This is a genomic window from Mariniradius saccharolyticus AK6, from assembly GCF_000330725.2.
Lineage (GTDB): Bacteria > Bacteroidota > Bacteroidia > Cytophagales > Cyclobacteriaceae > Mariniradius > Mariniradius saccharolyticus.
The window spans coordinates 288358-403700 of the sequence record NZ_AMZY02000010.1; the positions used below are offsets into that span (position 1 = coordinate 288358).

The following is a 115343-nucleotide window of genomic DNA, read 5'->3' on the forward strand; positions in this document are numbered from 1 at the left end:
CATTACACCTTTTGAAGTAGAAAGAATGGCGATTCCTAGACCGTTGATTACCCTAGGAAGGTCTTCATGTTTCACATACTTTCTCAGGCCTGGTTTGCTAATTCTAGACAGGCTAACGATGGCATTCTGCTTTGTTGACGGGTTGTATTTCAAAGCTATTTTGATGGTTCCCTGAGGACCCTCCTCTTCAAATTTATAGTTTTGAATATACCCTTTATCATGAAGTACTTTTGTAATCTCCTTCTTGATATTGGAAGCAGGTACCTCAACAATTCGATGGGAAGCTTTGATGGCGTTCCTCAATCGAGTTAGATAATCAGCTATTGGATCAGTCATATTTATATAAGTCTAACTGCACACCCTGGTTTCGGGCGTGCAAAGTTACACAATGATTTTTACAATAAAAACTCTTGCTTAATTTTTACCAGCTAGACTTAGTAAGTCCAGGGATTTTGCCAGCTTGGGCCATCTCCCTGAAAGTCACCCTGTTGATCCCGAATTTCCTCATGTATCCTTTTGGACGTCCGGTGAGCTTACATCTGTTGTGCAATCTCACTGGGGAGGCATTCTTTGGAAGTTTATCCAAAGCTTCATAATCGCCAGCTGCTTTCAATTCAGCTCTTTTCTTGGCATATTTTGCTACAAGACGCTCTCTTTTTCTCTCTCGAGCTTTTAATGACTCTCTTGCCATATCTCTTAGTTGTTTTTGTTAACAAAAGGCATCCCAAAAGCTTTCAACAGTGCGTAGCTTTCCTCATCGGTATTGGCAGTCGTCACGAAGGTAACGTCCATACCAGATATCTTATTGACTTTTTCGATGCTGATTTCAGGGAAAATGATCTGTTCGGTAATTCCAAGCGTATAATTGCCTCTTCCATCAAAGCCCTTGTCACTGATACCTTTGAAATCCCTTACTCGAGGAAGTGCCACTGTCACCAACCTGTCAAGAAACTCATACATCTTGTCACCGCGAAGTGTGACTTTCGCTCCGATTGGCATGCCCTCTCTCAACTTGAAGTTGGAAACAGAGGTTTTCGCTTTTGTCGCAACAGCCCTTTGGCCGGAAATCAGAGAAAGTTCCTCTACACCCTGGTCTACCAATTTCTTGTCGGCCACTGCAGCTCCAATACCCTTGTTGATGACAATTTTCGTCAATTTAGGCACCTGCATCACAGACTTATATTGGAATTTTTCCTTAAGCGCAGCTACGATCTCTGAGTTGTATTTTTCTTTGATTCTAGGATTAGCCATTGATCACCTCCCCTGTTTTTTTGGAATACCTTACCAGCTTTCCGTTTTCGTTCTTTTTCCTACCTGTACGAGTTGCTTCTCCTGTCTTAGGATCCACCAACATCAGGTTGCTCACATGAATTGGGGCCTCCTTTTTTTGAATCCCACCCTGTGGGCTGGATGCGGATGGCTTAACGTGTTTGGTCACGAGGTTCAATCCTTCTACGATCGCCCTTCTTTTCTCAAGGTCAACAGAAAGAATTTTACCTGATTTGCCTTTGTCGTCCCCTGCGATCACCTTCACGGTATCACCGGACCTTACATGCAACTTTGGTTGCTTATTGAATTTTCTTTCCATGATTACAATACTTCTGGGGCTAGGGATATAATCTTCATGTACTGCTTTTCTCTCAACTCCCTTGCCACGGGCCCGAAAATACGTGTACCTCTAGGCTCGTTGTTGTTGTTCAACAGCACTGCTGCATTATCTTCAAAGCGGATATAGGATCCATCTTTGCGTCTGATTTCCTTCTTTGTCCTCACGATCACCGCCTTAGACACGGTACCTTTTTTGATATTACCGGAAGAGAGGGCTGATTTTACAGTCACGACGACTTTGTCACCAATGGTGGCATAGCGCTTTCCTGTACCGCCCAACACGCGAATAACCAATACCTCTTTGGCACCGGAATTATCCGCAACGCTTAGTCTTGATTCTTGTTGTACCATGATTACTTAGCCCTTTCGATAATTTCCACAAGTCTCCAACGCTTCTTCTTACTCAGCGGACGAGTTTCGCTGATCCTGACGATATCGCCTTCATTAGCGTCGTTCTTCTCGTCATGAGCCATAAATTTGGTAGTCTTCGCAACAAACTTGCCGTACATCGAATGTTGAACCATTCGCTCTACGGCAACTGTAATGGACTTGTCCATCTTGTTGCTCACTACCTTACCAATTCTTTCTTTACGAAGATTTCTCTCAGTAGTAGCCATCTCGATCATCATTTAGCCTGTTGTTTAGCAGTCAATTCAGTCTTCAATCTCGCGATGAAACGCCTTGACTCCTTGATTTTGTTTGGATTTTCAATTGGAGAGATAGCATGTGCAAACTTCAACTTGGTTAGATTGGTCTGCTCAGCGGCTATCCGCTCTTGGAGTTCACTTTCGGAAAGTGCTCTAATTTCAGAATTTTTCATCTTTTTGCTTATTCAACGTAATCTCTACGTACTACGAATTTTGTGCTTATTGGAAGCTTTTGTTGAGCAAGTCTCAACGCTTCTTGAGCAGTCTCGAGACTCACACCTGTAGCTTCGAAAAGGATCGTACCTGGCTTGATAACGGCAACCCAATATTCTGGCGCACCCTTACCTTTACCCATCCTAACCTCTGCTGGTTTTCTGGTGATAGGTTTGTCAGGGAAAATCCTGATCCAAACCTGTCCTTCTCTTTTCATCGCCCTCGTCATCGCGATACGTGCCGCTTCAATCTGACGTGAGGTGATCCATCCGGGCTCCAAAGACTTGATACCAAAGTTGCCAAAATCGAGGTTGTGGCCTCTGGTGGCAATTCCTTTGACTCTGCCTTTGTGCATTTTTCTATACTTGGTTCTCTTCGGCTGTAACATGATTTCTCACAAAAGGGTGAAAATTAGTTATTCTTTTTTCTTCTCTTCGGACCATTGCCTTCTCTCCGCTTTCCTCTCGGTGCTGCGGCTGCGGCTCCTTTTGGTTCATTGGTCATGCCTACGTTTGGAGACAAATCTCTTCTACCGTAAACCTCACCTTTGAATATCCAAACCTTGATACCTATGATCCCATAAACCGTATTGGCTTCAGAAACCGCATAGTCAATATCAGCTCGCAAAGTATGCAATGGGATTCTACCCTCTTTGTACATTTCTGATCTCGCCATTTCAGCTCCACCCAAACGTCCGGAAAGCTTTACCTTGATACCTTCTGCCCCAACTCTCATAGAAGCCGCGATAGCTTGCTTCATTGCCCTTCGGAAAGAAATACGAGCCTGCAACTGCTGGGCGATTGACTCGCCTACCAACTTAGCATCCAATTCAGGACGTTTGATTTCGAAGATGTTGATTTGAACATCTTTGTTGGTAAGCTTCTTCAGTTCCTCTTTCAGTTTATCAACCTCTGCTCCGCCTTTGCCGATGACGACGCCCGGACGTGCAGTATGGATGGTGAGGGTAATGCGCTTCAAAGTCCTCTCAATCACAACCTTTGCAATACCACCTTTAGGAATCCTGGCGTTGACGTATTTCCTGATCTGCTGGTCTTCAAACAGCTTCTCAGCGAAATCTTTGCCACCGTACCAGTTAGAATCCCAACCTTTGATGACTCCAAGCCTAAAACCGATTGGGTTTATCTTTTGTCCCATAGTCTGATCTTAATTAGATTTTTCTGTTTTTTCCGTTTCATCAGCGGTAACTCCAGCACCGAAGGAATCTACGATGAGGGTCACATGATTTGATCTTTTCCTGATTCTGTGGGCTCTTCCTTGCGGAGCTGGCCTCAGCCTCTTCAGCATACGACCTTCGTCAACGAAGATGGTTTTTACATAGAGGTCAGCATCTTCTATCTTCTCATCAGGGTTTTTTGCCTGCCAGTTTGCTATCGCAGATAGCAACAGCTTTTCGAGCTTAAGGGAACCATGATTGGGAGTGTATTTCAAAATGCTCAACGCCAAACCTACCCTCTTACCTCTTACGAGGTCAGCAATCAACCTCATTTTTCGAGGCGAGGTAGGTACATTTTTTAGTTTAGCTACTGCTTCCATGATTATTTCTTTCCTTTATCTTTCTTGGCGATGTGACCCCTAAAGTTTCTGGTTGGTGCAAATTCACCGAGCTTGTGCCCTACCATGTTGTCAGTGACAAACACGGGGATGAATTTGTTTCCATTATGCACAGCAAAGGTATGGCCTACGAAATCCGGGGAAATCATCGACCTTCTGGACCAAGTCTTGATGACAGATTTTTTCCCTGACTCGTTCATTACATCCACTTTTTTCGCCAAGTGATGCTCTATATAAGGACCTTTTTTTAACGAACGTGACATAATTATTTGCTTCTTTTACTGACAATGAATTTGTTAGAGTACTTTTTAGGAGATCTGGTCTTCTTACCCTTGGCAAGTAAACCTTTCCTAGACCTAGGGTGACCACCCGATGCACGCCCTTCACCACCACCCATCGGGTGATCGACAGGGTTCATCGCAACACCTCTGGTCCTTGGCCTTCTTCCCAACCAACGGTTCCTACCAGCTTTTCCAAGAACAACGTTCATATGGTCAGCATTGGATACTGTTCCAACAGTCGCCATGCAAGTTCCCAAGATCAACCTGGTCTCACCGGATGGCAACTTTACGGTAACGTATTTGTCTTCCCTCGCTACTAACTGTGCATATCCTCCGGCAGATCTTGCCAAAGCTGCGCCCTTACCAGGCTTCAGTTCGATATTGTGGATGATAGTACCCAAAGGAATGTTGTACAACTGCATCGCATTACCGATCTCCGGAGCAACGCTTTCACCAGAAACGATTTTCTGGCCTACTTGCAAGCCTTCTGGGGTAATGATGTAAGCTTTGGTTCCATCTTCATATTGTACCAAAGAAATTCTAGCGGATCTGTTTGGATCGTACTCGACTGTGAGCACTTCAGCTGACATATCGAATTTACGTCTTTTGAAATCGATGATTCTGTAGCGCTGCTTGTGACCACCACCAATGTACCTGGAGGTCATTCGACCTTGGTTATTTCTACCACCAGTTTTCTTCTTTGGAGCCAGCAGCGACTTCTCAGGTTTTGATGTAGTGATTTCATCAAAAGAGGGAGCTACTCTGAATCTAGTCCCTGGGGTTACCGGTTTTAATTTTCTAACTGCCATGATCTTGATTCAATTAAATTTCTCCGTAAAAGTCAATGACTTCACCTTCTGCCACCTGCACAATCGCCTTCTTGAATGCATTTGTATATCCGGAAACAATCTTGTTTTTTGAATACCTGGTCTTTGGTTTCGCAGCATACCGCATTGTACGCACCTCAACAACCTTTACCCCATACATCTTTTCAACGGCCTTTTTGATTTCGGGCTTCTTTGCAGTTTTCTCCACAATAAACCCGTAAACGCCCTGCTCGTTTTTCGCAGAAATCTTTTCCGTAATCAAAGGTTTTTTTAGGATCTCCATTTTCTTACAATGATAAAAGGGTTTCTAACTTATTTACCGAGCCTTCACACAACACCAGGCTGTCCGCATTCAAAAGGTCATAAGTATTGACACTGTCAACAGTGATCACTTTTGTCCTAGGTAGATTTCTGCTTGACAGATAGACATTCTTGTTGTTCTCAGGAAGGACAAAAAGCGTCTTCTTATCTGCCAAAGAAAGGCCTTGTAGCATTGAAATGTAGCTTTTCGTCTTAGGCGCATCGAATGACACACTCTCCAATACCAAAAGGCTATTTTCTTTCACCTTATAGCTCAACGCGGACCTTCTAGCGAGGCGCTTCAGCTTTTTATTCAACTTGAAGGAATAGTCTCTTGGTCTAGGACCAAATACTCTGCCTCCTCCTCTGAAGTTTGGAGCCTTGATAGAACCCGCACGGGCGCCGCCTGTACCTTTTTGCTTCTTTATTTTCTTGGTAGAGCCTGCGATTTCGTTTCTCTCTTTTGATTTGTGCGTACCCTGCCTTTGTGCGGCTAGATACTGCTTCACGTCAAGATAAATCGCGTGGTCGTTGGGCTCGATACCGAATATGTCATCAGAAAGTGTAACCTTCCTGCCAGTGTCTTCACCGTTTTGTTTAAATACTGCTAATTCCATCTTCTTATTTCTCTAGAATTACAAAAGAGTTTTTTGCACCTGGAACTGAACCACTCACCAAAAGCAAGTTTTTCTCAGGATAGATTTTGAGAACTCTAAGGTTGATTACTTTCACCCTATCGCCACCAGTACGGCCGGCCATTCTCATTCCCTTGAATACTCTTGATGGCCAAGAGCATGCACCGATGGAACCTGGGTGACGTTGTCTGTTGTGCTGACCGTGGGTCTGCCCACCAACACCACCAAAACCGTGACGTTTCACAACGCCTTGGAAACCTTTACCTTTTGAAGTCCCGATAGCATCCACGAAGTCACCTTCGACGAACACTTCTTCGGCCTTCACGGTATTTCCGAGATTGACTTGACCTTCAAATTCGACTCTGAAGTCTCTGAATTCAACAACTTTCTGCTTCGGAGTTGTACCGGCCTTTTTGAAGTGACCGATCAATGGTTTGGGAGTGTTTTTCTCTTTTCTCTCACCAAACGCCAACTGAACAGCGTTGTACCCGTCTGTGTCTACATTTTTTACTTGCGTCACTACGCAAGGACCAGCTTCTATTAGCGTGCATGCGACGTTTCGTCCATCGGCACTGAAAATGCTAGTCATTCCTACTTTTTTACCTATTATTCCAGACATCTTGTGTTGTATAATAAACTTCCACCATGGGCATAAGCACATGGTCCCTTTTTAAGGACTGCAAAGTTAAATATTATAATTTGCCTTACAAACCCCAACTTTAATATTTTCAATTATTTACAAAAATAAATTGCGCCGATGCGGACATTAACGGCCAATAAGTGTGAATTACCCGCATCAATCGCAGACGGACAAAATAAAAACCCACACCCAAAAGGGTGTAGGTCTTTTTAAATTGGATAAATGATATTCGTCAGACTTTGATTTCTACATCTACGCCAGACGGCAACTCGATTTTCATCAGCGCATCAACAGTTTTTGAACTGTTGCTGTAGATGTCAACCAATCTTTTGTAGGTGCAAAGCTGGTATTGATCCCTAGACTTCTTGTTGACGTGGGGAGATCTCAATACAGTGAACTTCTCCTTTTTCGTCGGCAAGGGAATAGGACCAACCACAATGGCTCCGGTAGCTTTTACCGCCTTTACGATCTTTTCTGATGACTTATCCACCAGTGTATGATCGTATGATTTCAATTTTATTCTGATTTTCTGGTTCATTTTCTCTCAAGATTTAGGACTTCTCACCCTTTACTTTTGCAATCACACCCTCAGCAATGTTGTTTGGAACAGGCTCGTAATGGGAGAACGTCAAAGAGGCTGTCGCCCTTCCTGATGTGATCGTTCTCAAATCTGTCACATATCCGAACAATTCTGACAAAGGAACTGCGGCTTTAACAACGGTAGAGGTACCTTTGGTATCCATTCCCTTCATCAAGCCTCTACGCCTGTTCAAGTCGCCTGTGATCGGACCAGTGTATTCGTCTGGTGTTACGACGTCAACAGACATGATTGGCTCTAGAAGTTGCGGTCTACACTTTTTGGCAGCCTCCTTAAAGCCGATCCTCGCCGCCAATTCGAATGAAAGCGCATCGGAATCGACATCGTGGAATGAACCGTGAAACAACCTTACCTTCATCGATTCGATTGGATATCCAGCCAAAGGACCATTCTTCATAGCCTCTTGGAATCCTTTCTGCACAGGTGGGATAAACTCCTTTGGAATTACACCACCGACGATACCATTTACAAACTCAAGGCCCGGCTTGATCTCACCTGTTTCGGGATCTGGATCCCTTGGCCCCAATTCAAACACGATATCGGCAAATTTACCCTTACCACCGGTCTGCTTTTTGTAAACTTCTTTGTGCTCGACTTTTCCAAAAAGAGCTTCTTTATATGCAACTTGTGGTGCACCTTGGTTGATCTCAACTTTGAATTCTCTTTTGAGACGGTCAATGATGATTTCCAGGTGAAGTTCTCCCATACCTCTCAAGATGGTCTGACCAGTTTCGTGGTCTGTATTCACCTGGAGGGTAGGATCTTCTTCCACCAATTTGGAGATCGCCATGCCCAATTTGTCGACGTCAGCCTGGGTTTTAGCTTCAATCGCATACCCAATTACTGGCTCAGGGAATACCATTGACTCCATGACGACTTTGCGTTTTTCGTCGCAAAGGGTATCGCCGGTTTTGATATCCTTGAATCCAACAACGGCACCGATATCACCAGCTTCCAATCTTTCGATTTGGTTTTGCTTGTTGGCGTGCATCTGGAATACCCTTGAAATCCGCTCTTTGTTGCCAGAACGGCTATTGAATACGTAGGAACCTGATTCGAGTACACCTGAATAAGCTCTCACGAAGCAAAGACGTCCAACAAAGGGGTCAGTAGCGATCTTGAAAGCCAATCCGACAAAAGGATCTCCAAAATCAGGCTTGATCAATACTTGCTCTTCAGAATCAAGTTTTGTCGCATAAAGATCGTCCTTATCCAATGGAGAAGGCAAAAGTTCCATTACCAAATCCAACATGGTTTGTACACCCTTATTCTTGAAAGAGGATCCGCATACCATTGGAACGATTTTCATATCGATCACTGCTTGCCTCAAGGCATCAAGGATTTCTCTTTCCGTAATGGAATTAGGATCGTCGAAGAATTTCTCCATCAAAGATTCGTCGTATTCGGCGACAGCCTCTAGAAGATACTCTCTCCATTGATCCACCTCTTCTTTCATATCGTCTGGAATTGGAACAATCTGGTAGGTCATACCTTGATCGTGCTCGTTCCAAACCATCCCTCTGTTGTTAATCAAGTCAACGACGCCTTTGAATTTGTCTTCGGCGCCGATTGGGAGTTGCAAAGGCACAGCCTTGCTACCCAGCATTTCTTTCACCTGCTTGCAAACATTGAGGAAATCAGCTCCTGCACGGTCCATCTTGTTTACGAAACCGATACGGGCTACTTTGTAATTATCAGCCAAGCGCCAGTTTGTCTCGGATTGTGGCTCTACACCGTCTACCGCACTGAACAAAAACACAAGGCCATCCAAAACCCTCAAAGATCTGTTAACTTCAACAGTAAAGTCAACGTGTCCCGGAGTATCAATCAAGTTAACTTGGTATTGGTTATTTCTGTAATTCCAAAAAACTGTAGTGGCAGCAGAGGTAATCGTAATGCCTCTTTCTTGTTCCTGCGCCATCCAGTCCATCGTTGCTGCACCTTCGTGCACCTCACCGATTTTATGGGATTTTCCTGAGTAATACAGAATACGTTCGGAAGTAGTGGTCTTGCCAGCATCAATGTGCGCCGCAATACCGATATTCCTGGTAAATCTTAAATCTCTTGCCATCCTAGTTAAAATCTAAAGTGTGAGAATGCTTTGTTGGCTTCGGCCATTCTGTGGGTGTCGTCCTTTTTCTTGACAGCGGCGCCTTCGCCTTTCGCAGCGGCGATGATTTCACCTGCAAGTCTGTCCATCATTGTTTTCTCACCCCTTTTTCTGGCGTAGGCAATCATCCATTTGATTCCTAGGGACATTTTTCTTTCGGGTCTAACCTCCATCGGAACCTGGAATGTAGCACCACCAACTCTACGACTCTTCACCTCGACGGATGGAGTTATATTGTTAAGCGCTTTTTTCCAAACCTCAAGACCGTTCTCACCTACTTTTGATTCAACCTTCTCGACTGCGTCGTAGAAGATTTTGTAAGCAATACTCTTCTTGCCATCGACCATCAGACAGTTCACGAACTTGGTCACCAAGGTATCGTGGAACTTCGGGTCAGGAAGAATATATCTCTTCTTTGGTTTCGCTTTTCTCATTTCTTTGTTGTTGTTTTAATTACTTCTTCTTAGCTGGAGCGCCTTTTCCTGCTGCTGCAGGTGCCCCTGGCTTAGGTCTTTTAGCACCGTACTTGGAGCGACCTTGCTTACGGTCTTTTACTCCGGCAGTATCCAATGCACCTCTGATAATGTGGTAACGTACACCTGGAAGGTCCTTTACCCTGCCGCCTCTGATCAATACGATAGAGTGCTCTTGCAGATTGTGGCCCTCACCTGGGATGTAAGCGTTTACCTCTTTACCGTTCGTCAATCTTACCCTGGCCACTTTTCTCATTGCTGAGTTAGGCTTCTTGGGAGTGGTAGTGTACACCCTGGTACATACACCTCTTCTCTGAGGACAAGCATCCAAAGCCTTGGATTTTGACTTGAACTCAAGGACGGTTCTACCTTTTCTTACTAACTGTTGTATAGTAGGCATTAACTGTTAAAATTTGGTTTATCCCGTTAACTTGTGATTTTTTGGACTGCAAAGGTATGCAAAGCGTTAAAACAAACAAAATTAAGCTGTTATATTTTTGGTTAGGCCTCCCCAAATGTCCCCCCAAAATTCATCGGGAAACCCGGCGCTTCCTGACCTGTTTGGATTTTCCCAAAGGCATCCTCGTATTTGCTGATATTGTCTTTCAATGCAGCCAGCAATCGCTTGGCATGATCTGGTGTCATGATAATGCGGGATTTCACTTTCGCCTTGGGTACACCCGGCATCAATCTGATAAAATCAATCACAAATTCCGAGTTGGAATGGGCGATCATGGCGAGGTTGGAATATATCCCCTCAGCGATGTCCTCGGTCAGTTCCACATTGATTTGGTGATCCAAGTTTGGTTTTTGTCCTTTTCCGTCTTCCATGGTTTTATATGGTTTGGATGAAAAAAGGCCTGTATTTGCTACAGGCCTTTTATGATTTATTGATCAAATTTATTTTACAGCCTCTCGGGGTTTGCCGTAGGTTTTTTCTTTCTCTCCCGCCAAGCGGTCGTATTCTTCTGTCGAACCTACAATGATACCCTGGAATTTCCTCTGTCCGGTACCTGCAGGAATCAAGTGACCTACGATCACGTTTTCCTTCAAGCCCAAAAGCTCGTCGCGCTTGCCTCTGATAGCCGCCTCGCTCAATACCTTGGTGGTTTCCTGGAAGGACGCCGCAGAGATAAAGCTTTCGGTGCCCAAAGAAGCCGCTGTGATTCCTTGGAGGGTCGGCTGCGAAACCGCAGTTTCCGCGTCTCTCACCTGTACCAACTTCAAATCTTTACGCTTCAAGCTTGAGTTTTCGTCCCTCAACCTTCTGGCTGTAATGATCATACCTGGCTTCAAAGTCGAGCTATCTCCGGCATCCATGACAACTTTCTTATCCAGAATGTTGTCGTTTTCTTCACGGAATGCCCACTTGTCCACAATCTGACCTTGAAGGAAGTTGGTGTCTCCAGGCTCAAGAATCTCAACCTTCTGCATCATTTGGCTTACGATCACCTCAATGTGCTTATCGTTGATTTTCACGCCCTGAAGTCTATATACTTCTTGGATTTCATTTACCAAATATTCCTGTACGGCTGTAGGGCCTTTGATGGCCAAGATGTCGCTTGGAGTGATGGCACCGTCAGAAAGGGCTTCACCTGCTTTGATAAAGTCGTTTTCCTGAACAAGGATATGCTTGGAAAGAGGCACCATGTAGCGCTTTTTCACACCATCTTTGGATTCGATGAAGATCTCCCTGTTACCACGCTTGATACCTCCGTAGGTAACGACGCCATCGATTTCAGAAACCACGGCTGGGTTGGAAGGATTCCTTGCTTCGAAAAGCTCGGTTACCCTTGGCAGACCACCGGTGATGTCACGGGTTTTTCCTACAGATCTTGGGATCTTCACAAGGATTTGTCCAGCTTTCACCATTTCTCCCGCTTCTACGGCCAAGTGTGCACCCACTGGAATGTTGTAAGACTTGCTTTCGTCCATTCCATAGTTGACTACAATCGCTGGGTTTTTGGTCCTATCTTTTGTTTCGATGATTACTTTCTCTCTGTAACCGGTTTGATCATCAGCAACCTCTTTGAAAGTGATGCCTTCGATGATTGAATCGTACTCGATTTCGCCGTCAAATTCCGACAGGATAACCGCGTTGTAGGGATCCCAGGTACACAGGGATTCGCCTTTGGCGATTTTTTGACCATCCTTGACGTTCAATGTAGCGCCATATGGTACGTGGTTGGAAACCAAAGTTTTTCCGGTTTTCGCATCATTGATCTTGATTTCACCGGATCTCCCCATAACGATGGTAACTTTCTCACCATCCTTGTTGGTAGTCTCTATAGATCTGAATTCCTCATCAAACTCAACTACACCTTCAAACTTAGCATTTATGCTTGCCTCTACGGAAATGTTGGAAGCTGTACCACCCACGTGGAAGGTTCTCAAAGTAAGCTGTGTACCTGGTTCGCCGATAGATTGTGCGGCGATAACACCGACGGATTCACCGGATTGTACCATACGGCCAGTCGCAAGGTTTCGTCCGTAGCATTTGGCGCAGACCCCTCTTCTGGTTTCGCAGGTCAGTACTGATCTGATTTCGATTTCTTCAACAGCAGAGTCATCGACTTTCTTGGCGATTTCTTCCGTTATTTCTATACCCGCAGGAACAAGGAGTTCCTCCGTCACTGGGTCGTAGACATCGTGCACTGATACCCTTCCTAGGATACGCTCAGAAAGTGGCTCTACAATTTCATCGTTGTCTTTCAATGCCTGTACCACCAAGCCCCTCAAAGTACCGCAGTCCTCTTCGGAGATAATCATATCTTGAGCCACATCAACAAGCCTTCTGGTCAAGTAACCTGCATCAGCTGTTTTCAAGGCCGTGTCAGCAAGACCTTTTCTCGCACCGTGAGTAGAAATGAAATACTCCAATACATCCAGACCTTCTTTGAAGTTGGAAAGGATTGGGTTTTCGATGATTTCGCCAACGGAACCTTGAAGGTTCTTTTGTGGCTTGGCCATCAGACCTCTCATTCCTCCGAGCTGACGGATTTGTTCCCTAGAACCTCTAGCACCAGAGTGCATCATCATGTAGATCGCATTGAAGCCCTGCTTGTCCTCTTCCATTTGCTTCATCAGGATGTTGGTCAAATGGGAGTTGGTCCTAGTCCAGATATCGATCACTTGGTTGTAGCGTTCGTTATCCGTAATAAGACCCATCAAGTAGTTGTTCCAAACTTGATCTACTTCATCCTTTGCTTTAGTAATCAACGGATCCTTGTCAGCAGGAATGATTACGTCATTTAGGCCCATGGAAAGACCTCCTTGGTAAGCCATTTGGAAGCCAAGCTGCTTGATATCATCAAGGAACTGAGCCGTCCGGGCCACACCGCATATTTTTACTACTTCAGAGATAATCTGTTGAAGCTTTTTCTTGGTCAACAATTCATTGACATATCCCACTTCCTCAGGTACATACTGGTTGAAAATCAAGCGACCTGCAACGGTATCAATGATTTTTTCAACCAACTGACCATTTTCATCCCGGGTTTTCACCTTACACTTAATGAATGCATGCTGAGAAAGTCGGCCTTCATTGAGTGCGATGATCACTTCTTCTTCGCCGTAGAAAGTCATCCCTTCGCCCAATACAGGCTCTTCTGGAGTTGACTTTTTGCCTTTGGTCACATAGTATAGACCCAAAACCATGTCCTGCGAAGGAACGGTGATTGGCGCGCCATTGGCTGGGTTCAGGATATTGTGTGATGAAAGCATCAATGTGGAAGCTTCCAAAATCGCTTCGTGACCAAGTGGTACGTGCACCGCCATCTGGTCACCGTCAAAGTCGGCGTTGAAGGCAGTACAAACCAATGGGTGAAGCTGGATCGCTTTTCCTTCGATCAGTTTCGGTTGGAATGCCTGAATACCCAATCGGTGCAATGTCGGAGCACGGTTGAGCAATACAGGGTGTCCTTTCAATACGTTCTCAAGGATATCCCAAACGACTGGATCTTTCCTGTCAACGATCTTCTTGGCCGATTTTACAGTTTTAACAATACCTCTTTCGATCAGTTTCCTGATGATAAATGGCTTGAACAATTCAGCCGCCATGTTTTTTGGCAAACCACATTCATGCAATTTCAATTCCGGACCGACTACGATAACCGAACGGCCAGAGTAATCCACCCTTTTGCCGAGGAGGTTTTGTCTGAATCGACCTTGCTTACCTTTGAGCATGTCGGAAAGCGACTTCAGAGCCCTGTTTCCGTCAGATCTTACTGCATTGACTTTTCTTGAGTTGTCAAACAAGGAATCGACTGCTTCCTGCAACATCCGTTTTTCGTTTCTCAAGATTACTTCAGGAGCCTTGATATCGATCAACCTTTTGAGACGGTTATTCCTGATAATCACCCTTCTATAAAGGTCATTCAAGTCAGAGGTAGCGAAACGACCACCGTCCAAAGGAACCAAGGGACGCAATTCTGGTGGAATAACAGGAACCATTCTCACTACCATCCACTCGGGACGGTTTTCAATTCTGGTCCTTGCTTCACGGAATGCCTCAACAACCTTGAGACGCTTCAATGCCTCAGCCTTTCTTTGCTGAGAAGTATCTGTCGCGGCTTGGTGTCTAAGGCTATAGGAAAGATCATCCAGGTCCAAACGGGAAAGGAGCATTTCAAGCGCTTCTGCACCCATCTTGGCAATGAATTTATTCGGATCTTCGTCGTCAAGCATGTGGTTTTCCTTTGGAAGCTTGTCGATAATGTCCAAATACTCGTCTTCGGTCAAGAAATCAAGGTATTGTACACCGTCTTCAGCTTTGATTCCTGGCTGTACCACCACATACCTTTCGTAGTAAACGATCTGATCCAATTTCTTGGTAGGTAACCCCAACAGGTAGCCGATTTTATTGGGAAGTGATTTGAAATACCAGATATGGGCAACTGGAACCACCAATTCGATATGGCCCATTCTCTCCCTTCTGACCTTCTTTTCAGTCACTTCCACGCCACATCTGTCGCAGATAATACCTTTATATCTTATGCGCTTGTATTTACCACAATGACATTCCCAGTCTTTGACAGGCCCGAAAATCCTTTCACAGAACAAACCACCCATCTCTGGCTTGTAGGTTCTGTAATTGATGGTTTCAGGCTGGGTTACTTCACCATGTGAGCTATCCAGAATGGATTCAGGAGAAGCCAAGCTGATGGTGACCCGGGAAAAGTCAATGTTGAGTTTTTTGTTTTTTCTGAACGCCATAATTGTCGAAGAAATATGTGAAGGGCCTGACGGCCCATTGAATTTGAATTAATCGAGGGTAATCTCAAGAGCAAGGCCTCTCAGTTCGTGAACCAATACGTTGAAGGATTCAGGGATATTTGGCTTCGGAAGGTTTTCACCTTTCACGATTGCCTCGTATGCCTTGGCCCTACCAACGACGTCATCAGATTTCACGGTCAAGATTTCCTGCAACACATGGGATGCACCAAACGCTTCGAGCGCCCATACTTCCATTTCCCCGAACCGCTGTCCACCAAACTGGGCTTTACCACCCAAAGGCTGCTGCGTGATGAGAGAGTAAGGACCGATGGAACGTGCGTGCATCTTGTCATCGACCAAGTGACCCAATTTCAACATGTAGGTAATCCCCACGGTTACTGGCTGGTCAAACATTTTACCAGTAAGACCGTCGTACAAATAGGTACGTCCATATGCCGGAAGACCTGCCTCTGCCAATTCGGCCGAAACTTCTTCCATTGTAGCTCCGTCGAAAATCGGAGTAGCATACTTCTTGCCCAACTTGTACCCTGCCCAAGCAAGTACGGTCTCATAAATCTGACCGATGTTCATCCTTGAAGGTACACCGAGTGGGTTGAGGACGATATCCATCGGGGTTCCGTCCTCCAAGAATGGCATATCCTCTTCTCTCACGATTCGGGCGACAATACCTTTGTTTCCGTGACGGCCAGCCATTTTGTCACCAACCTTAAGCTTGCGCTTTTTCGCGATATACACTTTTGCAAGCTGTACGATTCCAGCAGGCAACTCATCTCCAACCTCCAAGGTAAACTTGTCTCGTTTGAACCTTCCTGAGATTTCGTTTCTTGCATTCACATAGTTCTTGACCAGTTTTTGGATCAAGCCATTTGTATGCGCGTCGTCTGTCCAGTCGTCAAGAACGATATCCGAAATCAAATTCGCTTCCTCAGGGACGTTGTAGTTAGACTCGTCACGGTAAGGATTTTTAGCAGGAAAGAGGTTCTGCTCGATATTTTTCAAGTTGAACTTAACCCCCTTGCTGATGATCTCATCGCCGAATTTATGCTTTACGCCTTGAGAGGTCTTTCCATCCAGCAACGTGACCAACTTATTGATCATCTTTGCACGGATACCTAGGAGATCCTTGGCGTATTTGCCTTTCAATTTTTCGACTTCTGCTTTGGATTTTGCGCGAAGGTCTTTGTCCTTCTTAGGTCTAGAGAACAGCTTGGTTTCGATCACAACGCCGCTTAGAGATGGGGATGCCTTCAAAGAAGCATCCTTCACATCACCTGCCTTGTCACCGAAGATCGCACGAAGAAGTTTCTCTTCCGGAGTTGGATCAGTTTCACCTTTTGGTGTGATTTTACCGATAATGATATCACCCTCTTTAACTTCAGCACCGATTCTGATGATACCGTTCTCGTCAAGATTTTTAACGGCCTCTTCAGATACGTTTGGAATTTCAGAAGTCAATTCTTCCTCACCACGCTTCGTATCCCTTACTTCAAGTTGGAATTCTTCTATGTGGATTGAAGTGAAGATATCCTCACGAACAACGCGCTCAGAAATTACGATCGCATCCTCGAAGTTGTAACCTTGCCATGGCATGTAGGCAACCCTGAGGTTTTTACCCAATGCCAATTCACCTTTGTTGGTTGAATATCCTTCCACCAAGACTTGACCTTTTTTCACTTTTTGCCCTTTCAAAACCAAAGGAGTCAAGTTGATGGTAGTGTCTTGGTTCGTACGACGGAATTTGACCAATTCGTAGGTTTTGTATTCATTGGTGAAATTCACCAAAAGATCATCTTGGGTCAGGTCGTATTTGATTGTGATCTTATTGGCATCGACAAATTCGACAACACCATCAGCTTCTGCCAAAACCAAAGCCCTTGAATCGATGGCAGCTTTATACTCAAGACCTGTACCAACGATAGGTGCTTCTGGCTTCAACAAAGGAACTGCCTGACGTTGCATGTTGGATCCCATCAAGGCCCTGTTGGCATCGTCGTGCTCCAAGAACGGAATCAGCGAAGCGGCCACAGAAACGATCTGGTTTGGAGCGACGTCCATGTAGCTGATCGCAGACGGCTCCAACACAGGGAAATCGCCTTCGAATCTTGCTTTTACCTTCTCATTGATGAAGTTCCCTTTTTCGTCCAATGGAGCATTTGCCTGAGCAATATTGTTGTCATCCTCTTCTTCCGCAGTCAGGAATACTATGTCCTTGGAGTCCATGGAAACTTTACCGTCCTTCACCTTTCTATAAGGGGTCTCCAAGAATCCCATGGAGTTCACTTTTGCATGCACGCAAAGTGATGAAATCAGACCAATGTTTGGACCTTCCGGAGTTTCGATCGTACAAAGACGACCATAGTGCGTGTAGTGAACGTCACGGACTTCAAATCCAGCCCTTTCCCTTGAAAGACCGCCCGGACCGAGCGCTGAAAGCCTTCTTTTGTGGGTCAGTTCGGCCAATGGGTTTGTTTGGTCCATAAACTGGGAAAGCTGATTTGTACCAAAGAATGAGTTGATCACTGAGGACAGGGTCCTTGCATTGATCAAATCAACCGGTTTGAAATCCTCGTTGTCACGAACATTCATCCGTTCTCTGATTGTTCTGGCCATTCTCGCCAAACCAACACCAAATTGGCTGTACAATTGCTCACCGACAGTCCTAACCCTTCTGTTACTCAAGTGGTCAATATCATCTACTACCGCTTTTGAGTTGATCAAACCAATCAAATACTTGACGATGCTAATGATATCTTCAGTCGTCAACACGATTTTCTCTGGATCGATATCCAAGGAAAGCTTCTTGTTGATCCTGTACCTACCGACTTCACCCAAATCATAGCGCTTGTCGGAGAAGAACAATCCGTGAATAACTTCGCGGGCGGTAGCTTCGTCCGGTGCTTCAGTATTTCTCAATTGACGGTAGATTACTTCAACCGCCTCTTTTTCAGAGTTTGAGTTATCCTTTTGGAGTGTGTTATATATGATGGAAAAATCAGCCACGTTCACATCTTCCCTGTGCAGGATGATCGACTTCGCGCCCGACTCCATAATCATCTGAATATCTTCATCTGTCAGAATTGAATCCCTTTCTAACAGCACTTCATTTCTGTCGATGGAAACCACCTCACCAGTATCTTCGTCCACGAAATCTTCCACCCAAGTCTTCAAGACCCTTGCCGCTAATTTCCGTCCGGTGATTTTCTTGAGGTTGTTTTTGGTTGCTTCAATCTCCTCCGAAAGTCCAAACAGGTCTAGGATCTCTTTATCCGAACCAAACCCAATAGCCCTCAACAAGGTAGTTACCGGGAATTTCTTTTTGCGGTCGATATAGGCATACATGACATTGTTGATGTCAGTCGCAAACTCAATCCAGCTGCCCTTGAATGGAATGATCCGAGCTGAATAAAGTTTGGTGCCGTTAGTGTGCTTGCTTTGCGCAAAGAACACACCCGGTGACCGGTGCAATTGGGAAACAATTACACGTTCGGCCCCATTGATCACAAATGAGCCCTTCTCGGTCATGTAGGGAAGGTTACCCAAGAAAACTTCTTGCTCTATCGTCTCGAAATCTTCATTGTCTTCATCATGACAGAGCAACCTTAGTTTAGCTTTCAAAGGAACGGAATAGGTCAATCCCCTATCGATACATTCCTCAACGCTATATTTTGGTGGATCTACCGTGTAGTCGATAAATTCAAGGGTGAAATTTTCCCTGGAGTCAGAGATCGGGAAATTCTCAGAGAACACCTTGAAAAGACCGTCCTGTCTCCTTCTCTCGGCCGGAGTATCCAATTGAAAAAAGTCCTTGAATGATTGTAATTGGATATCTAGGAAATCAGGATAGTCTTTGACTACCTTAATAGATGAGAAACTTTTCCTTTCAGTTTGATTCTGGATAGCCAAGGCAGTATATGTTTTTGGTGAAAATAACTAATAGAAAGCGACAATTTTCGCTTGGAATAGTGCAATTTTTAACCTGCGCACAAACAGGAAAAGACCTGACTATACAGTCAGGTCTAAATCCATACCCTTTCCCTTTGGAAAAGGCGAATCAAATTACTTGATTTCGACTTCAGCTCCAGCTTCTTCCAAAGACTTCTTCAAAGCTTCAGCTTCGTCTTTAGCAACGCCTTCTTTCACTGCTTTTGGAGCACCGTCTACCAAGTCTTTTGCTTCTTTCAAGCCAAGACCGGTCAACTCTTTCACAAGCTTCACGACAGCCAATTTCTGACCGCCAGCAGCTTTAAGGATTACGTCGAAGGAAGTTTTCTCTTCCACTTCAGCAGCGGCACCAGCGCCACCACCAGCAGCAGGAGCGGCAACGGCAACAGCAGCAGCTGCAGGCTCAATGCCATACTCGTCCTTCAAAATATCAGCCAATTCTTTTACTTCTTTTACAGTCAAGTTTACCAACTGATCAGCAAGTTGTTTAAGATCTGCCATTGTATTATTATTTAAATTGTTGATTTTTAATTAAATGATGTTTGAAATTGATTATTCTTTTTCAGAAAGAGTCTTGACAAGGCCAGCCAAGGTGTTTTGTCCCGATTGAAGTGCAGAGACCAAATTCTTCATTGGTGACTGTAGCAATCCAATAAGTTCGCCAAGAAGCTCCTGCTTAGACTTGATGTTGGAGAGGAACTCCAACTGATCTTCGCCTAGAAACACATCTGAATCGATGGAAGCTCCTTTGAAAACGGGTCTTGTTTCTTTCTTGCCCATCTTCTTTCTGAAGTCCAAAAGGATATTGGCAGGAAGCTTTCCACTCTCTTTGGTGAAGATAATTCCTGAGAATCCTTTTAGCGCCACTTTGGAAAATTCGGTATAATCTCCACCGAGGTTTTCCAAGGCTTTTTTGATTAGGGTGTTTTTGTACACCTTGTACTCTACACCTTTCTCAAAACATGTTCTTCTAAAAGCATTTACCTGCGCTACTGTGAATCCTGATGCATCAGTAACATAGAAGTAAGGGTTTTCTTTCAACTTCTCGGTAAGACTTTCGATTATCTCTAATTTTTCTTCTCTAGTCATGATCAGATACCTTGAAAACTGCCTTTATCTATTTTAATGCTCGGAGACATCGTGCTGGAAAGGTGTATACTCTTGAAGTAAGTACCTTTGGACGTCGAAGGTTTCAGCCTGGAAATAGTGTTAACCAATTCTTTCACGTTGTCCTGGATTTTTTCAGGATCAAAGGAAACTTTCCCAACACTTGCGTGAATAATACCAGTTTTATCAACTTTGAAGTCGATCTTACCAGCTTTCACTTCCTTTACTGCTTTGCCAACCTCCAAAGTCACAGTTCCAGATTTTGGGTTTGGCATGAGACCTCTTGGACCCAAAACCCTTCCCAATCTACCGACTTTCGCCATTACGTTTGGTGTGGTGATGATGACATCAATGTCTGTCCATCCACCTTCGATCTTAGCGATATAATCATCTAGACCCACATGATCTGCTCCAGCGTCCTTCGCTTCCTGTTCTTTGTCAGGAGTGCAGAGTACGAGTACCCTGATGTCCTTTCCGGTCCCATGAGGCAAGGCCACTACGCCTCTAACCATTTGGTCAGCCTTTCTAGGATCGACTCCCAAGCGGATGTCAACATCCACAGAGGCGTCGAACGTAGCATTGGTGATTTCCTTGATCAAAGAAGAAGCGTCCTCTAAGGAGTAATGCTGGCTCTGGTCGTACTTAGAGAGAGACTCTTTTTGTTTTTTCGTTAACTTAGCCATAATTGTAATTTTATTCCTCCCAAGGGGCTTTTCCTGAAACAGTAATACCCATACTTCTAGCGGTACCTGCGATCATTTTCATGGCAGATTCCACTTTGAAAGCGTTCAAGTCAGGCATTTTCACCTGCGCAATATCCCTTACTTGATCCCAAGTGACGGAACCGACTTTTTTCCTGTTTGGCTCTGCTGAACCACCTTTGATTTTCGCGGCATCTAGCAACAGGTTTGCTGCTGGAGGCGTCTTTACTACGAATTCAAATGATTTGTCAGAAAAAACAGTAATCAAAACCGGCAATACCTGACCCATTTTGTCTTGGGTCCTCGCATTGAATTGCTTACAGAACTCCATGATGTTCAGACCCTTGGAACCAAGGGCCGGACCGATTGGAGGTGATGGATTTGCCTGGCCACCTTTCACCTGTAATTTCACATAACCAGTGATTTCCTTAGCCATTTTTAATCTTGTTTTTCTACTTGTATAAAGTTTAACTCAACTGGTGTATTCCGACCGAAGATCTTAACCATAACATTAAGTTTCTTCTTGTCTTCAAACACCTCTTCAATTGTCCCGGCAAAACCACTGAAGGGACCGTCCATTACTTTTACGGTCTCTCCCACTATAAATGGTGTCTCAAGCTTCACGGCAAACTCATCAATCTGCTCAACACGACCCAAGATCCTGTTGACTTCAGACTGCCGTAATGGTTCAGGGGTTTTGGAAGCTCCCCCCTGGTTTGATCCTAGAAAACCGATAACACCGGGAATACTCGTTATCACATGATTAGCTTCACCATGGGTAAGATCCGCATTGACAAGGACGTAGCCAGGAAAGAAATTACGTTCCCGTACTCGTTTTTTGCCGTTGCGCATCTCGTAAACTTTTTCGGACGGAATCAAAACTTCAGGAATATATTCCTCAAGTTTTTGACGGACAATCTCGTTATCCAAGTAAGACTTGGTCTTCTTTTCTTGTCCGGCTACCACCCTAAGCACGTACCACTTATGTTCAGCCATCAGTATTAACTTCGATTAGAATAGATCGTAAAACCACTTCATTAAATTCTCGAATCCCAAGTCAATCACCCCAATAACCAACGCAAAAATAAGCGAGGCGACCAAGACCAAAACAGCACTGTTTTGCAGAAATGAATAGGAAGGCCAAGTGACCTTGTTTTTCATCTCGTCGATAGATTCGATAACAAAACTTTTAATATTCATGGTTACTACATTGTTTGCACGGGCAGAGAGATTCGAACTCCCATCAACGGTTTTGGAGACCGCTATTCTGCCATTGAACTATGCCCGTATGAATTTTTGGTCCCCAAAAGGAACGCAAAGGTAGTTATTGTGGAATAGAGAAACAAATGCGATCCCAAAAAAAATTCAGGATCGCATTTGATATATTGAGTCTGTGAATTCTTAGTCAAGAATTTCAGTCACCTGACCAGCACCTACGGTTCTACCACCTTCACGGATAGCGAAACGAAGACCTTTCTCCAGGGCAACTGCGTTCAACAGGTTCACTTCGATAGTGATATTGTCACCTGGCATAACCATCTCAACATTCTCAGGAAGTTTGATTTCGCCCGTCACGTCAGTAGTTCTCAAATAGAACTGTGGACGATATTTGTTGAAGAATGGAGTGTGACGACCACCTTCTTCTTTTGAAAGGACGTAAACTTCAGCCTTGAAGTGAGCGTGTGGCTTCACAGAGTTAGGCTTGCAAATGATCATCCCTCTTCTGATCTGAGTTTTTTCGATACCTCTCAACAAAAGACCAACGTTGTCACCTGCTTCTCCTCTGTCAAGGATTTTGCGGAACATTTCCACACCGGTAACAGTAGACTTCAAACCTTGAGCGCCCATACCGATGATGTCAACTGGATCACCAGAGTTGATAACACCTCTTTCGATTCTACCAGTAGCAACGGTACCCCTACCAGTGATAGAGAATACGTCTTCAACAGGCATCAAGAAGTCTTTGTCGATCAAACGCTCTGGGATTGGAATATACTCATCCACAGCGTTCATCAATTCCATCACAGTAGCTTCCCACTTTGGCTCGCCATTGAGTGCACCAAGCGCAGAACCAGCGATAACTGGAATATCGTCACCTGGGAATTCATAGAATGAAAGCAGTTCTCTGATCTCCATTTCCACAAGCTCAAGAAGCTCAGGGTCATCCACCATGTCAACTTTGTTCATGAAAACAACTAGAGCTGGTACACCTACCTGCCGAGCAAGAAGGATGTGCTCTCTTGTTTGAGGCATCGGTCCGTCAGTTGCAGCTACCACAAGGATAGCACCGTCCATCTGTGCAGCACCAGTAACCATGTTTTTCACATAGTCAGCGTGACCTGGGCAGTCAACGTGCGCATAGTGTCTCTTCTCAGTCTGATACTCCACGTGAGAAGTATTGATTGTGATACCTCTTTCTTTTTCTTCAGGAGCGTTGTCGATAGAAGAGAAATCTCTTAATTCAGAAAGACCTTTTTTAGCCAATACTGTAGTAATGGCAGCAGTCAAGGTAGTCTTTCCATGGTCTACGTGACCAATCGTACCGATATTTACGTGCGGTTTGGAACGGTCAAAGGTTGCTTTTGCCATGCTTGAAAATCCTCAGTTTTAGTTAAAGATATGAATTAGTTAAATGTGCCATTGTTGTATGAGCCAACGACGGGATTTGAACCCGTGACCCCTTCCTTACCAAGGAAGTACTCTACCCCTGAGCTACGTCGGCTAATAAACACCCTATGCTATAAAAGCATAGAGCGGGAGACGAGGCTCGAACCCGCGACCTGCAGCTTGGAAGGCTGCCGCTCTACCAACTGAGCTACTCCCGCTTTTAAATTGCAGCGCAAAGGTATTGATTTTTTTGCATTCTGCAATCAGTGGGGGAAACAGGATTCGAACCTGTGAAGACATACGTCAACGGATTTACAGTCCGTCCCAGTTGGCCGCTTTGGTATTCCCCCAACTGCTTTTTCGTTAATTTTTTCGACTGTTTTGAAGCCTAGTAAACTTAACGGATGGCAAAATTATACCCTTTTGCCAAAGATTCAAAATAAAGCAAAAATTTTTCCGAGTATTTTTCGGGTCCAAAAAATAATCCTATAAAAATCAAGGGATTACTTCTCATCGAGGTATTGTGACAGAAACATTTCCTCGTACCTCTTCGCCAATGGATCTTTCTCTTGGGCGTAAATCTCCTTCGCTAGGTCTAGTACACCTGGCTGGTCAATAAACCCGAAAAGCCCCATAAAAGCCCCAATTCTTACATAGTTGGTGCGGTCGTTCTTCGCTATGCTGGACAATTTTTCGATAGCGATGTTGCTATCATCGGTGGCCACCGAGGAGAAATACTCGCTGAAATACCCAAGGAAGTAGTAACGATTTTCGCCATTCAGCTGATCGAGTTTTTCACTAAACCAAACTGATTTTCCGGCAGTTTCCTCCGATAAATAATAACCTGCCAAAGCGACCAGCATACGGATGTTCTTTTCATTTTCAAATCTCCCGGCGATTTCCTCTCGGTTGACATTGTTCTCATTTTCCAAATAGGCCGACAACGCTGCCCCGGCAACATAGTAGGACGGATGATTGATCCATCTCAAGAAGTCATTCGCATATTTATCAGCATCCATCACCGACAGCAACTCAATGGCGCCTAGCCTCACGGTGTTTTTCGGATCATTTTCCGCCATTTGGTAAATCGTTTCCTCAAGTCCTTCGATTTCGAGCAGCCAATTTGGATTTTCAGCAATTCCAATTAAAGCCATTTCTCGAATAGACCAAAAGCTGTCCTTGAGTGCGGCGGCTACGATTTCCCTTACTCCTTCATCTGAAGCAAACATGCTTTTCAAGCTGTCCAACGCTTCATATCGCGCAATACCAAGCGTCGAAGCCTGAAATTGATTGATGAAATGCTGCTTCCCACGACTAGTTTTTTTCACAGCCAACAGGTCGACCGCTTCATCTACCATCAGTAAGTCAACAGGTTCCCCGTTTTCAATCGCAAATTGCTGCCACGCTTTATCAATTACCAGCTCCTTTTCGCGTCGTTCTCCATTTACATACCAACTCACCTTGAATGGAATCCGGTACAAAGGAGTTGTTGAGAAATCCTGACGCTGGGAAACTGTAAGCAGCAGGTTATCTTCCTGGCTATAATCCACCTCATATTCCAATATCGGATGCCCGGAAGCCAAAAACCATTGGTTAAAGAACCAATTCAGATCGAGTCCCGTGACTTCCTCAAAAGCAATCCGGAGATCATGGACTTCGACGGACTGAAACGCATGTTTTTTCAAATAATGATTCAACGATTTGAAGAACGCCTCATCTCCCAAATGTCTACGCAACATATGAAGTATCGCACCTCCCTTGGCATAGGAATGACTGTCAAACATGTCGTCAGGTTTGTCATGATAAAAGCGGATTAAATCTTCCTGCTTTACCTCCGCCTCATCCAAATAGGTTTCGATTTCCGAAACGTGATGCAGATCAGCCTCATCCCGACCATTTTTGTACTCATACCAGAGGTATTCCGAATAGGTGGCAAACGCTTCATTCAGGGTTAAATTAGCCCAAGATTCAGTCGTAACGTAGTCTCCAAACCACTGATGGAAGAGTTCGTGGGCGATAATCCCGTCCCACTCCGAATCAATTGCCTCGCGCTCATTCAGATTGAGTTCCTCCATAAAAATGGTGAGCGTGGTATTCTCCATCGCCCCAGTCACAAAATCCCTGACCACGACCTGATTGTAATGAGACCAAGGGTAGGGTACTCCGAGAAGACTTGAAAAGTACGCTATCATCTCTGGCGTATTTTGGAAAACAATTTTTCCGCCCTTCTCAAATTCCGGCTCGACGTAGTAATTCACCGGCATACCATCCCAACTGTCTTTTATTTCGACAAAATCACCAACTGCTATCGCAGCTAAATAAGGTGCATGTGCCAGGTCAAGTTTCCAATGGTCGGTCCTGGTTCCGTCACCGTTTTCCTTGGATGACAACAGCTTCCCGTTACTCAAAGTCCGGTATTTCGAATCAACTGTCATTTTGATTTCTTGCGTTGCCCGCTCGTTTGGGCTATCTATCGTTGGAAACCATTTGGAATTATACTCCGTCTCCCCTTGAGTCCAAATCTGCGTGGGCTTACCAGGTTTTGATTGAGGATTAACAAAATAGATTCCTTTGGTATCCGTGATTGCAGAACCGGCCGCCGTTGTGTTTTTATTTGGAAAAGCAGTGTATTTGATACGGACCTGAATCGTATCGTTTGCTGAATAGGATTTTGGTAAATAAGCTGTGACCTTTCGTTCGTTGTAATAAAAATTAAGCTCAGTAGATCTGCCTTCTTCAAGCAAACCAAACGCATGGATTTCGAAATCCTTCGCGTCCAACACCACGGTTTTCTGAGGGAAAAAATAGGGTTTCAAGGTCAAAACGGCTTCACCGACGACGGTTTCATTTCCATAATCAAATCGTAAGTCCAATGCTGTATGCAACAAATCAAAATCCCGAGTCCTACTTGCCCGATACTCACTGATTTCACTTTCGAGACGTCTAATTATTTGTTCGTCCGATTCCATAGGCTGCTGCTGCGCCAAGGAATCCACCACGACCATCGAGCTATCGTTCGTTGAAGAAACCTCCGTTTGGCTTGTCTTACAGGCCAAACTTGCAAAAAAGAAAGATGCTATTATTGAATTAGTTATAAATCTATTGCTACCCATGCATTTTGGAGATAAGTCGTATATTTGGCGCAAAATAATTGAAATGTACACAGCAACCATCAGCGAGTCCGTTTTTGAGGTACAAAAATCGAAAGACCAATGGCTTGTCGGACAAGAAGTACAAGATTGGCAATTGACCAAAGTGAGGGAACGACACTACCACTTGCTGCACCAAAATCAGTCCTTCAAAGTTGAATTGATACAAATAGATGAAGAGTCCAAGACGGTCATTTTGAAACTCAACAATAAACTGGCCGAAATCCAGCTCAAGGACAAATTTGATTTGCTTTTGGAAAAGCTTGGAATGAATTTTTCTAAGGGCACTGCCCCACAAGATCTCAAAGCACCGATGCCCGGTTTGATTTTTGATATCAAAGTGATGGAAGGCGACGCCGTCAAAAAAGGAGATGCCCTGTTGGTATTGGAAGCGATGAAAATGGAAAATATCCTCAAATCCCCGAGCGACGGGGTGGTCAAATCAATTAAAATCAAAAAGGGCGAAAGTGTCGAGAAAAATCAGGTGCTGATCCAATTTTAGCGGGAATTGGGTTTAGATTCTTGACTTAAGCATATATATTTGTCGGATTTATCGAAATTTCTACAGGATTCAAACCTCCTTTTTCAAACTCAAAAGACCAATGAAGTACAAAAGAATATTGCTGAAGCTGAGCGGCGAGGCTCTCATGGGCGAGAAAAAATACGGCATCGATTCCAACAGACTTGAGCAGTACGCACAGGAAATCAAAAAAATTAAGGACTTGGGTGTCGAGATCGCGATCGTAATCGGGGGAGGCAATATTTTCAGAGGCGTCCAGGCAGAGAGGACGGGAATTGACCGGGTTCAAGGAGATTACATGGGAATGCTAGCGACATTAATCAATGCAATGGCACTACAAAGTTCTTTGGAACAAAATGGCATGTACACCCGCCTCATGTCTGGCATCAAGGTCGAAAGCGTTTGCGAACCCTTTATCAGAAGAAGGGCTATTAGGCATTTGGAAAAAGGAAGAATTGTGATTTTCGGCGCTGGAATAGGGAATCCCTATTTCACTACAGATTCCACGGCCGCGCTTAGGGCGATTGAAATCGAAGCTGACGTGGTATTGAAAGGTACCCGCGTAGATGGAGTCTATACCGCCGATCCTGAGAAGGACAAGAGTGCAACGAAATACGGCACGCTGTCATTCCAAGAGGCATATGAAAAAAACCTCAACATTATGGACATGACGGCATTTACACTTTGCCAAGAAAACAACCTTCCAATCATTGTATTTGACATGAACGTCCCCGGCAACCTCGAAAACCTTGTCAAAGGAGAGGAAATCGGCACTTTAATATCATCCAACTAATCCAGAAAGACATGGAAGAAATTCAACTATACCTGGAAGAAGCAAAAGAATTGATGCAAAAAGCGGTCAACCATACTTCTGCCGAACTGGTGAAAATCCGCGCGGGTAAAGCAATGCCAAATTTGCTTGACGGCATCATGGTATCGTACTACGGCTCCCCAACGCCACTTCAGCAAGTATCCTCAGTCAATACACCCGACGCGAGGACTTTGACAATCAAGCCTTGGGAGCGCAACCTCATCGGGGAGATAGAAAAAGCTATCATCAATTCGGATTTGGGCCTTGCGCCGCAAAACAATGGCGAAATGGTCATACTTACCATTCCCCCACTGACAGAGGAGCGCCGGAAACAATTGGTGAAATTGGCCAAACAAGAAACAGAGGCTGGTAAAGTTTCCGTAAGGACTATCAGAAAAGAAACCAATGATTCTCTTAAGAAATTGCAGAAGGACGGAGCCTCAGAGGACGACATCAAACGCGCCGAAGAAGTGGTCCAAAAGTATACGGACCAGTATTCCGCCAAAATCGATGAGTTGTTGGTGAAAAAAGAGCATGAGATCTTGACTGTCTGATCTCACACAGAATCATCGATCCAAAACAAAGCGGGCCAAGTCGGTCCGCTTTTTTGTTTTTCGCCCTAAAGACACCTCCAAGCCAGGACCCGCTATGGTATTCCAAACGTGCCCACGATTAATTGAAAAATCCATCGTGTTACTGTCCTGATTTTCAAAGGTTTTTGTACTGAATGTTTTTGGAAAAAACAAAAAAGTGAAAAAACGGATGCCTGGGAATGTGTCTTTCGAAAATATTTTGAAAAAAAATTCACCTAAAAATCCGCTTTAAGAATCGAAATTTGATTGTCACAAACGGATATTTGCTTTTCATTTTTTGAACCTTTTCACCCCCCGAAAAAAGCTTTGTTTTTGAAATGCAATGCTCTAAATTTCAACTGTTTCGAAAAAAAATCTCCTTCAGTCCAATCGAAACAAACCAAAAAAAATCACCCACCCTTAGCCTCTAAAACTGGTGGCTAAACAACATTCAAGGTTATGAAAATAGGAATCTTAGGCGGCACCAAGTTGTCAGCCACACTCGGAAACAAGTTGCTTAACTCCAATCAGACCGTTGTATTTGGTGTCAGGGAAGACTTCGTCACCAAGGACATCGAATGGAAAATCCTCAACATGCATCTAGACAAGGTGTTTAGCTTTGAAAAAGCGATTGAGATGTCGGATGTACTATTGATTTGCTGCGAAAACGAGCACCTTCCAAAAGTATGCTCAGCGATGGAAAGATCCGATTTGGGCTGCAAGATCATCATCGACTGTACCAACGGGGCCTATACCAAAGATTTTTGCTGCAATACCCAGTTAATCCAAAAAAGCATCGGTGACCAAAAGCTTTTCAAAGCCTTCAATAACCTCGGGATAGACTATCCAAAATCCGACCCTATGGGTTTGGTGAAGGAAACCTACTATTGCGGGCCTAATTCTATCGAAAAAGTCAGTGTCAAAAAGATTATCGAGTGGGTTGGATTCAAGCCAGTGGATGCAGGCGATCTTGATAATGCATTGCTGTTGGAAGCCTTTTATCACCTCCGAAAAACCATCTCATTCCAACGACCTGAGAAAATGGATTACCATTTTAAGCTGATTACTGTTTAAAACACAGGCTGGCGACGACGATTCATTTCAGCGAGTAGCCCCGCTGCTCCATGATCCTGAAAAAAAGGATATGCGCCATATTGCGCGCATGTTCCTTGGCATAGTCCGCATTTTTTCCTTCGAAATGTTCGTGGATCGTGCCGAACCACAATTCAAGCCAATTTCCAAAATGCTCCTGACCGATGATGCCTCCGGTGTCTCGGTCCATTTTTTTGTGTACAGGCACCGGGCTAAATTTTCCCGCACCTGGACCTGTCTGTAGGAGAACCATTTCCCAAAAATCCGTCAATCGCTCGAGGTGTATCTCCCAATCCTGCACAACCTGGTTGAAAATCGGACCTAAACGCTCATGCTGCCGGACTTTGGCGTAAAATGACCTTACCAACACCGAAACATCTTGTCGTCCTAGGATATCCGGTTTCATTGTACTTTTTCTTTCAAAATTGGCTGGAGTACTTCTGTAGATCCGTCGATATCCGCCGGAATAGGTAATCCCAAAATTTGGCAGATCAGCGGATACACATGTACGTTTTCAAAAGTCTCTATCTGAAAGCCCGGTCGTATCTGAGGTCCATTCGCATAGAAAATCCCGTGCATGTCCTTGTATTCCGGACTGTAGCCATGTTCTCCAAAAACCTTTGTGCCAAACCGCGCCGAGCGTTGTTGGTATTTGACCATGTCTGAGGCCGTGGCCAGGTAATAGCCCAAATCTGCCATAATCAATATATCCCCCATCCGCTTTCCAAACTTGTCGACATTCCTGTAAAACGTCTTGTCAGACACTTTGTCGACCTTTATCGGCAAGGGAAACTTTCTCAATTCTTCCAAAACCAGATCGGCCGAGGAGGGATCGTCCAAGTAGACATGGGCTAGAGAACCATTGTTGACCACTTTTCCTTGGATTCCTTTGGTCATTTGATCCAGATCAACCAAGTTTTCGATTGGCACATTGGTCATACCGTGATCAGACACGATGACGACTGTGATCGGAAGATCAAGACTCTTCAAGGCTTCGAAAAGTGATCCTAATTCCCTGTCCAGTTTCTCAAGTTTCTTGGAAAGTTGGGCATCATTGTCAGGCCCATACATGTGACCCACATCGTCCATGTCCGAAAAATACATGGTTATCAACCGCGGTCGCTCGGCTTCAGGTAACTGTAGCCATTCCAGGACTTTCCCGACCCTTGTCAGGTTGGGCACGTTGCCGTCATAGACATAGTAAAAGCTGGGAAGAGTCCCCTTGATCGCAGTCTCAGAACCCACGAAGAAAAAACTTGCAGCTTTGACCCCATGCTGTTCGGCTTGGACCCACAGCGGAGTCCCGGCATACCAATAGGGGTCGTGGACGATTGGTTTGTTTCCGATCGAATACACTTGGCCTTTTTCAGGATCGAAAAACGAGTTATTCACAAGCCCGTTATTCTCTGGTCTCATGCCTGTTGCGACCGCATAGTGGCTGGGAAAGGTTTTTGTCGGAAAGGACGAAATCATGGACTTGGCGGCAGTGCCAGAGGCGACGAACCTGCTCAAGTTTTCTGGGTGAAATCGATCCACATAGTCATACCGAAAACCGTCCAATGAAATCAATATCACGTGGTTTTGGTTTTCCTGCGCAGTTGTTTTTAGACAGAAAAAACAAAATACGATCAGCTGAAGGCCTATTTTGAACATTGAGGTCACATCGAAAAAGGGTGGGCTTTTTCTGTTTTTTTTTGAGATTAAACTTTCGGTTCTTGTTGGCTGAGGCAGTGGAAACTCCCCAATCCCCAAATGATATCCAGGGAATCAATGCCAATGACTTTGCGGTCTTTGAAACAGGTACCGAGGATATCCAATGCGACCGCATCATTTGGATCACGGAATGTAGGCACAATTACCGCGTGGTTGGCAATGTAGAAATTGGCATAGGAGGCAGGCAGTCGTTGGTCTTCATACACAACGGGGCCCGGCATCGGCAATTCGACGACATTCATTTGCTTGCCGTTCTCCAGCCTTAGCTTGTGAAGAAGGTGCAAATTCTCCTGCAAAACGGCATAATTCTCATCCGACCTATTTTGCTCCACGACGGTGACCACAGTGTCCTCATTCACAAAACGGGTCAAATCATCGATATGTCCGTCTGTGTCGTCTCCGATGATCCCATCTTTTAGCCAAAGGATATTTTCCACTCCGTAGTAGCCACGCAGGTACGACTCGATTTGGTCTTGATTGAGCTGTGGGTTTCTGTTGGGATTGAGCAAGCAGGCTTCCGAAGTCAGGAGTGTGCCTTTCCCATTGAATTCCACCGAACCGCCTTCCATGACGATGCCCGGTTGGAAGCAGGGTAAATTTCGGAATTCCGCGATTTTAATCGGAATCAGGTTGTCAAGGTCGTAGGGAGGATATTTATCTCCCCATGCATTGTACTTCCATTTGACCAACACTTTCTTTTGGGCTGCATTCGGATTGATCAAAAAGGCGGGGCCGTGGTCCCGGCACCACGCATCATTGGTAGGGAAAAAGTGGAAAAAGACCTTGGACAGATCTGCGCCGGCCTTTTCCAAATGCCCCAAAGCAAATGATTTCATGGCTTCATCGGCCACGTTGATATGGACTTCCTCACCGATCGCGACCTGCTTGATAAACTCCGAATACGGGCCAAAAACGGTATCGATCTTTCCGGGCCAAGAAGCCTCCTTGTGCGGCCAACTCAGCCAGGTAGCTGCGTGCGGGGCAAACTCTGCCGGGAAAAAATATCCCAACTCCTTAGGTGTTATATTTCCGCTAGCCGCCATTTCGAAGATATTCTTTGGCTGCAAATTAGTCTTCATCAATGAACCGCTTCAAAATGGGTGAATACGAATCGATGCGCCTGTCACGAAGAAACGGCCAATGTGTGCGGTACCTGTCAGAATTGTCCATGTCTAGCTCCTGCACATGGATTGTCTCCTTCTCGTGGTCAGCCTGGAAAAGAACCCTTCCGAAAGCATTTGTCACGAAGGAACCACCCCAGAATTTCATATCTCCTTCAAATCCAACCCTATTCACAGAAACTACAGGAACACCATTGGCAACGGCGTGGGATCTTTGGATGGTTTGCCAAGCTTGATATTGTTCTGAATTTGTGGCTTCATCCTGGGCAATGTTCCATCCGATTGCAGTAGGGTAAAAAAGCATTTCGGCACCCATCAGCGAAGTGATTCTCGCCGCCTCCGGATACCATTGGTCCCAGCAAATCAACACACCGATGGTGGCAAACTTGGTCTTGAAAACCTTGTAACCCATATCCCCCGGCGTGAAATAGAATTTCTCATAATAGCCGGGATCGTCCGGAATATGCATTTTTCGGTACTTGCCGAGGTAAGAACCATCAGCGTCCAATACCGCGGTGGTATTGTGGTATAGGCCTTCCGCTCTTTTTTCAAACAAGGACGCTACAATTACCACACCCAATTCCTTTGCCAAAGGTGCAAGTGCATCGGTCGATGGTCCGGGAATACTCTCGGCCAATTTGAAGTTGTCGTGGTCTTCGACATCACAGAAATAGAGCGAGCGAAAGAGCTCTTGGAGGCAGACGATTTGTGCACCTTTGGCGGCTGCCTCTCGGATTCCGGAAATCGCTTTGGACATGTTCTCAGCCAAGTTTGACGAACACGAGGTCTGTACCAGTCCTACTTTGACGGTTCTTTTTCCCACTTTATCCAAGGTTTAAAGTTTGACAGTGTTTGAAGGGCACAAAATTAGCCCATTATTTATGAAAAATCAGTTCAATATCAATTTTTGAAAAAAACATAACAGTCCCGGGTAGACTTTTGCCGTCAGTCAAAAGATCAGTCCTTTCCTTCAATCCATTGTTCCAATAACCGATTGACCTCTGCAGGCTTTTCGATGCAGCTGCTATGTCCAGCACCGGGAATAAGGTGCAGCACCGCGTTTGGGATGGACATTTGAATAAACTTCGCCTTTTCGGGTTTGGTGGCCACATCCTCGTCGCCGACTACAACCATTGTTGCGCAGGTGATTTTGTGCAGTTCTTGCTCTATTCCCTTTCTAAAAATAACCCCTTCAACTGGTCCCGTGATCGAGCGTTTGTTCGCCTTGAGCTCATTTTTCCAAAATTCAATCTCCTTCGCATTGTTCCTGTTTTCCAGCCAGCTTTCTGCAAACATGATCGGCATAACTTGGCTTGCGATCGGGCCTATCACTCCCGCCCATTTCACGAGTCCGTTGAGCATCTTGTATTTGGGTAGATTTTCGACAGGTTCGGCATTGGCAGAAGTCTCCAACAAAACCAGACTCTTGATCAAATCGGGGCGACGCGCCGCAAGACGCATGCCCACAAATCCACCCATTGACAGGCCAACAAAATGTACAGGATCCTCACACAGGACGCTAATCAAAGCAGCTGCATCCTCATACAGCGTATCCATGTCAAAAGGTCCTTTGACCTCACTTTGCCCCTGTCCACGATGGTCGTAGGCAATGATTCGATATCTTTTCCGTAGGTGCTGGACTTGGGCACGAAACATCTTATGGCTCCAAAGCAAACCATGGGAAAACACAACGGTCTCCGTTCCGCTACCGGATTCCTCAAAATACAAATTGACGCCGTTGGCTTGAATGTGTGGCATGTGTGACGGTTTGTACTGAAGGCTAACGACTCAATCGCTCATTTTGTTGGATCCAAAAAGCGCGCACCATGATCTTCTAGTATTCCAATCCGGGCTGGGTCAACCGTGCATTTTCTCTGGCCTTGTGTTGGTCCACGATTGTCTTTACGTCCTGAAGCAGCTTTTTGGCGTCGTATACAATGCCATCTTTCACGGTGTATTTGACGCCACCGACACGGATGGGTTCATTTTGATCATTGATTCGGATCGCACCAGTACCATAGAGAACCTTGAGGTTTTGGATCGGATTTTCTTCCAAAATAACAAAATCTGCCAGCTTTCCGACTTCTACCGAGCCTATCTCTTTGTCCATTCCCAGGGCTTCGGCAGCATGCAAGGTTGACGCACGGATCACTTCCAATGGATGAAATCCAGCTTCCCGCAACAATTCCATTTCCCGGATATAGGCAAAGCCGTAAAGTTGGTAGATAAATCCTGAGTCAGAACCCGTGGTCACGCGCCCGCCACGATTCTTGTACTCATTGACAAAGGTCATCCAAAGGCGATAATTCTCCTTCCACTGGATTTCCTCCTCGGTCGTCCAGTCAAACCAATAGGATCCGTGGGATTCACGGGATGGCTTATAAAACCTCCAAAGGGAAGGCAAGGTATATTGTTCATGCCATTCGGCACGGCGCGCGCGCATCAGGTCGCGGTTGGCTTCGTAGATATTGAAGGTCGGGTCAATGGTGAAATCCAGGGCGAGCAACTCGTCCATGACCTTGTTCCAATGCTCAGAATAAGGCGGCGCGGCTTGCTTCCAGAGTTTACCCGCTTCACCAAAACGATGCTGTTCATTTTGGTAGTTGTAATCCAAGCGGTAATCCTGCACGGTCCTGTCCGCAAAGAGCGCCTCTGGCAAGCCATACCAATGTTCCATGGTAGTCAATCCGGCACGTGCCGAATGCAGTACGTTCCACCTGGCCACGTCCATCTGGGCATGGTGCATGGCCGAGCGAAGACCGATCTTTTTATTTTCCTCCAGGGCGGCCTGCATTACCTCGGGCTTGGCTCCAAAGAATTTGATGCCGTCACCTCCTTTAGCTTTGTTATCGTTGACCCATGCGCGGGCTTCAGCAGCGTTGGTAATCGGCTTGGTCGCCCCTTGACCAAAAACCGTATACGCCAACAGACGGGGGGCCGTGATTTGGTTGGCCAAGGATTTCCTTTTGTGGTCAAGGACCCAAGATAGACCATTGCCAGCTGCAGGGTCCCTGACGGTGGTGATGCCATGGGACATCCAAAGTTTGAAGACATACTCCGCCGGGGTGCCTTGCCCCGTGCCGCCAATATGTCCGTGCATATCGATAAATCCGGGCAAAAGGAAATGCCCCTCCAAATCCAAAACCTTGTCATTTGGCCCTGCTAGCGGGCGGCCCTCTTCCTTGATCGGCAAGCCGGGATATCCGACGACCTTTATTTCGGTGATTTTGTTGCGCTGGACCACGATGTCAACGGGCCCAATCGGCGGTGCTCCTGTGCCGTCGATCATGGTCACGCCTCGTATGATCAATTTGTCATAAGGTCCCTCTCCTTCTTTTCTGTCCGGAGCGGGCATGATTTGGGAGTAAGATTGGAACGGCAAAGCAAATACTGCCAATAAAAGCCAAAGCAGGTTCTTCTTCATAGCGGACTGGTGGTTTTTCATGAAAATAGATTTTTTCAGACCAATAAAAAAACCGCTTGTCTATTTGCCGTTGGATTAAGCCCAATTCGCTTATTCCTGGATCCTTAATTGGCAAACAGACAAGTCCAATCCCCGTTTCGCTCGAAACACTGTTCGCTTCGAGGTAGGACATTAAATCGATAAAGTATAGGAAAAAACTCCTAGATCATGGGTGCTTACCAATTCAATCTCCCCCAAGGCGCAGCCTCAATCCCATGCTGGCACGCAAATAAACATCGTCAACGTAATAAAAAGGCGTGCCTTCCATAAAAATCCCAAAGTCTCTAAACGAAGTGATTGGCTTGAATGTCAGGCCCAAAGGAATCCCGATACTTGCATTGCCATCGTAGCCAACCATGATTCCTCCATGGATATTGTACCAATCCGATTGGTGGAAATTCCTGTTGAAAATACCCTCTGCACCAAAATTGCGAAACACGCGATCTGGAGCTACGAGCCGCAGCTCCCCAAAATTCTTCTTCTCGTTGTCTGTCCCGATGCCGATTTGTGGCCAAAAGCCATTGTAATAGACACCCACGTGCATCTGTGCCTTTGCAGACAGAGATACCAAGATCAGCACACAAACGATCATTAATCTTTTAACTCCCATGACTAATCATTTATTGAAATGGCAATATGGGATTTCTTTCGTTTTGGTCAAAAAATATTCTCAGCGCAAAATCTCCATGGGGGGCATCTTGATGATTTTGCGGCCATTGAGCCAACCAAGCACGATCGTCAGGGCAGTAATTCCCACGTACACAATCAGGGCTTCTTCATAAGCTCCCCGAAACGGCAATTCAAACACGAATTTGCTCAACAGCCAAGTCGCCAGGAAGGAAAGCAATATCCCGCTCAAAGAAGCCAAAGTACCGAGGAAGAAATACTCCAAGGTATTGATCGTGCTGACAGTCCCGCTTCCCGCCCCCAAAGTACGTAGAAGGATACTCTCCCGCATCCGTTGGTATTTGCTGATGATGAGGGAACTGATCAAGACCAAAACCCCAGTGATGATGCTGAAAAAGGCCATAAACTGGATCACAAAACTGATTTTGTCCAGAATCTCCTCCAATGTCTCCACAATCATGCCGAGGTTGATCACCGAAATATTGGGAAACTCCCGCACCACTTCTGCTTGTACATCGGCAGCTTGTCGGTCGTTTTTGGTCTTGGTAATGATGACATGGAACTTCGGCGCGTTGTTTAGCACATTGTCCGGGAACAACACGAGAAAATTTGTAGATACCTGGTTGAACTTGACATCGCGGAAGCTTCCCACATAGGTTTTGATCGGGCGTCCCTGTACGTTGAACACAATTTCATCCCCCATTTTGATACCCGTACGGCTGGCATAGCCTTGGTCAAGGGAGACGAAAATACTATCGCCAGGCTGTTCGACTTTCCTCAATTTTCCCTCCAAAAGGCGCTCTGAAGCAATCAGGCTATCGCGGTAGGTCACCCGAAACTCACGATTATAAAGTCCCCGTGACCGCCTTTCCGCTTCGGGAAGCGTGTCATTTCCTTTTTTGGTCAAGCCATTGATCGACTCAAGCGCCATCGTGACGATCGGCACTTGCTGCATGATGGGCAGTCCTTTTTGCGTGATACGCTCGGAGACCGCCTCAACTTGGGCAGTCTGTATGTCGAAGAAAAGCATGTTGGGCTGATCATCCTTGTCCGCAAATTTGGCCTCATCCAACAATTGGTTTTGGACAAAAAACAATGTGCTGATCATGGCGGTGCCCAATCCAATCGTCGCGATCAACGAGACGGTTTGGTTGTTGGGACGGTACAGATTTGCAAGTGACTGACGAACGGGATAGGAAAGTGAAATTGGCAGGAACCTCCTGATGAGCCACATAATCCCCAATGCCACTGCCCAAAGTGCGAGGAACGCAACTACGACAAAGCCCGTGAATCCAAGTGCCTCCTGCCATCTATTGAGGAGAAAGAAACTGAAGCCAAAAACAAACAACAAGATTCCCAAAACGACGAGCCACCTTAATCCATCCTTTGCAAAGCTGCTTTCATTTTCCTCTGGTCTCAAGGTAGCCATCGGGGAAACCCGCCTGATTTTCAGCAAAGGCAACAAGGCAAACAGCACAGAAACCAAAAGCCCCGTGATGAGCCCAAAACCGATGCTTTGCCAAGATATTCCAACGGTAACTTCCACCGGAAGGAAATCCGCAAACACTGTTGGAAGTATGAATTGAAGGGCAGTGCCCAAAATCGCACCAAGTACAGCCCCCGCCAATCCCATCAGGATAATCTGCACCAAATAAATCCGCATTGCCGCCCAAGAAGAAACTCCCAAGCAACGGAGAACGGCTACCGAAGGAAGCTTTTCCTTCACAAAAACATTGACGGCACTCGCTACGCCCACACAGCCCAGCAAAAGCGCAATGAATGCCACAAGGCTAAGGAAGTTGGAAAGGTTTTGAAAAGATCTTCCGGTTTGTCTTTTTCTATCCTCCACGGAGTCGGCGTCGATTTTCTCCTCTTCCCATTTTTCCTCATAGGTCTTGGAAAGTTCGTCCGGGTTTACCGTTTCAGGCAATTGGTAATAGCGCTCGTAATTCAGCCGGCTGCCGTATTGGACCAAGCCAGTTTCCTGAAGGAATGCCATTGGGATATATACTGCCGGAGCTACGGTGGCTGCAATTCCGGTCTGGCCAGGCACCTTTTGTAGCTCACCCTCGATGACAAACGTCAGGTTGCCCACTTTGATGCTGTCACCCACTTCGGCGTTGAACTGCGCCATGAGCAGCTTTTCGACGAGGGCTTTTCTACCGCCATCCCGGAACGTCGCCTCGGCATTTTCCGGGATGGTTTCAAGTTTTCCATAAAAGGGAAATCCACCTTCCAGAGCCCGAACTTGGGTCAGCCGGCTGGCGCCTGTCTCGGGGAATGCCACCATCGATGCAAAATTCACCTCTTCCGCGGTTTGGATAGCCAAGGTATCGGTAGGCTGTTCGCCAAGCGGCTGGTTTTTCTCCAAAACCAAATCCGCCCCAAGCAATTCCTTGGACTGCTGGTCGATGTCTTTTTTGAGGTTTTCACCAAAGCTGCTGATCGCTACCAAGGCCGCGATGCCCACCACCATGGACGAAACAAACAATAGGAGGCGCGAGAAATTCTTCCGAATATCCCGAATCGCCATGGTCAGGATCCAGGAAAAATCAGCCATGGATGTCTTCTTGGATTTTGCCGCCCTTGATGCGAATGATTCGATTGGTTCGTTTGGCAAGTTCAGGGTCGTGCGTCACGAGGACGAGCGTCGTTCCTTTTTCCTTGTTCATATCAAAAATCAAGTTTTCGATCATGTCGCCAGTTTCGGTGTCCAAGTTGCCGGTAGGTTCATCCGCAAAGAGGATCTTTGGCTCGTTGGCAAAAGCCCGGGCAATCGACACACGCTGCTGTTCACCACCGGAAAGCTGGCTGGGATAATGGGTAATCCTATCACCAAGGCCTACCTGCTCAAGCAAGGCCTTAGCTTTTTCTTTGGCGTCTTTTCTTTTTTTCAGTTCCAAGGGTACCATCACATTCTCAAGGGCAGTGAGGGTCGGCAAAAGTTGGAAGTTTTGGAAGATAAAACCCACGTGCTGGTTTCGGACGGCGGCACGTTGGTCCTCGGAAAGCTTCTCAAAAGCCTGTCCATTGAGTACGACAGAGCCCGTGGAAGCAGAATCCAAACCGGCACAAAGGCCGAGCAAAGTGGTCTTTCCACTGCCGGAGGGCCCGACGATCGCGATGCTTTCACCTTCGGGAATATCGAAATTGACCTGGTCCAAGACGGTGAGCTTTCGGTTGCCGCTTTGGTAGGTTTTGGAAACGTTTTTTACGCTGAGGATGGACATGATTGATTGGATAGGCGTAATTGTGTTCGTATTTGAGTTTAATAAATTGATGAAGGTTCGAATAAATCAAACCGAAGGATCGCTTATTTAGCGATTTTTCCTCTTATGGGTTTGATTATTTTGATGGATGAAGATTCTGATATGACCAAAGACAATTCCAAGAGCTTTATTGAAGTATTTTCATGGAACATCCTAACATTTATAAAGGTTAAAGATACAGGAAATCCAAGCGCCCAAGCTAAGATCCAGAAAAATTGTACATTTGATTAAAGTTGCCTTAATGAAATACATCGAACGAATTACAATCGACCCTGAAATTTGTCACGGCACGCCTTGTATACGTGGGATGCGGTGGCCCGTTTCTGTTTTGTTGGATCTTTTGGGCTCAGGAATGAGCTTTGAAGAGATTATATTCGACCATCCAGAGTTGGAAAGGGAGGATATTCTCGCTGTTCTCGAATTCGCAAAAATGGCATTGCAAGGAAATTCAATTAGGGAAATTGCGTGAAGTTCCTTTGTGATGTACATATCCCATTTTTTTTTGTGAAGGAATTGCAATCAGCCGGTCACGAATGTATTCACGTTAACAACGTTTTACAGGGATCAAAAACAAAAGATTCGGAAATCATCAAGTACGCCGATAAAAATGGATTAGTTCTGATTTCAAAAGATGCTGACTTTAAAAACTCCTTTTTAGTAAAGTACGGTCCAAAACATCTCGTGAAGGTCAATCTGGGAAATATCCCAAACAAACTACTGGTTTCCCGAATTTTTGAAAATCTTCAATATCTTGAAATTCTATGTCAAAAGGATAGATTTATGCTTGTAATTGACCCAAGTGAAACAAGCTATTTAATACTTTGAATCCATGATTATAAAACCAAAAAATATTTTCGTCTTTATATTTCTAGTGCTGTTTAGTTGCACCTCCTCCAAAAAAGAAGAAAACAAACCCGAAGTGACGGAAGAGTCCTCCCAAACATCCAAACCAAAAAAACTCATCCTCTTCTTTGGCAACAGCCTCACGGCAGGCTATGGGATCGAACTGGAAGAAGCATTTCCGGGCTTGACCGCGCAGCGGATCGACAGCTTGGGATTGGACTACCGAGTCATCAATGCAGGATTGAGCGGAGAGACCACAGCAAGCGGGCTGAGTAGGCTGGAGTGGTTTCTGGAAGAAGAACCCGCAATCTTTGTCCTAGAGCTCGGTGCCAATGATGGCCTGCGCGGCATCACGCCTGACGAAACGAAGAAAAACCTGAAAGGGATCGTTCAACTTGTCAAATCAAAATACCCATCTACCCGTATCCTTTTGGCAGGTATGCAGATTCCACCAAATATGGGCCAGGAATTTGCCGGTGCATTTCGGGCTGTCTTCCCTGAAGTCGCACAGGAGGAAAACGTGACCTTGATACCATTTTTGCTAGAAGGTGTGGCGGGAGACCCCGACCTCAATCTTCCCGACGGCATCCATCCCACCGAAGCCGGGCATAAAATCGTTTTTGAGACGATTTGGCCCTATTTGGAACGAGAAATGGAAAAATAAGTATGCGCTTTTCCAAATCTCCAAACTTCGGAAAAGCTACCTCCCCCTTCCAAAGTGGGCCATCATCAGAATAGAACCCGCGGTGCCGTCCATGGTGGGTTCATTGGTACTGTAGTCGCCGACATCATCGTGGTAAGTTACGTGCTCATTTTGGACTGTGGCAAATTCATCCGGATCCCACAGTGTCAGTCCAATTAGCTTGTTGTATATAGAGGTGTACACAGGCCCGTCTACCAATCCCCCCGGCACCTCCATTCCCAACAACACGTAGGGCGCGGTATGGACTGAAACCGGGTATTCCCCGCCAGTCGGCATACCCGTAAACATCGAGGTACCCCAAGGATTTTTTCCAAACAACCAATCCCGCTGCGCGGCCAAAAACGGCTCAAACTGCCTATCTCCCGACATTTTTTCGTACAAAATCACCTGCGTCACCAAGCTGGTAAGCAGGTTGTTGCTGCACCAAATGAAGGGCACGCCAATATGGAATGGATTCTTTTCTGCCCGCTGTAGGGTATGTCGAATACCATCGAGGTAGTAGCCTTCGAGTACCTTTTGGAAATCCGCATCTACTTCCGCATGGAGCGCAAAATGCCCCATATTGATAAAGGGATACAGCTGATAGTGTGAAGCCGAATCCCGGACGGTCCATGAGTCGGCGGTGTTGCTTTGCAGCGCGTAGGCCTTGGCTTGCGCGAGGTACTTGGGTTCCTTGGTCAGTTTATAAAGCTCTGCAGCAGCCCATTCCATATCATCTGCCCAAGTTTCTTCATTGTACCGATAAGGCGCACCATAGGAATTGCCTTGTTGGTATCCTTCCTTTTTTCGGCCAAGTTCATACAGGGAAATGGCCGCACGCCTGCATTGCGCTGAAAAAGCCGGGTCCTGCAGTTGTTCCTCCCATATCCTTGCCGCAATCGCCATCGCTGCGGCGCTTCTTCCCGCCAAATTGGCGACGCCGGTGGCTTCGCTTTGGTACTTGTTCAAACCCTGTGGCTTTCCCGTGGCAAAATAGGCCGTCCGATAGGAATTTTCTCCCCAGCCATAATCCGCGTTGTCCTTGTTGGGAATCTTGAAACCTCGGTGGTCTCGGTCGTCGGCGATTTGGTGGAAGAGTTGGTCGGGCTCGGGATGCATCTTATGAAGCCAATCAAGGCCCCACTTCGCCTCGTCCAGCACATCGGGAATGCCGTTTCCGCCGGGTTGCCCAAGTGCATTGACTTGGTCGTCAAACTGCTCCGGATAAAGCTCAAAGGCCTTCAGCATATGGGCAGTAGCATAACTCGACGTGATGAGGTATTTGAGTTGGTCGCCCGCATCATGCCATCCACCACTCAGGTCCACATAGGTGCTGTCCCGCATCGGACCAAAAAAGGATCGCCCGTCCTTTGGATGGCAAACCATATCCAAGGTAGGATTGTAGCCACAGCGCTGTTGTCGCATAAATTCCAGCAGTTGCTCCTGATAGCCTGTATAGGCTTTTGGGGCAATTTTGAAGGGCTTGGTGGCTATACCCGACTTCTTTCCTTTGATTAGAAAATCTCCTGAATGCGTCACTGACGAAAAATCCAACTCCCAATACATAAACCCACCCCAATTGTTCTTTTGAAGGCGTTGGGGCTTGATTTCCAACAGGGTTTTTCCAGATGCTACATCTACGAGCAGAAAGTTTTCCCTGACCTGTTCCTTTGAGAATACTACCGCCTTTTTCGTGTCACCCGGCAGGTAGCCGATTTGGTTGAAACGGATGTGCATTTTGCCTGTTTCTGCTGAGGCGGCAGTAATGAAAAAAAACAAAGCCCCCAGTAGGTGTGGGAAAATTTTCGAAATCATTGACAGAGCTGTTTTTGAGATGGAAAAGGAATATAATACCAAAACCACGTTGAACCAATCCATCTATCAAATTGAATGAACTGTGCGCGAATTTTTCTCTAGATTTATACAGCTTGTGAATCCTTTCCCAAAATTCAACCATGAAAAAACTGACCTCGCTATTCTGCCTTTTGGTATTTACCAGCCTTGCCTTCGCCCAGACGCCATCCCTAAAGAAATCACCGCCGCTTTCTGAAGGAACTCCCCAATCAGTGGGGATTTCACCGGACAGGCTGAAAAAGTTGGATGCCATGCTCGAGGAGTCGATGAAAAATGACGAGAATCCGGGTTTGGTGGCCTTGGTCGTACGAAACGGCAAGATCGTCTATCATACGGCAAAAGGATTTGCGGACGTGGAAGCAGGCAAGCCGATGTCAAAAGATGCCATATTCCGTATTGCTTCACAGACCAAGGCGATCACCTCCACAGCGGTGATGATGCTTTGGGAAGAAGGGAAATTCAGGTTGGACGATCCGATCTCCAAGTTCATACCCGAATTCAAAAACCCGCAGGTGCTGCAGAATTTCCGTTACGGGGATACTTCCTACACCACTGTTGCGGCCAGTAAAGAAATCACCATCCGCCATTTGCTGACGCATACTTCGGGCTTGGGCTACGGTGTGATCGACGGGGACGAACGGATGAGGATGATTTATCACAAAGCAGGGATTGTGGATCTGTATTCCACCGCAAACATCAGCATTGAGGAAAATGTCAAAAAGCTCGCAAAACTACCCCTCCACCACAACCCGGGTGAAAAATATACCTATTCGGAAGGCTTGGACGTGCTTGGCTATTTGATCGAAATCGTCTCGGGGATGCCTTTTGATGAGTTTTTGAGAAAAAGACTCTTCGATCCGCTCGGGATGCAGGACACTTGGTTTTACCTGCCTGAGGCAAAAGCCGACAGACTCGTCAAGGTCCATCGAAAAGTCAACGGCAAATGGGAAAATTTCCCGGTCACATTTTACGATCCGCAATACCCCGTGAAAGGCGCCAAACGCTTCTTCTCCGGAGGCGCTGGCTTGTCCAGCACGGCCAAGGACTATGCGACCTTTCTTCAGATGTACCTCAACGGCGGCGAACTCAATGGCGTCCGCATCCTCAGCCGAACAACCATAGAGACCATGATGCAAAACCAAGTCGGCAGCCTTTGGGGCGGAGGCAAGCATTATGGATTGGCGTTTGGTGTGGTGAATGAAAAAGGCCTCGCAGAAGGCGGTATCGGCGGCGAGGGAACCTTCGATTGGGGTGGCTACTTCAATACCCAGTATTTCGCCGATCCGCAGGAAAAAATCATTGGCATCATCATGAAGCAAACAAGCCAAACGTCCGGTGACCAAACCGGCTGGAAGTTCAGGCAGATGGTATTTACGCTGGTGGATGATTGAGATTTTGGCAAAAATCACCCCCCCTGCCGAATCCTGTAATTCAAGGTAAGGTTGATTTGGCGGCGCATGTTGAGAAAGTTGCCGACGGTATAGAAGCCCTCGCCTTCGACCACGTAGCGGTCCCGACGGGAATTGAGTACGTCGATGACGTTGAGAACAAGGGTTCCCCGTCGTTTGAACACATCCTTGCTGCCCGAAATATCCATAAAGAAGATTCCCTTGCGCTCGCCTTGGGCTGTTTTTTGGCGCGCCTGATAATTGGCCCTGAACTGGACTTGGTACCCATTGGCGAAGTTGAATCGGGAGGAATACCGCGCATACCAAGAATAGGTCGTGGCAGTGAAACTGTCCTGGATGTTGCTGCCGTCAATCGTGGCGTAGAAGAAGTTGGCGTTGATATCCATTTTCCACCAAGTATGTGGCGCATAGTCAGCTGTAAACTCCAAACCAAATGAATTCTCCGAATTGATGTTTTCCGGACGAATCAGGGCATTTCCTTCTCCATCTACCGACCTGATACGCTCGATCTTATCGGTGGTATACCTGTAAAAGACCGTGGAAAACAGCGTCCCCTTTTCAAAGTATTTGATATGCCCCATTTCCAAAGCATCCGTAAACTCCGGATCCAAGTCCGGATTGCCGCTGAAGAAATTCCGGGCATCGGAAAAAGTCATAAACGGGCTGAGGTCATTGTAAAGCGGCCTTTTCACTCTCCGCGCATAGCTAAACTGCAAGGCATTCTCCTGGCTGAATTTGTAAGTCAGGTGTGCGGTTGGGAAAAGGTTGAAATACTCCCGCGGGTTCTGCTCATCGGTTTTGACCAGGGTGGTTTTGACATCTGTGAATTCTCCACGGAGACCGGCTTGGTAGCCCAATTTTTTGCTTTTGTTGGCCAAAATGCCATAGACCGCATGGATGTTTTCACGGTAAAGAAAAATATTCTCCAGCCCTGGAATCGGGTTGAAATCTCCGTTTTCGTCCTGTTCGCTGACGACAAAGTCATTTTCCATGTTCCGGAAACTGCTTCGCAAACCAGTCTCGAATTTTCCTTCCTTGGCGATGGGTTTTTCGTAATCGACTTGGATCAAGTATTGTTTTTCGAACTCATCGTTGATCGAAGTCTGGACAAGTGCTTTTTCGGGATCCAAAATGCCTTCGGGCGAGAACGTATTTTGGGTAAACAATTGATCGGAGTTTTCCCAATAATCCAAATAGGTAAACACGGTGGTCAACTCATGCCCTTTTTCACCAAAACTCCGCTTGTAGGTAACCAAGGTCTCTGAATTGGGCTCCTTTTCCTTTTCATCCTGCCTCCTTAGCGTAAAGCTGTCCAAATTATCAACGCTTCCGATGAAATCCTCATAGCGAATATCCGTAATCCGATGCGCATCGCTTCTTCGCAGTAGATAAGAAGCCGTCAAGACGTTGTTGTCATTGAAAAAATAGTCCAATCCTGCACGGACATTGTTGTCGAGGGAATTGACGTAGCCCTCAGTATACTGCTTCGAAATCAGAAGCGTGTCGCCTCCAAAGGCTTCTTGATAGAGTGTTCCTTCCCTCGGGAGTTTTCGCCTTGCGATACCATAGTTGACAAACCAGTTGATTTTGCGGTGACGGTAGTTGAGATTGGCAGCAAGGCCTACATTCGTTGGCGTGCCGAGAATCCCTTCGATTGATCCATTAAAGCCCTGCCGATGTTCTTTCTTCAAAATGATGTTGATCACGCCCGCCGTTCCCTCTGCTTCATAGCGTGCAGAAGGGTTGGTGATGACCTCGACGCGTTCGACCATGCTGGCCGGTAACTGTTGTAAACCGCGGCTTCCCTTGAAGCTCACGAGTCCGGATGGTTTCCCATCGACCAAAATCCGCACGTTGTCAGAACCACGCAATCGGACATTTCCTTGGGTATCGACAGAAACGGATGGCAAGTTGGTCAGCAAATCCGCTGTGGTGCGGCCGGCATTCGCCAAATCCTCGCCGACGTTGAATATCCTTTTGTCCAGGGAAAGCTCCATCAGGGGTTTATCACCTTCAATCACTACTTCCTGAAGGTTTGAGGTATTGGTTTGGAGGCGGATATCACCCAAAGTTTGGACTGGTTTTTCTTTGGATAAGGAGAATTCACCCATCTTATACGGCTCATAACCCATAAACTCCACCTGCCCATAGTAATCTCCAAACGGCAAATCCACCGCAAATTTTCCCTCTGCATCTGTCACCGTTCCTTCGACCAACACCCCTTCCCCTTTAAAAATGGCCACGGTCGCAAAGGCCAAAGGCTGATTGGACCCATCATCCCAAACCCTTCCCGTCACTTTACCCTGCTGTGCGAAGGCGAATCCTGAGACGCAGAGCAAAAGCGCCAACAAAATCACACAATTGATCTTGGTGGAAAAAAGGACGCGAGGCTGAATCAATCTAAGCACAGGGAAATGACAATAGGTTTGACGATGGTGTTCAATATGCCCCGGAAAAAAAGCCGCAGGGACAAAATCAGTCTAATTTATTCTATTGAGAATCAAGGCTTATCAAAATTTTGATCAATGGATGATTTCCATCACCACATAAGCGATTCCTTCCTTTTCGAAAACATGGGCGGTTTCGACCATCCCAAACCTTCTGTAAAATCCGGTCTTTTCGGCGCGGGCATTGCACCAAATCCGTTTGGTTCCTTTTTGTCTTAGCCTCTCCAACACAAATGCCAAAAGCTCCGATCCGTAGCCTTTTCCCTGCTCTTTTTCCAAGGTTGCAAATTTCCTGAATTGGGCTTCTGACCCATTTTCAAAAACAGATATCACCGAAACACATTCATCCCCGACCATCAGCCCCCAATGTGTGCCATCGAGGTCCTCAGCGACTTTCACAAAATCCACGGGATGATTGGGCCACATGACCTCGTGGCGAATTTGCCAAACCAGGTCGAGTGGGACTTGCTCGATTTTCATTTCAGCGATTTTGATTGAACTGCCTTCAGCCACTGTTCGCGGATCGTTTTCACGACTTGGGGTGCCTCGGAGGACTTGTCTCCCCAATTGTTTTCCAAGGAAATCCCACCCTGATATCCCGCATCCTGCAAGGCTTTGAAATAGGGCCCAAAGTCCTCGCCGTGTATTCCTGGAGCCGCACGACCTTCACGCTCCGCAATATGGACATGCTTGATCAAGCTGCCGTATTGTTGGATACTTTCTGGGCCTTCATTTTCGGTTTTCATATGGTACAGATCCGCCAAAAGACGAAAATTGGGATGGTTCACTTCTTGGACCATTTTGCCGGCTTCGCCGAGTGTCGTGATGAAATTGCACTCTTTGGAATTAAGGGATTCCAGGACCAAAACAACCTGGTGTTTTGCCGCCAATGGCGCCAAGCGGACGCACAGTTCCCGCATTTGTTCCCAAGCTTTTTCGTAGGAAAAACCGTCGGGAATCCTTCTCGACCCACCACTTCCGAATACAACCATCCCCACACCACGTTTCTTTGCCCGTCTGAAAACGGTTTCCGCATATTCCAAAATACCCTTGTGATCGGCCTCCGGGCCCACCGACTTCAATTTTCCCGGAAGAAAGTAAATCAGGGCCTTTACGGGCATGGCGGGTTTCGGCGCCACAGCCAACAAACTATCAAACTGGGCTTCCGACAAATCCATTTGAAGGAAATTGGGAACCCCTTCCTCAGCGAAGACAAAACCGGCGTCTTTGAGCATGTTGGCGTCTTTGAGCCCATTACAGGCACCGATTGGGGGTGTTTTTGCCGTTTGTTGGGCAAATAGGGGATTGACGAAAAGCAAGAGGAGGGCAGGTGCAAGCACCGAAAACCAAGATAACGAAAAACCTATCTTTTGCATCATTTTCCCCGATTTCAAAACATGAGTTCCAAAATACCATAAAACGCCGAAGGACAAACCAAACAGCCAAGTCCTGTGTAAAACGTCGCAGTAACTGCCCCATAGGGAACCAACTCAGGGTCCGTTGCAGCCAATCCTGCGGCGACTCCACTTGAAGTCCCCATCAATCCACCAAAGGCCATGGCTGCCTGTGGGTTGTCGAGACCAATTCGCTTGGCTACCAAAGGTGTGAGAATCGTCACCGCAATCGTCTTGGCCAAGCCTGTTCCGATGCTTAAGGCGATGACTTCAGAGCTTGCACCAATTGCAGCCCCTGTCACCGGTCCGATAATGTAGGTGCAGGCCCCTGCCCCGATGGTACAAAGACTCACCGCATCCCGATATCCCCAGACCAATGCGATGATCACACCCAAAACAAAAAACAAACTTATGCCCAACACGAGCGAAATGAATCCAAGCCAACCGGACCTTTTCACCAGCAGAAAACTGGCGCCATAGGCTGTCGCCACGATGGTAAAATCCCGAAACATGGCACCACCGAAAAATCCAAGGCCGCTGAAAAGCTTGACATCTGCCAGCCCTTTTTCTCCGTTACCCCAAACTCCACCCCAATATCCGAGCAAAAGCCCCGCGAAAATGGCAACCGCCGAACCTGGAATTTTGGACCTGAGGTATTTTCTGCTGAAAAACTCCGAACCCAAGGTCAACAACCCGACGATAAGGAAAGCGAAAACCAATCCGTTCTTTGCGATCAATCCTCCAAACAGCTCCATATCAATCTGTCTTGAAGCGTCGAAGCATATGAGGAAAAACCGCGAAACAGACCGCTACCGGAACGAATCCCGCCAAGATGGCCAGAAGCCCACTGGAAACCGCTCCTTTTACATTGAGCGAAGCCGCCATAGCTATCACGACCGGGATGTACATTTTTCCCCAAAAATCTATGCCTGCATCCATGTCCTTTTTCATCCATCCTTCCCGTAGAAACCAGTCCTTGAGCAGCATGAGGATAATCATGGCGAAGCCGACGCCACCGACATTGGCATCTATGCCAAGCAAGTGCCCGAGCGCCTCACCCATCCATTGCCCCAATAGAAACGACAATGCCAACAAGGCTACACCGTAGATGATCATCTTTGAAAGAGGGTTTTGAGTTCGTTTTTGGTGACTTTGCCCATGGCATTGCGTGGAAGTTCGGACAATATCCTGTATTGACGTGGAGTCTTGTAGGCGGGCATTTTTTCCCTCATCCAGACATTGAGCGCCTTTACATCCAAGCCGGCATCAGCGATCACGGCTGCTGCGACCAACTCACCCCATTCCTCATCCGGAACGCCTACGACGGCACAGTCCTTGACTTCGGGGTGTGTGCGTAGGATTTCCTCGATTTCGAGGGCAGAGATCTTGTAGCCGCCTGATTTGATAATATCAACAGAGTCTCGACCCAAAATCCTGAAATACCCATCCTCGACGACTGCGATATCGCCTGTCTTGAACCAGCCGTCTGCCGTGAAGGACTTGCTCGTCACCTCTGGTTTACCCCAATATTCCTTGAAGACCGACGGGCCTTTTACTTGGATTTCTCCAGGTTGGTCTTGGGTTTCCTGATCGTTTTCATCACAGATCCGTACATCAACCCCCGGAAGCGGCATCCCGATATAGCCCGCCCTGCGCTGTCCGTGCAATGGATTGCTAATGGCCATGCCGATTTCGGTCATTCCGTAGCGCTCAAGAAGGTAATGGCCGGAGATAACCTGCCACTTTTCCATGACAGAAACAGGCAATGCTGCCGAACCGGAAACCATCAACCTGAATTTGGCCAGACAATCGGATATCGATTTTTTCCCGGTATCATCCAAGGTCTCGACATGTGAAATCAACTTGAAATAAATCGTCGGCACAGCCATGAACACATTGACTTTACCTTCCAAAAAAACATCGAAAACACGCACTGCATCAAAGGGATGGAGAAATTGGACGGTGGCGCCGGACCAAAGCGTACAGGAAACCACATTGATGATTCCATGCACGTGGTGGAGTGGAAGCAGGCAAAGCGTGTGGTCCCGCTCTGTCCATTCCCAAGCCTGCACCAGCGTGCTGATTTGGCTTTGGATATTGGCATGGGTGGTGAGGACGCCCTTTGGAAGACTTGTCGTGCCTGATGTGTACAAAATCATGGCGCCACGATCCAAACCGATCTCGGGTAAGTCCACATCAGCCGACTGCGGGACTTCGGAAATCTCTACCATCCTAATCCGTTCCGTCGTTTCAAAGGGAGCCAGGATTTCGGCATACTCGGGGCCGTAGACGATTGTTTGTGCACCCGTATCCTCAACCACGTACAGAAGAGAGGGAAAGGGATAGGTGATGCACAAGGGAACCGCAATGCCCCCAGCCCGCCAAATTCCCCATTGAACCGACACATAATCAAACCCAGGCGAAACCATGAAAGCAACCGGCGCTTGGTGAAGGTCGGTCTTTCCATTCAACAAATACGAGGCTACCGCAGCGCTTTTCCGCAACAAATCGCCGTAAGTATAAGAACCTTGGCTGTCGATCACAGCGATTTTGTCAGGTAGCCGAAAGGCATTTTCAAAGAGTTGGAGCATTTTTTCGCCAAAACGCGGCAGTTTGAAGTTATTTTGATAGAATGGTTACAGACCGTTTCAAATATGGCGAATTTGCCACAATTCCGATAAAAATTTCCTCGGATGGAAGATCCGTCGATGTTTGAATTGCTTCAATCGCAACGAAAGATCAAATATTTACATTTTTTTCGTAGAATTACGATTTTTTCGTAGTTATTCTAAAATACTTGTTTTACCTTGGCAGCATGGAAACACTTACCGTACAAGAAGAACAGTTGATGCAATTGATTTGGAAGCTTGAAAGGGCCCTGATTCGGGACATCCTCAACGAACTCCCAGAGCCAAAGCCTCCCTACACCACCCTTGCGTCCAATATCAAAAACCTGGAGAAAAAGGGATTTTTGGGGAAAAAGGCCTACGGAAACACGTTTGAGTATTTTCCCTTGGTCAGCCAGGGCGCGTACGGCAAGAGGTCTTTCCACCAAGTGATCCAAAACTATTTCAACGGCTCCATGGCCAACGTCCTTTCGTTTATGGTCAAGGAAAAAGGGATTTCCCAAAAGGAAATCGAAGAACTTCAAAAACTGATCGACAACAATTTTAAGGAAGAAGCCTGATGGAAAATTTGTTCAACAACCTATTGGAAGGTAGCATTATACTCCTTGTCCTGTACGGGTTTTACAAGCTGATGCTTTCCCGCCTGACATTTTTCTCCTGGAACAGGAGCTACCTTATTTCTATGCTTTTGGCAGCGGCCGTTTTGCCGTTCCTGTCTTTCGACTGGGGGCCAACATCTTCCGAGCTGCTCGGCTACCAACTCCCGGCAGTCACCATTGGAGAGGAAAGCGTGCAAAAAAACGAATGGTCCACCTGGCAAATCCTTTCGATGTTTTACTTGGCAGGCACCGTTTTGTTTGCAAGCAAACTGCTTTGGGCCTTTGCCCGTACCATGGTGCTGATCAATCGTGCCAAGGTCGATACCTTCCGGGGAAAAAGAATCCATATCCATCCGGCCTTTTCCCCTGCTTCTTTTTTCGGATTTATCCTTTTACCGTCGATTCCTGAAGATGAGGAGCAGGCAAACACAATCGTGCTGCATGAATCCATCCATGCTGCAAAGGGGCACAGCATCGACCTGATCATCTTCCAAATCGTCCGCTGCATGTATTGGTTTTTTCCTTGGATGTCGCGCATCGAAGCTGATTTGAGGGAAATCCACGAATTCGAAGCTGACCAAGCCGTGCTACATATCAAGGCACCGAAGGCCTACGCCCAGATGCTGCTCAATCTTCTGTATGAGGAAAACGAACACCTGCTCTTGAACAATTTCAACCAGTTTCTCACCAAAAAACGCATCCTGATGATGACCCAAGCCAAATCCAAATTGATTCAGAAACTACGGTTTCTACCTGCGTTGCCATTGATTGGACTACTTTTCATGGCGATAGCATGTGAAGAAAGTCAGGAAGCCATTGAACCCGCCGCCGTCGAAACCGGTACTGTTTTGGAGGCCAATGAAGTATTTGACGTTGTGGAAGAGTCGCCGACGTTTCCCGGAGGCATGGAAGCTTGGGGGAAATTCATGATGGAAAACCTCGAATATCCCGCCTTGGCAAAACGCATGGGGGTAGAGGGCACCGTTTATTTGGTCTTTGAAATAAGAACCGACGGCTCTGTACAAAACGTAGAAATCCTCCGGGGGATCGGCGCGGGTTGCGACGAGGAAGCTATGAGGGTGGTCAAAAAGTCACCAAACTGGATCCCTGGCAAGCAGCGCGGCCGCAAGGTAAACGTCCGCATGCGTCTACCGGTGCGGTTTAAATTGGGCGAAAACACGGTTTCCGAAAATCGAAACCTGATCCCCGACAGGAAGTTTTTCCCGAGCAACAGACAATTGTTGGACTTGAATTCAAAGAGACCGATTAATCCATTAGACGAATGTTAATCCAAAATAAAATCCCATCTATGAAAACCAAACTAATTATTACCGCGCTTTTGACAGCAGCGATGTTTTACGCGTTCCCATCAACAGCCCACGAAACTGCTAAATCAAAGGAAACCGTCCAACAACAAGTAGATGAAATGCCTGTTCCTCCAGGGGGAATGGAGGGCTGGATCAACTATTTCAAGAACAACCTCAAATATCCTGAAGCAGCGAAAAAGAACGGTGTTGAAGGGATGGTGATGCTCAGCTTTATTGTCAGAAAAGATGGGTCGGTATCTGATGTTCAGGTATTGAGAGGAATAGGCGCTGGTTGCGACGAAGAGGCAGTACGACTCCTGACCAATAGTGAGAAATGGACTCCCGGGAAAAAAGAAAACAAACCCGTCGACGTGGAGATGAAGCTGCCGGTGCAGTTCAAGCTCTAGGTCAAGGCAATAATCAACTTGAAACTATCACAGTGAAAAACCACAGTCGGCAAGGGCTGTGGTTTTTTGATTGTGTGACTTCTTTGGCAGGAAAAAAACGCAAAAGGGGGATTGCCTACTCAAGAAACTAGACGTAATCCATTGATTTTCAGAAAAAACCATTAGCAAAGAACACACACCTTGTAACAAAGTAGGGGATATTTTAGCTATTTCTTGTCACAAAGTAGGGGTAATTATCAGCCTTCCTTGTCACAAAGTAGGGGCAAATTGAATGAAGCCACTTCCATGACCGAAAAATAGGGAACCCCCATTTGGCAGCAAATCCAAATCGCCTCTCAATAACTATTAACCAATTCCCAATAACTCACCCAACCACCTCCAACAAGTAGAAACCATAAGGTTGGAACATCAGGTGCTCATGGTCTTCGCCGATGGAGATTGTATGCCCAGTCCAATGATCCAAGAGTTTGCCGGATGTACAGCCTTTCTCCCTAAAGGCATGCCAGCTCAATACCGTGTGGTAATGGCTAAAATTGAAAAGCCCAAAAAACTGTTGCCCTTCCATACGACGTACAAATCCGGCAATATGGGTATTGTGCGGACTCATCCATTCTATATTCTGAAAATCAGAAATCACAGCCAATTTCTTCCTGATTTGGATAAGCTTGTGGGTGTAGCTGAACAGCTTTTGCTCGATGGTGCCAAGCGTTTTTCTCTTTTCCACTTTTTCCCAATCTATCATTGGCCTATGTAACCAGCGATTGTCATAGCTCTTACCCGGGTCATCCGCATAGCTGTAATCGTTGATATAGCCAACCTCGTCGCCATAGTACAACATCGGCATTCCTCCCAAAAAAAACGTATGCGCCTGCATCATCACGATCTTTTGGATCGAGAGATCTTTGCCTGTCTCATCGTTTGTATCCAAGGCCTTTTCTAATCCGCAAAGTGACGCAAGTGTCCCCGAAATCCGCGCGTCGCCCGTTCTTGGATTGACAGAAAAAAGCGCTCCCTTGGATGGGCTGCCGGGGAATTTACCCGAAAAGTACTCCATCAGGTACTTCCTGTGGTGGTATGGATCTTTGTCGGCTTCCATGATGCTACGATCCTCGTAGCCCAGGCCGATATCATCGTGGCAACGTGTGTAGTTGATCCAAGATGTTCCGTAGGGCTTTTTCAAAATATCGCTTTGCGCAGCCAGCATCACTTTCGTATCGCCCGTGGCCAGCATATCCCATTGCAAGGCCATATGCGTGGCATTGTATGCGAAATCACATTCCATTGCCCGGAACTCTCCAGTTCCGAAGTATTTGATGATCTCTTTTGGCGCAACAATCGCCTCCCCCAATATCGCCATTCCAGGTGTGGAAATCAGGACCGCTTGTTTGATCAACTGCAATATGGTATGCACTTGGGGAAGGTTTTGGGAACTCGTGCCCGTTTCCTTCCAGATAAACGCCGGCGCATCGATGCGGAGCAGATCGACTCCCAAGTTGGCGTAGAAAAAGATATTGTCCAACATTTCCCTCAGGACGATCGGGTTCATGTAGTTCAAATCCCACTGGTAATTGTGGAAAACGGTCATGACCCATTTTTGGCATTCCTCGACCCAAGTGAAGTTTCCAGGCGCTGCATCCGGAAAGATCTCGGGCATCATCGTCTCGTATTGGTTGGGAATCCATCGATTCTCATACATGTAGTAGAAATCCTGGTAGTAACCATCGCCTTGCTTAGCCTTTTCCGCCCATTCGTGTCGGTGCGACGTATGGTTGAGCACTATATCCAGCATCAGGTACATCCCCTTCCCTTGCATTTCTTTCCGCAGCGCGAGCAAATCCTTCAAGCCACCAAACCTCGGATCGATCTTTCTGAAGTTTGATACCGCATAGCCACCATCGCTCTCCCCTTGTGGGCTCTCAAACAATGGCATCAAGTGCAGCAAGTTCACCCCTAGTTCCTCCAGGTAGCCCAATTTGTGGGTCATCTTCTTCAAGTCCCCCGCAAACCGATCCACATACAGGCTCATGCCGACCAGTTCATTGCTCAAAAACCATAATCCCTTTGCGGACTTTTCAGCATCCCTTTTCTTCAGGTCCGCTCCTCGGGAAATGTAAGCTTCCACGATGACTCCGACGAGGCTGCCAAAGATTTCGTCTTTCTGCGGATGGGAATGGTACAGGCTGAAATAGAGTTTGGCCAAAAGTGGGATGCCCGCCTCCAATTTGGCTACAAAGCCCTGGTCCTTAGCCTTGGGAGAAAACCCGTGATCTTCAAATGCTTTATTGATCGTATCAGTCAGAAATGGGTCGAGTGACATTGGGGAAATTGAGAAATGAGATGTGAGATTTGAGTATCAAGAGACAAGAAATTTATATAGGAAGGGCCTGCCTAATGGCCGCCGCCCATCTGTACGCTTCCTGTCTCGACGGATTGGTTTTCTTTGATTCTAAGCACGGCCACTGCCGCCAAGAGCAACAATACACCTGCAAAAGCGATGGAAATCCCCGGGTCGTTGCCAAGGAAGTTTTTCGCGACAAAACCGAAGCTCAGGGTTTGGAAGATCATCGGCACCACGATCATCATGTTGATAATTCCCATGTAGACGCCATAGCGCTCTTTCGGAATTTCATTGACCACCAAGAGGTAGGGAATACCCATCATGCTTGCCCATGCAATGCCAAATCCGGTCATTGGCGCAAAAAGCAAGTATTTGTTTTCGATAAATGGGAATACCAACAAACCCAAGCCTGCAACAATCAAACAGAAGAAATGGACCTTTTTTGGACCAAACCGCTTGGCCACACCAACCAATGCAAAGGCCGAAAGGAAGGTGACGACATTGTACCAACCATTGACGAGGCCGGTCCAGCCAACGGCTTCCTCATACAAATCCATGTTTTCGGAGGGAGAGGTATTCCAGACGGATTGCGCGATGCTTTTGGCGGCATTCTGCCAATAGACAAACAAGGCATACCATTGGAAAAGGTACACCAAGGCCAACTTCCACATCACGGATGGCATATCCAGAATAGCACTGATGATTTCCAAGTTTTGGGAAAAGAGCACCTTGGAAGACGGACGCTTTTCGATGGCGTGAACGGTCCTTCGGAGAATACCCCGATCGAAAATCGCAGGAACCAACAAGACCAAAAACAGTGCATAAATGAACAGAGACGTAACGACAGAAAGAAAAAACTGGATCACGGGATGCGGCATGCCCTCGTTTTTTTCTTTCAATACCTGCAATTCATCGGGAGAGGGCGGAATTTCCGAAGTCTTGTAGATACTCCATCCAACCGAGGCGATCGAACAAACGGATCCCAGGAAGAATGACGCGTACACCCATACGGGCAGCGAACCCGCAGTGCCGGGAATGTACATTTGGAAGAAAAACAGGGAAAGATTGGCCAAGGTAATGCCCAAGCCCGTGAAGAAGCTTTGGGTGAGAAATCCGGTCGCGTACTGCTCCTCGGGCAACTTGTCAGCAATCAGCGCCCTATAGGGTTCCATGGCGGTGTTGTTGGCAGCATCAAGCACCCAAAGCAAACCGGCCGCCATCCACAGCGTGCTGCTGAAAGGATAAAGGAACAGGCAAATACTGCAAAAAACCGCCCCGATAAAGAAGAAAGGCTTCCGTCTACCAAATCTTGGGCTCCAAGTCCGGTCGCTAAGCGCACCGATGATCGGCTGAATCAATAACCCGGTCATTGGTCCTGCCAGATTTAGAATCGGGATCTCGTGGGGTTGCGCGCCCAGCATGTCATAGATCGGGTTTACCGCCGATTGTTGAAGCCCAAAACTGTACTGAATTCCGAAAAAACCAACATTCATGTTGATGATTTGGGAGAAGGTTAGTTGGGGTTTCTGCATGGGCACAACGCTGGTTGGGTAAGGTCTCAGCTTCGAAAAAACATTATTCTCCAATCAAAGCCAAATCCTTCCGAAAATAGGGATTTTGCAGGAAGTCGAAAAAAAATCAACCTGTGTTCTCGATGTTTTTGGAAGAAAATGTGATATCAATCGTTTGCGGGAAAGGATGAACGGTAGCCGATTTAGAAATTGTCAAAAGGCCGATTCTATCCATCAGCGCCACACGAGAGTCCTCCAAACAATCTGGGCGTAGTTGTCCCGCTCATACAAAATACCCAAGGTTGAACCGTTCAAACTCACCAGATCACTGTAAGCGGTCCAAGACACTTTTTTGGGATCATCTGTCCTGTCAATAGGTATGACCTTTGGCCACGATTTCCCCTCGTCGAAGCTGATTTTGATCGTCAGGTTGTTGCGGTCATTTGGGTCGGAGGCGTTGGAATGGGCCAAGATTGTCTTTCCATCCGACTGGCCGATGGCCAAAATGGACCCTTGGCATACAGGATCGGGAAGCGCTTCCTCAAACCTGATCTCTTCCCAACTGTTTCCCCCATCGGATGAGTAAGCCAATATCCGCTGCCTTATGTCTCCACGCTGGTTGCGAATACTCATGATCATTCGGCCACCAGAGAGTTCAGCACCGATGGATTCATTTGAGCCGGGGAGGTAAACAGACTCTGAAATCTTGAAAGACTTTCCATGGTCATCCGAGAAAAACCCATGCGCCCTGTACTCCTCAAAATTTTGTTGGGGAGGTCCTACAGAATGGTTGGCCGGCACATAGATTCTTCCCTTGTACTTCCCTTCCTGAAATTGGAAAGCGTGGCCCGGCGTATTGGCGTAGTGCCTCCAACCTTCGGAGTGCTGATAAAGAGGATTAAATTGTGGGTTGTTTGGCCGATGCACTTTCAGGGTGATGTTCTCTGGCTCTTCCCAAGTATGGCCAAAATCAAAGGATTTCATCATCCAAACCTCTCTTACGCCTTTGTTGAGACGGATATCGTATTCATGGTTGTTGCCAGTATTGTAAAAAAGAAAGACGACGCCTTTGGGGAAATCCGGATCCAACATATCCACGACCGGGGCTGGATTACCTGCCTGAAGACTGTCATAGTCCACCAACGTCTCCAAAGACGACCATGTCTTTCCTTGATCGCGACTCCGTTTCATGACCAGGTTTACATCACCGAAATCGGCGCTGCCGTTTACCCTTCCCTCTGCAAATGCCAACAAATCCCCATTGGGCAATGCAAGGATCGCAGGTATACGATAGACAGCATGACCTTCTTTCCCGCTTTGAAAAACGATCGTTTCAGTTTCTTGGCAAAAGACAAAAAACGGAAGTAGTACCAACAAGCAGAAAAGAAATAAGGATGATCTCATTTTTGGTAGATGTTGATAGAAATAATCAATTTCAGACTGGCAGGATTTAGGACCGAATCACAAGCTTGAGGCTGAATATAAGACAAATCCCATTTCACAGCATTTCATATTAGAGTTTCAGCGAACCAATTGTCTAAAATTTGATAAGTCGCTTGATATTTTTCTGTTTATTTGGATAATCTCTCCCAAACAAAATATTTCAACATGCTGGCATTTCTCGGCCTTTTAACAATACTGCTACTCTTGTATTTGGTGATTACCAAAAAGGCTTCTCCCGTGGTGGCTTTGATTGCCGTGCCAGTCATAACGGGACTTGTGGCAGGGTTTGGCGCGGAACTTCCCACAATGATAGGAAATGGTCTAAAGGACATCGCTCCGACCGGCATCATGTTCATTTTCGCCATCCTGTTTTTTGGTGTTTTGATGGATGCAGGCACATTCCAACCCATCATCAATCGCCTGTTGCGGTTTGCCGGAAATGACCCTGTCAAAATCACCGTCGCCACCGCCATCCTGGCGATGTTGGTCCATTTGGACGGTTCTGGGGCTGTGACGTTTTTGGTGGTGATCCCAGCGATGGTACCGATTTATGACAAAGTAGGCATGAAAAGGCTTACCCTTGCCAGTGTCGTAGCATTGTCGGCAGGAACGATGAATATCCTCCCTTGGGGAGGTCCTACTCTGCGGGCGGCGACTGCGCTTGATTTGAGCGTCACCGAGCTTTTCAACCCTATCTTGATTCCCATGCTGGTCGGATTGATCACTGTGCTCGTGATTGCTGTTTTTTTTGGGAAAAAAGAAAAAGCCAGACTTCCAGTCCCTGGACCAAGCCTTGTGACAGACCAAGACATCCAAGCCGAATACGATGAACTAGCGGGTCCAAAACTTTTTCTTTTCAATGTATTCCTGATCGTTCTTGCGATTGGCTTCTTGGTGTCAGGTATGGCACCGCCCTACGTCGTTTTCATGATTGCATTTGCGCTAGCGATTACGATCAATTTCCCGAAAGTTGACTTACAGCGAAAAATCATTGACGCCCATGCCAAAGAAGCGATGCTGATGGCTTCTATCTTATTTGCAGCAGGTTGTTTTACAGGAATCTTAAAGGGCACAGGCATGATGGAGGCAATGGCGGGCTCTATTAATCAATTCATTCCTGAAAAAATCGGCTCACACCTCCCTTTGATCACGGGTATTCTTTCCATGCCTTTGAGTCTATTGTTTGACCCAGATTCCTTTTATTTTGGCATTTTGCCGCTGTTAGCATCAACTGCCGAATCGTTCCAAGCGTCCGGCATCGAAGTAGCCCAGGCCGCTATCATGGGTCAGATGACCACCGGATTTGCGGTGAGTCCTTTGACTGGATCGACGTTCCTCTTGATTGGTTTGGCTGGGGTCGATCTAGGTGAGCATCAAATAAAAACCATTCCTTGGGCCTTTTTGGTGACTTTGGTGATTTTGACTGTTTCGGTCTTGATGGGGATCATTTCTATCTGAATGTGATGAAAAAAGATGTCATAAGAATCGGCTGCGGTGCCGGTTTCTCGGGAGACCGATTGGAACCAGCGCTTATTCTTACAGAACAAGGAGATTTGGACTATTTGGTCCTCGAATGCCTTGCGGAGCGTACCATTGCCCTTGCACAAAAGGCCAAGCAACAAAATCCAAACCTGGGCTACGACCCAATGTTGGAAAGAAGGATTACAGGCCTCCTGCCACTTTTGGTCAAACACAACACACGGCTTATAACAAACATGGGAGCAGCAAACCCCTTGTCTGGAGCACAGAAGATCATCGATATCGCCAAAAGGCTGCAACTCACGATCAAAGTCGCCGTGGTCTTGGGGGATGATGTTTTTGCCAGCATTTCAGGAGACGAGCCAAGTATGGAGGGAAACAAAGCATTAAGCACCTACGGCACGCTCATTTCCGCCAATGCATACATGGGTGTCGATGCGATTCTGCCGGCCCTAAAGACGGATGCCAATATCATCCTTACGGGAAGGGTGGCGGATCCATCGTTATTTTTGGCACCAATGATTCACGAGTTCGGATGGGATCGGGCGGACTGGGATTTGATGGGAAAAGGAACGGTTCTCGGGCACCTAATGGAATGTGCCGGACAGATAACGGGAGGCTATTTTGCCGATCCTGTCAGTAAGCCTGTTGCCGGAATGGAAAATTTGGGGCATCCCTTTGTGGATGTGTATCCTGACGGCAGCGGTATCATTGGTAAAGTCTCCGGAACAGGCGGCGAAATCACGATTCGGACCGCCAAGGAGCAACTGCTTTATGAAGTCCTAGATCCAGGAAATTACTTCACGCCCGATGTGGTTGCCGACTTCCGCTCTGTGCATTTTGAAGAAATCAAAAAGGACCAAATCAAAGTCACCGGCGGAACTGGAAAACCCAAACCATCCCAACTGAAGGTCAGTGTTGGTTACCAAGCGGGATTTATGGGCGAAGGAGAAATCTCCTACGCAGGCGCGCATGCCAAGGAAAGAGCGGCACTAGCCGGCGAAATCATCGAGAAAAGAATCCGGAATCTTTTCGATGAATTCAGGGTAGATTTCATCGGATTGAGTTCGCTCCATGGCCCTGTAATTCCCCAAGGATCTGAACCCTACGAAGTACGACTGAGGGTCGTGGGAAAAAGCCACAGCCAGGACAAGGCCAATCTTATCGGAGAAGAAGTGGAAGCACTCTATACCAACGGACCCGCGGGAGGAGGAGGGGCGAGAAAAAGCGTCAAGGAAATCATCGGCGTCGTTTCCATACTATTGGACCGAGATAAAATCAATCCTGAAGTAATAATCCCATGATCAAGCTTGCCAAAATTGCCCATAGCCGGGCCGGAGACAAAGGAAACACATTGGTTCTATCGCTGTTTCCATTTGACGAAAACGACTATCCCCGCTTGATACAGGAAGTCACCGCCGAAAAAGTCAAGGCCCATCTCAGCGATCAGGTCAAAGGAGAGGTTTCACGATACGAAATCCCTGGTCTCCATGCGCTCTTATTTACTTGCACAGAGGCACTGGGGACGGGAGTGACGACCTCATTGGCTCTAGATGCCCATGGAAAATCATTGAGTTATGCCTTATTGGAAATGAAAATAAACCCAAAACCATGAACATTGTCTCTTGCAAAAACTACGAAGAGTTGAGTCAGCGAGCCGCTCAAATCGTCCTTAAGGAAATTTCCGTAAAGCCGGATTTGCTTTTTTGCGCAGCGACGGGGAATTCTCCCACAGGCATGTACGCCGAAATGGCCAAAAAGCCCGAAGCGTTTCACTCTATGCGGGTCGTCAAAATGGACGAATGGGGTATCATCCCGCTCTCCCATCCTGACTCCTGCGAGACATATCTGAAAAAACACCTGCTCGGACCGCTGGGTATCCCTGCGGACCGCTACATGACATTTGACACGGCCGCTGATTTGGCTGATAGCGAATGTGAAAAAATGCGCCAATTGATTGCCGCAAACGGGCCTTTTGACATATGTATCCTTGGCCTAGGGAAAAATGGGCATATCGCCTTCAACGAACCTGCAGATTTCCTACAGCCATTTTTTCACAAAGCAACTTTGGCACCTTCCACCATCCAACACGACCCGGCACTGTCCCAAGGAACCGAACCAGCCTATGGCCTCTGCGTGGGGATGCGGGATATCCTGCAGTCCAAAAAGATCATTTTCTTGGTCTCCGGAAAAGGGAAGGAAGATGCTTGGCGCAGAATCCAAGAGCAGAAGATCGGCACAGATTGCCCGGCGAGCTTCCTTTGGCTGCATCAAAATACCGATTGTTTGGTGATCGAGTAAGCCCAAGTTGTCTAGGCATGTCCCTTTCTGTCTAGGGCGTTTTGATCAGTTCAGAAAAATCTCCCAATCCTTGGCAGGGATGACCGGGGAAGCTGAAAGGTATTTCTGATAGGCATCTTTGACAGCTTTCAGATATCCATCCTTGATGTGGCTGGGATACAAGCCAACCAAGGGAATCTTCTCCTGCAATGCAGCCAAAGCTTCCCGAAAGGACCCGTATCTATGGACGATCTCCACATTGTCCAGCTCCGCATCATCCCTTCGCTGGTCAAACACGAAGTACTTTTTCTCCTCGGTCACGAAAAAGTAGGTGCTTCGCCCCCCCTGTTCCGCTTTGAAAAAATCCACCGAAACACCCGGTCCCGAAAGGTGGCATACCCGCTCCCAATCATGATTGTAGGCCATACATTCTATGATTCCGGTGAGTATTTCCAACAAATCCTCCTTGACCCGATCAAATGGCAAAAAATCCTCAGCCCCTCTCCGATCCAGCAATCTTGCCGAAGCCAAGTCCTTGTCAGCAGTGATTTGGTCGATTTCGACCCGAAATCCGTTTGATTTGGCAGCCTTCACCAAAGCGACAAATTCATCATCATAACCCGAAAGGCTGTATTCAACGACCAGGACTTTGTCCTCCATCAGGGCATCCATGGCTTCCTCGGTAGCCTGGTTATAAATATCGGCCAAGCGATCGTCTCCAAACGCCGCCATCGTCCCAAAAAGGTCCTGGGAAATCCTACACAGGTCCAATACAAAATACCCTTCTCTTTTGGCAAAATGCTTTGCAATAAACGTGGTCTTCCCCACTCCCACGGGTCCTGTCACAAATAATATGGTGTTCATAGCTGATCAAATTTTAGCTACATTGAAATTTCTTAACACATCAATTTACCCATTCAGCGCCGTCTGAAATAGTGATTGACAGGAGATGTCAGGGAATAGTTTTCCAATTTTCTTGATTCAAAAAATCATTAGCGAACTGTCAACCTTCGCTCTAAATCCACTTCCTAAACAAAAGGGCAATTTTTGTACTTTAGCCTACAAAACCATCCCATGCGCAACGTTTCCCTTTACCTCTTCAACTGGCTGACTTTCGGCGCCACCCTGTATTTCAATTACCTGTATGGTTCTGGCGCTGCGGGTGTCAAATCGGTTGGGGAAATCAGCAACCAATACCCAACCCTGATCACGCCTGCCGGATTCACCTTTTCCATTTGGGGCTTGATCTACCTGCTGCTGCTCGGTTACTTGATTTATCAGGGGTGGACATTGCTGAGAAAAAGCCCAGAAAAATCACTGCTTCCATCCGGCATTTGGTTTGGCATCAGCAATCTGCTTAATCTCGCTTGGATCGTCACATGGTGCAACGAATGGCTCTATCTTTCAGCGATTGTCATCATTGGGCTCTTGGTCTCCCTGCTGGTTTTGGGACATCGGCTACAAATAGGTTCAAAAAACAACTCAATTTCCCAATACCTTTGGATAGCCACGCCGATTGCAGTGTACACAGGTTGGGTGACAGTGGCTACCCTCGTCAACGTCTCCGTCCTGGTATATGACTTGGGAATCCTGACTTCAGGTCCTGCAGTCTGGACATTGGCGATGTTGGCGATTGCATCTGGAATCTATCTTTACCTGCTTTTCAAGCAAAATATTGCCCAAGCAACCTGGGTGGGCGTATGGGCATTTTCGGGAATTGCGGCCAACAACTGGGGCGGAGAAACAATGGTAGCCTATGGGGCATTGGCACTTGCCTTGGCGCTCGCATTGGCAATTATTGTGCGATTCTTCCTGGCAAAGCAGCTTGACAAAAACCTGGAAACGCTGTGATTCCTTCTTGCCCTATATTCCCTTTTGCTGAAGACAACAACGGGGATATCACACAAAAAAAGGCCCTTGAAGTTTCCAAGAGCCTTTTTTTTGAAAGTATCGAATTTATATATGCAGTGCCCGATTGTCCGTGGCAGCCAAACAAGCCTCTTTGAAGGCTTCGGTATAGGTCGGGTGCGCATGGGACATCCGAGCGATATCTTCTGCGGAAGCCCGGTATTCCATGGCCACTACTGCCTCGGCGATCATATCCGCCGTTCTCGGTCCGATCATATGTACTCCCAGGATTTCGTCGGTACTGGCGTCAGCAAGCACCTTCACCAAGCCGTCTGTATCCATCGAGGCCCTGGCGCGGCCTGAAGCCATGAATGGAAATTTCCCCGTTTTGTAAGCAATACCCATTTCTTTCAGTTGCTCCTCGGTGTAGCCAACCGCAGCTACCTCCGGCCAAGTGTAAACGACCCCGGGGATCAGTAGGTAATTGATATGTGGCTTTTGCCCGGCGATGGTTTCGGCAACAAACACGCCTTCTTCCTCGGCTTTATGGGCAAGCATGGCGCCTTTGACGACATCGCCAATCGCGTAGATATTAGGCACATTGGTCCGCAAATGGTCGTCAACTTCCACCTGTCCGCGCGCAGTGAGTTTGATCCCAGCTGCTTCTGCATTCAAGCCCTCGGTATACGGTTTTCTTCCGATCGAAACCAATACATAGTCACCTTTGATTTCAATGGTTTCCCCTTTCCCATTTTCGGCCTTTACAAGCACTTCCTCACCCAAATTCTCAACCGCGGTCACTTTGTGCTTGAGGTAAAACTCAAAACCGAGCTTTTTGAGGGATTTCTGTAATTCCTTGCCCATCGTCCTATCCATGGATGGTATGATCGCATCCATAAACTCGACCACGGATACTTTGGCACCGAGTCTTCCGTACACAGAACCCAATTCCATTCCAATTACCCCACCACCAATGACGATCAGGTGCTTTGGAATTTCCTTCATTTTAAGCGCCTCGGTGGATGTGATGATGCGCTGCTTGTCGATGTTGATAAACGGCAAAGAGGCAGGTTTCGAGCCTGTGGCAATGATGATATGCTTGCCTTGGATGTCGGATGAAGTCCCATCGGCCTTGGTTACTTTGATGGTGTTTTTGTCCACAAAGGAGCCTATACCCTGGTGCACATCGATTTTGTTTTTCTTCATCAAAAACTGGATGCCGTCCACGTTCTGCTTGACGACGTCGTCCTTTCGGGCGATCATCTGCGGCAAGTCCACTTTCAAGTTGTCCAGCAGAATACCGTGGGTTTGGAAGGTATGGGTCGCATTGTGAAAATGCTCCGAGGAATCCAAAAGCGCCTTGGACGGAATACAGCCCACATTGAGGCAAGTACCACCGAGTGTTGGATACTTCTCGATAATGGCGGTTTTCATCCCAAGCTGCGCGCCACGGATCGCGGATACATATCCGCCTGGTCCAGATCCGATTACGATAAGGTCATACATTTTTCTAGATTTTAGATTTGAGACACAAGACGTGAGACTTTGTGCCTCTGGTTTTCAAATACCCTTGGCTCATCAATTCTATGAGATCAAACACTTACAAACCAAAATCCTAAACTCCAAACAACAACCTGGTCGGGTCTTCGAGAAGTTGTTTGACGCGGACAAGGAAGCTGACGGACTCGCGGCCATCGATGATCCGGTGGTCATAGGACAGCGCCACATACATCATAGGCCTGATGACGATTTGACCGTTTTCCACTACGGGCCGTTCTACGATATTGTGCATGCCTAGAATCGCGGACTGGGGTGCGTTGATGATTGGCGTGGACATCATGGAACCAAAGATGCCACCGTTGGTGATGGTGAATGTTCCGCCGGTCATCTCCTCGATGGACAACTTATTATCACGTGCTTTGGTAGCCAATCGGACAACTTCTTTTTCGATTTCGTCGAAACTCAGGGACTCAGCGTTTCGAATAACAGGCACCACCAAGCCTTTTGGCGCGGATACCGCAATCGATATATCGCAGAATTCGTGGTAAACGATCTCATTGCCGTCGATCATGGCATTGACTGCGGGCCATTCCTGAAGGGCAACACACACGGCCTTGGTAAAGAAAGACATGAACCCGAGATTCACGCCGTGTTTTTCCTTGAATTGATCTTTGTATTTCTTACGGATATCCATGATTGGGCCCATGTTGACCTCATTGAAGGTGGTCAACATCGCTGTCTCATTTTTCACCGCTACCAATCTCCTGGAAACTGTACGTCTCAGGGAAGACATCTTTTCCCTTCTGCTATCCCTCGCTCCAAAGGTCTTTGCTGGAGCGGGACTAGGAGTTGCGCCCACTGGAGTTGTTGGCTTGGGTTCGGCTTTGGGAGTTTCCATGGCTTTGGGTTGTGCGGCAATCGCGTCTTCTTTGGTGATGCGGCCATCTTTCCCAGTTCCTTGGATATCAGCTGGGCTAAGGCCTTTTTCTGCAATGATTTTACCGGCTGCGGGCGAAGCATGTCCTGTCGCGTAGCTTTCTTTTGAGGGTGCAGGCGCAGCGGTTGGGGCTGGTGTTGCGGCAGCTTCCGCAGTCGGTTTACCACCTTCGACCACTTCGATCCGGCAGATCAAGCCTCCGATCTCCAGTGTGTCGCCTTCCTTGGCCACATGCCTCAGGATACCTGTAGCCTCTGCAGGCAATTCAAACGTTGCCTTGTCGGAATCCACCTCGGCAATAATATCGTCCAGTTGTACAAAATCCCCATCGGCTTTGAGCCAAGTAGCCAACGTAACCTCGGTGATGGATTCACCCACCGTAGGCACGATCATTTCCTTGACCTCTCCTGTCTTGGCTTTTGCAGCTGGGGCTGGCGCTGCCTTCACCTCGGTTTTGGCCTCGCTAGCAGTGGCTCCGTTTTCGATGACACAGATCGTAGCGCCAATCTCCAGGGTTTCTCCTGCCTGCGCTTTGATCCTCAAGGTCCCAGCTGACTCCGCAGTGAGTTCAAAAGTGGCTTTGTCAGATTCAAGTTCGCAGAGAACCTCGTCCATTTGGACTTGGTCTCCATCTTTTTTGAACCATTGGCCAATGGTTACTTCAGTGATCGACTCCCCTACCGCGGGGACTTTCATTTCTAGGCTCATTGTTGTCTCTTTTGGTATTTATTCCTTTTGGGAATGAATGGTTGGAAAAATAACCTGACTTCTAACTTATGAAATCTTCAGTGCTCTGTTCACGATACCGGATTGTTCCTCGACGTGGACTTTGTTGTAACCCGTTGCCGGTGACGCTGAAGTTTTTCTGGCAATCACATCCATCTTGATGTCCTTGTAGAGCATCCTCAGGATGTAATTCCAATAGCCCATGTTTTCAGGCTCTTCCTGGACCCATACGATTTCAGCGTTTGGATAGGCTTTCAATGCTTCCAAAATCTGGTTTTTGGGGAGTGGGTGCAGCTGCTCTACGCGAATGATGGCCACATCCTTGATCTTGTCCTTTTCCCTCGCCTCGTCAAGGTCATAGAATACCTTGCCCGAACATAGTACGACACGCTTCACCTGTTTCGGATCAGCATTTGTATCAAGCAAAACCTCCCTAAATCTACCTTGGGTGAATTCATCCAAAGGAGAAACCACTTTGGGATGTCTCAGCAAGGACTTTGGAGACATGACCACGCAGGGCTTTCTGAATTCCCAAGCCAATTGCCGTCTCAGCAAATGGAAGAAATTGGATGGTTCGGTGATGTTGGCCACGACCATATTGTATTCCGCAGAAAGCTGCAGGAAACGCTCCGGCCTGGCATTGGAATGCTCCGGACCTTGACCCTCATAACCATGGGGAAGCAAAAGCACCATGCCGTTCATTTTACCCCATTTTGATTCACCGGAGGAAATAAACTGGTCGATCATCGTTTGGGCACCGTTGGCGAAATCACCGAACTGTGCCTCCCAAATCGCCAAGGAATGGGGGCTCGCCATGGCATATCCGTATTCAAAACCCAAAACGGCATACTCGGAAAGCAATGAATTGTAAATATGGAACTGCCCTTTACTGTCCTTCAATTCCTTGAGGAAATTATAGGGCTTGTTCGTGTTGGCGTCGTGCACGACCGCATGTCGGTGGGAAAATGTGCCCCGCTGCACATCCTGCCCGGTTAGTCTGACCGTTTTTCCCTCCAAAAGCAAAGAACCATAGGCCAGCAATTCGGCTGCTGCCCAGTTCAAGGACTTCGAAGTAAAATACATGTCTTTCCGCTGCTTCAGCTGTATCTCTATCTGTTTGATCGGCTTGAAACCCTTAGGTATCGTCGTCAGGGCATCAGCGACTTTCTCAACCGCCTCCAGCGAAATACCCGTTTCGGGGGACTTCTCAAAATCCTCAGGGGTGGAACGCCGCAGCGACTGCCATTCTCTTTCGAATTTGGTAAACTGGTAAGGAAGTGGTTTTTCCTTCACCATGTTCAATCGATCCTGAAGCAACTGCCTGAATTCCTCATCCATTTGCCTTGCGATCTCTGCATCGATATCACCGCGCTCGGTCAAACGCTTTACATATATCTCGCGGGGATTGGGATGCTTGGAGATGATGTTGTACAGTTCGGGTTGCGTGAATTTGGGCTCGTCGGATTCATTGTGGCCATGCCTTCTGTAACAGACCATGTCCACAAAAATATCCCTTGCAAACTTCTGCCTGAACTCTGCAGCCAATTTGGCCGCGAAAACGACTGCTTCCGCATTGTCACCGTTGACGTGGATGACAGGTGCGTCAATGATTTTGGCGACGTCGGTACAGTAGATGGAAGACCGGGCGTCGTCAAAATCCGTCGTGAATCCAACTTGGTTGTTGATCACAAAATGGACTGTGCCTCCGGTATTATAACCCTTCAGGCCTGCCATTTGGGTGACTTCATAGACGATACCCTGCCCCGCAACCGCAGCGTCACCATGGATCAAGATCGGAAGCGCCTTTTTCGAATCGTTTTTGTGTTGGGAATCAATCTTTGCCCTGATGAATCCTTCCACCACCGGATCGACTGCCTCCAAGTGGGAAGGGTTGGGGGCTAGTTTCAGGTTGACCTTCTTTTCTCCCGTGGTAATGATATCGGAGGAATACCCCATGTGGTATTTCACGTCCCCATCCCCCATGGTGAGGTCAGGCTTTGCAGTCCCCTCAAACTCGGAGAATATTTGCTCATAAGTCTTGCCCATGATATTGGCGAGTACATTCAGCCTGCCTCTATGGGCCATGCCAATCATGACTTCTTCCACACCATAGTCAGCGGCCGTATTGATTACGGCATCCAGGAATGGAATCGTGCTTTCGCCCCCTTCGAGGGAAAAACGCTTCTGTCCCAAGTATTTTGTATGAAGGAAGTTCTCAAAAACAACGGCTTGGTTGAGTTTAAAAAGTATCCGCTTCTTCTCGTCAACAGATGGATTGAATGACAGCGCTTCTTTCTCGATCTTAGTCTTCAACCAATCCAACATCAAGGGCTCTCGAATATAGGTATATTCAAAGCCAAGCGCCCCTTCATAGATGATTTTGAGGGATTCCAAAATCTTGGAAAGCTTGGCAGTGCCAATGCCGATTTCGTTGCCTGCTTGGAACTCGGTATTCAAATCATTTTGATCAAGCCCAAAATCCTCAATATCCAACAGGGGCTTCCGATCCCTTCTTTCACGAACTGGGTTCGTCTTGGAACGCAGGTGTCCTCGCGAACGATAGGCATGAATCAGTGCACGAACTTTGATTTCTTTTGGCAACTGCTCCATGTCCATGATGGTGCCGGGCGTCGCCAAGGCGCCGGTCGGTTTCGCCTCCGAGGAGATTGCTTTTGCGGCAACCGCGCTGGATCCACCTTCGGCGTCCTCGCCAAACTTGGTAATCGCAAAGTCGAACCCATCAAAAAAAGTCTTCCAACTTGGGTCTATTGAAGTGGGGGATTCTTTGTAGGCAGCGTACAATTCGTCGATGTAGGCTACATGGGCATTGGAAATATAGGAATATTGATCCATAAGGTTAGGCTGTATGAAAGCAAAAGTAAAACAACAAAAAGGATTAAAAAAACCGTATATTCGTTTTTACGAATATATAATTAAAATCATTGATATCAAAGGTCTTATTATACGTTGAATGGTATTGATGAGCGAAAAAAATACTCTAACCCTAAACCAAGCAACCATAATGCTCTTAGCCGTAAATAAAAAAAAACAGCGCCTTTCGACGCTGTTTTTCTAATCTTCATACTAGAGGTATTACCTCAAGCCAGCAGGCCACGGCTTACCGGGGTTAGATTTAATAGTCACTCTACCGCTTTCTCCAAATTGGTTACTCCAAGTGAATACCAAATCTGTTCCGTTATTGCTAACGAAATTGAAGGTATAAACTCCACCGAATCCATCGGCTCCAGAATAGGAAAGTAAACCGCAAGCATCATTGATTCTTACTCCTGCGCCAGCTGCCGGCGTACCTTGACATCCTAACATGCCATAAGAGACGTCCGAAATTGCATAAGAAGTCGTTCCAGCGATAGGTGTCCAAGTGATTTTACCAGAAAAAGTATTTCCAGGGCAAGTTCCATAGGGGGAAGTTTGGTCCACCTGTACGAAATCATAAGTGCCACCCAAATCACTTGGACAAACTACTCCTACGTTATACAAGAAAGGGGATGCGTAAAACAAACCACCCTTGATATCAGCACTCGCATTCACATCATTGAATACGCGGCCTTTCTTGTCTGTCAACTTAAGGCGAATCTCAAACACATCACCTCCATTTACCTGGGCTGCTGTGATTCCGAGGGCGCTCAATGCCTCTGGGGCAGTCACGACAATCTGTGTACGTAGAAATTTCGAATCAGGAGTCTGCGTGAACGCGGATCCAGGGATTGTTTCCAGAAGAACATCATTCACAGCACCTCCGGGACCAGCCGCGGGAACAAACTGCAATCCTACACCCGGTATCAACCTCCTCCTCCTTACCCTAACTTCAACATTATCCACTGTGGCACCATTCTCGGCATCGACAGCTTCAACAGTAATGTCAAATTTTGAATTTGCCAGGTCAAAGAAGTTAAAACTGGTACTTGTCCTTGCTGTTGTCCTCAGATAAGTACCTGTATCAAAAGTACTATATGGAATTCTCGGCTCCACGAAGTCGGTACATGAGGTGATAAACACCAGCATGGTTACCAACATTCCAAGACTATATTTAATAAATTTCATAGTTCAGCTTTTTTAGATGATTAATAAACCCAGCCGTTACCTTCAGGATTGGTATCCCAGAATACTCTTTGACCCAAATTGGCCTTTTGTTGCGCAAACTTGTTGGTAACAACAAAGTCGTTAGGATACAAGAAGGACCGAGGGAACAAACCTACGTCAGAAGCCAAACCAGGCTGCATGCCATCAGGCTGTCCTGTTCTTCTGTACAGGTTATATGCCTCGACACCATTACCGAACAAAGAAAGCCAGTACTCTCTTGCAACAACATTCAGTTTTCTGTTTGTAGCGGCATCATCATACTCCTCGCTTACATGCTCAATGTAGGCGTTAACGAGTTCAGTCCAACGTGCGTCAGAGAAGAATCCTCTTGCCACTGAGGCCTGAGAGCTTCCCAAAGCATAACTTCTGACAAAGTTCATATGCTTCCTGATACCACTTTGAAGCAGTGCTTTTGGATCTCCAGTTGTACCCAAAGTCAAGGCAGCTTCAGCGAGCATGAAGTCAACATAAGCCGCAAGCATGATTGGCTGCAAGCCAGCACCACCAGCACCCATGGTTGGAGAGTTGACAGGAGCAGCAGAGTCATCATCGAATCTACCACCACCCGGATACAATCCGTACATAGTCCTTTCAAATCCATCTGGTGGAATACCTTCGTTGTTCAAGTGATCCCTACCCCAATAGCCTCTGCCTGTTGGCGACATGTTTGGCAAACAGAAAGGAAATCCACCCGCCAAATAATGTCCTGGAGCAATTTCACCCAGACACCTTAGTTTATCTGCGTCTGTTGGATTGGTTTTCACCTGACGATAGAGGTAGTACCTTACGCGCGGATCATCGAAACCTTTGGCCTCAGTCAAATGGAACATGTACCAGGTAGATTGGTAGTCACCTCCACCGCCACCATATTGGCTGAATCTAGGTGAACGGGAATCAGGGTTAGTTTGGCTGGTACCGTATCTGAAAACGAAGTCATCGCCTTCTGCAAGCAAGTTTCCGCTTCCAATCAAAGCATTGATGGCAGCAGTGCTGGCAGAAGCATTTTTCAACTTGAGGTTGAGGTGATACTTCAGTTCCAAAGTGGCGATCAATTTCCCCCATCTTGTCACATTGTTACCATAGTACAAATCCGTAGGAATGTTCGTGGTGGTGGTCGCTAACAGCGCCTTAGCCTCGGTCAAGGCATCAAAAGCGGCCTTGTATACGTCCTCACCGCTGTCAACCTTTGGATTGAAGTTAGTAGGGTCCAAAGCTTCTGACAAAGGAACATCACCCAAGTAATCCACCAAGTTCATCAAAACCAAAGCCTTGATCACATTGGCATAGGCCAAATGCCTTGGAATTGGGTTTGTCTCATTCAACTCTTCCAAAAACTTGATATCTGCCATGATGGTAGCATAGGATGTATTCCATGTACCATTCATTGTGGGGGCAAAATATGCATTGGCCCAGTTCACGTTTGGTTGGGAAACAATCCTTGTGATCTGCATGCCAAATTGACTCAAAGTGTTGAACTGACCAGCAAATGCAGTTTGGACGTTGTTCAGTACCCATGAAGGGTCAGCAGTATTGGCGGTAACTTCGTTGGGGCTATCCAAGAAATCATCCAAATTGTTACAGGCACTTGCGAAAAGCAACCCGCCCGCCAGCAATAAACTATATAATTTTCTTTTCATTGTCTGTCTTGTTTAGGATTAGAAACCTAAGGTGATTGTTCCACCGAATCTTCTGGAACTTGGACCAGTCACGAAATCAAAGCCCAAACCGTTGCCAACACCTACACCCAACACGTCTACGTCATAGTTCATGTTTGGAGGGAAGTTGAGCGCTCTAAACCACAAGTTTGTACCACTCAATGCAACAGAAGCTCTTCTGAATGGCGTTTTGGAAAGGATAGAGGCAGGCAATTCATAGCCCAAAGACAATTCACGCAATCTAGCAGCGGAACCGTCGAAGATGTTTGCTTCGTCAGCGCCTACGTGGTATCCATCAAAGAAGTAGTTGGAAGCAGTGATTTGGATATCGTTTGGAGTACCGTCTCTCTTTACACCTGGAAGGATGAAAGAGAATTCTCTGTCAACCACAGGGTCTTTGGTCACACCCCTTGCTAAGGTAGCTGTAACCGTATTAGAGAAGATGACACCACCTCTTCTGTATTCAAGCATGAAGTTCAAGAATACGCCTTTGTACCTCAAAGTGTTGATCCAAGAACCAGTCCACTTAGGGTTAGGGTCACCAAGGATACCAATTTCAGGCGCAGTCAGATAGGTACCGACAGCATCTACAATCGGCTGACCAGACTGCTCGTCTCTGGCAAATACGGATCCTTTGATAATGTTAAAAGGCTGTCCAGGGATTGCGAAGTTACCCAAATCGGTAAATCCAGCTACCACAACTTCTTCCAAACCTTCACCCAATTCCATCACGATGGTTCTGTAAGCTGTGAAGTTCACAATAGTCTCCCAGCTAAATCCGGAAGGCGTAGTGATTGGAGTAGCAGTACCTTGGAATTCGATACCTCTGTTTCTGATTCTACCGATGTTAAGGAAAGTAGAAGTAAATCCGGTTGCAGGGTCAATCGGAGCTTGAGTGATCAAGTCTCTGGTATTCTTCTGATACAGAGAGATGTCAAACCTTACTTTGTTGTTGAACATCGCTGCTTCTACACCAAATTCCACTTCTTCATGCAACTCAGGCTTCAAATTCGGGTTACCCAATTGGTTGGATACGGTTTGGGATTGGAATACAGTTCCACCTCTTTCAAACGCCCTTGCAGATTGACCCAAGATATTTCTGGTTCTGTATGGAGGAGGGAAACCAGCTGATGTACCGTAACCCAAACGCAATTTCAAGTCATTCAAGGTTGCAGATTTCCAACCGAATGCGTCAGTAGGAATAAACGAAACTGAAGCACCTGGATACAGGATTCTTCTGTTAGGCTGCTCTACCGTTGAAGTCCAGTCATTTCTAGCGGAAACGTTCAAGAACAGGTAGTTGCTGTAATCGAATGTCACGTTGGCATAGATACCATAACGTTGCTCCTCAACCAAGTAGTCCATTCTGCCAGCACCAAGCGGGTCGATGGAAGCAGAAGTTAGGAAGTTGGTGTGACGGAAAAGATCGAATGCCAATTGTCCTGTGGAAGAGATACCGTTTTGGTTGTAGTTATCATAGCGGGTATTTCCACCCAACAACGCACTCATTCCAATTTTCTCAGACAAGGTCTTTCTCCAGTTCAAGATCAAATCCTGATTCCAAATGGTGTTTTGGATATTGATAGTCCTGTAGTATCCTTGCCTCACGTCCAAGGTTACACCGGTACCCCCACCTTTGTTGTACTTCGCTTCTTGAACCTCAGTGTAAGTATCCAAACCAAGACGGTAGGTTACGGAGAAGTTGTCATTGAAGTCATAGTTCAAAGAGGTAGAGTTGAAGAACCTATTCACCAGAGAGGTATTCTTGTAGTTTTTCACCAACCAAAATGGGTTAACTTGGTCGTTACCTGCCCTGAAGTAGACGTTACTCTTGTCAACCGGGTTTTCGAAAGGCATGCTCAAGTCGATAGATCTTGGCGCGTACAAGGTGTTGGCAAATGCAGAAGGAACACCACCGTTTGGACCTGAACCGAAGGCTGCGTTGACTGGTGGTGATTTCAAGTCCGTCCTTGCAAAAGTGAAGGAGGAGGCCACGGTCAACTTATCAGTTACAGCAGAGTTGATACCCAAACCGAAGTTGTACTTTTTCAAGAGGTTGCCTGGGATGAAGCCTTCATCGCTCGTGTATCCGAAGGAAGCATTGTAACTCGTCCTGTCAGAACTACCAGAGATTTGGGCAGAGGTATTGGAAACCAGACCTGTTTGGAAAAACACCTCAGATGGATCTGGATAAGCCTTGTAGTCATACTTGATAGGCGTTCCATCTTGGTTGAAGAATTCCGGGAACGCATTCCGGATGCTCGCCAAGTTAGAGGATGCAATTGGGTGGTTGATTTGCAATCCCAAGTCCATTCTTGGTCCGAAGTTGGAGAAGAAGAGACCTGGCTGCTGCTGGAAACCGTTACCGTAGATTTGACCGTAGGTTGGAAGGGAAGCTGCCGAGTTGGAGAACAAAGATTGGTTGATAGTAATTTCACCTTGCTTCCTTTTTCTAGACCCAGACTTGGTCGTGATCAAGATTACACCATTTCTACCTTGGTCACCATACAACACCGTCGCAGAAAGACCCTTCAACACAGAAACGTTTTCAATGTTGTTGGGATCGATATCCAAGAAACGGGAAGATGTAGTAGCACCACCTGATGCGAAGCTAGTCTGCGCATTTGTAGCAGAGCTGAATGGAACCCCATCCACCACGAACAAAGGCTGGTTAGATCCTGTAGCTGAGGAATAGCCCCTGATGATGATGTTGGTACCTGAACCGGACATACCGTTTGTAGCAGTGATGTTCACACCAGCTACTTTTCCTTGCAAGACCCTGGAAACGTCAGCCTCCGGTCTGTTTTGGATTTGCTCATCACCCACAGTCGAGACTGCATAGCCAAGAGCTTTCTTTTCCTTCTCAATACCGATCGCCGTTACCACCACCTCGGAGAGTTGGGAAGCGTCAGTAGTGAGTGTAATGTTAACTACAGACCGATTGCCAATCGACTCTTCGATGGTTTTCAAACCAACGAAAGAGAAGATCAGGACATCCGATCCTGCCGGTACATTAATGGAGTAATTACCATCCAAATCGGTGGTAGTACCCACTGTTGTACCCTTCACGAGAACGGTCGCGCCGGGAAGGCCTTGACCGTCTTCATCGGAAATTACCTTTCCGGTAACTACCCGTTGTTGCGCCGACACCTCGAAACTCAGTGCCATGGTGAAAAGCGCAATCACAAAGAGTAAAGCTTTTCTCATAAGGTATTTTAGTTTAGTTGATGTGTAAAGAAAATTTATTTCCCGCATATTTCAAAATGATGGATTTTATTAAAAAAATATAGGTATTAAATAATTTTTTCTTCCTTTATTCACATTTTAACCATTTTTAACATCCATGAATATATGAAATATTCCAAATTTCAAATTTGTGTTGGTATAGTTAAACCGGCGGTTTTTATCGCTTTTTAATGGTGATAAAAGCCGAATATTTGGAATTGAAATCCATTTGCAGGGTTCAGTATCTAAAAAAGCGCATACAGGAATATAAAACAGAATATTATTTTGATTTTTGACAAAAGGTCAAAAAATACAAAAGGTGATTTTTTTTTAGTTTTTTTAGCTAAACATCAATTGAACGAATCTTTTTTTTCGTTTTTGATAAATTATCACGTTTTTGATTACATATTATGCATATTTTACAAATGGTGTGGTCTCAAGGCGATTCTAAATTTTCCCGATAGTGAAAAATATTTTCCAACTCTTGATTTGGGTAGAAAATCAAGTCTTTTTCTTTCCCATTTTTGATCAAAGTCTGGAATACGGGTTCATTTTTTCAGATTTTCTTCGAAAAAAGATAGAAAGTTAAAAAAACAGGTATCCCGATTCTATACAAAACCCAATAATCCGTGTCACGATAGAGGCAACACATGCCAAATTTTGTTTGGAACATGGGATTTCGCCTGTCCTCACTTCTTTCTGCTTGGGATTTTCGTCTTTTTCCCCTGATATAATGAAAAAGCCGCTTGTCAGCGGCTGTACTTTGATCAAAAATATGGCAAATGCCAAAAAACAAAACAGGAATGAGGAATCTAAAACGCGAATCTCACCGAAAGTGCCAATTCATCCCACCAAAACCCCGCAGACTCGTTGAAATTCACGGCCGGCTTCCAGTCAAAGGACAAATTGACCGGGGCATTGTAGATTTTGTAATCCAAGCCGATAATCCCATCGAGGCCAAAAGTCTGCATACCTTCCCTCTTTGGGACACGGGGCAGGTTGTGGTTACCGGCATTCCAAGTACCAAAGTGCGCCCCTCCACCCACAAACCACTGCAACCCCCTTACCTCAGAGATATCGAAATGCACTTCATATAGCCCGGAAACAATCAGCCCGCTCCATCTGGAATAAATGAGCGCTTCCACGGCGCCTTGCTGGGTCACAAAATGTTTGACGGTGAAACCATTTCCTGTTCCCAATCTCAAACCAATTCCGGTATTGTATTGGGCAAATGATTCGTTGGGAATCAGAAAAAGGAAAAAAAGGGCAGCGAGTGAGATAGATTTTCCGAAAATGCTTTTCATACTGAATGGATATTTACGGGGCAAAACTACCAATCTATGGGTCTTTTGCAAGTGTTGTTCCCCTCAGGCAATCTATCGGTCAAGCAAATAGGCCTCAGGACAGGTCAATTATGAATGGAATTCATGGATTTTGGACGGGCTGATACAAAAATCCAAACGCACGTCGTGGTCCTCAGCGGGTATCTCGGGAATCGGGTCAAAAAAACTCAAACCCACTTTATACACTGGCTGGGAAAGGCTCCCCAAGAATCCATCGTAGTATCCCTTGCCATAGCCCAAGCGATGTCCTACCCGGTCGTATGCCAAGAGCGGTACCAAAACCAATTGGATCTGGTCAGGACTGGTTTGGATTGCGGCAATGGGTTGGGGGATTCCCCAGCTATCGGGTTTAAATTGGCGGACCGCGGTAATATCCAAGGTCAAAAGCCCTTGCCCATTTTTATCAAGCGTAGATGTATATAAGGTGTAGCCTTTTTGTTGTAATTCCTGAAACAGCGGAAAGGTATCTACCTCCTCCAGCCTTTCGATGGGCAGGAATAGGTGCACATGGTCTATTTCAGGTCTTACAGTCAACCACTCCAATATCCGTGCGCGAATCTTAGCAGAAAGCGCCGCCCGTTGCAAGGCAGAAAGCGATTGGCGCAGCGCCTTGTGGTCCTCCCTAATTTGCGCTTTGCTGAGCATCGGTTCGGAGAATCATGTAGGAAAAATCCAAGGGATCAAACATCTCCAACAACTCGTCCAACAGTTTGGGCTTGGCCAAGAAAAACCGCATCATGTTTTCGGTCCGCTCCTGCGGACTGCCGCCAGGATACAAAAAGGACTGGATATCTGTTCTCCTCTTGATCTGGATTTCCAAGCGCTTTTCCTCTGCTTTCCTGACCTTATCGGACAGTTGTTCGAGGATTTTCAAGGCCCTGACTTTCCCGGCTTCGAAGGCATTTTGCAGGCTTTTCTGCAAGGCCGCAGCTTCGGCACCCTTTTTTTGGAACAGGGCCGACAATTGGGCTTTCTCCGTTTCCATTTGAAAGTCCACGGAGGCTTGATGCTCCACAAACTTCCTTTTCCAATCCAATACCGATTCAAAGAGATCCGTGTCCTGAAGCCCGAGTTGGGCGATCTTCTTGTCGACCGATTGATCCAGAATTACAGCAAAGTTCCTTGGCAACAGGGCAGGGAAAGGCACCTCGAAATGGTCAAACATAGATTTAAGCTGCAGCCAATAGGCAACCTCGGCCGGCCCGCCCAAATAGGCCAAGTTGGGCAGGATCAATTCCTGGTAGACCGGACGCAGCACCACATTGGGACTGAAGCGCTCTGGATGACTTTCGAGCTGCTCGATAATCCCCTCCTGGGTGAATTGTATATCGGTATTCAACACCTTATATATATCGCCCACTTTTTCTATTCGTTCGCGCAGGCCTTTTTGCATGTAAAAAAGGTTGATCTCCCGGGGGTAAATCTGGCTCTTGTAGCCCAACTCATCCAATCGTTGGGTTTGCGCCGTCGCCAAGGTGTACGGATCATGGGTCAGCAAATCGGCTTTTAGGATAGGAATCAGTGCCTTTTTCAGTTCGGGATGGTTACCGTCCACGACCAACAAGCCCTTTTCCCCAAACAGATGGTGTACGTACTTCCTGACTGCCTCAGACAAATTCCGGGAACTTTGGTAGGCTTGCAGGAAAAACTCCGGGGCAAAGGCCGAAACTTCTTTCAGGAATTCCTTAAAACCCCCATCCCATACAAAGTCGCCCACCGGACCTTTCTGGTCGCTTTTCCATTGGTACTTTTTTCCATCCAACTTGAAGTAGTTGATTTCCTCGAAATCATGGTCCTCGGTTGCCATCCAATACACCGGCACAAAATGATACCCGGGATAGGCATCCCCCAGCTTCTTGGCCAGGTTAATCGTCGATACGATTTTGTAAATAAAGTACAGCGGACCGGTAAACAAGTTTAGCTGATGCCCAGTGGTGACGGTAAATGTATTGTCATCGGCCAGGGAAATAATCTGATGGGAGCTCATCTCCCCCAAAGCGATGCCCGCATATTGCTCTTGCAGTACGCGCACCAATCTTTCACGTCGCACTTTATCAAATCGCCGCTCCTGGATGAGCTTGCCAAAATTGCCGATCGCCGGAAACTGGTTGTAAAAGGCGGCCAATTCAGGCTTTTGGCCCAGGTAGTCGAGAAATAAAGCTGAGAATTGTCTGGTACAGGCGGGGTCGACGCTGGATTTGACCATGAAAGTTGATGCTTGGGTTTTCTGCAAAATTACAATGCTTTTTAACTCCCTTGCAATGTATAAAGTTCTCAGGATTCGCGGCATTACAGGAACGGTGGCGGGGTGTTTAATTTTTCCCAAAATTATGTAAGCCTGTCCGCGCGGTGGATTCTAATTTTGGGTAAACATTTTCATAAACCATGGCAACGATCAAAAAGGAAATACCCGTCATCGGCATGAGTTGCGCGGCTTGCGCGATTACCGTGGAAAAATCCCTGGCCAAGCATCCCGGCGTGAAATCCGCGGCGGTCAATTACGCCAACCATGCCGCTTGGGTGGAATGGGATGAAAAGGAAACCAATCTCCCGCAACTTCAGGAGGCAGTACAGCATGCCGGCTACGAACTGCTGATTGCCGATTTGGAAGCGGAGGACCTGGAAAGCATCCAAACCCAAGCCTATTTGGCGCTCAAGAAAAAAACCATGCTTGCAGGACTCTTGGCCCTACCCGTGTTCCTGATAGGGATGTTTGCCATGCACATGCCCTATGCCAACTGGATCATGTGGGCGTTGACGACGCCGATTTTGCTGGTTTTTGGGCGGCAGTTTTTTGTGCAAGCATGGAAACTGGCCAAGGTCCGCCAAGCCAATATGGACACATTGGTGGCACTTTCTACAGGGATTGCGTATCTGTACAGCAGCTTCAATACCTTTTTCCCAAAGTACCTGCTTGGTAAAGGCATCGAACCCCACGTGTACTTCGAGGCAGCGGCGGTGATCCTCTTTTTCATATTGCTGGGAAAAACATTGGAATCACAGGCCAAGGTGGGCACTGGGGCCGCTTTGAAAAAACTCATGGGCCTCCAACCCGACGAGGTGAGCGTACTGGACGGGACAAATGAAACCATCAAAAAAACCAAGCAAGTCAAAGCAGGTAATACCATCCTTGTCCGGCCGGGACAAAGAATCCCCTTGGATGGAATCGTCCTGGAGGGCAATTCCTATGTAGACGAGAGCATGCTGAGCGGTGAACCTATCCCCCTTGCCAAAGCCAAGGGTGACCCTGTCTTCGCTGGTACCCTCAACCAAAACGGCAGCATAGCCATCCGCGTAGAGAAATCCAGCCAACAAACCTTGCTTTCCAATATCATCCGGCGGGTGAAGCAGGCACAGGGATCCAAAGCCCCCGTGCAGCAGCTGGTCGACAAGATCGCGTCGGTCTTTGTGCCCACGGTGCTGGTGATCGGTGTACTCACCTTGCTGATTTGGGGCCTAAGCGGGACCGAGGAAGCTTGGCTGAGAGGCATGCTGGCTTTTGTCACCGTGCTCGTAATCGCCTGTCCCTGCGCCTTGGGTCTGGCGACACCCACAGCCATCATGGCTGCCATGGGCAAGGGCGCCCAGATGGGTATCCTGATCAAAGACGCGGAAAGCCTGGAGAAAGGCCGGAAAATCGATACCCTCGTGCTGGACAAGACGGGCACGGTCACCGAAGGCAAACCAAGTGTGACGCAGTTATTCCCTACCGCGCATTGGAACTCCGGGCATGCCCAGATCATCCATGCCCTCGAACAAAAAAGCGAACACCCGCTGGCCAAGGCAATTCAAACCTATTTTCAAAATGAGGCTGGACCTGTCGAAGTACAAGATTTTCACGTCCGAGTAGGCAAAGGCATCAGCGGAAAAATCGCCGAGAAGACCTACCGCGTCGGTAACCTTGCCTGGCTGATGGGGGAAAAAGTAAATCCCAACCTATCGCTTTCAACCAAGACCGAACATGCACTTGAACAAGGTGCCATCCTTGTTTACGCTGCAGAAAATGAGGAACTGATTGCTGCTATCCAGATTGCTGACCCGATCAAAGCCGGATCAATGGAAGCGATCGCCCAAGTCAAAGCTGCTGGCATCGAAGTCCACCTGCTGACTGGGGACCAAGCGAAAACTGCCCAATGGGTAGCTGAACAGGTCGGGATTCCTTATGTCAAAGCGGGTACATTGCCCGAACAGAAAGCGGCCTATGTCCAAGCGCTGCAGACCCAGGGCAAAAAAGTCGCCATGGTGGGTGACGGGATCAACGATTCCGAGGCGCTAACCTTGGCGGATTTGAGTATTGCGATGGGACATGGGACGGACATTGCGATGGATGCCGCCGGGGTGACGCTGGTGCGCTCGGACCTGCGGCAGATCCCAGCCCTGCTGGAACTTTCCAAAAAGACGGTCTCCATCATCCGCCAAAACCTCTTTTGGGCATTTATCTACAATCTGATCGGCATTCCGATTGCGGCGGGTGTCCTGTATCCCAGCTTTGGCTTTCTACTCAATCCCATGATCGCCGGCGCCGCCATGGCGATGAGTTCGGTGTCTGTGGTGGGGAATAGTCTGAGGTTGCGGTAAAATCGGTCTTTCAAATAAAATCACTTAACCAAAATATTTTTGATTCAAATTCCCATTTCCATTAAACTCGTAAGAAAAAATGAAACTGCAATTCAAAACCAACGTCAAATGCGGCGGATGTGTCGCTGCCATCACACCTGAAATGGATAAACTCGGTGCTGCTTGGTCCGTAGACCTCGGCCATCCCGACAGAATCATGACTGTCGACGGCAATGTCCCCAAGGAAGCTGTCCTCTCCGCCATGAAAACGGCCGGATACCAAGCCGAAAGCCTCCCCGAAAATTGATTTTGCGCTTAATTTGCTAGCTTTGCCCCGATAGTTATCCAGCCGATAGCTTTCGGAAAGCGTCTATGATCAACTACCAACAATTCACCTTGGACAACGGCCTTAACGTCATCGTCCACGAGGACCTTGGCTCCCAAATCGCCGTTGTCAATATTCTTTATAAAGTAGGGTCGAAAAACGAGGTTCGCGGAAAAACGGGCTTGGCGCATTTCTTCGAGCACCTGATGTTTGGCAGCAGCAAAAACGTCCCCGTCTTTGACACCGCGCTCGAGCGCGTCGGCGGTTCCTGCAATGCCTTTACGAACACGGACTACACCAACTACTACATCACCCTGCCCGCGGTGAATCTGGAGACAGCCTTTTGGCTCGAATCGGACAGGATGTTTCAATTGACCCTGCAGGAAAAGACCATCGAAACCCAACGGAAGGTCGTAATCGAAGAGTACAAGCAGCGCTACCTCAACCAGCCTTATGGTAATGTGCTCCACCTAACAAGGGGCTTGGCCTACGATGTGCACCCGTACCAATGGCCGACCATCGGCAGGGATATTCAAGACATTGTGGATTATACCCAAGCGGATGTGGAGGCCTTTTACCGGACGCATTACCGACCTGACAATGCCATCTTGGTCGTGGCGGGCGGTGTGAAAACAGCCGATGTGCAGCGTTTGGCAGAAAAGTGGTTTGGGGAGATCCCGGCGGGAAACATCAAAAAAGCCGACATTCCCCGCGAACCAAGCCAAACCAAAAAGAAAATCAAGACCGTGTACGCCGACGTCCCGAGCGACGCGCTTTACAAAGTATATCATGTGCCTGGAAAGCTTGAAGAAGGATTCCTACAAGCCGACTTGATCACCGATGTGATGGGTTTTGGGAAATCTTCCATCCTGGAGCGTCAGTTGGTGCAAAAAGGCCACGTCTTCTCCTCCGTGGAGAATTATGTCACCGGCACCTCCGATCCGGGTTTGATGGTTTTTTCAGGGAAAATGGAAAAAGGCCAAACTGCTGAACAGGCCGAGGAAGCGCTTGATAAGGTAGTCGGTGCATTTCTCCAAAACGGTTTTCCGGATCAGTTCCTCGAAAAAATCAACAACCAAGCGGAAGCCGGCCTCGCCTACGATCAGATCCAATTGATCGGAAGGGCAATGAATTTGGCTTATTTTGCTTACTTGGGACATCCTGACCTGTACATTCGGGAGTTTGAGCGAAAGAAAAACATCCCTATAGACAGCATCATGTCTTGGGCAAAGAACATCCTCAAGGAGGAAAACTCCTCGGTTATTTATTACAAATCAAACAATTGAGGTCCTCGGACCATTTATCCCATATGACCAATTTTAGAATAGGATTCGGATACGATGTACACCAATTGCAGTCGGGGTACGAGTTTTGGCTTGGAGGCATCCGCTTGCAGCACCAAAAAGGCGCCGTCGGCCATTCGGACGCAGATGTGTTGATCCACGTGATTTGTGATGCGCTCCTGGGCGCCGCCAATCTACGGGACATTGGCTATCATTTTTCCGACAAAGACCCCAAATACAAAGGTATCGACAGCAAAATCCTCCTCCGCGAGGTGATGCAGCTTATCCGGCAGGAAGGCTACGAAGTCGGCAATATCGACTCGACTATCTGCCTACAGGTCCCCAAGGTCAATCCCCATATTCCCGAGATGAAGAAATGCCTGTCCGAAGTGATGGGCGTTGAAGAAAGAAACATTTCCATCAAGGCCACCACGACCGAGAGATTGGGATTTGTGGGAAGGGAGGAAGGAATTTCGGCCTATTGCGTGGCCCTGATATATGCAAAATGAGATGAAACGGGAAGTCAAAATCATCCAAACCGAGGACGGTTCCCATTCACTTTTTGTGCCGGAACTGAATGAGACCTATCATTCCTTTCACGGGGCGTACCGCGAATCCATCCATGTGTTCATGCTTTATGGCCTGGAAGCTTGGTACAGCAAAAATTCGAACCACTTTCCGATCCGGATTTTCGAGCTTGGCTTTGGGACGGGCTTGAATGCCTGGCTGACCTTGGTATGGGCCGAACAATACAACGTTCCGGTCCTTTACCATACGATAGAGCCATTTCCGTTGGAAAAAGAGATCTACAGCCAGTTGAATTACGTCGAAGTAGATACGTCGATATATCACTACGCGCCCTATTTCAAAAGATTGCATGAGGCACCCTGGAACGAGGGGAGAATTTTTTCGGAGTATTTCAACATGAAAAAAGACCAAACCACTTTGGTGGATGCCGTATTGTATCCAGCGGATGTGGTATTTTTCGATGCTTTTGCACCCAACAAGCAGCCGGAACTGTGGACCAAGGAAAGTTTGGGAAAAGTCGTGGAAGCGATGAATCCGGGCGGCGTTTTCGTGACCTATTGTGCCAAAGGACAAGTCAAACGCGACTTGGCTGAGCTGGGCCTGACGGTAGAAACCCTTCCCGGCCCCCCAGGCAAAAAGGAAATGGTGAGGGCAACAAAGGCGGGTGGGTAATTTCCCGACTCTATTTCACAGGCGGTTTTGCCTCGGAAGTTTTCTTCTCTCTCGGTTTCTTGGCTTGACCTAGGCCCAGGCTTCCTTTGATACCACTGAATGTGGTTTTCCACCAATAGTTGAAAATAAATTTCTCCTTGTCCCTTACTTGGTAGATGCTCGCATTGATTGGCTTTCTTTGATAGCCCCGCGGGTTGTTGGATCGGACCGCAAATGTGTTGAGCACAAAGGTCAACATGGATTTCATACCCTTTCCTTTGGTCAATGTCCGCTCATCCAATAGTTGGACGTTGAGATCCTCGTACAGGAATGTCATTTTCCCAATCGCCTCGTCGTCATTGGCTTCGAAGGACCAATCTGCGTTCAAAATCCTTCCATCCCGAGCACTGGCAAATGCATTTGATTTCAGGATTGAGTTCAAAATCCCCACTCTAAACTCACCCAATTGGGCGTTGATGCGCATGGGAAAGGGCTGATGGTAAAACATATGTCCCTGCATGTTCAACTTGGCTTCTCCATTCAGGGTGGCGTTGGCAATCAGGAAGGATTCTTCCAATGGATATTCCTGACCACTTTCCAGGCCCACATAGAAGGGGAAAAAAGCCGCGCTGATGTTGGAGAACTCGAGATAACCTGGCACCATTCCCCTATCGGGAAACTCCTCATAACGTACAAAACCATCTTCAATCGTCAGGGTGTCCAGTCGCAACGCCAATCCCGCTTCCTTCATCATCTGTTGGGGCATTGGTTTGAACACGTTTTCCTTTTTGGGGAAACGCTTGTCCCTGAACATTTCCGCCTCTATTCCCTGTAATTTTAGGGATTTTGCCACCAAGGTTTTGTCGGCCAGGTACTTTTCATAATCCGGCCTTTCCAACGTGATGTTTCCAACCGAAATATGGGCCACATCCGTTTGGACACCGATCCGACGGGCATAGTCATACTTGCCGATTCTTGGCAAAAACTCCAAATCCCGAATTTCAGCTTGACGGTTATTGAGCTTGATATTCCCGATCTTGATCCGGTTGAGGCTGTCTTTCAAAAGGATTTGGTAATCGGACCAGGAAACCTCAAAATCATTCTTCAACAAAGACTTTGGATCAAAATTCTCTTTTCCCGTAAGGTCCATGACGATATCCGCCAAGGAGACATTCAGACCATTTAAAAACAATGGTTCGGCACCGGTATTTTTGTCCAACACACCAAAACTTCCTTCCACAATCCTGAAATCCTCAAGACTCAAGGACTCAAACATCCCCGAGGAGGAGCTGGTTTCCTTCTTCGTTTTGGGTGGGGCCTTTTGCTGGTCCACAAAAACCTCCAAATCCGGCCTGAATAAACTCAACTCCTGCAAACTGATTTCTTTGCCCTGCTGCAATGCTTCCAAGGATTTTGTCTTGATCAAGACTGCGGGTATATGTCCCGAGAACACCGGAATGCCCGGTTTGCCTGAAAGATTGTTGGGAATCACTCGGAAACTCTGTAGGAAGATTGCCTCCCTACGGGTATCAAACTGGACATTCTTGAAAGTCACTCTGTGGACACTGTCAGCCAATGTAAGCCAAAACTCCTCCGCACCAAGCGTCACACCCGAAAACATACCGACAAAATCCCGCTTACTGATAGTAGCGCTGTCAAGGTAGAAATCGAAGAAATTCAAGTTGATACCTGTGTTGACCAATTCCTTTTGAACTCCACCTTCCTTGATGGATACAAAAAGTTGGGCTTTCTTTGCTGTAATTGTATCGATCTGGATGACATCGATGGTCTTGGGCAAGCTACGGGGCCCAGCCTGCCTTCTCCGCCTTGGGGCTTCTGACGGCACAGCATCATCGTTGATCAAGATATTGACCAGGGCATCGTCCAGTTCCAATTTTTGTAGACCCAATTGGTTTTCAAAAAGAAACCTTTCCAAATCCACTCCCCTGAACAACATCGTTGGTATCGTCGCCGATATTTTCAGTTTCTCGTTGAGGTCTAGTTTTGGGCTCAACTTTACATTTCTGGCTATGATTTCTTCATTTGCCGAGTTGAAGTTGATACGCTCGGCATCCATGGTATATTTTCCGTCGGCGATATTAAAGATATACCTGTTCAACTGCAGGTCAACCTCTTCCGAAAACAGAAATCCCATGTTGGAAATTTCCGCGCCCTTTTGAACTTGAAAATTCTTGATGCCGAGATCGATGTCCTTGTCCGAAAAGCTCTGGGTTCCTTTAGTACTGCTGCTTTCCAATGACATAGTACCATCAAAAAGACTCAGCGAATCCACCCTTACCTCATCAAAATAATTGGTTAATAAATCCGCAATTTCCTGCCGGGTCATCACATCCTGGACAGCAGAGTCTGTTTCTGTAGGTTTGAAGCTCTTGATGGAAATCTGTGGTCGAGGCACATTGATTTGTTTGACCTGCAGTATCCCATCAAAATAGGCACTTACTATGTCCACACCTTTCGCTTCAAACTTGGGCACATAGATGTCCAGCACAGAATTCTTCCCATAAGTCTCCAAAACAGCCTTTGTTTGGACATTTTGCGGAGGTTTGATGGAAAAGCCATCGATGATGATTTCCTGTTTTTTGGTATCGAGTGAAAGCCTGTTTGCCTTGAAAAAATGCAGGTTATCGGCGAGCTTCAAGGCATAATCCTCAAACTCCAAATGCAAGTTGTCTGCCAGGAAAAAACTTCTGCTGTCACTTTCCTCGGTGCTTTCATCCAGTGCAAAATTCTCCAGCAACAGGTTTACTTTCCCAAAAGAAAGGCTGTCCTGCCTGATCTTGAGCCTATTGTCCATCACCAATGAGCCATCGCGGATCTCAAACCGTTTGAAATATATCCCTTTCAAATATTCCTGAAAAACGACGCTCACACTGGCTTCCGAAGGTTTTTTCTTTTTCCCCTGCAAATCCTTCAATACGATTTTGGGCTCCACCAAAACCACTTCCTCCATATCCAAAACCGACTCGTTGTAGGTTTTTTTCAGGTTGGCATTATTGATCATGAGTTCGGAGACCTCAATGTCGAGAATGTTCCGTGCCCGGGGCATCTCGGCAAACTGCACAGGGAACAATTGTAATCCCTCAATCCGGATATTGTCCTCAAAAGAGCTCAGCTTGACGTATTCGCCCTTGATCCAATGGATGCTGTCGCTAAGCGCCAACTCAAATTCCCGCAGAGAAACCGAGGCGTCTTCTGCATAAAAAAACTGGTTGACTTTGCGGGATTCTTCTGGACCTACGTAAAAATCCGCCATTTGAAAATCAATCCTTTCCGCTTTGATTCGGTATTCGCCTTGGGCTTGGGCGAGATTCCTTTTTCGAAACGACCCTTCAATAATCTCAAAATCCCTGATTTCGACCGAATTCAAAATCCCATCGATCAAGCTGTAGAGGTCAAATTGCTTTGGCTCAGCAGCCGTCTTTTGTCCCTCCCGGCTGACAATGTTGAAATTGGGACGCCGCAGCAGCAACTCCCCAACCTTAACCTCCGATGTATAGAACACCCGGTTGATGTCGGCATCCACCAGCTTGATATCGTCCAAATCGATGCTGAAATAGCTCCTGGAAAACTTCGAGAAATCCGGCTGGATATGGACGTCCTTTGCTTCGATGAACTGATCCAAGGATGATACGCGAATCTGCGCTGCCTTGATCGTGTGCACGCTATCCGCCAATAAAATGGCGAAATTGTCAAACCCAAACTCGAATCCTTCAGCGTTGAAAGGCGTCGCAGGACTTCGGTCCTGCATGATCTGGATATCTTTCAGACGGAAAAAAGTATTTTCAGCCTGGATCGACTTCTGGGAAATAAAGTCCTTCAACAACAGGTCGGCATCAGAAATCGCAATCTGCTTTATCCTGATTTCATTGATTTGAGAAGACAATAACGACTTTCTTATCTCTTGCCGCAGCACTTCAAGGGGAGATTGTCCCGGAATACTGTCTTTTTTTTCCGATTGCACAAACTTGAATTCCAATTGAGGGCCAACGAGCTCAATATCGCCCACGACGATCTCCTTTTTTCGAAAAAGATAATTCAAACCCTTGACCGTGACATCCTTTACCGCAGCCCTGTAGTACGGGCTGGCTGCCAAAGAATCAAATTGGCCTTCTACGGGATTGATTTTGAGTCCTACAAAGGTGATCCCCCGCTGGATAAATAGGATACGAAAGGTATCAAAGTCGATTTCGTATTTGTTACCCGAAGCTTGGTAAACTTTCTCCTTGAGGTAATTGCGCAGCAAAAGATCCGAACCAAAGTAGAAAAGTATCTGAAAGACGAGAAGGATACCACCCAGCACCAGGAGGATTTTCAAAAGCCTCCTTTTTTTCCTGGGTTTTTCTGTTTCAGTTATTGGTACTTCTTCACTCATAGGGACTCGATTAACTATTCAGAAAAACTATATTCCTTCACGTAAAGGAAATCCAAAACAATCTACTCCCGCATCTTTAGATTCTGGGAAAAAACCCCGAGCCACTTCGATTGGTATGGAATCAATACGAAAGGTAATAATTGTGCCACTTAAAAAAAAAAGGCAAAGACCTCGCTTTGGTCTTTGCCGATTGGTTTCAACTTAGGTTGAAAAGCTGTAGGAGAAGGATTCGAACCTCCACGGGGCAGTTAGGCAACACAAGAGCTCTTCATGCGCTTTTTCCAGTCCAATCCTGATCATAACCAGAAAAGGTTCCCCACCCCCGAGACAGGAGGGCTTGTCTGCCAATTTCAACACCCTACAGTGTGTAGATTCAAAAAACCGTTTGTTGATCGAACGGCTCAAAATTAACAAACAGGTTCATTTGTTAAAATTTTTTTAAAAAAATATCTCAAAATTTACATATTCGTCATTTTTTGTCGAAATGATTGCCGTAAACGAATTTAAGTTTTGTGAATTTGCCTGAAAATTGGAAAGTCGATAACGTACCACCTGACTTATGGACATAAAAAAAGCCGTGAAACAGGATTTCACAGCTTTAGTCAATTAACAATAAACCCAAAATAACCAGTAGCAGGAGAAGGATTCGAACCTCCGGGCAATGCCCACCTGGATTTCCATCCTACTTTTCAGTCGACTTTTACCAACTGATTTCGATTCAAAATTAATGGGAAAATTGATTCTTTAAAAATATTGCAAATATTTTAACAATAATTTACAGTATTTTTATTTTAAAGATTATTTTTTAACAAATCGTCACATAAAATCGATTGCGGAAACTTGAATTTTGAAAACTTAACAACGTGTTTTGAGTTTCCAGACCTGAAACAAAAGGAAAATCAGTGCGGACCAAGTCAATTTTGGTGGTATTCGAACATCCCTTAGGACAAAAACAGGATCATGATTCGAACTTTACATAATTCTCCCATTTTTCTATCAGGGATTTGAAGTCTTGCGGCAAGGGTGCCTCAAAGTACATTTTGGCATGTGTAATCGGATGGACAAAGCCAAGTGACATGGCATGGAGTGCCTGCCGGGGCATGATTTGGAAACAGTTTTCTATAAATGACTTGTACTTGGAAAACTGCGTCCCCTTGCGGATTTTATCTCCGCCGTACATGGCATCGTTGAAAAGTGGATGGCCGATGTGTTTCATATGGGCGCGAATCTGATGGGTCCGGCCGGTTTCGAGTTTGCACTCAAGCAGTGTCACATACCTCAGGCGCTTCAGCACCTTCCAATGCGTGACGGCATGTTTTCCCTGCGAACCATCGGGATAGGATTCCATTACCTTGCGGTCCTTGGGACTGCGGCCCACGTGTGCACGGACGGTACCGGAATCTGCCTCGGGTTCGCCCCAGACCAAGGCAATATAGGTTCGGTCGATGTGATGGTGGAAAAACTGTTTGGCCAAATCCGTCATCGCCGCTTCGGATTTTGCAATCACCAACAATCCCGAAGTATCCTTATCAATACGATGCACGAGACCGGGCCTTCCCGTATTTCCAGGCAAAGTCGGCAATTGATTGAAATAATACACCAAGCCATTGACCAAGGTCCCGGTCCAATTGCCGTGCGCAGGATGGACTACCATGCCGGCCGGCTTGTTGATGATCAGGAGATAGTCATCTTCAAAGACTATGTCCAGCGGGATTGGCTCGGGCAAGACCTCCGTATCTCGTGGAGGCCGATCGATAAATACCTTGATCTCGTCGAAGGGCTTGACTCGGTAATTGGCTTTGGTAGGTTGTCCGTTGACCAGGACGTTTCCGGCGTCAATAGCCGTCTGGACCTTGTTGCGCGTGGCGTGGGCCACCTTTTCGGTCAAAAACTTATCGATCCGCGTGAGCCCTTGGCCCTTGTCAACGATAAATGAAAAACGCTCAAAGAGTTCTACCTCCTCATCCTCATCATAATTTTCGAGTTCCAAATCCTCCGCCATCCTGCAAAAATAAGGGCAATTGCGAAAGATTCGGATATTTGGCAGAGAATAGAAGTACGAAGTTTGAAATGTGAAGTGCGAAATTGCTTGCCAATGCAGCTTGGACTGGTAACGCTATGGATTACCAAAACTTCTGCACCAATATAAGATGCCCCAACAAGAACCAATGGCGAATGCTTTTTCCTGAGACAATTTTAACCCAAGAAATCGACCTGCCCATCCTTCGGGAAAAGGGAATCAGGCTTTCTCTGCGGAGATTGGACATGGTGCATCCCATGGTCTCCGGCAATAAGTTTTTCAAACTCAAATACAACATCGCGGAAGCCAAAAAGCAGGGAAAGAATACCCTGCTGACATTTGGAGGCGCTTTTTCCAACCATATCCATGCGGTTGCGGCAGCGGGAAAAATACTTGGTTTCAGGACTATTGGCGTCATCAGAGGGGAAGAAACCTTTCCGCTAAATCCGACACTCAGATTTGCGACGGAGGCTGGAATGCGGCTGCATTATGTCGACCGGGAGAGTTACAGAATCAAAACCCAGGAAACATTCTTGGAAAGTCTGAAACAGCAATTCGTCGAGTTTTTCCTGATTCCTGAAGGTGGGACCAATGCTTTTGCTATTAGCGGTACGAAGGAAATCCTATTGGCTGAGGATGAACATTTCAGCCACATTGCGGTCGCAATCGGTACGGGTGGCACTTTTGCGGGCATCGCGGGGAGCTTGTTTTCCCATCAGACGCTTTTGGGATTCTCATCGCTGAAGTGGCTTTCTATCCAAAATGAGATAAACCAACTTCTGGAACTTCACCAAATTCAGCCAAGGGGAGCTGTTCGGATTTTGGACCAATACCACTTTGGCGGCTATGCAAAGCACAAACCCGAGTTGCTTGATTTTATGTTGGATTTCTTCGCGCAAACGGGCATCCCCTTGGACCCCGTTTACACTGGAAAAATGATGTTTGGGATCCTGGATCAAGTGAAAAAAGGAGCATTTGCTCCCGGATCAAACATCCTTGCGATGCATACGGGCGGGCTTCAAGGCATCTTGGGCTTCAATGAGCGCTTTGGGACAAAGCTTCCCTACACTTCCTTGAGAATGTAAATGTCCTCCTTCTCCATAGGCATTACCTGAAGGACGTTGGCCAATACAAGCCTGATGAGTGTCTTGGAAGCCAAGAAACGGGGCAGTTTGGCCAGCTGTTGGAACTCGCCGAGTGTGATTTGGCCCTTCTGCGCCAAGGCCTTCATCAGCACCGTTTCCTTTTCGCCGTAGGTAAAAACAATATCCTTCGGAACTCTGCTTTTCTTGAGGATCTCCCACATCTCCCGGCTAGCCTGCAGGCTCTTCTCTCCGGAGCGCACGTAGGCCCTTTTGCGCTCACCATCAAGGATGTAGTGCGGCCGTGAAGGGGATTTAGGGATTTGGAAAACCGCCACGCCCTTTTTCTCGCTCAGTTTGAAAATCTCCACTTCATAATCCAAAGTGGGTCGGATCAGATCCGCGATTGCATTTTTGATTACAAAAACCTCCTCTTCAATGAAGCGCTGCCCGCTGACCGTGCCGTCATCATCCACACCTACCAATAAACACCCTCCTTCGGTATTGGCCAAAGCGATCAATTCACGCACAATTTTCTCGGGAAACATGGCTTTCTTTTTGAACTCCAGCCGGAGGCCTTCGCCCTCTTTCGCCAATTTGTGGATATCCTGCAGGGTCATTGTTTTGGAATTCTTTTGTCTTTTTCGGGAAAAGCCTGTCTATCAAACGCCCCTTTTCAATTCCTCAAGCCTGTTTTTGAGTCCCTGCCATTCGTCACGGAGACGGGCCGCCTCCATGAAGTTGAGTTCTTTGGCTGCCTTCTCCATCTGCTTCTGGGTTTGGGCAACCAATTTTTCCAACTGATCCTTGCTCAAGTACTGTACGACAGGATCCGCTGCTACCAAGGCTTCCGCATCCACCGGTTCGTCGTAGAATTTGGCGTTTTTCTTACTGTCGGCCACTTTGGTTTGGCCGAGGATCTTCTCCTTGGATTTGCGGACAGTTTTGGGAACGATACCATTTTCCTCGTTATAGGCCAATTGCAGGCTTCGTCTCCGCTTGGTCTCGTCGATGGCGGACTGCATGGATTCGGTAATGGTATCCGCATACATGATGACCTTGCCGTTTTCATTTCGCGCTGCGCGGCCGATCGTTTGGACGAGGCTACGCTCATTGCGCAGGAATCCTTCCTTGTCGGCATCCAAAATCGCCACCAAGGAAACCTCAGGCAAGTCCAAGCCTTCCCGCAATAGATTTACGCCCACCAATACGTCGAAAATTCCCAAGCGTAACTCCCTCAATATCTCGACCCGGTCGAGCGGCTTCACCTCTGAGTGGATGTAGCGGCTTTTCACCCCGACGCGCTCCAGGTACTTCTGGAGTTCCTCCGCCATCCTTTTGGTCAAGGTAGTCACCAATACACGATCGCCCATTTTGACCCGCTCGTCGATTTCCTCCAAGAGATCATCAATTTGGTTGGCGCTGGGCCGCACGTCGATGATGGGATCCAGCAATCCTGTTGGACGGATGATCTGCTCCACCACTACGCCCTCTGTCTTGGCCAACTCAAAATCCGCAGGCGTCGCGCTGACATAGATGACTTGGTTGATCAGGCTTTCAAACTCGTCAAAATTCAAAGGCCGATTGTCCAGGGCTGAGGGAAGGCGGAATCCATATTCCACCAAGTTCACCTTGCGTGAACGGTCACCGCCCCACATACCTCGGATCTGCGGCACGGTCACGTGGCTTTCGTCAATGACCATCAAAAAGTCGTCAGGAAAATAGTCAATCAAGCAGAAAGGCCGTGTTCCCGGTTTTCTCCTATCGAAATATCTTGAATAATTCTCCACCCCCGAGCAATAGCCAAGCTCGCGGATCATCTCCATGTCAAATTCGGTCCGTTCTTTTAGCCTTTTTGCTTCGATGAATTTCAGGTCCTTTTCGAAAAAAGCCACCTGCGCCATCATGTCGTCCTGGATTTCATGGATGGCCGTGTCGATCACGTCGCGGCCTGTCACGAAGAGATTTGCCGGGAAAATGGAAATGATCTTTTCGTCCGAAATCTTTTTTCCCGAAGCCGGATCGATACGTTGAATTGCTTCGATCTCATCGCCCCAAAAGAATATCCGGTAGGCGAAATCAGCATACGCCACAAAGACGTCCACGGTATCTCCCTTTACGCGGAACGTCCCATGGCTCAAATCATTGTTGGTGCGGCTGTAGAGGATATCCACCAACTTGAACAGCAATTGGTTCCGGGGAATCCTGTCTCCTTCCTGCAGGCGGATCACGTTTTTTCCAAATTCGTCAGGATTCCCGATACCGTAAATGCATGAAACAGAAGCAACCACAATCACATCGCGTCTGCCCGACAGCAATGCGGAAGTGGCACTCAGGCGTAGTTTCTCGATTTCGTCATTGATCGAAAGGTCTTTTTCGATGTAGGTGTTGGAAGTGGGAATAAAGGCCTCAGGCTGATAATAGTCGTAGTAGGATATGAAATACTCCACCGCGTTTTCCGGGAAAAACTGCTTGAATTCCCCGTAAAGCTGTGCTGCAAGGGTCTTGTTGTGGCTGAGTACCAGCGTTGGCTTTTGGACCTGCTGGATGACATTGGCAATGGTAAAGGTTTTTCCCGAGCCCGTCACACCCAACAGCACCTGGGCAGAATCCCCGTTATCAACGCCTTCGACCAATTGTCGGATGGCCTCAGGTTGGTCCCCGGTGGGCTGGTACTCCGATGTGAGTTTGAATTCCATACCTCAAAATTGAAAATAGATAACACTCGCAGGGAAGCAAAAAGTTTGGGAAAAAGAGAAATCGGCTATGCTTTTTTCTCCCACCCAAACCTATCCATATTGTAATACAAGAAATTTGTCCGAAGCAAAATCACCAACAAAACCGGCACGATGCTCGGATGAAAGGATTGAATCCCGAATATCCAAACCAACAGGGCCACATTGGTCAAGGTCATCGCCGCGAGCAGGTATTTCCTCACCCAAGGTTTGACTTGATTTCCCAACAAAGCGAAAGCAAGGATCAGGTTGGTTGGCAATGCCCAAAGCACGTTCCAGTTGAGTTTGGTTTGGGAATGGAAAGTAAAAAACCAGAGTGACACAATGACAAGTCCCAATAATCCCAACGCCGCGAAAAAACCGACGTCGAAGCCCTTGTAAAGCCGCTTTTTCTTATATCCTACAAAGGTCAAAACCACAACCGCTATGGCAAATATCCACCAAAGCACATAGGGATTGAGCAGGTCCATCTTTGACTCCCTTGGCGGAAAATTGAGCACTTCGAGCTTTTCCTTTACCAGTTTGCGGCTAGGGCCGTCACCAACAATCACGGCGCGGTCAAATGCCGCCTCCATGTAATCAGGCAGGAATTGCTTTTCGCGTTCCTTTGCATCTATGTCGATGACAGAGCCTAATGCCAAATCAATCCCAAAATCCGCCCAAGGCAAGGGGTACACATATTCGTCGATCAGGTTCCTAAAGGTTTTTTGTTCAGCCAGCAGGTCTTCATTCCAATCCAGCTGTTCTCCCAGGACCTGTTCCATCACATCCCTTATCCGCGTCGCGCAGTTGTCATAGAAAAAGTCATAGCGGTAAAACCGGTTTTCGGGCAGGTAGTTGTTGTCCAAAAATTCGATCAGCTTCGCAATTTGTTCCGGACTGAGGTCGAGGACCTGCTCACGGACATTGCGCTGGAAATAGTTGTACTCCATCAAAAACCGCTCGTATGTCGTCACGCTGAGCATGTAGTCGAGCGTTCGTTGGGTGAATTTGAGGTAGAAAAACGGTGTATTGAAATCGAATGTCCCGTAGTTGTACACCCAGTTCTGGTTGGTCTCCTTGTTCCATATCCGGATGGCGCTGTGTCCAAAAGCCGAGTACAATTGGTCTCCCGGATCGCAGGTCAAAAGCGAAACCTGGTATTGCTGTGCGTTGGCAAAAAAAATAGTCGAATAAATAAACGGGTAAATAAGGAGTAACTTTTTCAAATGCTTGCCCATACAACTAAATTCATGAAGGTGATAGACTTTTTCAAATATGGGTGTTTACGGCGGGAAAAATCGTATTGGGTTTTCAAAATCTTTTGGCTTGCCAAAGGATGTCATTCTTTTGTTCTTTTTGGCCTTGTGGATTGGTCAGTCCGCCTGGGCACAAATACCACTGGAGCTGGGGGACTACCGGACCATAAGCTCCGGGGATTACAACAATCCGGCTGTTTGGCAGAGATGGGATGGTGCGGCTTGGGTTGCCGCCACTACCAAGCCAACCCAAAGCAATAACATTTTTATCGACCAAGGACATGAAATCAGGCTCACCGCCAACGAAGCCGCAAATCATGTGTATCTCTTCAGCGCATCCACACCGGGAAGGAAGTTGAATCTCCAATCCTTCGAATTAAGGGTATATGGTGCATTGAGAGCCATGGAAACAATCGGTGGGGTATTTTTCCTGAACAATGTCACGAGTCTTTTGACGGATTGGATTTATCCAGAAGCAGGTCGGGTCGTTTTCAAAGGAGTATCGAGGACGGTTGTCGAGCGCGGTTCTTGGAGCGCAAGCAATATCAACAGCCGCTACACGGTGGTTTTTGACCCTGATCCTGGCGCTACACTAACCGTCAATGCCGGATTCAAAGCCAATACCTTCATCATCCAATCGGGGACGGTTCTCCAAAAGGTAAATACGGCAGGCACGCCCATCTGTGCGACTTTTTCCTATAACAACCAAACAATCTTCAATGGGATGGGTCCATACGGCGACTTCATCATAGAACCGGGCGCGACCCTTGTTTCCGAATGCTCAGCGCCTTTGGAGCAAATCATACGCAGGTCAGCGGCTGTTCCCGGCGCACTCCTCCATGTGAAACCAGGAGCAAACCTCGTGTTCCTGGGCAGCGAGCCAACCTTGGATGTGGCAGATTTCAGAATGGAAGGAAACGTGTACTACCGCTCCAATTCAGGCACACAACGCTTGGTGCGACGGGTTTTGTCTAGCGCCTCAAAACCCAATCAATACCACAACCTCCTTTTCGAAAACAATGCTACAAAGCAATTACCTGACTCTGTTTTTGTAGCGGGGGACATCGCCTTGTTGAACGGCGGAAGCATCACCGAGTCCCCAACCTATCTGCGTCTGAATGGGGACGGTATGCAGCAGATCATCAATTGGAACCTGAACGTGGCCCAGGTCGAAGTCCACAAGCCGTCCGGAACTGTCCTTGCTTTCGAGGACGTTTCGATCAAACGCAACCTCATAATGAGGGATGGCCAGGTGGATTTCAACGGTTTTGATCTTTTTGTCAATACGGCAGGTACGGGCGGGCTTTTCTATGAAGGTGGACAATGGCTCAACCTCCACCGTTTTCATTACCAAAACCCACCTACCACGCTAAGTGAAACCAACGGGACATTCCCCTTTGAAGACAGCTATCAGGGCGGCATCAGGAAAGTCCAATTCCTCGGCAACACTAACGGTGGCAACCTACGTGTGCGAATGGTGGAGATTCCCGGCGCCAATTGGGATCCCAACTATGACGACAATGACGGCACGCCGATCCTGTACCAACTCAATTCCTACTTCGAAATCGAGGGGCTCAATGCAGGCCCGGGAACATTGGAAATGCGGATCTCGGCAGACAGCTTGGTGGTGTTTGCCGTCGAGGACCTGAGGATTGTAAGCAACGGGCAGGCTGCGCCGGGAAGCCATTTGGTGGCGATCGACCCTGACCAACAGTGGGCTAGGCGCACGGTCTCACTGAGTGAGATCAACGGACAAAGCTTCACTGTGGGGAGTTTTGGCCCGCTGTCGGTGTTGCCATTGATTTGGAAAGACTATGAGGCGATCCAAAACCAAAACCATATCACGGTCAATTGGACTTCAGTGCAGGAAAGAGACAATCGGCATTTCTCGATCCACCGATCCATAGGCGGGATTTCCAACTTCAGCAAGGTGGGGGAAGTCAAGTCAATGGGAGATTCGGAAGGCGAACAAAAATACGCGTTCAGCTATCTGGAGTCTTTCGCGGAAAAAAATGTCTTCTTCAAAATCTGCCAGCATGACTTGGATGGGAAAAGCACCTGTACACCGGTCTTCCGTATCCGCAGTGCAGCAGAACAGTTTTCCGAATCAGGCATCAGCATCTGGCCAAACCCCTATCATTCAGGGGAGTTGCATGTCCTTTTCCCACAGAAGTTTCAAACCAGCCACACGATGGTCAGCCTGAGTGATTACCGTGGAATGCTTCTCTTCAGCGAAAGATATCCAGATGGTAATTGGCGCACTCGTTTGGAAAACCTTCCTCCCGGCATGTACCTGATGCGATTCAGCGACAACAATTACACGGAAACCGTCAGGTTCTGGAAACAATAATATTCCTAAAATCTTCTTTTCAATACATTGTCCCCCATGCCCATCGCCTCGGTACGTTGTACTTGGTACTTGGTACTTTTCTCCATTTCCCGTCTCTCAACGGCTTTGCGCATTTGTCCCAAAAAAGCCATCTGAAAACCCATTTTTAATTATCTTGTCCATCAAACCCAGACGAACCATGACCATCCTTTTTGTTTTTGTAAGCATCGCGGTGCTCATTCTGCTGATCACTTGGCTCAAGCTGAATCCATTTCTGGCTTTCCTGATTTCCTCCATTTTGGCGGGCTTTCTATTGGGCATTCCCCCGCAAAGCATCGCAGGTTCGATCCAAAAAGGCATGGGTGGACTGCTCGGGGACTTGGTGATCGTGATCGTGATGGGCGCCATGTTGGGTAAGCTCGTCGCGGAGAGCGGTGCCGCCCAAAGGATCGCTGATACCCTGATGGACATCTTCGGGGTCAAAAACGTCACTTGGGCGATGATGGTCACTGGCTTGGTCGTAGGTATCCCCTTGTTCTACAATGTGGGTTTTGTACTGCTTGTACCCTTGGTATTTACGGTTTCTTACCGCTTCAAACTACCTGCCGTCTATGTAGGGATTCCGCTTTTGGCCGCACTATCGGTCACACATGGATTTCTGCCGCCGCATCCCTCACCTGCCGCTTTGGTGGCCCAGTTTGGGGCCAATATGGGCCTGACATTGACCTATGGCTTGATCGTGGCCGTACCGACGATTATCATTGCGGGACCCTTGTTTGCCAAGTTTTTGAAGAAAATAGATGCCAAGCCGCTCGATACATTCCAGGCCAAACCCAAAGCGGAAGCCGAGCTTCCCGGCACCTTCAACAGCTTCTTTTCGGCGTTGTTTCCCGTATTCCTATTGGTTGGTACGTCTATCTTCAACCTGAATGCGGATAAAGAAAGCAGCCTTGCCCCGATCATTTCATTCATCGGCGATCCGGGAATGGTGATGTTGATTTCCCTGCTTTTGGCGACTTATACCTTGGGTGTTCGCAGGAACTTCAAAATCCCTGCCCTGATGGATATCTATGTGGCAGCGACCAAGGACATTGCGATGATCCTGCTGATCATCGCGGGTGCAGGTGCACTGAAGCAGGTACTCCTAGACTCAGGCGTCAGTCAGACCATCGCCGACAACCTGCAAGGTTGGGACGTGCATCCGTTGGTTTTGGCATGGACGATTACGGCGATTATCAGGGTTTGCGTAGGTTCGGCGACTGTGGCCGGCCTGACCACTGCGGGCATCATCGCGCCGATGGTAGGTGCATCGGGAGTTGATCCGAATCTCTTGGTCTTGGCGATTGGTGCTGGCAGCCTGATGTTCTCCCATTTCAACGATGGGGGGTTTTGGCTGTACAAGGAATACTTCAACGTCAGTGTCAAGGACACCATCAAATCTTGGTCCCTGATGGAAACCATCGTCGCAGTAGTCGGCCTGGCAGGTGTGCTTGTATTGGATATCTTTGTGTAGAAATGCCGGGTGAAGGAGGACCAATGGGAAAATGGAAGGAATGCCGACGACCGAAGATGGAATTTCCAGAATTCAAGACTCTCCCTATTCTTGCTTCCTACATCTTGTTTCAGATCTCTCCTCTCTCATTTCTAACCTCTTGATTCTTGTATCTTGTATCCTATATCTAACGTCTCAAATCTCATATCTCCCGTCTCAAATCTAAAATATGCATACCCCTGAAGAAAACTTCGCTTCCCTAGGCCTCAGCCTACCTCCCGCCCCCAAGCCCTTGGGCGTTTACAAACCTTGCCTTGTTGATGGCAAATACCTCTACCTCTCCGGACATGGGACCGTCAAAGAGGACGGCACGCTGATTATCGGCCGCATCGGTGAGGATATGGATATCGAGGCTGGCAAACTCGCGGCGCGGCAGGTGGGCCTCGCGATGCTTGCCACGATCAAAGCCAACATTGGCTCGCTCAACCGGATCAAAAGGGTCATCAAGGTGCTCGGTATGGTCAATTGCACGCCGGATTTTGAGCGGCATCCCTATGTCATCAATGGCTGCAGCGAGTTGTTCGCCGCGATATGGGGAACCGAAAACGGTATCGGCGTCCGCAGTGCAGTAGGCATGGGTTCACTGCCAGACAATATCCCCGTGGAAATCGAGGCGCTGTTTGAGTTGGGGTAATTTGTTTTTTCGATGTTTTTTATTCTTGGAGAGATTACAGGAAAGTGTTCGCTGAAAAGAGTTATGCTGTGCTGGAGGTGGGAAAATATGCTTCTGGCAATGCGGGGCTCACTTTGCAAATTTGTTTGTGATCAAGCCTGAGCATCCATTCCCGTTTTCTTCTTATTTTTCCAAGGTTACAAAAAAGCACTCGCCGCATGTTTACCATTGATGCCCATTTGGACCTGAGTATGAACGCCCTGGAATGGAACAGGGACTTGACCAAGCCGCTTTCCGCGATCAATGCGCGGGAAAAGGGCCTGACCGATAAGCCTGATCGTGCCAAGGCTACCGTCTCTCTTCCAGAATTGCGCAAGGGCAATATCGGACTTGTGGTAGCCACACAAATCGCCCGCTATGTAGATGTTGACAATCCCTTGCCGGGTTGGCATTCGCCCGAGCAAGCCTGGGCACAGACCCAAGGCCAACTGGCTTGGTACAAGGCCATGGAGGATGAAGGGGAAATGGTCCAAATCCGGGATTTGGAATCGCTCGAAAAACACCTCCACCTGTGGGTCCATGAGCTCCCTTTGGGCACAAAGCCCATCGGCTACATCCTTTCGCTAGAGGGGGCGGACAGCATCGTCAACCTGCATTACCTCGAAAAGGCATATGCCTCGGGACTTCGGGCAATTGGTCCGGCACATTATGGCCCCGGTCGATACGCCAATGGCACGGACGCAAAGGGAGGTTTGGTCGGGAAAGGCCGTGAACTTCTCAGAGAAATGGAGCGGCTCAACATCATTCTCGACGCAACACACCTCTGCGATGACAGCTTTTGGGAAGCAATGGACCATTTCCAAGGTCATGTTTGGGCCAGCCACAACAATGTCCGCGCATTGGTCGATCACAACCGCCAGTTTTCCGACGAACAAATCAAAGTACTTGTCGAACGCGGGGCGGTAATTGGTGGCGCCATGGATGCCTGGATGATGGTATCCAATTGGGTTCGTGGCAAGTCTGACCCAAAGGCCATGGACTGTGGCCTCGAAAAACTGATTGATCACATGGACCATATCTGTCAGATCGCCGGCAATGCCAACCATATCGGAATCGGCTCTGATCTGGATGGAGCCTTCGGACGCGAACAATGCCCCTATGACTTGGAATCGATCGCCGATCTCCAAAAAATCCCCGGTCTTTTGAAGAAAAGAGGGTATGCAGACCAGGATATTGAAAAAGTAATGCACAAAAACTGGTTGCGTTTTTTGCGGAATGCTTGGAAGTAATTTCCGATTTCTAAACAGGGTTGGCTCGAATTTGGCAGAAACTTCAACAGACTCCTCTATACTGGGCAAAATCTATCGGCCGGAATCGCTCATCCCTAGCGCAACTATGGCACAATCCATTTATAGCTGCATCCTTGCTCCAGATGTACGATATCCATTTCGGGGAATTTTGTTCGGAGATGCTGCTGCAAGAGCCGCATGCCGTGTTCCTCTGAGGTACCGTGGTCGATGATCACCATCGGCTTCCCGGAGTCCGTCGCAAATTCTCCGTGTGACCAGGTTCGGAACGCATCGTTGATCACGAGGTACATATCAGGGTCCATGTGCGCAAACTGCATCGGATCACTTGCATTGCCCGTCCCAACGCCAATGGACTGGATCAGCCTGTTTTCGTCCCCATAGAAACCCACGCCCGGCTGACCGAATTCCGCCAGTGTTTTCGAGATTTTTTTGGCAAAAACACCCGCCTTGATCGGTCCCATTTTGTATACCGTGTAGTACTTTTCCTGTCGCAAGATATCCCCAGGACCAAAACCCAAAACCTTCCCAAGAGCCGCGGACATGCCAAAATCCATGATCTGGTCGATCGAATCATGGTTTCGGATCACGACGAGGTCATTTTCCAAAATCCAGGCCTTCTTCTTTTCGGCCCATTCCATGTATTGTTTTTGGGCAGCGGGAAATCGGTGGTAGTCTCCTTGCTTTTCGTCCATGTCCCAATGGGTAAAGAAAGTGGGCTCATGGGTTACGACCACATTTGCGCCGGCATCCTTGGCTTTGCGCAGCGTATCCCAATACGGGGTCCAGCAGGTGGCGACTTTCTTGATTGGAGCATCAGGATCGCCTACAATTACACGGTCTACGGTCGGGTTCCGTTCAGGTGCCATGGACAACATGTAACGGCTCAGTTCTAAAGCAGTTGCAGGAACTTCCACTGCTTGGTTGGCAAACAGATCAAAGGGATTGGTTACAAAAGACGCCCCGACAGCCAGTCCGGTCAGCTTTAGAAATTCTGTTCGTTTCATGCTTCAAGAAAGTTGATGGGAAATATAGGAAGAAAAGCATTCTCTAAACCACTGAAAAGTAACAGTGGTAAGCCGCCGATCGAAGCGTGCGGGATCTATTTTTTTCCTGCCCAGTTGCCTAATCAAAGGGCATATCAGGGATATTCGTCTTAGAAAGTTCTCAATTTAAAAACCTACAAAAAGCGTAGGTAGAAGTCGCACTTACTCCGAGCTTGAAGCCTTGTTTTTTCACCCAGATGAACAGTTTTTCCTACATTGTAAAAATGAACCGTAGATGAAACAAGTCAGCTAGGGTAAAAATTCTTCCCCTGTAAAACCGAGATTCATATAAACCGGCACGAAAGCCAAGGGAATTCGTCGGTATTTTGGCCCGCGAATCAGAGCGACTTCTCCCGTTCCCTTACGAGCACTTCGGTCAGCCGGTTCAATTCCTCCACTTTGTATTCAAAGTCCCCCTTGAGTGTCTCCCGGTAGCGGTGGATATTTTCGACCAAGTCATTGATGTCTTCGGGTATCACCTCCTCGAGAAGTTGGCGCAGCCGCTTCGCTGTCGTTGGGGATTTGCCGTTGGTGGAAATCGCGATCTTGACGTTTCCCTTTGTCACAATCCCGCCCAGGTAAAAATCACAAAGCGCCGGCGTATCTGCCACGTTGACCAAGAGATACCGCTCCTTGGCATCATCGTGGATCTGTCGGTTGACGGACTTGTCGTTGGTAGCGGCGATGACGAGGTGCTTTGCTCCCAAGTATTTGGGGTCATAGGCATCGTCTATCAAGGTCACGTTGGGCGCTTGTGCAGCCAATTCCAGAAACTCTGCATTGAAGGCTTTTGACACTGCGGTGACTTGGGCCTCAGGACTGCTTTTGAGCAAAAAAGCCAATTTTTCCGTGCCAACAAATCCCCCACCCACGAGCAGGACATTGAGTTGGTGGACCTTAAGAAAGATGGGGTAAAGTGGATTGGCCATGGAAAATTTCAGTGATTACTTTTCAAACACTCGGGTAGGAATTCTCTTTTCCAGCCTTCGGCACACGGACGACCTCTTGGTAGATTTCCTTGAGCTGATAGCTTTCCGTCACCACTTCCCCAATCACAATCACAGCCGGTGCCAAATCCCCCAACCCATCCACTTTGGACAGGATGTCGGCCATGGTACCCGCGAGCACCTGTTGCTCATGGGTGGTGCCGCTGTGGATGATCGCAATCGGAAGGGAGCTTTTGCCCTGCTTCGTGTAGGTATCTACGATTTCGGCGAGCTTTTTGGTACCCATCAGGACGACCACCGTGGCGGTAGATTGCGCAGCAATGCGGAGGTCATTGGAAAGTTGGCCGCTGCTGGTAGTTCCTGTGATGACCCAAAAACTCTCAGAAATGCCCCTTTTGGTCACCGGGATGCCTGCGGCCGCCGGCACAGCGACAGAGGAAGAAATACCCGGCACCACTTCCGTCGGAATGCCAAAAGCCTGGATATAGTCGATCTCTTCCGCCCCTCTTCCAAATACAAATGGATCGCCGCCTTTCAGGCGCACTACATGTCCGTGCTGCAACGCATAGGATACGCACAGCCTGTTGGTTTCCTCTTGGGGATTGATGGAAGAGCCCTCCCTTTTTCCCACAAAAACCTTGATGGCTTTGTCGGGGGCATGCTTCAGCAGCCGCTTATCAATCAGCGCATCATAGAGCACGACATCGGCTTTGTTGAGAGCCAAGACGGCCTTTAGCGTGATCAGTTCGGGGTCTCCCGGCCCTGCACCGACGAGGGTGACTTTGGGTTTGATGGACGTACTCATGCCAACACCTCCCTTTCCCTATAGGCACTGATGGCCTCAAACACACCCAAAGCATCTTGGAAATAGGCTTTCGCAAATGCCTCGGAAGGTTCGTTTTGGTTGATCTGGTAAATGATCGCAGCCAAGTCGGACTTGAGGCTGATCTTACCTGTTTGGATGAATGTCTCGTCAAACAATGCCACGATGTTGGCGTAGGAATTGGTGCTTTTGCTTTCGCTGAGCAAAATCGCCTTGGCGGCATTGACCATCGCTGCATAGGTATGGTAGATGCTGTCGGACCATTTCCGTTCGATGAATGTCTCCTTGGCCAAATCCAGTTTTTCCCTTGCTTCCAAGAGCAAGGTAGCTACCAAATCAATCACCACACCCGCGCATTCACCCACGCCGACAGCCACTTGGTAGGCTTCTTCATGCCCCCAATCGACTTGGTCGCTTTCGGTGACTGTACTCGTATCGGCAAGCTCTTTCAGGATTTCGTAGAAATACATATGGCCAAGACGGTCATAGTAATCCAGGAAACTTTCCTCCTTGCCTGCATTATTTTCAAAATCAGCGATCAGAATCCTGAGCGCCTGTGGACCCCTTCGGCTGGGGATTTTGATGACTTTATCTGCGAATCTCCCTTTGCCATTGCCCAAGGTGCCGCCACCCAACAGTACCTGCAGTGCCGGAACGACAGCTTTGCCGACTTTCATGGACATGCCTTGAAAGCCTATATGCGCCATATTGTGTTGGCCGCAGGCATTCATACAGCCTGATATCTTGATGGTCAGGTCTTTGTTTTTGAGGTACTGGGGATATTCTGCCAAGATCACCCGCTCAAGTTCCTTGGCTATGCCCGTCGAACTGGCAATACCCAAGTTACAGGTATCCGTACCCGGGCAGGCAGTGATATCTCCAAAGGTGTTGTAGCCGAAATCGGCGAGGCCGATCTTTTTCAATTCTTGGTAAAAAAACGGAACCGCCGTCTCCTGAACATCGCGGATAAGGATATTTTGACGAAGGGTAAACCGAATCTCGTCATTGGCAAATTTGCTGACCAAATCCGCTAATGCTCGAGCCTGATCCGTATCAAAATCGCCCAAGGTCACCTTCACGCCGATGGAAACAAAGCCCGCCTGTTTTTGCGGGAATACATTGGTCAACTTCCAACGCTCGTAGTTCAGGTCCTTTGGCTCGTCCACAGCAGGAACCTGCGGGGTATTCAAAACCCTTGCGTTTTCGAAACCTGCCGCATCAATCGTATAGGTCTTGTAGGGAAGTGCTTTCTTTTCTTCTTCTACTAATTTGAGAAAAGCCTCGATCCCGATATCGGAAACTAGGAATTTCATCCTTGCCTTTAGTCTTCTTGCCCGCTCACCATGTCTGTCAAAAATCCGCAAAACACCCTCGATAAACGGGATCAATTCGTCCTCTGGTAAAAACTCCGTGATCAAATCCGCATGCCGTGGCTGACTGCCCAAGCCGCCACCCAACAACACCTTGAAGCCACGGATTTCTTTTCCTTCCAAGGTTTGAATCTGTGGGATAAAGCCCAAATCATGTAGGTAGGAAAGCGCTGTATCTTCTTCAGAAGAAGAAAAAGCCATCTTGAACTTCCGGCCCATTTCCCCGCAAATCGGATTGCGCAGAAAATACCGGAACACGGCGTCCGCGTAGGGTGTCACGTCAAAGGGTTCATTTGGGTCTACACCCGCGATCTCGGAGGCAGTGACGTTCCTGACGGTATTGCCGCAGGCCTCGCGCAGGGTCACGTCGTCCTTTTCCAACTCCGCCCACAAGGCTGGCGTTTCCTCCAAACTGACGTAGTGGATTTGGATGTCTTGGCGCGTGGTGATGTGGAGTTTTCCGGTAGAATAGGTATCAGAAACTTCGGCAATTCGACTCAACTGTGCGCCGGTCGCCTTGCCATAGGGCAATTTGATCCGGATCATTTGTACACCGGGCTGCCGCTGTCCATACACGCCCCGCGCCAGTCGGAGGCTGCGGAACTTCTCCTCGTCGATCTTTCCCTCACGGAATAGGCGGATCTTCCGCTCCAACTCGAGAATGTCTTTTTCGACGATTGGGTTTTCGATTTCTGTCCTAAAACTCTGCATGGTTGTAATTAATTTTCCCTATAGGGATTGTGGTTTATGAGTATCAAAGAAAGCCTAGAAAGATCCAGGCTTTGATCATCTAAGAAATAAAGCCTACACTGACCGTGTCAAAGCTGCCTTCATCGATCAGGATGAAGCTACCGTTGGAGCGGTTGGATTTGTAGGGATCAAAATGGATCGCCTTGCTCAGGCGCAATTTTACCTTACCGATATCATTGAGCCGAAGCTGCTGCGCAGGTTCCTCGCCGGAGAAATCGGTTTTGACCACCGCGTCGATGGTATCTACTTTCGCAAGGACTCTATTGACACCGTGCTGAAGGGTAAACTTGTCCCCTACACGCAGCGGCCGGCTGTTGACTTGGCAGATCGTGGCAGAGATTTGCTTGTCGGAATGGGGCTCCTGACCCGCTTTGACCAACATATCTCCTCGGCTGATATCCACTTCGTCTTCGAGGGAAATGGTCACAGAAGCTCCCGGCAAGACCTCATCGAATTGCTGGTCAAAGAATCGGATCGACTTGATCTTCGTTTGGTTAAATGAAGGCAAGACGGTCACTTCGTCACCGACTTTCAGGGAAGCTCCATACAATTTGCCTGCAAATCCCCTAAAGTCGTGGAATGCCTCTGTTTTTGGCCTGACCACGTACTGGATCGGAAACCGTGCCACCGCACTTTCGTGCAAGTCGGATGGCTCGAGTACTTCCAAATGGTCCAAGAGCGTGTTTCCAACATACCAAGGCATGAGCTCGGATTTTTTGGCGATGTTTTCCCCTTTCAGCGCCGAAATCGGAATGAAGGTGATTTGGTCGACTTCGAAGTCACTCTTTTCTACCAAGGCCTCAAAGTCGGATTTGATCTTGAGGTACACATCCTCGTCGTAATTGACCAAATCCATCTTGTTGATGGCGACGACGACGTGACCGATCCGCAACAGATTGCTGATAAAGAAATGCCTGTAGGTCTGTTCGATCACCCCTTTTCTCGCATCGATCAGGATAATCGCTACTTGGGAAGTCGAAGCGCCTGTCACCATGTTGCGGGTGTATTCCACGTGACCGGGCGTATCGGCGATGATGAAGTTGGTTTTGTCGGTATTGAAATAGATGTGGGCAACGTCGATCGTGATGCCTTGCTCGCGCTCTGCAACCAACCCGTCCGTTGCCAAGGAAAAATCGAGGTAGTCAAACCCGCGCTGCCGGCTGGTACGTTCGATTGCTTCCAATTTGTCCGTAGTCAGGGATTGGGTATCGTACAAAAGCCTGCCAATCAGCGTGCTTTTGCCATCATCCACCGAGCCTGCGGTTGCTATTTTTATGAGTTTCCTGTTTTCCATTTTATTAGACTAGAGACGTGAGACAAAAGACTTGAGATCACGTCCATTTATATTTTTTACCCTTGAACTCGTTAGGTCCGCCCATTCCGACGGCCACCCTTCCCTATTTTTTTCAACTTATTACTTTCTGCCAATCCTCCATTTGTCTCGCTTCTCACCTCTTGTTTCTTGACTCTCGCTTCTTGCTTCTTGGCTCTTGTTTCTCGCCTCTCGCTTCTCCCCTCTCGCCTATTTTTCCCTTCCTCTTGTGTCTTGCGTCTTGCGTCTTGTGTCAAATCAAAAATACCCCACCTTTTTCCTTTTCTCCATCGCTGCTTCTGAGCGCTTGTCGTCGATCCGCGCGCCGCGTTCGGAGATGGTCGATTGGCGGATTTCAGCCACAACTTCTTCCAAAGTTTCTGCTTCGGAGAGCACAGCGGCCGTGCAGGTCATATCACCGACCGTTCTGAACCGGACCATCCGCTCTTCCACCAGTTCGCTGGATTCCCTGTACACGTGTTCGTTGGCAGTCCAAATCATCCCATCCCGGAAGAAAACCTCGCGCTTGTGTGCGAAGTAGATCGAAGGAATGCGGATGCCTTCGGATTGGATATATTCCCAAACATCGAGTTCTGTCCAATTGGAAATCGGGAACACCCGGACGTTTTGGCCTTGGTGGATTTTGCCGTTGAGCATGTCAAAAAGCTCCGGCCTTTGGTTTTTTTCATCCCATTGCCCAAAATCATCCCTGACAGAAAACACGCGCTCTTTCGCCCGTGCTTTTTCCTCGTCCCTCCGCGCGCCACCGATGCAGGCATCAAACTTGAATTCCTCGATCGCATCCAACAAGGTCGTGGTCTGAAGGGTATTTCGGCTGGCATAGCGGCCCCGTTCCTCGGTCACTTTCCCTTGGTCGATAGAATCTTGCACATTGCGTACGATCAGTTCCAATCCCAATTCAGCCACCAATTCATCGCGAAATTGGATGGTTTCCGGGAAGTTGTGTCCTGTGTCAATGTGTAGCAAAGGGAATGGAATCCGCGCAGGATAGAATGCCTTTTGGGCCAGGCGTACCAAGGTGATGGAATCCTTTCCTCCCGAAAAAAGCAGCACCGGCTTTTCAAACTGTGCCGCCACCTCCCGCAGGATATGGATGGATTCCGCTTCTTTTGGATTGGGTATAAATCGGTTGGACATAGTCAAATGTGAGTTTCGAAGTACGAAGTACGAGGCCTCTGCAAGCCTTAGAACCTTATTATTTATTAGTTAAACCCTCGAAAAAAGAAGAATCATTAATTAATTTTTCAATTTTCAAATCTTTCAATTTTTCAATGTCGAATGTCGAATGATGAATATCGAATTACGAAGTCTTGCGTCTTGCATCTTGTGTCTCGTGTCTTACTTCGCATGCAGACCACACTCCTTTTTCGAATCTTCCCACCACCAGCGACCGGCGCGGGCATCTTCACCGGGGAGAATCGCCCGCGTACAAGGCGCACAGCCAATGCTGATGAAGCCTTTGTCATGCAGCGGATTGTAAGGAATCTGATGGTTTTGGATATACGCAATCATTTCGTCATAAGACCAATCCAAAAGCGGATTGAACTTGATGATCTTATTGGCTTCGTCCCATTCGATTTTCTCCATGCCGGCGCGGTTGGCGCTTTGTTCGGCGCGCAGGCCCGTCACCCAGATTTGTTGGCCTTTCAAAGCCCGCTTCAATGGCTCGACCTTGCGGACGTAGCAGCACATTTTTCTGTTTTCGACCGACTCGTAGAAGCCGTTGATGCCGACATTGGCCACGAGGTTTTCGACCGAGGGCCTTTCCGGGTACAGGACCTTGATGTGGAGTTTGTACTTACTCTCCGTACGCGCCAACAGGTCCAAGGTCTCAGAAAACAACCTGCCTGTATCGAGGCTGAAAATGGACACCTGTGCTTTGCTTTGGGCAATCATCTGGGTGATGACTTGGTCTTCCTGTCCCAAGGAAGTCGAAAAAGTCACTTTCCCGGGAAACAAGTCCCCCAACAACACCAAAGCATCGGCTGGACTTAAGCCCCTGACCTGCTCTTGAAGCGAATGGATATCGATTTGGGTATGCATAGCAAATACAAAAGTATGTAAACTCTATAATTATTATAGGGAATTAGCGTAAAAATTTTTATTCCCTATCCAAAATATCAGCCAAAGTCTTGTTTTCCAGCACGTTGAGCATTTCGTCGCGAACCTGGATCATGACGCTTCTGAGCCCGCAGGCGGCTTCGTTTTTGCATTCCACGCAGGGTTCGTAGTAGTTAAGGCTGACGCAGGGAAGCAGGGCAATCGGCCCGTCGAGGAGACGGATGACCTTGGAAAGTGGAATATCTTTAGGTTCTTTGATCAGGTAATAGCCGCCGCCTTTCCCTTTTTTGCTGCCAAGGACACCGGCTTTTTTGAGTTCGAGGAGGATGTTCTCGAGGAATTTGTGCGAAATCCCGTATTCCTCCGCAATATCATGGATGAGGATGGTTTTTTGGTCGCGGTGCTTTCCCAAGTAGGTGAGGGCATGGAAAGCATATTTGGTTTTTTTGGACAGCATGGATACAAAAATAAGGGAAAAATCGGGATGGGAAAGAGAAGTATTCGTCCTTAACTACCCCATCAAAAACTTGATGAACCGAACCAGTTCCTGTAAGCATAATATAGTTCCTCCAATCAAAAGGGCATAAATGAATCCGTTCCTTTGGGTTTTCCAATACCAAGTAAAAATCGTGATTCCAGCTTTGTCTTTTCTAATCTCTTTGTTGTAGCGGTAAAGCCCCCAGACAAGTAAACCAAGGCCAATTAAGAATACCATTCTATTATCTGCTTTGAAGATTCGAAGCCACCTACCGTGGCGCTGGGTGGAATTTGCAATTCCACCCTCATATACCATCCAATTTGAAATTAGAATTCACGCCCAAATACCACTTCGGAATATAGTTTGAGATCAGGTGAATTACAAATTCCACTTCACTGAAGTCCACCAACAACCTGGAAAACAAAAAATCCCCGTCTAGGTGTAGTGTGGACGTTTGGTGGTGGACTGGATGGAATTTGCAATTCCACCCAATTATCAATCCAATTTATAATTGGAATACCCCGCCAAATACCACGGCGGAAGATAGTTTGAGATCAGGTGAGTTACAAATTCCACTACATAAAAAGGTGTAGACACTATCTACGCTTAGCTCCCTTCCATTCTACGAACAGACGCGGAAAAACGCCAAAAAACAAAATGCCGATCCACAAGGGACCGGCATCTGAAAAATCACTTACCCACGAAATCGAAGTCTTTTTCGGGAATCAATCCCAAACTCAATCAAACCAAATAGCGTATTCACCATTCTCCTTCGATATTGGAGTTTTTCTCCGCTCAAAAAGACGGACCTTTTCTGAAGAAGGCCCCTCCCCTCCTGCACGGGAAGTCTCGATTATCCATCTGCAGCCGATGATTTCATATGTCGCGTGCGGCCCCACATAGCATCGGTCGTACTCGGTGTAGGTTTGGCCTGTTTGTGGTACATAAACCTGCTTGGTGCCCGGTACGATCTCGGTAAATACCATTGTTTGGTTTGAAGGATCGAAGGTGAATTTACCATCGTACTTGTTGTAATTCGTCCGCCTGTTGTAGGCTGGAGATTTGGCACAAAAATCCGATCCTTGATAGTTGAGATTTTGCGTTTGCTCGATCAATTCTCCCTTCATCGTCCCATCCGACTTGAGGATCATGTATTCAAGGTTACCCATCTCGTACACAGCATATTCCAGCTCCACCCAATCCTCCTCGGGGATATTGTTGGCAATACAGTCTACTGTTTGTCCCTCCAAGCAGCAGCCATTGGTCGACGCGACGATACCGACCGGCTTTCCTGGGGCGGAGAAATACAATTGATTTCCGACGTTGGTATACAACCAAATCCACTGATCGCCTGAACTCCAAGGGGTACACGAGGCGGAACCTTTTTTCTCGACCTTTACCACGCGCTTGAAATTGTCGAAGGTCTTTCCATTCCTGTCGTGAATGTAAATGTCGACATCAAAGCTAATCGGGAGGTCCAAACCGTTGGGGTCGATTCCCCAATAAATCACTCCCAAGGAATCCGAGCTTTCCTCTGGGTCCGGCTCGATATCCCAATAGGACGAAGCTCCCGCTACTTGAATATAAATCGACCATTCCTGGCCTTTTAGATCAGAGTTTCTAAACCGAATCCGGTTATCAAAATCCTCCAACAAAAAGATGGTGTCTTTGTCCATCTGCATGTCAGTGATTTTGGGCGATTTCGGCATTTCACCAGTTCTTTTTACCGCAAGGGGGATTCTAAGCCTGTCGCTTACCAATCCAGGATCTAAAGGAAGCTGAGGATCATTCTCGGACTTTTCCTCACAGGATAAAACAAAAGGAAGGATTACCAGCATTAGTACGAGGATCTTTGACAAAAATCTGAAGGTTTTCATGACGCTTTTGATTATTTTGAGCTAATCTACTCTAGGCGACATCCAAAATAAATACCTCAAATGAGGTACCACGACCATGGAAAATCCCACTAACGACTACATCCAAATCATTAAAGCCTTTGGCAAACAAGATTACGTCATCTTACAAAAAGACTATCAGCAGGAACTCAAAAACAACCCGCTCCTGCTCAGCCTTTGGACGGTGGGCAAGTGGTTTACCTTTGTAGCCAACACCCAAAACTGGTCGATTGAATTGGTAACAGGTGACGCTGAAGCGCTGACGGGAATGTCCAAAGAAGAAGTCCTTCAAATGCAGGGGAACTTCATTTCTGGGTTTGTTTTCCCGGACGATTTCCCCTTTGTCACTCAGACTGTACAGCAGGCGATGATATATGTCAACAGCCTGCCGCTGAATGAAAGAATCTACGTATATGTGGTTTTTTACTTTCGCGCCGTCAAGAAGTCGGGTGAAGTGATCACGATCCAAAACCAAAACATTCCCTTGGTTTTCGATGGCAACAACATCCCTTTCATTTTTGCCAACATCATCACAGATGTTTCGCACATACTCCCTTCCAATATCCCACACGCCATCGTGATCAATAAATTTTCCGGAGAGCAGTTTCACCTAGAACCAAAAAACCTCAAGATGGATCGGTTTGAGACGCAATTCTCCGACCGGGAATTGGAGATTATCCATCTCCTAATAAAAGGAAAAACAAGTCGAGAAATCGGAAAAGAACTGGGGATCAGCTATGAGACAGCCCGAACGCACAGAAAAAACATCCTGACAAAGGCCAACGTCTCCAATACAAGTCAGCTTGTCAGGTATGCATTGTTAAGCAAGGTGGTGTAGAAATTAAAAAGCAAAAATCAATCCTTTATAGTATTGTTTTTTGGAGTAGAAAAAACCCCCGAGGTAAAAAAAAAGACCTCGGGGGTTCTGGATCAAATCATTCCCACACTTCGCTTCACAAACTCCGTCAGGTCCTTGCCCGTCAGCAGGCCTTGGGCCAAGAGCGCCAAATCAAAGGACTGCTTCGCAAGCTTGGACTGCTCGCCCTCGTCGGATGCCTTGAGGATCTTGTCGATGACGGGGTGGTTGCCATTGATGGCAACCTTGTAGTTGTCCGGCATCGAGCCATAGAAACTCATGCCGCCGCCCATTTGGGCCATTTCCTTCATCCGCCGCATAAACTCATCCATGGTCACAGTCACGGGCATTTCCTCTGGGCTGAGGCCCTCGACCGAGATGCTGTAGGCTTTGTTGTCGATGGCTTTTTCGAAGATTTCCTTCACCTGCTTGGATTGTTCCTCATTCAGCAGGTTGGCATAGGAAGCGTCTTTCTCGATCAGCTTCTCGGCCACATCGGCATCCACACGCTTGAGGGAAGTCTTTTCTTCCTTCATCTCGAGGTGTTGGATAAAGTGGTTGTCGATCGGCGAATCCATCACGAGGACATCGTAGTCTTTCTTGTTGGCACTTTGGATAAAAGCATCCTGCTTGGCGACGTCATTGGCATAGAGATAGACAAGCTGCTCGCTTTTGTCGGTTTGGAAAGGCTTCACCTTTTCCCGGTATTCGGAAAGCGTGAAGAACTCGCCCTTGGTGTTTTTCAGGAGCGCGAAGTCCTTGGCTTTTTCGGCAAACTTATCCTCACTGACCATGCCGTATTTTACGAACAGACCAATGTCGTTCCACTTGCCTTCGTAGACTTTGCGGTCTTTTTTGAAGAGCTCGCCCAGCTTGTCGGCCACCTTTTTGGTGATGTAGGTATTGATTTTCTTGACGTTGCTGTCGGCTTGTAGGAAGCTACGGGACACGTTGAGCGGAATGTCGGGAGAATCGATTACCCCATGCAGCAGCATCAAAAACTCCGGCACGATATCCTTCACTTCGTCCGTGATAAACACCTGACGGCTGAAGAGTTTGATTTTGTTTTTCTGGAAATCGAAATCGTTTTTGACTTTGGGGAAATACAAAACCCCGGTCAGATTGAAGGGATAATCCACGTTCAGGTGGATCCAAAACAGCGGGTCCTCGCCAAATGGATACAATTCCTTGTAAAATGCGAGGTAATCCTCATCCTTCAAATCCGAAGGCGACTTGGTCCATATCGGCGAAGTCGTGTTGATGATGTTGTCGACTTCGACGGATTTCCACTTCTTCTCGCCTTTGTCGTCCGTACCGTCCTCCTGGCTTTCGGTCTTGGTGCCAAACTTGATCGGCACGGGCAGGAATTTGCAGTATTTGTCG

Annotated in this window: 102 protein-coding genes and 4 tRNA genes (2 of these 106 only partly in view); 27 read left to right on the top strand and 79 right to left on the bottom strand. The window is 47.3% G+C overall.

Features of this window, described 5'->3' with window-relative positions:
* The 34 genes from rpsH to C943_RS10640 all read right to left on the bottom strand — a co-directional run.
* Positions 1 to 336: the 5' portion of a 30S ribosomal protein S8 gene (gene rpsH / locus C943_RS10475; protein ID WP_040480074.1), read on the bottom strand. 60 nt of this gene lie to the left of the window's left edge; only the first 336 of its 396 coding nucleotides appear in the window; it begins with the start codon at positions 334 to 336; its stop codon lies beyond the left edge, outside the window.
* Positions 337 to 421: 85 nt separating this feature from the next.
* Positions 422 to 691, bottom strand: a complete 270-nt coding sequence (rpsN, locus tag C943_RS10480) for a 30S ribosomal protein S14 (protein ID WP_008627447.1) — start codon at positions 689 to 691, stop codon at positions 422 to 424.
* Positions 692 to 696: 5 nt separating this feature from the next.
* A complete protein-coding gene (gene rplE, locus C943_RS10485) occupies positions 697 to 1251 on the bottom strand; it encodes a 50S ribosomal protein L5 (RefSeq protein ID WP_008627448.1) in 555 nt (184 codons plus the stop codon).
* Positions 1244 to 1588, bottom strand: coding sequence for a 50S ribosomal protein L24 (gene rplX, locus C943_RS10490; RefSeq protein WP_008627449.1), 345 nt, complete (start codon positions 1586 to 1588; stop codon positions 1244 to 1246). The genes rplE and rplX overlap by 8 nt, the downstream gene beginning before the upstream one ends.
* Before the next feature lie 2 nt (positions 1589 to 1590).
* The gene (rplN, locus tag C943_RS10495) at positions 1591 to 1959 is read right to left on the bottom strand and encodes a 50S ribosomal protein L14 (RefSeq protein ID WP_008627450.1); all 369 of its coding nucleotides are present in this window, start codon (positions 1957 to 1959) and stop codon (positions 1591 to 1593) included.
* A 2-nt stretch (positions 1960 to 1961) separates the two neighbouring features.
* Positions 1962 to 2225, bottom strand: a complete 264-nt coding sequence (gene rpsQ, locus C943_RS10500; protein WP_040480322.1) for a 30S ribosomal protein S17 — start codon at positions 2223 to 2225, stop codon at positions 1962 to 1964.
* A gap of 8 nt (positions 2226 to 2233) precedes the next feature.
* Positions 2234 to 2428 (bottom strand): 50S ribosomal protein L29, encoded by a 195-nt coding sequence (rpmC, locus tag C943_RS10505; protein ID WP_008627453.1) that lies wholly within the window; start codon positions 2426 to 2428, stop codon positions 2234 to 2236.
* Positions 2429 to 2436: 8 nt separating this feature from the next.
* A complete protein-coding gene (gene rplP, locus C943_RS10510) occupies positions 2437 to 2856 on the bottom strand; it encodes a 50S ribosomal protein L16 (RefSeq protein WP_040480078.1) in 420 nt (139 codons plus the stop codon).
* Positions 2857 to 2879: 23 nt separating this feature from the next.
* Positions 2880 to 3623, bottom strand: coding sequence for a 30S ribosomal protein S3 (gene rpsC, locus C943_RS10515; RefSeq protein WP_008627455.1), 744 nt, complete (start codon positions 3621 to 3623; stop codon positions 2880 to 2882).
* Between the two features lie 9 nt (positions 3624 to 3632).
* Positions 3633 to 4022, bottom strand: a complete 390-nt coding sequence (gene rplV / locus C943_RS10520; RefSeq protein WP_040480080.1) for a 50S ribosomal protein L22 — start codon at positions 4020 to 4022, stop codon at positions 3633 to 3635.
* A 2-nt stretch (positions 4023 to 4024) separates the two neighbouring features.
* Positions 4025 to 4303, bottom strand: coding sequence for a 30S ribosomal protein S19 (gene rpsS, locus C943_RS10525; protein ID WP_040480082.1), 279 nt, complete (start codon positions 4301 to 4303; stop codon positions 4025 to 4027).
* 2 nt (positions 4304 to 4305) lie between these two features.
* On the bottom strand, positions 4306 to 5130 hold the full coding sequence (rplB, locus tag C943_RS10530) for a 50S ribosomal protein L2 (protein ID WP_008627459.1): 825 nt from the start codon (positions 5128 to 5130) through the stop codon (positions 4306 to 4308).
* Positions 5131 to 5143: 13 nt separating this feature from the next.
* Positions 5144 to 5431, bottom strand: a complete 288-nt coding sequence (gene rplW, locus C943_RS10535) for a 50S ribosomal protein L23 (RefSeq protein WP_040480085.1) — start codon at positions 5429 to 5431, stop codon at positions 5144 to 5146.
* 4 nt (positions 5432 to 5435) lie between these two features.
* Positions 5436 to 6065: a 50S ribosomal protein L4 gene (rplD, locus tag C943_RS10540; protein WP_008627465.1), complete on the bottom strand. Its 630-nt coding sequence runs from the start codon at positions 6063 to 6065 to the stop codon at positions 5436 to 5438.
* Positions 6066 to 6069: 4 nt separating this feature from the next.
* Positions 6070 to 6702, bottom strand: a complete 633-nt coding sequence (gene rplC, locus C943_RS10545) for a 50S ribosomal protein L3 (protein ID WP_040480324.1) — start codon at positions 6700 to 6702, stop codon at positions 6070 to 6072.
* A 253-nt stretch (positions 6703 to 6955) separates the two neighbouring features.
* The gene (gene rpsJ / locus C943_RS10550; RefSeq protein WP_008627480.1) at positions 6956 to 7261 is read right to left on the bottom strand and encodes a 30S ribosomal protein S10; all 306 of its coding nucleotides are present in this window, start codon (positions 7259 to 7261) and stop codon (positions 6956 to 6958) included.
* 13 nt (positions 7262 to 7274) lie between these two features.
* Positions 7275 to 9392, bottom strand: a complete 2118-nt coding sequence (gene fusA / locus C943_RS10555) for an elongation factor G (RefSeq protein ID WP_008627482.1) — start codon at positions 9390 to 9392, stop codon at positions 7275 to 7277.
* 5 nt (positions 9393 to 9397) lie between these two features.
* Complete coding sequence (rpsG, locus tag C943_RS10560) at positions 9398 to 9865, bottom strand: 30S ribosomal protein S7 (protein WP_008627485.1); 468 nt, start codon at positions 9863 to 9865, stop codon at positions 9398 to 9400.
* A gap of 19 nt (positions 9866 to 9884) precedes the next feature.
* Entirely contained in the window at positions 9885 to 10304 is a 420-nt protein-coding gene (rpsL, locus tag C943_RS10565; protein WP_040480088.1) for a 30S ribosomal protein S12, read from the bottom strand.
* Between the two features lie 101 nt (positions 10305 to 10405).
* The gene (locus tag C943_RS10570; protein WP_008627489.1) at positions 10406 to 10735 is read right to left on the bottom strand and encodes a DUF3467 domain-containing protein; all 330 of its coding nucleotides are present in this window, start codon (positions 10733 to 10735) and stop codon (positions 10406 to 10408) included.
* Positions 10736 to 10804: 69 nt separating this feature from the next.
* Positions 10805 to 15118 carry a DNA-directed RNA polymerase subunit beta' gene (gene rpoC, locus C943_RS10575; protein ID WP_040480090.1) on the bottom strand — a complete coding sequence of 1438 codons (4314 nt, stop codon included), beginning with the start codon at positions 15116 to 15118 and terminating at the stop codon, positions 10805 to 10807.
* A gap of 48 nt (positions 15119 to 15166) precedes the next feature.
* On the bottom strand, positions 15167 to 19042 hold the full coding sequence (gene rpoB / locus C943_RS10580; RefSeq protein ID WP_008627492.1) for a DNA-directed RNA polymerase subunit beta: 3876 nt from the start codon (positions 19040 to 19042) through the stop codon (positions 15167 to 15169).
* Between the two features lie 153 nt (positions 19043 to 19195).
* On the bottom strand, positions 19196 to 19582 hold the full coding sequence (gene rplL / locus C943_RS10585) for a 50S ribosomal protein L7/L12 (RefSeq protein WP_008627493.1): 387 nt from the start codon (positions 19580 to 19582) through the stop codon (positions 19196 to 19198).
* A 51-nt stretch (positions 19583 to 19633) separates the two neighbouring features.
* Entirely contained in the window at positions 19634 to 20170 is a 537-nt protein-coding gene (rplJ, locus tag C943_RS10590) for a 50S ribosomal protein L10 (protein ID WP_008627494.1), read from the bottom strand.
* Between the two features lie 2 nt (positions 20171 to 20172).
* Positions 20173 to 20871 (bottom strand): 50S ribosomal protein L1, encoded by a 699-nt coding sequence (gene rplA, locus C943_RS10595; protein ID WP_008627495.1) that lies wholly within the window; start codon positions 20869 to 20871, stop codon positions 20173 to 20175.
* 10 nt (positions 20872 to 20881) lie between these two features.
* Positions 20882 to 21325, bottom strand: a complete 444-nt coding sequence (rplK, locus tag C943_RS10600) for a 50S ribosomal protein L11 (RefSeq protein WP_008627496.1) — start codon at positions 21323 to 21325, stop codon at positions 20882 to 20884.
* A 2-nt stretch (positions 21326 to 21327) separates the two neighbouring features.
* Positions 21328 to 21885 (bottom strand): transcription termination/antitermination protein NusG, encoded by a 558-nt coding sequence (gene nusG / locus C943_RS10605; protein WP_040480097.1) that lies wholly within the window; start codon positions 21883 to 21885, stop codon positions 21328 to 21330.
* A 15-nt stretch (positions 21886 to 21900) separates the two neighbouring features.
* Positions 21901 to 22089, bottom strand: a complete 189-nt coding sequence (gene secE, locus C943_RS10610; RefSeq protein ID WP_008627498.1) for a preprotein translocase subunit SecE — start codon at positions 22087 to 22089, stop codon at positions 21901 to 21903.
* Between the two features lie 17 nt (positions 22090 to 22106).
* A tRNA-Trp gene (locus C943_RS10615) sits at positions 22107 to 22177 on the bottom strand.
* 113 nt (positions 22178 to 22290) lie between these two features.
* Entirely contained in the window at positions 22291 to 23478 is a 1188-nt protein-coding gene (gene tuf / locus C943_RS10620; RefSeq protein ID WP_008627499.1) for an elongation factor Tu, read from the bottom strand.
* A gap of 61 nt (positions 23479 to 23539) precedes the next feature.
* Positions 23540 to 23611: transfer RNA gene (locus C943_RS10625), tRNA-Thr, on the bottom strand.
* Positions 23612 to 23641: 30 nt separating this feature from the next.
* A tRNA-Gly gene (locus tag C943_RS10630) sits at positions 23642 to 23714 on the bottom strand.
* Between the two features lie 49 nt (positions 23715 to 23763).
* A tRNA-Tyr gene (locus C943_RS10635) sits at positions 23764 to 23846 on the bottom strand.
* A gap of 153 nt (positions 23847 to 23999) precedes the next feature.
* On the bottom strand, positions 24000 to 26552 hold the full coding sequence (locus tag C943_RS10640; RefSeq protein ID WP_245545532.1) for a M1 family metallopeptidase: 2553 nt from the start codon (positions 26550 to 26552) through the stop codon (positions 24000 to 24002).
* Between the two features lie 100 nt (positions 26553 to 26652).
* Between C943_RS10640 and C943_RS10645 the strand changes: the two genes are divergently transcribed.
* The 4 genes from C943_RS10645 to C943_RS10665 all read left to right on the top strand — a co-directional run bounded on the left by C943_RS10645 (position 26653) and on the right by C943_RS10665 (position 29622).
* Positions 26653 to 27147: an acyl-CoA carboxylase biotin carboxyl carrier protein subunit gene (locus C943_RS10645; protein ID WP_008627503.1), complete on the top strand. Its 495-nt coding sequence runs from the start codon at positions 26653 to 26655 to the stop codon at positions 27145 to 27147.
* A 100-nt stretch (positions 27148 to 27247) separates the two neighbouring features.
* Positions 27248 to 27958 (top strand): UMP kinase, encoded by a 711-nt coding sequence (gene pyrH / locus C943_RS10650; RefSeq protein WP_008627504.1) that lies wholly within the window; start codon positions 27248 to 27250, stop codon positions 27956 to 27958.
* Positions 27959 to 27969: 11 nt separating this feature from the next.
* Positions 27970 to 28530, top strand: coding sequence for a ribosome recycling factor (gene frr / locus C943_RS10655; protein WP_008627505.1), 561 nt, complete (start codon positions 27970 to 27972; stop codon positions 28528 to 28530).
* A gap of 477 nt (positions 28531 to 29007) precedes the next feature.
* Positions 29008 to 29622: an NADPH-dependent F420 reductase gene (locus C943_RS10665; RefSeq protein ID WP_008627507.1), complete on the top strand. Its 615-nt coding sequence runs from the start codon at positions 29008 to 29010 to the stop codon at positions 29620 to 29622.
* A 22-nt stretch (positions 29623 to 29644) separates the two neighbouring features.
* On the opposite strand, the gene C943_RS10670 is transcribed toward C943_RS10665, so the two are convergent.
* The 9 genes from C943_RS10670 to C943_RS10710 form a co-directional block, all read right to left on the bottom strand.
* Complete coding sequence (locus C943_RS10670; protein ID WP_008627508.1) at positions 29645 to 30046, bottom strand: group III truncated hemoglobin; 402 nt, start codon at positions 30044 to 30046, stop codon at positions 29645 to 29647.
* Positions 30043 to 31215 carry an alkaline phosphatase family protein gene (locus C943_RS10675; RefSeq protein ID WP_245545533.1) on the bottom strand — a complete coding sequence of 391 codons (1173 nt, stop codon included), beginning with the start codon at positions 31213 to 31215 and terminating at the stop codon, positions 30043 to 30045. Before C943_RS10675 ends, C943_RS10670 begins: the two co-directional genes overlap by 4 nt.
* Positions 31216 to 31340: 125 nt before the next feature.
* Positions 31341 to 32432, bottom strand: a complete 1092-nt coding sequence (locus C943_RS10680; protein ID WP_081610471.1) for an agmatine deiminase family protein — start codon at positions 32430 to 32432, stop codon at positions 31341 to 31343.
* Positions 32422 to 33306, bottom strand: coding sequence for a carbon-nitrogen hydrolase (locus C943_RS10685; protein WP_008627513.1), 885 nt, complete (start codon positions 33304 to 33306; stop codon positions 32422 to 32424). Before C943_RS10685 ends, C943_RS10680 begins: the two co-directional genes overlap by 11 nt.
* 125 nt (positions 33307 to 33431) lie before the next feature.
* Positions 33432 to 34232: an alpha/beta fold hydrolase gene (locus C943_RS10690; protein WP_008627514.1), complete on the bottom strand. Its 801-nt coding sequence runs from the start codon at positions 34230 to 34232 to the stop codon at positions 33432 to 33434.
* Between the two features lie 76 nt (positions 34233 to 34308).
* Positions 34309 to 35898, bottom strand: a complete 1590-nt coding sequence (locus tag C943_RS10695; RefSeq protein ID WP_040480330.1) for an amidohydrolase family protein — start codon at positions 35896 to 35898, stop codon at positions 34309 to 34311.
* Positions 35899 to 36121: 223 nt separating this feature from the next.
* Entirely contained in the window at positions 36122 to 36547 is a 426-nt protein-coding gene (locus tag C943_RS10700; RefSeq protein ID WP_040480102.1) for a hypothetical protein, read from the bottom strand.
* Positions 36548 to 36607: 60 nt separating this feature from the next.
* Positions 36608 to 39124, bottom strand: a complete 2517-nt coding sequence (locus tag C943_RS10705) for an ABC transporter permease (RefSeq protein ID WP_040480108.1) — start codon at positions 39122 to 39124, stop codon at positions 36608 to 36610.
* Positions 39117 to 39794 carry an ABC transporter ATP-binding protein gene (locus C943_RS10710; RefSeq protein ID WP_008627517.1) on the bottom strand — a complete coding sequence of 226 codons (678 nt, stop codon included), beginning with the start codon at positions 39792 to 39794 and terminating at the stop codon, positions 39117 to 39119. The genes C943_RS10705 and C943_RS10710 overlap by 8 nt, the downstream gene beginning before the upstream one ends.
* A 262-nt stretch (positions 39795 to 40056) precedes the next feature.
* On the opposite strand from C943_RS10710, the gene C943_RS10715 reads away from it, so the two are divergent.
* Genes C943_RS10715 through C943_RS10725 form a run of 3 tightly spaced genes read left to right on the top strand, consistent with a single transcriptional unit; the run spans position 40057 to position 41340 of the window.
* Entirely contained in the window at positions 40057 to 40302 is a 246-nt protein-coding gene (locus tag C943_RS10715; RefSeq protein ID WP_342664146.1) for a DUF433 domain-containing protein, read from the top strand.
* Positions 40299 to 40658 (top strand): DUF5615 family PIN-like protein, encoded by a 360-nt coding sequence (locus C943_RS22630; RefSeq protein WP_040480111.1) that lies wholly within the window; start codon positions 40299 to 40301, stop codon positions 40656 to 40658. The genes C943_RS10715 and C943_RS22630 overlap by 4 nt, the downstream gene beginning before the upstream one ends.
* 4 nt (positions 40659 to 40662) lie before the next feature.
* Positions 40663 to 41340: an arylesterase gene (locus tag C943_RS10725; RefSeq protein ID WP_008627521.1), complete on the top strand. Its 678-nt coding sequence runs from the start codon at positions 40663 to 40665 to the stop codon at positions 41338 to 41340.
* 36 nt (positions 41341 to 41376) lie between these two features.
* On the opposite strand, the gene C943_RS10730 is transcribed toward C943_RS10725, so the two are convergent.
* Positions 41377 to 43095 carry a glycoside hydrolase family 9 protein gene (locus tag C943_RS10730; RefSeq protein WP_008627522.1) on the bottom strand — a complete coding sequence of 573 codons (1719 nt, stop codon included), beginning with the start codon at positions 43093 to 43095 and terminating at the stop codon, positions 41377 to 41379.
* 218 nt (positions 43096 to 43313) lie between these two features.
* Between C943_RS10730 and C943_RS10735 the strand changes: the two genes are divergently transcribed.
* The gene (locus C943_RS10735; RefSeq protein ID WP_008627524.1) at positions 43314 to 44603 is read left to right on the top strand and encodes a serine hydrolase domain-containing protein; all 1290 of its coding nucleotides are present in this window, start codon (positions 43314 to 43316) and stop codon (positions 44601 to 44603) included.
* 14 nt (positions 44604 to 44617) lie between these two features.
* Here the strand turns inward: C943_RS10735 and C943_RS10740 are convergent, their stop codons facing one another.
* From C943_RS10740 to C943_RS10765, 6 genes are all read right to left on the bottom strand, one after another.
* Entirely contained in the window at positions 44618 to 47029 is a 2412-nt protein-coding gene (locus C943_RS10740; protein ID WP_245545534.1) for a TonB-dependent receptor, read from the bottom strand.
* A 114-nt stretch (positions 47030 to 47143) separates the two neighbouring features.
* Positions 47144 to 47548 (bottom strand): GNAT family N-acetyltransferase, encoded by a 405-nt coding sequence (locus tag C943_RS10745; protein WP_008627537.1) that lies wholly within the window; start codon positions 47546 to 47548, stop codon positions 47144 to 47146.
* On the bottom strand, positions 47545 to 48447 hold the full coding sequence (locus C943_RS10750; RefSeq protein WP_008627540.1) for a sugar phosphate isomerase/epimerase family protein: 903 nt from the start codon (positions 48445 to 48447) through the stop codon (positions 47545 to 47547). The genes C943_RS10745 and C943_RS10750 overlap by 4 nt, the downstream gene beginning before the upstream one ends.
* 11 nt (positions 48448 to 48458) lie before the next feature.
* On the bottom strand, positions 48459 to 49217 hold the full coding sequence (gene madM, locus C943_RS10755) for a malonate transporter subunit MadM (RefSeq protein ID WP_008627542.1): 759 nt from the start codon (positions 49215 to 49217) through the stop codon (positions 48459 to 48461).
* 1 nt (position 49218) lies between these two features.
* Positions 49219 to 49578 carry a malonate transporter subunit MadL gene (gene madL, locus C943_RS10760; RefSeq protein WP_008627544.1) on the bottom strand — a complete coding sequence of 120 codons (360 nt, stop codon included), beginning with the start codon at positions 49576 to 49578 and terminating at the stop codon, positions 49219 to 49221.
* Entirely contained in the window at positions 49575 to 51053 is a 1479-nt protein-coding gene (locus tag C943_RS10765) for an acyl-CoA synthetase (RefSeq protein WP_008627546.1), read from the bottom strand. The genes madL and C943_RS10765 overlap by 4 nt, the downstream gene beginning before the upstream one ends.
* A 224-nt stretch (positions 51054 to 51277) precedes the next feature.
* Here C943_RS10765 and C943_RS10770 point away from each other — a divergent pair, with 224 nt between their 5' ends.
* Genes C943_RS10770 through C943_RS10780 form a run of 3 tightly spaced genes read left to right on the top strand, consistent with a single transcriptional unit; the run spans position 51278 to position 53402 of the window.
* On the top strand, positions 51278 to 51649 hold the full coding sequence (locus C943_RS10770) for a BlaI/MecI/CopY family transcriptional regulator (RefSeq protein WP_040480340.1): 372 nt from the start codon (positions 51278 to 51280) through the stop codon (positions 51647 to 51649).
* Entirely contained in the window at positions 51649 to 52977 is a 1329-nt protein-coding gene (locus C943_RS22475) for a TonB family protein (RefSeq protein ID WP_008627550.1), read from the top strand. Before C943_RS10770 ends, C943_RS22475 begins: the two co-directional genes overlap by 1 nt.
* Before the next feature lie 20 nt (positions 52978 to 52997).
* The gene (locus C943_RS10780; protein ID WP_008627551.1) at positions 52998 to 53402 is read left to right on the top strand and encodes an energy transducer TonB; all 405 of its coding nucleotides are present in this window, start codon (positions 52998 to 53000) and stop codon (positions 53400 to 53402) included.
* Positions 53403 to 53766: 364 nt separating this feature from the next.
* Here the strand turns inward: C943_RS10780 and C943_RS10785 are convergent, their stop codons facing one another.
* From C943_RS10785 to C943_RS10795, 3 genes are all read right to left on the bottom strand, one after another.
* On the bottom strand, positions 53767 to 55719 hold the full coding sequence (locus C943_RS10785) for an amylosucrase (RefSeq protein ID WP_008627552.1): 1953 nt from the start codon (positions 55717 to 55719) through the stop codon (positions 53767 to 53769).
* Between the two features lie 71 nt (positions 55720 to 55790).
* Positions 55791 to 57272 carry an MFS transporter gene (locus C943_RS21420; RefSeq protein ID WP_008627553.1) on the bottom strand — a complete coding sequence of 494 codons (1482 nt, stop codon included), beginning with the start codon at positions 57270 to 57272 and terminating at the stop codon, positions 55791 to 55793.
* 213 nt (positions 57273 to 57485) lie between these two features.
* Complete coding sequence (locus C943_RS10795) at positions 57486 to 58655, bottom strand: sialidase family protein (protein WP_040480114.1); 1170 nt, start codon at positions 58653 to 58655, stop codon at positions 57486 to 57488.
* A 204-nt stretch (positions 58656 to 58859) separates the two neighbouring features.
* On the opposite strand from C943_RS10795, the gene C943_RS10800 reads away from it, so the two are divergent.
* Genes C943_RS10800 through C943_RS10815 form a run of 4 tightly spaced genes read left to right on the top strand, consistent with a single transcriptional unit; the run spans position 58860 to position 62474 of the window.
* The gene (locus tag C943_RS10800) at positions 58860 to 60152 is read left to right on the top strand and encodes a CitMHS family transporter (RefSeq protein WP_040480116.1); all 1293 of its coding nucleotides are present in this window, start codon (positions 58860 to 58862) and stop codon (positions 60150 to 60152) included.
* 5 nt (positions 60153 to 60157) lie between these two features.
* Positions 60158 to 61477, top strand: coding sequence for an acyclic terpene utilization AtuA family protein (locus C943_RS10805; protein ID WP_008627559.1), 1320 nt, complete (start codon positions 60158 to 60160; stop codon positions 61475 to 61477).
* The gene (locus C943_RS10810; RefSeq protein WP_008627560.1) at positions 61474 to 61788 is read left to right on the top strand and encodes an AtuA-related protein; all 315 of its coding nucleotides are present in this window, start codon (positions 61474 to 61476) and stop codon (positions 61786 to 61788) included. Before C943_RS10805 ends, C943_RS10810 begins: the two co-directional genes overlap by 4 nt.
* Positions 61785 to 62474, top strand: a complete 690-nt coding sequence (locus tag C943_RS10815) for a 6-phosphogluconolactonase (RefSeq protein ID WP_040480119.1) — start codon at positions 61785 to 61787, stop codon at positions 62472 to 62474. Before C943_RS10810 ends, C943_RS10815 begins: the two co-directional genes overlap by 4 nt.
* A 45-nt stretch (positions 62475 to 62519) precedes the next feature.
* On the opposite strand, the gene C943_RS10820 is transcribed toward C943_RS10815, so the two are convergent.
* Positions 62520 to 63317, bottom strand: a complete 798-nt coding sequence (locus C943_RS10820; protein ID WP_008627562.1) for an AAA family ATPase — start codon at positions 63315 to 63317, stop codon at positions 62520 to 62522.
* 210 nt (positions 63318 to 63527) lie between these two features.
* Here C943_RS10820 and C943_RS10825 point away from each other — a divergent pair, with 210 nt between their 5' ends.
* Entirely contained in the window at positions 63528 to 64304 is a 777-nt protein-coding gene (locus C943_RS10825; RefSeq protein WP_008627563.1) for a tryptophan-rich sensory protein, read from the top strand.
* A 105-nt stretch (positions 64305 to 64409) separates the two neighbouring features.
* Here C943_RS10825 and lpdA read toward each other — a convergent pair whose 3' ends face one another.
* The 9 genes from lpdA to bshC all read right to left on the bottom strand — a co-directional run bounded on the left by lpdA (position 64410) and on the right by bshC (position 79994).
* On the bottom strand, positions 64410 to 65807 hold the full coding sequence (gene lpdA / locus C943_RS10830) for a dihydrolipoyl dehydrogenase (RefSeq protein ID WP_008627565.1): 1398 nt from the start codon (positions 65805 to 65807) through the stop codon (positions 64410 to 64412).
* A gap of 109 nt (positions 65808 to 65916) precedes the next feature.
* Positions 65917 to 67446 carry a 2-oxoglutarate dehydrogenase complex dihydrolipoyllysine-residue succinyltransferase gene (gene odhB, locus C943_RS10835; RefSeq protein WP_008627567.1) on the bottom strand — a complete coding sequence of 510 codons (1530 nt, stop codon included), beginning with the start codon at positions 67444 to 67446 and terminating at the stop codon, positions 65917 to 65919.
* Between the two features lie 66 nt (positions 67447 to 67512).
* Entirely contained in the window at positions 67513 to 70317 is a 2805-nt protein-coding gene (locus C943_RS10840) for a 2-oxoglutarate dehydrogenase E1 component (protein ID WP_008627569.1), read from the bottom strand.
* A gap of 240 nt (positions 70318 to 70557) precedes the next feature.
* The gene (locus C943_RS10845) at positions 70558 to 71526 is read right to left on the bottom strand and encodes a hypothetical protein (protein WP_008627571.1); all 969 of its coding nucleotides are present in this window, start codon (positions 71524 to 71526) and stop codon (positions 70558 to 70560) included.
* Between the two features lie 20 nt (positions 71527 to 71546).
* Positions 71547 to 73202 (bottom strand): SusD/RagB family nutrient-binding outer membrane lipoprotein, encoded by a 1656-nt coding sequence (locus C943_RS10850; RefSeq protein WP_008627573.1) that lies wholly within the window; start codon positions 73200 to 73202, stop codon positions 71547 to 71549.
* Positions 73203 to 73220: 18 nt separating this feature from the next.
* Positions 73221 to 76427: a SusC/RagA family TonB-linked outer membrane protein gene (locus C943_RS10855; RefSeq protein WP_008627575.1), complete on the bottom strand. Its 3207-nt coding sequence runs from the start codon at positions 76425 to 76427 to the stop codon at positions 73221 to 73223.
* Positions 76428 to 77257: 830 nt separating this feature from the next.
* Positions 77258 to 77749 (bottom strand): hypothetical protein, encoded by a 492-nt coding sequence (locus C943_RS10865; protein WP_008627589.1) that lies wholly within the window; start codon positions 77747 to 77749, stop codon positions 77258 to 77260.
* Positions 77750 to 77857: 108 nt separating this feature from the next.
* The gene (locus C943_RS10870) at positions 77858 to 78433 is read right to left on the bottom strand and encodes a 5-formyltetrahydrofolate cyclo-ligase (protein WP_008627591.1); all 576 of its coding nucleotides are present in this window, start codon (positions 78431 to 78433) and stop codon (positions 77858 to 77860) included.
* Positions 78411 to 79994, bottom strand: coding sequence for a bacillithiol biosynthesis cysteine-adding enzyme BshC (bshC, locus tag C943_RS10875; RefSeq protein ID WP_040480123.1), 1584 nt, complete (start codon positions 79992 to 79994; stop codon positions 78411 to 78413). Before bshC ends, C943_RS10870 begins: the two co-directional genes overlap by 23 nt.
* Positions 79995 to 80173: 179 nt before the next feature.
* Here bshC and C943_RS10880 point away from each other — a divergent pair, with 179 nt between their 5' ends.
* From C943_RS10880 to mnmC2, 5 genes are all read left to right on the top strand, one after another.
* Positions 80174 to 82366 (top strand): heavy metal translocating P-type ATPase, encoded by a 2193-nt coding sequence (locus tag C943_RS10880; protein ID WP_008627595.1) that lies wholly within the window; start codon positions 80174 to 80176, stop codon positions 82364 to 82366.
* Between the two features lie 79 nt (positions 82367 to 82445).
* Positions 82446 to 82652 (top strand): heavy-metal-associated domain-containing protein, encoded by a 207-nt coding sequence (locus tag C943_RS10885; protein WP_008627597.1) that lies wholly within the window; start codon positions 82446 to 82448, stop codon positions 82650 to 82652.
* Between the two features lie 65 nt (positions 82653 to 82717).
* Positions 82718 to 83956: a M16 family metallopeptidase gene (locus C943_RS10890; protein ID WP_008627600.1), complete on the top strand. Its 1239-nt coding sequence runs from the start codon at positions 82718 to 82720 to the stop codon at positions 83954 to 83956.
* A gap of 23 nt (positions 83957 to 83979) precedes the next feature.
* Complete coding sequence (ispF, locus tag C943_RS10895) at positions 83980 to 84462, top strand: 2-C-methyl-D-erythritol 2,4-cyclodiphosphate synthase (RefSeq protein ID WP_008627601.1); 483 nt, start codon at positions 83980 to 83982, stop codon at positions 84460 to 84462.
* Between the two features lies 1 nt (position 84463).
* The gene (gene mnmC2 / locus C943_RS10900) at positions 84464 to 85153 is read left to right on the top strand and encodes a tRNA (5-methylaminomethyl-2-thiouridine)(34)-methyltransferase MnmC2 (RefSeq protein ID WP_008627604.1); all 690 of its coding nucleotides are present in this window, start codon (positions 84464 to 84466) and stop codon (positions 85151 to 85153) included.
* A gap of 10 nt (positions 85154 to 85163) precedes the next feature.
* On the opposite strand, the gene C943_RS10905 is transcribed toward mnmC2, so the two are convergent.
* Together C943_RS10905 and C943_RS10910 are read right to left on the bottom strand one after the other, a co-directional pair.
* Entirely contained in the window at positions 85164 to 89525 is a 4362-nt protein-coding gene (locus tag C943_RS10905; RefSeq protein ID WP_040480126.1) for a hypothetical protein, read from the bottom strand.
* A 958-nt stretch (positions 89526 to 90483) separates the two neighbouring features.
* Positions 90484 to 91527: an RluA family pseudouridine synthase gene (locus C943_RS10910; RefSeq protein ID WP_008627609.1), complete on the bottom strand. Its 1044-nt coding sequence runs from the start codon at positions 91525 to 91527 to the stop codon at positions 90484 to 90486.
* A gap of 173 nt (positions 91528 to 91700) precedes the next feature.
* Between C943_RS10910 and C943_RS10915 the strand changes: the two genes are divergently transcribed.
* On the top strand, positions 91701 to 92630 hold the full coding sequence (locus C943_RS10915; RefSeq protein WP_008627611.1) for a 1-aminocyclopropane-1-carboxylate deaminase/D-cysteine desulfhydrase: 930 nt from the start codon (positions 91701 to 91703) through the stop codon (positions 92628 to 92630).
* Here C943_RS10915 and C943_RS10920 read toward each other — a convergent pair.
* The 3 genes from C943_RS10920 to C943_RS10930 all read right to left on the bottom strand — a co-directional run bounded on the left by C943_RS10920 (position 92609) and on the right by C943_RS10930 (position 96582).
* Positions 92609 to 93247, bottom strand: coding sequence for an AlbA family DNA-binding domain-containing protein (locus C943_RS10920; RefSeq protein WP_008627614.1), 639 nt, complete (start codon positions 93245 to 93247; stop codon positions 92609 to 92611). The two genes, C943_RS10915 and C943_RS10920, sit on opposite strands and share 22 nt — an antisense overlap.
* 42 nt (positions 93248 to 93289) lie before the next feature.
* Entirely contained in the window at positions 93290 to 95326 is a 2037-nt protein-coding gene (uvrB, locus tag C943_RS10925; protein ID WP_008627615.1) for an excinuclease ABC subunit UvrB, read from the bottom strand.
* Positions 95327 to 95391: 65 nt separating this feature from the next.
* Positions 95392 to 96582 carry an Lnb N-terminal periplasmic domain-containing protein gene (locus C943_RS10930; RefSeq protein ID WP_008627617.1) on the bottom strand — a complete coding sequence of 397 codons (1191 nt, stop codon included), beginning with the start codon at positions 96580 to 96582 and terminating at the stop codon, positions 95392 to 95394.
* Between the two features lie 88 nt (positions 96583 to 96670).
* Between C943_RS10930 and C943_RS10935 the strand changes: the two genes are divergently transcribed.
* Positions 96671 to 98950, top strand: a complete 2280-nt coding sequence (locus C943_RS10935; RefSeq protein ID WP_245545535.1) for a T9SS type A sorting domain-containing protein — start codon at positions 96671 to 96673, stop codon at positions 98948 to 98950.
* A 5-nt stretch (positions 98951 to 98955) separates the two neighbouring features.
* Here the strand turns inward: C943_RS10935 and C943_RS22215 are convergent, their stop codons facing one another.
* On the bottom strand, positions 98956 to 99093 hold the full coding sequence (locus tag C943_RS22215; RefSeq protein WP_008627621.1) for a hypothetical protein: 138 nt from the start codon (positions 99091 to 99093) through the stop codon (positions 98956 to 98958).
* A 35-nt stretch (positions 99094 to 99128) separates the two neighbouring features.
* Here C943_RS22215 and C943_RS10940 point away from each other — a divergent pair, with 35 nt between their 5' ends.
* The 3 genes from C943_RS10940 to C943_RS10950 all read left to right on the top strand — a co-directional run bounded on the left by C943_RS10940 (position 99129) and on the right by C943_RS10950 (position 102383).
* Positions 99129 to 100442, top strand: coding sequence for a gluconate:H+ symporter (locus tag C943_RS10940; RefSeq protein WP_008627623.1), 1314 nt, complete (start codon positions 99129 to 99131; stop codon positions 100440 to 100442).
* Positions 100443 to 100650: 208 nt separating this feature from the next.
* Positions 100651 to 101115: a RidA family protein gene (locus C943_RS10945; protein ID WP_008627625.1), complete on the top strand. Its 465-nt coding sequence runs from the start codon at positions 100651 to 100653 to the stop codon at positions 101113 to 101115.
* Positions 101116 to 101312: 197 nt separating this feature from the next.
* Positions 101313 to 102383: a dipeptidase gene (locus tag C943_RS10950; RefSeq protein ID WP_008627627.1), complete on the top strand. Its 1071-nt coding sequence runs from the start codon at positions 101313 to 101315 to the stop codon at positions 102381 to 102383.
* Positions 102384 to 102487: 104 nt separating this feature from the next.
* On the opposite strand, the gene C943_RS10955 is transcribed toward C943_RS10950, so the two are convergent.
* From C943_RS10955 to C943_RS11010, 9 genes are all read right to left on the bottom strand, one after another.
* The gene (locus C943_RS10955) at positions 102488 to 103408 is read right to left on the bottom strand and encodes a Nif3-like dinuclear metal center hexameric protein (protein ID WP_008627628.1); all 921 of its coding nucleotides are present in this window, start codon (positions 103406 to 103408) and stop codon (positions 102488 to 102490) included.
* 377 nt (positions 103409 to 103785) lie between these two features.
* Positions 103786 to 104376, bottom strand: a complete 591-nt coding sequence (locus C943_RS10960; protein ID WP_008627629.1) for a precorrin-2 dehydrogenase/sirohydrochlorin ferrochelatase family protein — start codon at positions 104374 to 104376, stop codon at positions 103786 to 103788.
* 22 nt (positions 104377 to 104398) lie between these two features.
* Positions 104399 to 105199: a uroporphyrinogen-III C-methyltransferase gene (gene cobA / locus C943_RS10965; protein ID WP_008627630.1), complete on the bottom strand. Its 801-nt coding sequence runs from the start codon at positions 105197 to 105199 to the stop codon at positions 104399 to 104401.
* Complete coding sequence (locus C943_RS10970) at positions 105196 to 107298, bottom strand: HEPN domain-containing protein (protein WP_008627631.1); 2103 nt, start codon at positions 107296 to 107298, stop codon at positions 105196 to 105198. The genes cobA and C943_RS10970 overlap by 4 nt, the downstream gene beginning before the upstream one ends.
* A gap of 79 nt (positions 107299 to 107377) precedes the next feature.
* Complete coding sequence (locus C943_RS10975) at positions 107378 to 108631, bottom strand: sulfate adenylyltransferase subunit 1 (RefSeq protein ID WP_008627632.1); 1254 nt, start codon at positions 108629 to 108631, stop codon at positions 107378 to 107380.
* A gap of 276 nt (positions 108632 to 108907) precedes the next feature.
* Positions 108908 to 109807: a sulfate adenylyltransferase subunit CysD gene (gene cysD, locus C943_RS10985; protein ID WP_008627634.1), complete on the bottom strand. Its 900-nt coding sequence runs from the start codon at positions 109805 to 109807 to the stop codon at positions 108908 to 108910.
* A 201-nt stretch (positions 109808 to 110008) separates the two neighbouring features.
* Entirely contained in the window at positions 110009 to 110713 is a 705-nt protein-coding gene (locus C943_RS10990) for a phosphoadenylyl-sulfate reductase (protein ID WP_008627636.1), read from the bottom strand.
* Positions 110714 to 110771: 58 nt separating this feature from the next.
* Positions 110772 to 111188, bottom strand: a complete 417-nt coding sequence (locus tag C943_RS10995) for an RrF2 family transcriptional regulator (protein WP_008627637.1) — start codon at positions 111186 to 111188, stop codon at positions 110772 to 110774.
* A 758-nt stretch (positions 111189 to 111946) separates the two neighbouring features.
* Entirely contained in the window at positions 111947 to 113086 is a 1140-nt protein-coding gene (locus tag C943_RS11010; RefSeq protein WP_157198506.1) for a hypothetical protein, read from the bottom strand.
* Between the two features lie 76 nt (positions 113087 to 113162).
* Between C943_RS11010 and C943_RS11015 the strand changes: the two genes are divergently transcribed.
* Positions 113163 to 113942: a helix-turn-helix domain-containing protein gene (locus C943_RS11015; protein WP_008627646.1), complete on the top strand. Its 780-nt coding sequence runs from the start codon at positions 113163 to 113165 to the stop codon at positions 113940 to 113942.
* A 92-nt stretch (positions 113943 to 114034) separates the two neighbouring features.
* On the opposite strand, the gene htpG is transcribed toward C943_RS11015, so the two are convergent.
* Positions 114035 to 115343, bottom strand: the 3' portion of a protein-coding gene (gene htpG / locus C943_RS11020; RefSeq protein WP_008627647.1) for a molecular chaperone HtpG. The gene runs 575 nt beyond the window's last position; only the last 1309 of its 1884 coding nucleotides appear in the window; the start codon falls outside the window, past its right edge; its stop codon occupies positions 114035 to 114037.

What these genes read in the sequence shown, in the direction of transcription:
- C943_RS10680 (WP_081610471.1), bottom strand. Translation starts at nt 32,432, where the DNA reads ATGAAGACTAATTTGCAGCCAAAGAATATCTTCGAAATGGCGGCTAGC.
- C943_RS10885 (WP_008627597.1), top strand. Translation starts at nt 82,446, where the DNA reads ATGAAACTGCAATTCAAAACCAACGTCAAATGCGGCGGATGTGTCGCT.
- C943_RS10670 (WP_008627508.1), bottom strand. Translation starts at nt 30,046, where the DNA reads ATGAAACCGGATATCCTAGGACGACAAGATGTTTCGGTGTTGGTAAGG.
- odhB (WP_008627567.1), bottom strand. Translation starts at nt 67,446, where the DNA reads ATGAGCCTAGAAATGAAAGTCCCCGCGGTAGGGGAGTCGATCACTGAA.
- ispF (WP_008627601.1), top strand. Translation starts at nt 83,980, where the DNA reads ATGACCAATTTTAGAATAGGATTCGGATACGATGTACACCAATTGCAG.
- C943_RS10725 (WP_008627521.1), top strand. Translation starts at nt 40,663, where the DNA reads ATGATTATAAAACCAAAAAATATTTTCGTCTTTATATTTCTAGTGCTG.
- rplB (WP_008627459.1), bottom strand. Translation starts at nt 5,130, where the DNA reads ATGGCAGTTAGAAAATTAAAACCGGTAACCCCAGGGACTAGATTCAGA.
- tuf (WP_008627499.1), bottom strand. Translation starts at nt 23,478, where the DNA reads ATGGCAAAAGCAACCTTTGACCGTTCCAAACCGCACGTAAATATCGGT.
- C943_RS10570 (WP_008627489.1), bottom strand. Translation starts at nt 10,735, where the DNA reads ATGGAAGACGGAAAAGGACAAAAACCAAACTTGGATCACCAAATCAAT.
- frr (WP_008627505.1), top strand. Translation starts at nt 27,970, where the DNA reads ATGGAAGAAATTCAACTATACCTGGAAGAAGCAAAAGAATTGATGCAA.
- C943_RS10825 (WP_008627563.1), top strand. Translation starts at nt 63,528, where the DNA reads ATGCGCAACGTTTCCCTTTACCTCTTCAACTGGCTGACTTTCGGCGCC.
- rplD (WP_008627465.1), bottom strand. Translation starts at nt 6,065, where the DNA reads ATGGAATTAGCAGTATTTAAACAAAACGGTGAAGACACTGGCAGGAAG.
- uvrB (WP_008627615.1), bottom strand. Translation starts at nt 95,326, where the DNA reads ATGGAATTCAAACTCACATCGGAGTACCAGCCCACCGGGGACCAACCT.
- C943_RS10810 (WP_008627560.1), top strand. Translation starts at nt 61,474, where the DNA reads ATGATCAAGCTTGCCAAAATTGCCCATAGCCGGGCCGGAGACAAAGGA.
- C943_RS10865 (WP_008627589.1), bottom strand. Translation starts at nt 77,749, where the DNA reads ATGAAAAGCATTTTCGGAAAATCTATCTCACTCGCTGCCCTTTTTTTC.
- rplX (WP_008627449.1), bottom strand. Translation starts at nt 1,588, where the DNA reads ATGGAAAGAAAATTCAATAAGCAACCAAAGTTGCATGTAAGGTCCGGT.
- madM (WP_008627542.1), bottom strand. Translation starts at nt 49,217, where the DNA reads ATGGAGCTGTTTGGAGGATTGATCGCAAAGAACGGATTGGTTTTCGCT.
- mnmC2 (WP_008627604.1), top strand. Translation starts at nt 84,464, where the DNA reads ATGAAACGGGAAGTCAAAATCATCCAAACCGAGGACGGTTCCCATTCA.
- rpsL (WP_040480088.1), bottom strand. Translation starts at nt 10,304, where the DNA reads ATGCCTACTATACAACAGTTAGTAAGAAAAGGTAGAACCGTCCTTGAG.
- C943_RS10910 (WP_008627609.1), bottom strand. Translation starts at nt 91,527, where the DNA reads ATGGCGGAGGATTTGGAACTCGAAAATTATGATGAGGATGAGGAGGTA.
- rpsQ (WP_040480322.1), bottom strand. Translation starts at nt 2,225, where the DNA reads ATGGCTACTACTGAGAGAAATCTTCGTAAAGAAAGAATTGGTAAGGTA.
- C943_RS10845 (WP_008627571.1), bottom strand. Translation starts at nt 71,526, where the DNA reads ATGAAATTTATTAAATATAGTCTTGGAATGTTGGTAACCATGCTGGTG.
- nusG (WP_040480097.1), bottom strand. Translation starts at nt 21,885, where the DNA reads ATGGCTGAACATAAGTGGTACGTGCTTAGGGTGGTAGCCGGACAAGAA.
- C943_RS10795 (WP_040480114.1), bottom strand. Translation starts at nt 58,655, where the DNA reads ATGAGATCATCCTTATTTCTTTTCTGCTTGTTGGTACTACTTCCGTTT.
- C943_RS10945 (WP_008627625.1), top strand. Translation starts at nt 100,651, where the DNA reads ATGCATACCCCTGAAGAAAACTTCGCTTCCCTAGGCCTCAGCCTACCT.
- C943_RS10915 (WP_008627611.1), top strand. Translation starts at nt 91,701, where the DNA reads ATGCTTTTTCCTGAGACAATTTTAACCCAAGAAATCGACCTGCCCATC.
- C943_RS21420 (WP_008627553.1), bottom strand. Translation starts at nt 57,272, where the DNA reads ATGCAGAAACCCCAACTAACCTTCTCCCAAATCATCAACATGAATGTT.
- rplW (WP_040480085.1), bottom strand. Translation starts at nt 5,431, where the DNA reads ATGGAGATCCTAAAAAAACCTTTGATTACGGAAAAGATTTCTGCGAAA.
- C943_RS10820 (WP_008627562.1), bottom strand. Translation starts at nt 63,317, where the DNA reads ATGAACACCATATTATTTGTGACAGGACCCGTGGGAGTGGGGAAGACC.
- C943_RS10745 (WP_008627537.1), bottom strand. Translation starts at nt 47,548, where the DNA reads ATGAAAATCGAGCAAGTCCCACTCGACCTGGTTTGGCAAATTCGCCAC.
- C943_RS10695 (WP_040480330.1), bottom strand. Translation starts at nt 35,898, where the DNA reads ATGAAGAAGAACCTGCTTTGGCTTTTATTGGCAGTATTTGCTTTGCCG.
- C943_RS10920 (WP_008627614.1), bottom strand. Translation starts at nt 93,247, where the DNA reads ATGACCCTGCAGGATATCCACAAATTGGCGAAAGAGGGCGAAGGCCTC.
- C943_RS10970 (WP_008627631.1), bottom strand. Translation starts at nt 107,298, where the DNA reads ATGCAGAGTTTTAGGACAGAAATCGAAAACCCAATCGTCGAAAAAGAC.
- rpsG (WP_008627485.1), bottom strand. Translation starts at nt 9,865, where the DNA reads ATGAGAAAAGCGAAACCAAAGAAGAGATATATTCTTCCTGACCCGAAG.
- rplL (WP_008627493.1), bottom strand. Translation starts at nt 19,582, where the DNA reads ATGGCAGATCTTAAACAACTTGCTGATCAGTTGGTAAACTTGACTGTA.
- C943_RS11015 (WP_008627646.1), top strand. Translation starts at nt 113,163, where the DNA reads ATGGAAAATCCCACTAACGACTACATCCAAATCATTAAAGCCTTTGGC.
- cobA (WP_008627630.1), bottom strand. Translation starts at nt 105,199, where the DNA reads ATGAGTACGTCCATCAAACCCAAAGTCACCCTCGTCGGTGCAGGGCCG.
- C943_RS22215 (WP_008627621.1), bottom strand. Translation starts at nt 99,093, where the DNA reads ATGGGTTTTCAGATGGCTTTTTTGGGACAAATGCGCAAAGCCGTTGAG.
- rplV (WP_040480080.1), bottom strand. Translation starts at nt 4,022, where the DNA reads ATGGAAGCAGTAGCTAAACTAAAAAATGTACCTACCTCGCCTCGAAAA.
- C943_RS10785 (WP_008627552.1), bottom strand. Translation starts at nt 55,719, where the DNA reads ATGTCACTCGACCCATTTCTGACTGATACGATCAATAAAGCATTTGAA.
- pyrH (WP_008627504.1), top strand. Translation starts at nt 27,248, where the DNA reads ATGAAGTACAAAAGAATATTGCTGAAGCTGAGCGGCGAGGCTCTCATG.
- C943_RS22475 (WP_008627550.1), top strand. Translation starts at nt 51,649, where the DNA reads ATGGAAAATTTGTTCAACAACCTATTGGAAGGTAGCATTATACTCCTT.
- C943_RS10730 (WP_008627522.1), bottom strand. Translation starts at nt 43,095, where the DNA reads ATGCACATCCGTTTCAACCAAATCGGCTACCTGCCGGGTGACACGAAA.
- C943_RS10950 (WP_008627627.1), top strand. Translation starts at nt 101,313, where the DNA reads ATGTTTACCATTGATGCCCATTTGGACCTGAGTATGAACGCCCTGGAA.
- C943_RS10765 (WP_008627546.1), bottom strand. Translation starts at nt 51,053, where the DNA reads ATGCTCCAACTCTTTGAAAATGCCTTTCGGCTACCTGACAAAATCGCT.
- C943_RS10800 (WP_040480116.1), top strand. Translation starts at nt 58,860, where the DNA reads ATGCTGGCATTTCTCGGCCTTTTAACAATACTGCTACTCTTGTATTTG.
- madL (WP_008627544.1), bottom strand. Translation starts at nt 49,578, where the DNA reads ATGATCATCTACGGTGTAGCCTTGTTGGCATTGTCGTTTCTATTGGGG.
- rplE (WP_008627448.1), bottom strand. Translation starts at nt 1,251, where the DNA reads ATGGCTAATCCTAGAATCAAAGAAAAATACAACTCAGAGATCGTAGCT.
- C943_RS10805 (WP_008627559.1), top strand. Translation starts at nt 60,158, where the DNA reads ATGAAAAAAGATGTCATAAGAATCGGCTGCGGTGCCGGTTTCTCGGGA.
- C943_RS10995 (WP_008627637.1), bottom strand. Translation starts at nt 111,188, where the DNA reads ATGCTGTCCAAAAAAACCAAATATGCTTTCCATGCCCTCACCTACTTG.
- cysD (WP_008627634.1), bottom strand. Translation starts at nt 109,807, where the DNA reads ATGTCCAACCGATTTATACCCAATCCAAAAGAAGCGGAATCCATCCAT.
- C943_RS10700 (WP_040480102.1), bottom strand. Translation starts at nt 36,547, where the DNA reads ATGGGAGTTAAAAGATTAATGATCGTTTGTGTGCTGATCTTGGTATCT.
- rpsN (WP_008627447.1), bottom strand. Translation starts at nt 691, where the DNA reads ATGGCAAGAGAGTCATTAAAAGCTCGAGAGAGAAAAAGAGAGCGTCTT.
- C943_RS10750 (WP_008627540.1), bottom strand. Translation starts at nt 48,447, where the DNA reads ATGATGCAAAAGATAGGTTTTTCGTTATCTTGGTTTTCGGTGCTTGCA.
- C943_RS10815 (WP_040480119.1), top strand. Translation starts at nt 61,785, where the DNA reads ATGAACATTGTCTCTTGCAAAAACTACGAAGAGTTGAGTCAGCGAGCC.
- C943_RS10705 (WP_040480108.1), bottom strand. Translation starts at nt 39,124, where the DNA reads ATGGCTGATTTTTCCTGGATCCTGACCATGGCGATTCGGGATATTCGG.
- C943_RS10665 (WP_008627507.1), top strand. Translation starts at nt 29,008, where the DNA reads ATGAAAATAGGAATCTTAGGCGGCACCAAGTTGTCAGCCACACTCGGA.
- rpmC (WP_008627453.1), bottom strand. Translation starts at nt 2,428, where the DNA reads ATGAAAAATTCTGAAATTAGAGCACTTTCCGAAAGTGAACTCCAAGAG.
- C943_RS10840 (WP_008627569.1), bottom strand. Translation starts at nt 70,317, where the DNA reads ATGGATCAATATTCCTATATTTCCAATGCCCATGTAGCCTACATCGAC.
- C943_RS10960 (WP_008627629.1), bottom strand. Translation starts at nt 104,376, where the DNA reads ATGGCCAATCCACTTTACCCCATCTTTCTTAAGGTCCACCAACTCAAT.
- rpsS (WP_040480082.1), bottom strand. Translation starts at nt 4,303, where the DNA reads ATGTCACGTTCGTTAAAAAAAGGTCCTTATATAGAGCATCACTTGGCG.
- rplN (WP_008627450.1), bottom strand. Translation starts at nt 1,959, where the DNA reads ATGGTACAACAAGAATCAAGACTAAGCGTTGCGGATAATTCCGGTGCC.
- C943_RS10990 (WP_008627636.1), bottom strand. Translation starts at nt 110,713, where the DNA reads ATGCATACCCAAATCGATATCCATTCGCTTCAAGAGCAGGTCAGGGGC.
- rplC (WP_040480324.1), bottom strand. Translation starts at nt 6,702, where the DNA reads ATGTCTGGAATAATAGGTAAAAAAGTAGGAATGACTAGCATTTTCAGT.
- C943_RS10905 (WP_040480126.1), bottom strand. Translation starts at nt 89,525, where the DNA reads ATGAGTGAAGAAGTACCAATAACTGAAACAGAAAAACCCAGGAAAAAA.
- rpsJ (WP_008627480.1), bottom strand. Translation starts at nt 7,261, where the DNA reads ATGAACCAGAAAATCAGAATAAAATTGAAATCATACGATCATACACTG.
- fusA (WP_008627482.1), bottom strand. Translation starts at nt 9,392, where the DNA reads ATGGCAAGAGATTTAAGATTTACCAGGAATATCGGTATTGCGGCGCAC.
- lpdA (WP_008627565.1), bottom strand. Translation starts at nt 65,807, where the DNA reads ATGTATGACCTTATCGTAATCGGATCTGGACCAGGCGGATATGTATCC.
- C943_RS10780 (WP_008627551.1), top strand. Translation starts at nt 52,998, where the DNA reads ATGAAAACCAAACTAATTATTACCGCGCTTTTGACAGCAGCGATGTTT.
- C943_RS10930 (WP_008627617.1), bottom strand. Translation starts at nt 96,582, where the DNA reads ATGGGCAAGCATTTGAAAAAGTTACTCCTTATTTACCCGTTTATTTAT.
- C943_RS10870 (WP_008627591.1), bottom strand. Translation starts at nt 78,433, where the DNA reads ATGCTCAGCAAAGCGCAAATTAGGGAGGACCACAAGGCGCTGCGCCAA.
- C943_RS10880 (WP_008627595.1), top strand. Translation starts at nt 80,174, where the DNA reads ATGGCAACGATCAAAAAGGAAATACCCGTCATCGGCATGAGTTGCGCG.
- rplJ (WP_008627494.1), bottom strand. Translation starts at nt 20,170, where the DNA reads ATGACTAGAGAAGAAAAATTAGAGATAATCGAAAGTCTTACCGAGAAG.
- C943_RS10955 (WP_008627628.1), bottom strand. Translation starts at nt 103,408, where the DNA reads ATGAAACGAACAGAATTTCTAAAGCTGACCGGACTGGCTGTCGGGGCG.
- C943_RS10710 (WP_008627517.1), bottom strand. Translation starts at nt 39,794, where the DNA reads ATGTCCATCCTCAGCGTAAAAAACGTTTCCAAAACCTACCAAAGCGGC.
- C943_RS10690 (WP_008627514.1), bottom strand. Translation starts at nt 34,232, where the DNA reads ATGCCACACATTCAAGCCAACGGCGTCAATTTGTATTTTGAGGAATCC.
- bshC (WP_040480123.1), bottom strand. Translation starts at nt 79,994, where the DNA reads ATGGTCAAATCCAGCGTCGACCCCGCCTGTACCAGACAATTCTCAGCT.
- C943_RS10940 (WP_008627623.1), top strand. Translation starts at nt 99,129, where the DNA reads ATGACCATCCTTTTTGTTTTTGTAAGCATCGCGGTGCTCATTCTGCTG.
- rpoC (WP_040480090.1), bottom strand. Translation starts at nt 15,118, where the DNA reads ATGGCGTTCAGAAAAAACAAAAAACTCAACATTGACTTTTCCCGGGTC.
- C943_RS10855 (WP_008627575.1), bottom strand. Translation starts at nt 76,427, where the DNA reads ATGAGAAAAGCTTTACTCTTTGTGATTGCGCTTTTCACCATGGCACTG.
- C943_RS10850 (WP_008627573.1), bottom strand. Translation starts at nt 73,202, where the DNA reads ATGAAAAGAAAATTATATAGTTTATTGCTGGCGGGCGGGTTGCTTTTC.
- C943_RS11010 (WP_157198506.1), bottom strand. Translation starts at nt 113,086, where the DNA reads ATGAAAACCTTCAGATTTTTGTCAAAGATCCTCGTACTAATGCTGGTA.
- rplK (WP_008627496.1), bottom strand. Translation starts at nt 21,325, where the DNA reads ATGGCTAAGGAAATCACTGGTTATGTGAAATTACAGGTGAAAGGTGGC.
- rplA (WP_008627495.1), bottom strand. Translation starts at nt 20,871, where the DNA reads ATGGCTAAGTTAACGAAAAAACAAAAAGAGTCTCTCTCTAAGTACGAC.
- C943_RS10735 (WP_008627524.1), top strand. Translation starts at nt 43,314, where the DNA reads ATGAAAAAACTGACCTCGCTATTCTGCCTTTTGGTATTTACCAGCCTT.
- C943_RS10975 (WP_008627632.1), bottom strand. Translation starts at nt 108,631, where the DNA reads ATGGAAAACAGGAAACTCATAAAAATAGCAACCGCAGGCTCGGTGGAT.
- C943_RS10645 (WP_008627503.1), top strand. Translation starts at nt 26,653, where the DNA reads ATGTACACAGCAACCATCAGCGAGTCCGTTTTTGAGGTACAAAAATCG.
- C943_RS10770 (WP_040480340.1), top strand. Translation starts at nt 51,278, where the DNA reads ATGGAAACACTTACCGTACAAGAAGAACAGTTGATGCAATTGATTTGG.
- secE (WP_008627498.1), bottom strand. Translation starts at nt 22,089, where the DNA reads ATGAATATTAAAAGTTTTGTTATCGAATCTATCGACGAGATGAAAAAC.
- rpsC (WP_008627455.1), bottom strand. Translation starts at nt 3,623, where the DNA reads ATGGGACAAAAGATAAACCCAATCGGTTTTAGGCTTGGAGTCATCAAA.
- C943_RS10890 (WP_008627600.1), top strand. Translation starts at nt 82,718, where the DNA reads ATGATCAACTACCAACAATTCACCTTGGACAACGGCCTTAACGTCATC.
- rplP (WP_040480078.1), bottom strand. Translation starts at nt 2,856, where the DNA reads ATGTTACAGCCGAAGAGAACCAAGTATAGAAAAATGCACAAAGGCAGA.